Origin of the sequence: Synechococcus sp. MVIR-18-1 (assembly GCF_014279835.1) — a bacterium.
Taxonomy (GTDB): domain Bacteria; phylum Cyanobacteriota; class Cyanobacteriia; order PCC-6307; family Cyanobiaceae; genus Synechococcus_C.
In genome coordinates, this window is record NZ_CP047942.1 from 717,793 (window position 1) to 826,119 (window position 108,327).

Consider the following 108,327-nt stretch of genomic DNA (forward strand, 5'->3'; position numbering starts at 1 on the left):
TCTTCGTTGCCGGTTTCTTCATCCCTGGGATCTTTGCAGCCACCAATCTTGCGATTGCAGGATTTGGAACCGTGTTGTTTGTGGGAATGGCCTTTGTGGATTTTTACACGATGCCTCGTACCTACCGAGATGATCAATATCTCGCCGGTGCGTTGGGAATGTATCTCACCTATATCAACCTGTTCATCTTCATCTTGCGCCTGATCATTGCCCTTCAGGGTGGTGGTCGTCGCAATTGATTTGCTCTAAGCGGCAACACTTTCTTCCAACTAATTTTTTCAATCCCGGCCTTGTCCGGGATTTTTTATGGACAGTGTGAGCCGACCTTTGAGCAATCAATGGCTCCGATTCATTTCAGTCCAACATTGAAGACGTGTTCAATCCTTCAGGTACAGGTTCGGTGCCGGATGCTTTGGTTTTAGGAATGCAAATGTCGCTTTTGTTCTGAGTTGAAAATAAGAATTAGTCCGCTACAGCAATTAATCTGCTATCGCATCCACTGCTCGTGCAATCGCTGTTTTCTGGTTGGCGTCGTACCCCCAGCGTTCTAGAAAGGCCACATCGCTGCCTTGATTGTTGCTTGCTGCTGCCAACAAGGTTTCTAAGCGTTCTTTAACACTATGAGGTTCGAGTTGGCGTAGCAACTCGGTGCAGCGCAGGTTCACACGCTCTGAACCTGCAGCTTGCAAGTCATCCGCTTGCTTGCGGTGGTGCACCACCATCGCTGCGCTCATTGCCAGATTGCGAACGGTGAGGTCCACAACTCCTTCACCGCAGGAACGCAATTTGCCCACAAGGGCTTCAGGCAATCGATCCATCAGGGCACTGTCGCCAGCAAGGCTGATCACAAAAAAGCCTCGCGCTCCATCGCGGCTCTCCACCAGCTCTCCCACGCGATCAGCAATCACCTCATCACTGATTTCTTCTTGGTCCCATTGCTGGAGCCAGATAGCGGCAATTTCCATCGCCTGTTGAAAACTGGGCGCTTGCACAGAATCTGGAGTTTGCGGATCGGTTTCTGACGGAACAGTTGAGTCCTGATCTGTCATGGCGCTGAGGATGGGATGAGCAGTCCGAGCAGAGTAGGCAGATAAGGATTGCGTGGCTCTCTCTCAACAGTTGTTTGCGACACCCTTATTTGAGGCAAGTCTGGCCAAAGTGAGGACAGCCAGTCGGTGAAGCGTGGAAGCTCAACAAGGTCATGATCTGCATCTAAATCTGCCGGCTGGGCATTGGCAGGCTTTGCAGCGTCATTGCGAGCAAAGCGGAGAGACGCGAAGCGCCGTGGTTCGCAAAGCGTTAGCGGATTACCTCGATCTCGACCATCACACCCTTTGGCAGCTCTCCACTTCCACCGCTGTTGTGGAAGGGGTTTTTGGGGGCGCTCTGCAGGTAAAAGACCTCATCGACCATGGCGACTTTGGTCTTGGCACCTTTGAACAACTCGATGGTGAAGGGATTCTTCTCGATGGGGTCTGTTGGCAGGCGAGGGCCGATGGCAGCTTGATCAAGGCGCCGCCTGATGAGGCCATCCCTTTTTGGGTCGCCACCCATTTTCAGGCTGAGCGTCAGATCAGCGTGAGGGACATTGGCAGCATTGAGGATCTTGGTGCGCGAATCGACCCGCTTCGGCCTGGAGCCAACTTGTTCGTCGCGATCAAGATCAAAGGGCTGTTTGAACAGGTGGAGATGCGAACGGTGTCGAGGGTGCCTGAAGGTGTGGGCTTGCTCGAGGCTTCAACCAATCAATCCGTGGTTTGTATCGAAAAGGTGTCTGGAACGCTGGTGGGGTTTTGGAGCCCAGCGCACACCACCAGCTTGAACATTCCTGGTTATCACTTTCACTTTCTTGCGGACGATCACAGCAGCGGCGGTCACGTTCTGGATCTCAAAGCGGATTCTTTGGAGATTGAACTCGACTTTCAATCGAATCTCAGGCTGGCGCTTCCAGAAACCAAGCAGTTTCTTGAGGCCGATCTGTCCAATGACATCAGCGAGCAACTCCATAAGGCGGAAACCAAACCACAGCAGAGCGCCGATGACAGCGCAGACTTAAACGATGGTTGAGTCTTTGTCTCGTTCGTTTACAAGCAATACGCCTGAGGGATTTCGCTCTGGTTTTGTGGCGCTGATTGGTCGCCCCAACGTGGGCAAGTCCACGCTGGTGAATCAGCTCATCGGCGACAAGATTGCGATCACATCGCCTGTGGCCCAAACCACCCGCAATCGGCTGCGCGCGATCCTCACTACTGATGAAGCTCAGCTGATTCTTGTGGATACGCCTGGCATCCACAAGCCCCATCATCTCTTGGGAGAGAGGTTGGTTCGCAGTGCCCGATCAGCGATCGGTGAGGTGGATCAGGTGCTGCTGTTGCTCGAGGGAAACGAGGCTCCAGGGCGTGGTGATGCCTTCATCGTGCAATTGCTGCGTCAGCAACCGTTGCCGGTGCAGGTGTTGCTCAATAAGTGGGATCTGGTTCCCTTAGAGCAGAAAGATGCTGCCGATTCGGCCTACCGCGAGCTTCTCGGCGAAACCGATTGGCCGGTGCATCGCTGTAGTGCTCTCAGTGGTGACGGCTGCCCCGAGTTGGTGAAGGCGATTAGTGCGTTGATGCCTGAGGGACCACAGCTTTATCCAGCGGACATGGTGAGCGATCAGCCCGAACGCGTGCTGATGGGAGAGCTGATCCGCGAACAGGTGCTGCTCAATACGCGCGAAGAGGTGCCCCACAGCGTTGCGGTGAGCATTGATCGTATTGAGGAGGTGCCCGCGAAAGGTAAGGGCAGTGCGCGCACCGCGGTATTGGCAACGGTGCTGGTTGAGCGCAAAAGCCAGAAGGGAATCTTGATTGGCAAAGGCGGGTCCATGCTCAAAACGATTGGTCAGGGCGCACGTCTGCAGATGCAGACGTTGATCGATGGTCCGGTGTACCTCGAGCTGTTTGTGAAGGTGGTTCCCGATTGGCGCAGCAAGCCGGCCCGACTCGCGGAGTTGGGGTATGTGGGCGATTAACGGGTGGATGCCGCACCTGCGAAGATGCAAGACATGAGTGATCAAACTCCGTTCCCTCCGACTGATCTCGACGGTTTTCTTGCCCTCTGCGTGGGCCGTTGGATGAGCTTGCGTAGCCGCTTCCTGATCAATGCTTCGGAGCAGGAGTGGCATAGCAGTGAACGGGGCGAGGTGGAGGTGTCGGCTTCCGTTGCCGCTGGGGTGCCCTGTTTGGACGTCACTCCCGCTGAGGGTGCCAAGAGCACCCTTGCCTTTCAAGCCGACGGATCTCTTGCGATTCACGCAGGGGGCAGCGAGCAGTCGGGGCGTTGGCAGTTGCTTCCTGATTCCAGCCTCGAGCTTTATTTGCAAGCGGGAAATGGTGACCAAGTGCTGGAGCGTATTTGGTTCACCAAACCCAACCTGCGCCTGCGAAGCACCACGGCGGTTGATGAGGATGGTCAGCCCCGGCAGGGCAGTTTCTGCTCGGAGATCAGGCGCGTCAGCCGTCCACAGAGCTGAGATCGGATGGCTCCCTATCGCCTCGATGTGATCAGCTTGGCGCCGCAGGCCTTTGCGCCATTGCTTGAACTTGGTGTGATTGGTCGTGCTTTTGGGGCAGGCATTGCGGAGCTGCACCTCCACAATCCTCGCGATCACGCCATCGACCGTCATCGCAAGGTGGACGATGTGCCTTATGGAGGGGGCGCCGGCATGGTGCTGAAGCCGGAACCGGTGTTTGCTGCTTTTGAGTCGGTACCGGTTTGCCCACGACGCCGTGTGCTGTTGATGTCACCCCAGGGACAACCCCTGCGTCAGGTTGATTTACAGCGCTGGTCGAAGGAGTACGACCAGTTGGTGTTTCTGTGTGGTCATTACGAAGGCTTTGATGAACGCATCCGCTCTCTGGCTGATGAGGAAGTATCGATTGGGGATTTCGTGCTCACGGGCGGTGAACTTCCAGCGATGACAATCATCAATGGGGTGGTGCGTTTGCTGCCAGGCACGGTCGGCACGCCGGAATCCTTAGTGGAAGAAAGCCATAGCGATCTGTTGCTTGAGCATTCGCACTACACGCGCCCGGCGGATTTCCGCGGCATGACCGTGCCCGATGTACTGCGCAGCGGTGATCATGGAGCTGTTGCCCTTTGGCGTCAGCAGCAGCGTGAGCAGCGCACCCAGGAACGTCGACCAGATCTATGGACGCGTTGGCAGCAGACCCAAAATTCAGCAACCCCTTCTTTGTAGGAATGGTGTGCACTGACGCCTGCTGATGAGGCACGCCACTTCTAATTTCGGTGTTTTTGGCTGTGAAGGCAATGCGCCTTTACACCGATGGCATGTGTGCGCTGTTGGCACAAACTATGGACATCGAGATCGGAGGCGCTTTTGACAGACGACACTCCACCTGAGTTATCAGCAGAAGCAAGCTGACTTCAGGTCCCTGCTCCAACAGTCTCAACAAGACGTGGGTTGTTCCTTTGGTAGGCAAGGCCTTGCGCGCCACGCCAATCGATGCTCCATCTGCACCGTATTAGGTGCCCTACGGAGAACACGACCCCACACCTAGAGCCCCGGCCCCAGGTGATCCTGCAGACAGTCGCTTCGCACCACCCTTTCAGTTCACTGTTTTCGATACGAGGTTCAGACTTCAGCGATACAGGTTCACTGATTAATGGTTTGCGATATGCATAAACGAGCGAGTTAGGCCGTCTCTTCCATCTGGGAGGGGCGGCCTCTCTTCATGGCTGCTTTGGATGAAAAAAAGGCCTCGTGCTATTGATTGTTGAAAGAAGAGCCCTCTGGTTTCAGTGATGGCAAACAGCAGGGTGACGAAGAGAACGATGAGCACGATGCTCGAGATTGCTAAATTAATTGCCTTAAGTGATGGAAATATCTCAAAGGAAGAGGAGCAATTGATCCGCGATCTTCCTCACCAGATTTCTGTTAATACGGATACGGTTGAGGATGATCTTGTTCATCAAGCAGAATCTTCAACGCTCAGTCTCAAAGAGCTGGTAGAGGCCTTAACGAGCCATGAAGAGCGTTGTCTTGCTGCCCGAGTGGCCTATCTCGTGGCCGCTGTTTCAAAGCAACCTCGGGATCGCCTCAAGATTAATGTTGATGAACAACGTGTGATTCAAGAACTCCTTCAGGAGCTCAGCCTGTCCAAGGATGAGCTTGAGGGAATCGAGTCCTCAGCCATGCAAGAGCTGAATCAAAACCGTTCGCCGATCAAGCTTGTTATGGATTTGATCTTTGGGGATGAAAAGTTGCCTGACCTTCTCGTTGAAAAGCTATATTATGCTGAGGGAAGGCACCATCCAGGCCATCCTCTGCATCAGTCTTATGAGGGACTAACTTCTGATCTTAAGAGGTAGTTTGATAAGGCTTTCTAGTTCTGCCCGTAGTGAGTAATTTCCATCAGGTTGCTTCGGTTATTGCGAGAATGTTTTTACTGGTCACTTTTTAGGTGTGAATCAAAACCTTTAAAATGTCATCAGCACTTGCATTAATGTTCCGCCTAGTCCGATGCCAATCGAGAGGCAGGCCAGCCATACGCAAAGTGGAGGTGGATTACCAGGTGGCATGGGCATCTCTCGTTAGTGGATCACAGGCTTTGGAGGACTAGGTTCCCTAATCTTCCGCTCTTTTTTATGGTCAGGCCTGTGGAGCGCTTGCTGTGTTTTCGATGAGAGATGGCGATGTTAGGAAAGAGGCATGTTGATGTTCGTTCTGAAAAGTTATCGTTTTTCCTAATGTCTTTGTGAGTATTCAGTAAAGAGTTGGATGGAATGCAACTCGGCTCAGGCCATTACTCTGGAGGCAAGGTAACTGATCGCAACAACTAAAGAAAGATAGGCAAAAAACAAAACAGTAAACATTGCTTGTATTGATATTCAACCACTTAATCGTAACCAAGTCTTGGAGTTATCTAGGTATTGGATTATCTCCAGCCAAGTGTGGAGAAATACCAAGTAAACAACCTACTAGCACCTCGATAATTGAATGGCTTCCTTGGTTGGTAGCAAAATAAGCTTTATTGATGTTGTTACTAATAGTGCTTCTGCTAAGCCTTGGCTAGTCCTTCTGCGAGCGGGGTTTTTATTGCAGTGGGGAATGCTTGGCACTGGCTCTGCTGCATCAGCTACTGATGGCACTGAGAGCGAATGACGCTGATCGATTCAAAGATTGGCTGGCACTGGGCATAATCCTCTAACCCATTAGGGGGACTGTTCATTGATTTCTTCTGTGCAGTTGGCGGTGCAAGTAGCGAGAATGGTTTGATCGACAACGTTGCGTTTTTGGAGTTGGCGATTTCTGGTCTCACATCACCTCAATCCTCCTCTTTGGGACGTTCAACGGGCAGTCTCAAAATCTCCTCAGCACTCGTTGTATCGAATAACAGATGAGTAACAGCACCCCACAAACCCCAGTGACCACAACCTCCTTTCGTATTGGCAACGGCTATGACATCCACCGTTTGGTGCCGGGCAGGCCTCTCATTCTTGGTGGTCAGCAGCTGGAGCATCCAGCAGGGCTAGGTCTTGATGGTCACAGCGATGCGGATGTATTGGTGCACGCGATCATGGATGCCCTGTTGGGGGCGTTGTCTTTGGGGGACATCGGCAAATACTTTCCTCCCGACGACCCTCAATGGAAAGGTGCCGACAGCCTCGTGCTCCTGGAGCAAGTTGTTGCTTTGGTGAAGGTGCGCGGCTGGGGCGTGGTCAATGTGGATGCGGTATTGATCGCCGAGCGGCCCAAGCTCAAGCCCCACATTGAGGCGATGCGATCGGCCATTGCCCTCAGGATTGGGGTTGCTCCAGATCAGGTGGGTGTGAAAGCCACCACCAATGAAAAGCTGGGCCCTGAAGGCAGGGAAGAGGGAATCTCTTGTCAGGCCGTGGCCCTCTTGCAGGCACTTTGATGCAAAGCCTTTACCAGCGATTTCAGCCATTCATGATTAGGGTCGCAACTCTGATTTGCGTTGTTCTCGTCCTGATGGGTCAATCGGCTGACGTGCGTTTCGCTGCTTTTGCGGATCCAGAGGGTGGATATGACGTTGCGGTGATTGAGCATTTGCGCCTTTCGGTTCCAGAGCAAGGGCGTGAGGCCTGGCTGGAAGCCGAGCGAGGCAGCTGGGAACCATGGTTGGCGCAACAAATGGGTTTTCTTGGGCGCGAATTGCTCTGGGACCCTGAAACGGAGGAGGGCACCCTATTGATTCGCTGGTCGAGCCGTCAGGCTTGGAAAGCCATCCCCAGCGAACAGGTGGCTGAGGTTCAAGATCGTTTTGAGCAGCTTGCTCGTGAAGCGATGGCGCTGCCTCAAGAGATGGACAATCCCTTCCCTTTGGTGTTTGAAGGAGAGCTGTTAAAGCCATGAGCAGCGAAGACGTTCGTCTCGACTGGCAACGGAGCGATCGTCTCGGCATCAGTGAAGCGATCTGGGGATTGCATAAAACGGTGGATCAGATCGTGGCGATCCTTGAAGCCTTTGCGGCTAGGGATCAGCCAGCTCTGGTCACGCGTGTGGATGAGACCAAGGCCAAGGCTGTTCTTGAGCGCTGCAACACGCAGCTTGTGCATTTCGAGGCCCGGGCCCGATGTTTAACGTCTGGAACCCCGCCGCCGCTGCGACCTGAGCTTGGGACCGTAACGGTTCTCAGTGGCGGCACCAGTGATCTTCCTATCGCTGCAGAAGCGCAACTTGCCTTGCATTGGCATGGCATTGATGCAGACCTGTTGTTGGATGTGGGGGTTGCAGGGCTGCATCGATTGTTAGATCAACTGCCAAAACTTCAGCAGTCCTCGGTTCTGATTGCTTGCGCTGGCATGGAAGGTGCGCTGCCAACGGTTCTCGCTGGCCTTTTGCCCCAACCGGTGATCGGCGTGCCTGTGTCTGTGGGTTATGGCGTCAGCGCTGGTGGCCGTGCCGCTCTCGATGGAATGCTGGCGAGCTGCGCACCAGGCCTGGCGGTGGTCAATATCGATAACGGCTATGGCGCAGCGATGGCTGCCTTGCGCATCTTGCAAAGAAGCACCTGATTTAAGCGGCCTGCTTTTGGGTGATCTTGCCGGTTTGGTTGTCCTCTGTGTGCCTTTGGCCTAAGCGTGAAAGCTCGTCGCTGTGCTGGTCGCATTCCACATTGCGGAGATGGCAAACCAGCTCGATGAGGTCGCCTTGATCGAGCTCTCCATTCGTCTGCCACTGCATGGCTCTGGGGTCTAAGCGTGGAGCAGTGGAGGTCAAGACTCAACTCGGGAGGTAGTGATTTAAACCTATTGAGTTGAATCCCTGACCGCTTGTTTGATGGCAAGAATGTGGCGGAAGATTTTCTTAAATCAGATCAGAGGTGCTGGAGATTTGGATAGGCCATCACCAGCTCATCGGCGCTGAGGACGTCTCCGCTTCCATCGGGTTGCCAAATTACCTCGAGGGCCATCAGGTCAGAGGAGGACGTGGAGCCAAGGATGCGCAGCGTTTCGCGTAGGTCTTCACCACTGTTGGCTTGCTTGAGCTTCACGCTTTGACGGCTCGCCACAAGCACCGTGACCACGATGAATTCGTTGGTGGCGTCCGCCTCTCCGCTGCTGCTTAATTCTGCTGCGTTGCTATTGCGAACACCGCCCACGTTGGTGGTGATTTCAGCGCGCAGCTTGCTGCGTTCAGTCATCGACAGACGGTTGAACGTTGACTCCGATGCGTTGAAGGGAACGCTTCCTGATTCCACGTTGGCGTAGACCCAGAGCTCGGGCTGTCTCAGTAGGGCGAGGGTTGTTTCCTGAAGCACCCGCTGCAGGCCAGATGATGTGCTGGTGTCAGCGGATGCGGCGAGCTGACGCAGGTCTGTTTGCAACGACTTGGCACTCGCAAGCAATCCGATCTGCATTTGCAGCAACGACACAGGTCCGGTGGACAGTTCACGAGGGGCTCGGTAACCACCGCCGATCGCAGGGGATCCGCCACCGCCGCCATTGCGCACGGCATTCACCACCACACCCACGATCGCCGCGAGCACTAAGAAGCCAAAGAGGCCGCCTCCGCCAAAACCAAAGATCGGGATGATGAACGGAAAGCCCATTCCGCCTCCGCGTCCATACCCACGGCCGTATCCGCCGCCGCCATAACTGCGGCTGTATCCCCCACCTCGCGGCATGGACGGGGCGCGGAAGCTGCCGCCTCCAATGCGGCCGCCGCGGGCGGCTTCACTGGGCTGGGGACTGATCAGCAGCAGACCAACCACGAACACTGGCACCAGCAATCCCGAGAGCCAGCGTCTGATTTGACCAGCCTGGGGGCGGAGTTTGGAGGAGGCCAAGACGGCATATCGCAGTCCAGTAACTCTAGGAACCACCGCCCACGATGGTGACGATCTCGAGGTTGTCACCGTCTTGAACCTGCTGGGCTTCCCAGAGCTCCGGCGTCAGGATCAGGCCGTTGTATTCCACAACGACCAGTCGTGGGTGATGGCCAAGCTGCTGAATCACTTGATCCAGCCTTGTGGCGGATGGATCAAGGCTGCGCTGTTCGCCGTTCACCGTGAATTGCATGGCACCAAGGCAAGGAGGATTACGTGAGGGTTTGGAGCAGGGTCCGGCTCGCTTCTTCCGGATCATTGGAGCCCATGATCGCGCTCACCACGGCGACGCGCTGAGCACCGGCAGCACGAACCGAGGGAATCGTTTCAGCATCGATGCCACCGATCGCAAACCAGGGCACGACGGCATGTCGACTGGCTTCTGTGACCCAGCTCAGGCCGGCTGGGCTGCGATCGCGTTTGGTGGCGGTGGCGAAGACGGGGCCAACGCCTAGATAGTCGGCGCCCTCGTGCTGGGCCGCGAGCAGGTGCTCCAAGCGGTGGGTGCTGCGTCCCAGTAAGCGCTCCGGGCCGAGCAGTTGTCTCGCCTCTGAAAGGGGGAGATCGTCCTGGCCGAGATGCACGCCATCGGCATCCACCAAGAGCGCCAGATCAATGCGGTCGTTGATGATGAACAGGGCTCCGAAGCGGCTGCAAAGTGTCTTCAGGGCTTGCGCTTCAACGAGGCGTTGTTGGTCATTGCCCTGTTTGCGGCGGTACTGAACCAGGCTGACGCCGGCCATCAGAGCGGCTTCAACCCCCTGAAGCAATCGCTCCAGATTGTTGTCTCGATCGGGATCCGTAATCAGGCAAAGCTTGGCGGCCTCGAGGCGTTCCTGCCTGTGCTGATGCCCGCAGGCATCGAGAATGCGGACCTCAAGGTCATAGAGCCCGTAGCGGATCTCAGCAGCGCTGCTGGCTAGCTCTGGATCGAGATTGCGCCCGAATTCCTCCAAAACGCGCAGGGCTTCCTGCACCCGGCTGGCATTGGCTTTAACAATCGCTTGGGCTGTGCAACGACTCGCTTGAGCGGGATGGCCCAGGCCAGCGGCAACGTCTGTTGCCGTGGAACGGGCGCGGCGGTAGCGATCGTGATGCTGTTGCCCCAGTCGCTGCCGCCAGTCTTTAAGCGGAACGACGAGATCGTCCCGATCCAGTCCAAAGCGACACCAGTCTTCAATGACACGCAGCCCTTCTCGTGCTCGATCCAGGTTGGCGTCGATCAGCCGCGCCACGCGCAGGTTGGCGTCTGCTTCGACAACCATCGGCTCCATGGCAGTCTGAGAAGGATCGCATGCTCTACGGCGGCCATGGACAACAGCGGATCCGAGAGCACCATGCACGTGCTGGTTTGGGGGATCATCCTCCTGGGCGGGGTTGGTGTGTTCATCGTCTGGGGACTATCGAACGCTTACCCAGCTGTGGCTTGAAGCCGTTGACGGGCTGCTGCGGCGTCCTTTCCGATTTGCGCACTGAGCTCCTCGAGGCCTGAAAAGCGTTGTTGTCCGCGCAGCCGTTCCACCGGTTCCACGACAAGCTCCTGGCCAACCAGTTCGATGCGCCTGTCGAGCAGGTGCACCTCAACGGCTGAAGGTGAGTTGGGGTCCACGGTGGGCTGGGGGCCGAGATTCATCACGGCCGGCAGTGCTTCGCCCTTTCCTTCGCCATCTCGCTGAATCCAGGTGCGGGCGGCATAGACGCCAAGCCCTGGCAAAAACTTGCGCCCATCCACTTGCAGGTTGGCGGTGGGCCAGCCCAATTCGCGCCCTAAGCCTCGACCGCGCACCACCGTTCCCCGGAAGCGGTAGGGGCGGCCGAGCAAGGTGCTGGCGGCTTGTAGGTCGCCATTCGAGAGCGCTTCGCGAATGCGGCTGCTGCTCATCCGTCCTCCGGCATCCTCCAAAATTGGCAACACCGAAACCTGAACCCCAGCGGCTTCCGCTAAGGCCCGCAGCGTGTTGGTATCGCCTTCCCGGCCCCGACCGAATCGGAAGTTGGCCCCTACGGCGATTTGTTGGGCCTTGAGGCAACCGAGCAGCACCTGCTCTACAAATTCGGCGGCACTGAGCTGCGCTAGTTGGCGGTTGAAAGGCACCAAGACCAGCTGCTGGATGCCAAGCGGCTCCAGGAGCTCGAGCTTCTCTTCTGGGAGATCGAGGCGCAGACGTGGTTCACCGTGCAGCACTTCGCGTGGATGCGGCCAGAAGCTCACCACCGTGGGAATGGCATTGAGGTGATCCGTTTTGGTCACAGACGCGATCACCCGCCGATGACCCGCATGGAGGCCGTCGAAGCTGCCCAACGCCAGGGTGGTGGGGGTTTTGGCCTGCTGTGGAGAGCAGAGAGGAATCAACGGCGTTGTGCACGGATCTGTGGTTGATGGCAAGTTTGGACGACAGACCTCCTACATCGCATGGCCGATCGGCTCGATCTCCAACTGCTCGCTCTTGGCTTGCGCCGCACCGCTTGGATTCGCTTTTGGACGCAAACCGGCCTGGGCATTGTGATTTTGGGGGTGTTGATGTTCAACAACATCGGCGGCAGTTTGAGCAGAAATGCCGATAAAGCCTTGGGATTAGGGCCGGGCCTGTCGTTGACCACCCTTGCGTTTTTAGTGTTGTTATTCAGTCTTTGGCAGAGCTGGTTGGTGGTCCGGCTGGGACGGGCTTTGGCGAGTGGTGCGCGACCGAGTCGAGGGGAGGCCAGTCGCACGATCAAGCGCAGTTTGTTCGCTGATCTGTTGGGACTGGTGTTTGCCGCTGTGGGCTATCAATCCTTGGCTGGTGCCCTGTTTGTGCAGGCCTCGATGCAGACGCCAGGCATTGCAATTGGAGCAAGGGGAGCGGGGGAAAATATGGCGATCACTTCTTTAGAGATGCTTTCGGTGCTGAGCAACACGCAGGTGTTGTTTGCTCATCTCATTGGTTTGCTGTTCTCGCTTTGGATGCTGCAGCGGATTTATCGCACGAGCTGAGCTACTGATTGATCCGTAGTTGGGGTAAGGAGGAGAGTCCTCCTCGCCAGAAGAGCTCAGGTTGAATCGGTGTGAGCGACGGTGCACTCGCCTGGATTTGGGCCACGTCAGTGGGCCAGTCGCGGGGGCCATCACCGCCCGACTCGAAATCTTCGACGGCTTCACCGGCCAACCAGTAATAGGTGCGCCCACGGGGGTCGACCCGAGGACTGAACTGTTCGTCGTAGCGACGGATGGAAAGACGGGTCCAGCGCAGCTCTCCCATGGCCTCCTGCTTGCAGGGCGGCACGTTGAGGTTGAGTAATAGGTTTTCTGGCCATTGATCAGCAAGGGCGGCCTCCGCCACCTGCACAGCTAAATCTGCGGCGGCTTGGAATTCTCTCCATTGGAAACAGGCACTGCTCACGGCCATGGCCGGCAGGCCCTCCAGGGTTCCCTCCATCGCAGCTGCCACGGTCCCTGAACAAAACACATCGGTGCCGAGGTTGGGGCCATGGTTGATGCCAGAGAGCACCAGGTCTGGCTTCTCGGGAAGCAGTTCAAATAGAGCTAATTTCATGCAGTCGGCGGGGGTGCCGCTGCAGGCCCAGGCTTGGATTCCAGGTTCAAACAGCTCATCGGCGCGTTCGGCACGAATGGGGGTCTGAAGGGTTAATCCATGGCCCGTGGCGGAGCGCTCCTGGTCGGGGCAAACCACCGTGACCTGATGACCAGCAGCGGCTGCCGCAGCCGCCAGGCTGCGGATGCCGTCGGCAAACACGCCGTCGTCGTTGCTGATCAGAATCCGCAGGGGCTTCATCAGGGGGGGTGATATGCGTTAAGTGGAACCTAGTCGTGATGGCTGCCTACAGTCATGGCCGCGATACCGATGCCTTGAGCGCCACGATCTCCCTGCAGCAGCTCACTGATCAGCTGGACGCCTTAGAGGCGGAGGCGGCCGTTGAGATTCAGGCGGCCGCCGATGCCGCCGCTCTCGAGCAGCTTCGCGTTGGATTGCTGGGTAAAAAGGGGCGCCTCTCAGCCGTTCTGGGGGCGATGGGCAAGCTGCCAGGGGAGGAACGCCCGCTTGTAGGCCAGCGCGCCAATGTCTTGAAGACTCAGGTGCAGCAGCTGCTGTCTGAGCGCCTTGAGGCGGTGAACAGTGCTGCGATGGCGACACGGATCGCCGCCGAAACTCTTGATGTCACGGCGGCTCCGCTGGGGGTACCGATGGGGCATCGGCACCCGTTGATCACCACGACGGAGGAGATTGTTGATCTGTTCTGTGGCCTTGGTTATCAGGTGGAAGAAGGTCCTGAAGTGGAGACGGATCACCACAACTTCACGGCGCTGAACATTCCGCCTGAGCACCCTGCGCGCGATATGCAGGACACGTTTTATTTGCAAGACAATCTGTTATTGCGCACCCACACCTCACCGGTGCAGATCCGACACCTGGAAAACAATCCACCACCGGTGCGGATCGTGGCTCCAGGCCGGGTTTATCGACGGGATGCGGTTGATGCAACCCATTCGCCTGTATTCCATCAGGTGGAAGTGTTGGCGATTGATGAGGGCTTGGACTTCAGCCACCTTCGCGGCACGGTGATGCAGTTCCTCAAGGCGTTCTTTGGGGACCTGCCGGTGCGCTTTCGCGCCAGCTACTTCCCCTTTACGGAACCCTCGGCTGAGGTGGATGTGCAATGGCGAGGGCGCTGGCTTGAGGTGATGGGCTGCGGAATGGTGGATCCAGCAGTGCTCGAAGGGTTAGGCCTGGACCCCGATCGATGGAGCGGTTTTGCTGCCGGTTTGGGAGTGGAGCGGTTCTGCATGGTGCGTCATGGCATTGACGACATCCGCCGTTTGTACACCAGTGATCTGCGCTTCCTGGATCAATTCTGATTCCAATCAATCCTTAGAGCTGCGAGTCAGCCCAGCCAGCTCAGTAGCACCTGCTTCAAAGAAGGCATGGTCCATTGCTTGAGCTCTTCATCCGCCGCCCACTGAATCGCCCGAACGCGTTGCTCTGAGCACTGCACCGCCTCCGCGACCGATTGAAAAAGATCGAGCTCCTGGGCATTGACGTCTGTCAAATCATCCTTGTCTCTTGAGACCATTGCCGTGAGATAGGCAAGCTTGATGGCAAGATCTCGTTCTTCTTTTGATGTCAACGCGCTCAAGCGCTTCAAGAGCTCATCACGCTCAATTCTTTTGGCACTTCCCCTTGCCACACTTTGATGACTTGATGGCGACGAATAGCCTTCAATTAAACGGTTTTTCAGGGCATCACGATCTTCCTGAAGACCGTGGCTATCGATAAGAGTGATGATCAAGTCTTCCTCTTCCTTAGACATTGAGCCATCGCAGTAGGCCACCTCCTGAACAAGCTGAAGCAGGGTTATGGAGCCGCTTTCGTTCATCGTCAAGGCGTCTTCTTCCCGACTTATTAGCATTACCAGCATCGATATCACCCCGCCTCCTCGTACGGGTGTTCGCCGCGATGCTCAACCACCTCAATTTCAGATGTAGATCGAGACGTTGAATCCTTGAGTGTTGACCATCTCATCTCGGCCGTCAGACCACTGGCTGAGTAGAAAGCTCCCATCTTTCTAAGCGTTAAGGCCGCTGAGATCGTGATCATCCAAATCAAAGGGCAGGTTGCTTAGCCAGTGAAAGCCGATTGGATTGAAGGGGATGACGGCTTAAGGCACTCAATCTTTTGCTGTGCTGCCGCTTCAGGGCAAGATGCATTTAGTAAGATTTTCTCAGCGTTCTCTCATCGTTGTCGCGTTTAAATAATGCATTATTAAGGAGCGAAAGCAAGTGACTTTTGGGGGGTTTAGACAGCCTCCCTTTTTTCTGAGCATTTCGCTTTCATGGTTTAAAATTTACTAAATCTTGGTATTGGTTGAAATAACAACGTAATTTGCAAATAATAATCAATATCTAAAGTTATCAGATATGTATTCTTGAAATTGTTTTCCTTAAGGCTCTACGTCTAGGCCGTTAATAATTAGGCATTTTTTCGTGTATCTGCTTTAGGCTCTGGATCTTTTCTTGGCCCTTGCATGGCTGTGCTTAGAAGACAAATGTAGAAGATTAGATGCTTTTGACTCGTCCTCAGCTTTTGTTAGCTTTGTTACCAGATTCCAGGTGTCTTGCGGTGAGAGCTCACCCTCTTCATTCCACTTAAGGCTTGATAGGTGATGAGTTGACATCTTGAATTCAACGAGTGACGAGACCCTAAGGGGAGTGGTGGAGCTGGCGTTACTCGTTGCACACCTTTTAACGGGAGAAATTATTAAAAAGGTTCTCTTTGATACATCTTGTTGGTCAATGTTCAAAGGTTTGCCGTTGACTTTTCTATTTGGGACTTCATAAGTCCTTATTGGCGAGGAATCTTGCTCCATCGTCCAAGGCGAAAAACTCAAGACATTGATGCTTTACTCATTAGCCATAGCGATAAGGCCATGGCGTCGATCAATCTGCTGATTTTGAGCTTTGTCCTGTCTGTTGTCCTCATCCCAACGAGTGAAGCCAAAGATCCCGCACCACTCAAGCTTGGTAAGTGCGACCCTGTTGGCGCAGTCAAAACTCTTGATGCAGGATTAAAGAAAGGGAAAAGCCTGAACGATGCGATGGCAATGGTCATCAAAAGTAAGCAATTTGATGGCTCAAATGCCTGCATCACGTTCATTCGAGAAGCATCGATGGAACGGCGTGAATCAGCCCCTTATGCGTTCAAAAAGCTTTGGATGGAGTAATCACTATTTATTTTTCTCCTTTTACTATTAAAAAGTTGGCTCTTTGATCAGCGAAGTGCTGATCATATTTAAACCTCTACCACATCAGCCTTCAGCGACTCCATCAAGAGATCAAACCGAACGGTGTCTGCTAAGCAACACACTGTTATCAGGAAATGTGACATGAGGTAGCCAGTCAAATGGGCTTCTCGACTGACATCAATTCGATCTCTATAGGCGTCAACGGTCTCGTTTAGTTCGAGGCTTGCCTGTAGACAAATGTTTTCAATTCTTAAGGATGTCATAGCTGTTCCCGATATTGCCACTCTGAGCACACATCCCATCCTTGGCATCAGTCGGTATACCTACGCGCTTAAATGTGTCTGCTTGGCAGTGAATAAATTCATAGAAGAACAGGATGCGCTGCCTGTTTGATCACCCCTAGCCTTTTGTCGGGGGATTTTGTTTCAGATGTTGTCATTAAGCAACCCTCAATGGCAACGCTGACTATCGGCATTGCTGATCCTTTGTTGCGCACCTCTGGATTTGCCGGACTTGATCGGTCTTTAGCGGTCATCGTCGCTAACGATTATGGAGGGTGCTCTCCTTCTTGGTAGGAGTCTTTGTTTTGTATTGGTATGGCACAAAGCTGACAGGTTGCGTCAGGATTGTGTAGTGACTTGAACAACAGTTGTGCTACTTCTCGCTCTGTTTTGTATTGTGAAGGCACAAAAGCAAGCTTGTTTTGTAACACTTTGAACATGATATCGGTTGACGCTATGGGTATAAAAGAGATGTAGCTTATCTACCAATCACGTTCACCTCACATCCCCATCTGTGAGGCGCAGATTCTCAGGTCACGGAACGGGGGCCTGTATTTCTGAGCAATCTCTCATGACCCTGACTTATCGCGGCAAGCAGTATGCACAAACCAAGAGTGCATCGACATCTGCTTCCAATAAAATTCGTCTTACTTACAGAGGTGTTGTCTACGCCAAGTGATTCACCCCGTTCATATCAAGTTGCCCTCGCTTGATCAGCGGGGGCTTTTTTGTGCATTGATCTAGAGATAAAGCTTAGATGTTCTCATTTCTCATTTCTCATTCCCTCCAGAGAACCGTAGTCCATTGCTTGAATCGTCGATAGATCTGTACGTTTTGGTTAAAGATGAGTTCGAGACTATGCGTAGACGAGGTGTTTTTTTGTCGTTTTTATCTGCAGATTGATGCCTACTGTGTTCTGATGCGCCTGTATTGACGTTTTTTGTGCCCTAACCGGACCCGCGATTGGTGGTTTCGCAGGGCAAAACTCTGCAAACTGTGGCCTTGCCCCCCATCAAGTCCTGCAGATGTGGTCGCACGCTGTTCACTGCATCATCAATGTCTGTTCTTAGTGTGTTCGATGGTTCCTCGCGAGCCTTGGAGGTTGTTCGGATCGTCTCGCGCCATGAGTGGTCGTTTCTCTCTCAGCTCCTCAACCGTGGTGATGCCTCCGAGACGCGACTGCCCCTGCCCTCAGTGCTGTGCAACATCCTGACGGAGTTGGGGCCTGTGTACGTGAAGCTGGGCCAGTTGTTGAGTACGCGCCCCGACTTGTTGGGGGAGGATTACATCGAGGCATTGAGCCAATTGCAGGCGGATGTTCCGGCTGTGCCCTGGGAGCAATTGAGACCCCAGCTGGAGCAAGAGCTGGGCTGCTCTGTTGACGAAGCGTTTTCAACGTTCGTGGACACACCGATTGCGGCTGGAAGTGTGGGGCAGGTGTACAAGGCGACCTTGCCTGAGCTGGGTGCTGTGGCCGTGAAAGTGTTGCGGCCAGGGATCGCTGCCCAGGTGGAAGAAGACGGTCGCTTGCTTCGCAAGATTGCCGCCCTCGCTGCAGCAACGTCTCTCGGCAGTTTGTATGACTTTGTTGGTCTTGCTGATCAGGTGCTTGAGGCGTTGGTGCGGGAGCTCGATTTCAGGATTGAGGCCTCCAATACCTTGCGGCTGCAGCGCAGTTTGGAGGGTTCAAGCTTTGTTCCTGATGGTCAGATTCGTCTGCCCCATGTGGTGCAGCAATTGTCGAGCCGCAGCGTCTTGGTGCTCGAGTGGATTGAGGGCGCATCGATCCTCAGTCCTGAAGCTCGAGAGGCTCTAGAGACTGGACCTGGGTTGGTGGCAACAACCACTGCTCTTCTTGGTGCCTTTGTAGAGCAGTACTTTGTGGAGGGGTTTTTTCATGCGGATCCCCATCCCGGCAATCTCAAAGTGCTGGCCGATGGAAGGGTGATCCTGCTGGATGCGGGCATGGTGGGCCTGTTTGATCCGCGCACGCGCAGCAACTTGCTGGATCTTGTCTTGGCACTGATTAACCAGGACGGCGCCCGGGCAACGGATGTGTTGGAGCAAATTGCACCCCCGGCTCGGGGGGTAAAAGTGGATCGTCAGCACTTGCAACGCCAGCTTGATCAGCTGATTGCCAAGAGTTTTTCCAAGCCTTTGGAGGAACTGAATTTCGCCCTGTTCCTTGCCGCCTTGCTGCAGCTGGCGAATCGCTCTGGGTTAAGGGTGCCTGGAACCCTTGGCCTGTTTGTGAAGTCCGTCACCAATTTGGAGGGGGTGGGCAACTCTTTAAACCCGGCATTTAGTTTCACCGGGGAGATGCAGCCCTTGGTGGCGCAGCTGCTGGCCCGTGCCGTGATGCTGCCTCAAGAGCGGCTGATGCAATTTGGCCTTGATTTGCGCAATCTCACGATTGATTCCCCGCGCCAGTTGAGTCAGCTGTTGCGGCGCTTCAGTAGTGATGAATTGGTGTTTGCCATTCAACTGGAAGGACTTGAGGCTGTGCGTTCCAGTTTGGAACGGTTGTCGCAACGAATTTCACTGGCGATTCTTGTGGCCTCGCTGTTGCTGAGTGCCACGGTGATGGCCACGTTGGCCCAACAACCTCTGCTGAGGGATGTCAGCGAGGGATTGTTTGTTGGAGCCACCTTGTTTGGTCTTTGGTTGATTGTGTCGCTGCTGCGTTCTAGTCGCCGGTGAGTGCGATGAAGCAAAAGCGGGTTTGCTTGTTATGAACGAAGCCAAGGATGTTTCAGTCCAAACAGATTCAGTGAATCCATCACGACTTTGTTGAGGGTTTTCCCGAACACCACCTGTGGCTCGTCTGCGCGAATCGGTATCACAGGGTGTTCAACGCTTTGAGACTTCGCTGTTCCCGAGATGACCTTGCGTCTGAGCAGTGAGTTTCCTGCTTCTAAACCGCACACATAGGCGCGCTCCTGGCATAGCCCTTTAGCGCCATGTTCTTGCGCGCCCATCCGCACCCAATCGCCAGCGCAGACGATCGAGGCGATAGAGGTTTCCAAGGGTGGCCTTTGCTTGAAACTTCCTGGGGAGAAGAGCGATACGCTCTTGGGATAGCGCTGCACTTCAGAGTCGAGCACCGCGGCTTCCTTGAAGCGCGGATCGCTGATCGGTAGCAACTGTTGGGTGAGCAATTCGATAATGGCTTGATCCTCCATCAGCGCAATTTTGGAGGCGTTGTAAAAGTCGCTGGCAATCACGGATCCCTGTGGTTCACTCCCGCCCCAGAGAGCCTGTTCGGCCTTGCTCTGCAGTTGGTCGAGCATGAAGAAGGTGCCGCCTGCTCCTTGTAAGGATTCGAAGCGAGAGAACACATTGGCCGGGTAGGGGATCGGGACATAGCGATCGAGCCATAGCCGCACGGACACCACATCAATGGCGCCAAGCGATCCAGCTGCAACCAGCTCCGGTGCTGCCTCTCGGCACTCTGGAGATTGGGACATGATCGAGCGGATGCCCTTGCAGCCCACGGCAAGTACCACCGCATCCACGTTTTGAATGCAATCGGTTTTGCCCGTTGCAACGGATTGAATGCCAACAGCGTTGATCTGGTTGGTTCCTGGTGCGAAGCGCAAGCTGGTGGCCAGGGTGCCGCCCAACACGCGCAGCTGATGCTCTGAGATCAGGCGTTGACTGAGGGGTTCAAAGAGTTTCTTGGCAATGCTTTCTGCATTGATCCAGCGCACATCAAATGAATCTTGATGGGCTAATGCGTAGTAATACAGCAGCTCCATCGTTACGGCAGCTGATAACTCCTCTGGTGGCTTGAACAGGCCCACAAGCAAAATGGGCCTTAGGAAATCATTGATCAAACGTTGGCTAATTCCTAGCTTGACGAATAGGTCTTGGGCGCTAAGTTTGTCGTATTCATTGAAAGTATCTTCGCTTCGATTCAGGTCTAAAATTGTATAAAGAAGTCCACTAATACTAAGACGATCTTGTAAAGGAAGCCGTTTAAAGTTTGTGAATGTGGCCACCATCTGGCCTAGGGGGCTGGGCCAGGCTGGTGCGTCGCCAAACACCGGAGCTGTGGCTTCTAGGCCATCGGGAGACCAGAAGGCGCTGGTGGTGAACTCGGTATAGATAGCGCCGAGGTTGAGGTCTTCCGTCAGGGCATTGATGTTGGGGTAGTCCTTCCAAAACCCCCGCGTGCCTGCCTCGAATGGTTTGCCGCTTTTGGTCATCAGTGGTGTGCTTCCGGTGGGATCACTGATCCCGTCGACCAGGGTCACGCGAACACCCGCTTCGCAGAGAGATTTGGAGGCGCCCCACCCTGCCCACCCCGCTCCGATCACGACCACATGGGACGGCGTGTTGTTTGGCATCGCTTGGGCTCGCCTCTGGGAGTTGCTTGAACGCTACGCAGGGCTGGTGGCGGGGCGGCCCTGGCTTCAAAAAACAACCTGACGCTGCTGTGAGCGGATTTTTCTCATAAAATGGGCGCGTTCTTTTGAGACGCGATCGGTGCCCAGGGTCGGACTGATCGTGAATGACGGAAAGTCACTCGCCGTTGACACTGCTCAAACGATTCAGGAGCGGCTCGAACGCGCCGGCCATGAGGTGGTCCGAGTTAGCAGTTCCGGCGGCATGGTGGGTTTTGCCAACCCAGACCAGCACTTGCGGATGCTTGGGTACAACGCCTGTGTGCCAGAGGGATTCGATGCCTCAATGGCGCTGGCCATTGTGTTGGGAGGTGATGGCACGGTGCTGTCAGCAGCCCGTCAAACAGCACCGATCGGTGTGCCAATTTTGACGATCAATACCGGTCATCTCGGCTTTCTCGCAGAGGCCTATCTCGGTGATCTCGATAAGGCCCTCGAGCAGATCCTCACCGATCGCTGGACGATCGAGGAGCGCGCCAACATGGTTGTGACCGTGATGCGCGGAGACCAACGGCGTTGGGAAGCCTTGTCTCTTAATGAGATGGCCTTGCACCGTGAGCCTCTCACCAGCATGTGCCATTTCGAAATTGCGATTGGCCGGCATGCACCTGTTGATATTTCCGCTGATGGAGTGATCCTGTCGACACCCACAGGGTCGACGGCCTATGCCCTTAGCGCTGGCGGACCTGTGATCACCCCAGAATGTCCGGTGTTGCAACTCACGCCGATTGCGGCCCATTCCTTGGCCTCGCGTGCGCTTGTGTTCAGTGACCAGGAACCTGTCACCGTCTTTCCAGCCACTCCCGAGCGCCTGATGATGGTGGTGGATGGAAGCGCAGGTTGTTACGTGTGGCCTGAGGACCGGGTTTTGATCCGGCGAAGTGATCATCCCGTGCGCTTTGTACGCCTCTCGGACCATGAGTTTTTCCAGGTGTTGCGCAACAAGCTGGGCTGGGGCTTGCCCCATGTGGCGAAGCCGGATCGTCCATGACCGAGCAGGGCGTGTTGGTGTTGGTTGGTGCTGAGGCCCTGCAGCTCAAAGATCGTCTAGAAGCCTCGGGCTATACAGCTTTGGTGTGGGGGGCTGGGGATCGAGCCATTGCATCTGATGGCCAGCAGCCGATAGCTGCGCTTGTGTCGCCGGGCCAGCTGCCTCAAGTGGCTGAGCTGCGCCAGTGGCTTGGAGCGCTGCCGATTCTGTTGGGCGTGACCGAAGACAGCATCGCCTCTCGAGAGCTTTGCTTCAGTTCTGGAGCAGATGACTTCTGGCTGTCCACCAGTGCACCAAGCGATCTCTTGCAACGCTTGCGCCTCCATCTGTCTCTTCAGAAACGCAAGGAAGAGCACTGTTCTGTGGTGGTGGTGGGCGATTTGCAGCTTGAAACCACTAGCGGCCTCGTGCGTCGTGGCACGCGGCCGATTGGCCTAACGGAGCGCGAATCGTCGTTGATGCTGCTGCTGTTTAAGGAGCGGGGCAAGGCCGTGAGCCGCAGTCAAATCCTGCGCGAGGTTTGGAACGATGAGCAAGGCGTGTCGAGCAATGTGGTGGAGGTGTACATCCGCTATCTGCGCCAAAAGCTTGAGGAGGGTGGCGATACTCGCTTGATCCACACCATTCGTGGCCGTGGTTATTGCCTCAACAACGGCGTTCCTTTTCTGAAGAGCTCTTAATGGACGTTTCTCCCCCCCAGCAGTTGCCCCTTGAGGCGCAATGGTGCGTTCGCCCCGACAGCTGTGTGTTGTTGGAAGTGGCAGATCAGCCCCACGAGCAACGGCTTGGACTGATGCAACGCCCGGCTCTGCCACCGCTGAGGGGGATGTGGTTTCCGTTTAAGCCAGCACGTCCGCTGCGTTTTTGGATGCTCAACACGATTGCGCCACTCGACATGGTGTTTGTGCACCAGGACGAGGTGATTGCGATCGAGGCTGAGGTGCCGATCTGTCCGGCGTTGCCTTGCAAGAGCTTTGGGCCGATGGCTGATGCGGACAGCGTGATTGAGCTAGGGGCTGGAGAGGCCAAGCGCCTGGGGCTTGGCGTTGGAGACGCGGTGGTGATCGAAACGATCCAACCGGTAATGTCAGCCAATGAAGCAGAGGTGGTACGCCCTGGAGACTAAAGCGTTACGCATGGGTAACGCAGAAGTGCCTAGCTGAAGAATCCCTTGGATTGAAGCCACAGCCCAACGGCAAGCAACGGGCCAACCCCTGCAATGAAAAGTGTGATCTTGAGGCGCAGGGGTGAGACCTGGGGTTTGCGTTCTCGGATGGCCATCCTGCGAGCTTCAAAGTGCTTGATTCTGACCTTTTTCTGATCAATCGCGTTAGGCCCCGTTCTGGCGGGGAGCGCTTCCCTTGAGGATCAACACCGGATTCATCGGAGCAAGCCGGGTGCCATCAGCCAGCGGTTGGCCGCGCCAGGCCTGCTGCTGACTCACCTTCACCGAGTACTTGGCGGCCTCGAGCACTGGCCTCAGCTCCGCTAAGGCTTCCAAGGTGGCAAGAGGAATCACCACGTCACCCTCGGGGGCCATGCACTGGATCACCTGCTCCAGCAGGGCCCTGCGTTTGCGGCCACCGCCACCAATCAGCACCCGGTTAGGGGCAGCTAAGGCAGCGGGGAGGTTGGGGAGTTCTTCCATGGCATCCCCCTCCAGCACTGCTGCTGGTTGAACCCCGAGGCGTGCGGCATTGGCGGCGATGAGCGAAGAACCACCGCTGCGCTGTTCAATGCAAAGCAACTGCAACTGCGGCCGCAGCCGCAGCGCTTCCAGGCCCACGCTGCCTGTGCCAGCACCCAGATCCCAGAGCACGCCGCGAGCAGGAAGGTTGAGCTCCGCGAGCAATTGGATCCGCACCTCCCGTTTGGTCATCAAGCCAGGGCGGTCGCTGTGTTGGAGAAACACACCATCCTCCAGGCCAAACAGAGGAAGTTGATCGGCGGGTGGAGCCGCTTGAGCTTCCGCGAGCAACACCACCAAATGCAGGGGGTGCAAATCGCTAGGCGTGGCTTGGCAGGGGGCCAGCCGTTGCACGCGCTCACTGCTGTGACCAAGCGATTCGCAGAGCCAGAGGGCATAGGCCGATTCCAGGCCGCTGCTGCGCAAGCTTTGGCGCACCTCGTCTACGCCACCGCGACTGGGATCGGTGAGCACGGCCAAGGCGCTGGGGCGTTGTTGCAAGCGCTGAGCGAGGGGTGCTGGGTCGCGGCCATGCAAGCTGAGCCATTGCGCGTCCTGCCAGGGCCTGCCCAGTCGGGAAAATGCCAGTTGCAAGGACGAGGGGCCTGGATGAAAGCGCAGACGTTCGCGTCCCAGGCGCTCGATCAAGATCCGGCCGATACCGAACCACAACGGATCACCGCTGGCCAGCACCACCGCGCGCTGATCCCTCCCGAGTGCCAACAACTCCTCGCTTAGAGCGATTGGATTGTCACTGGCGATGCAGCGCTGGTTTGATTCAGAGTTACGCCATTGCTGTAGGGCAGGCAGCAACCGTTTGGGGGCTGCCAGCAGGTGGGCCTGTTCCAACAAAAGCTGAGCTCCGGGTGGGAGCGAGCCGGGCGCACCGGCGTCGGTACCGATCACATCGATCATCACGCCATTGTGCTGCGTTCTCAACACGGGTTCGCTGATCCCAATCGGGCAAAATTTTGACTTCGTTTGTCTGCGCAGCGAATGACGTGCTTAAACGGCTCAACAGAAACTTTTGTCGAATGGGTATGTCAGGCATTTCCAGCAAGCTGCGCAGGCACTCTTCTGCTTTGTTGCTTACATCTTTAGTGGTGGCAGCAGTTAGTGCATCGGATCGTGCCGTCAATGCACAACAGGCACAAGCGAGTAATCGCTATACCACTCCCATCCCTGAGGAGATTTTCACTCCAGACACCGTTAAGACAAGTGCTGGAACGTTTCGGTTCTTCGATGGGATGCCTGATGCAGAAACAGTTCGAACAAGTTTCGAAAATCTAAAATTTATACGTGGCTATGAAACCTTCCTGACCTTGATGCCCGCAGCAAGTATCGAAATGCTGCGTCATGGTCATGCCGGGATTGGAGTTGATGATCACACCAAGGTGGCCTTGTTGTCTCCCTTGAATTCGAATCCTCTGTTTCTCACCGGTAATACCGATACTATTTATGGCTCAACATTTTTCAACCTTAAGGACACAGGTCCTCTGGTTATCGAGATCCCTGCTGGGCTTGGTCCAGGCACGATTAACGATGCCTTTTTTCGCTTTGTCGCTGATACGGGGGCTCCGGGCCCTGATAAGGGGAAAGGTGGTAAATATTTGATCTTGGGTCCAGATGATGCTGAGCCAAGCAATGTTGGTGATTATTTTGTTTTCCGCTCTCCAACATATTCAAACTGGTTGATTCTCAGGGCTTTCCTTGATTCCAACGGCATGCCTGATAAGGCCATTGCTATCTATGAGAACGGATTACGTCTTTATCCCTATTCGCAGAAAGGCAATCCACCTCAGATGAGCTTTATTAAAGCTGGCGAACAGGTGTTTAATACGGTTCATGCCAATAATTTTGAGTTTTTCAATGAACTCAACACGGTGATCCAGCGTGAGCCCATTGCTTTCTTAGATCCCGAGCTAAGGGGATTGGCATCGTCGATTGGTCTCGAAAGAGGTCAACCTTTTTCTCCTTCCCCAGAAGATAGGAAGCTCCTAGAGGAAGCGATTCAAGTGGGTGTTGCTTATGTGCGCTCTGATATGGGTAAGCCTCGAAATGAGGATGTTTACTTCTATCCAGGCAAGCAATGGTTCACGCCGTTTGCAGGTGGGAGTCATGAGTGGCTGATTGATGGTGGGAAAGGTGGCCTCAACCTCGATGCCCGTAATAATTTCTTTTGGGGCTACACCGTTAACACTCCGGCCATGGTGCTGAAAATGGTGGGTGTCGGATCCCAGTACGGAGTGGTAGCGACTGATTCCAATAGTGTCTATCTCGATGGAAGTAAGACTTACAAATTCACGATCGATAAAGATGTACCTGCGAAAGATTTTTGGTCGATGGTCGTTTATGACCCGCAGACTCGATCTGAACTGCAGACGGGTCAACTTTTACCTAGTAAAAATAGTGTCCGAAATAAAGATATAAACATGAATGCTGATGGCAGTATTGATCTGTATTTTGGTCCTAAAGCACCTATAGGACAAGAAGCAAATTGGATTGAAACTGTTCCTGGCAAGGGTTGGTTCGCTGTCTTCCGTCTCTATGGTCCGCTGGAGCCTTGGTTCGATAAAACCTGGCAGCTTAATGACATTCAGCCTCTTGGTTGAGGTCTAAACCAATCAATCTCACAATTTATCCTCAACCATGACTTTATTTACTCGCTTCCCTTCAGCTGTTCTTTCTGCTTTATTCTTGGCTTGTAGCGGTTCTGTGCTTCATGCCGCTGATATTGCGCCAAAGGGCTATAACACGCTTATTCCTGTCGACGTTTTGACGACAGACACTGTTAAGACTCGGATCGGCACGTTTAAGTATTTCGATGGTTTCCCTGATGACGAGACGATGCGAAAGGCACGGCGTCAGGTGGATTTAGGCCGTGGAATTCAGACCTTCCTCAATTTCATGCCAGCCGCTTCGCTGGAGATGCTGTACGTGGGACATCTTGATGGCTATGGCCTGAAGCCGAATCGGGACATTGGCATTTTTGATGAGCTGATGAGTTCTAAGTCCCTGTGGCTTACAGGAAATACCGATACGGTCTACGCCTCAGCTTTCCTAGATCTCAGCGATGGTCCGGTCGTTGTGGAGGTTCCACCCGGTACAGGTCCAGGAACGGTGAATGATGCTTTCTTCCGATTTGTGGTGGATATGGGAGGCCCTGGACCTGACAAGGGTAAGGGCGGTAAGTATCTCATTCTTGGGCCTGGTCAACAGGCGCCTGCATCCACTGATGGGTTTTATATTGCACAGACCCCTAGCATCATCAACTGGTTGATTCTTCGAGGTTTTCTTGATGATCAAGGCCAGCCAGATACGGCACGGGATAGCTTCAGAAATGGCTTGAAGATCTACCCCTATGCGATGCGGGCCAATCCACAAGCCAACTCTTTCAAGGATCTCACCGACTGGACGGTGAACACCATTCATGCCAATAATTTCAGGTTCTATGAAGAGCTGAATGAGGTGATTCAGCGTGAGCCTTCCGAGATGTTTTCTCCAGAGCTTCTTGGAATGGCGTCAGCGATTGGTATTCAAAAAGGCAAGCCGTTTGCTCCGGATGCTGAGCAAAGGGAACTGCTTACAGAATCAGTTGCGATTGGTAATGCCACGGCTCGTTCGATCCTATTTTCACCTCAGGATCCCAAGGCTTATATCTACCCAGGTAAAGCTGGTTATTGGCAAACTGGATTTCCTGGAGGTAGTCACGAGTATCTCGTGAACAATGGAAATGGTGGGCGCGATATGGATGGCCGCACCTTGTTTTTCTATCTTGCCACGGTGAATACACCGGCGATGGCTCTTGAGCTACCAGGGGTTGGGTCTCAATATGCTTTCTCTTCTAGGGATGCGAAAGGTGCTTATCTCGATGGAGCCAACACCTATAAACTCACAGTTCCTGCCAATGCTCCGGCGAATCGTTTCTGGTCATTTGTGGTTTACGACCCCCAAACCCGTTCGATGCTGCAAAGCAAGGAATCGCCTTATCCCAGTAAAAACAACAAGCGCAATCAGGATATGGTGAGCAATGCTGATGGCAGCGTTGATCTGTACTTCGGACCTGAACCACCAGCGGGCCAGGAGGCCAATTGGGTGAAAACCATTCCTGGTAAGGGTTGGTTTGGGATCTTTCGTTTGTACGGGCCGGAGCAAGCTTGGTTCGACCGGTCCTGGACGCTTGGCTCGATAGAAAGGCTCTAAATCAATTTGATCTGCATCACAACATCAGGAGCTATGTTCATAGCTCTTGATGTTGTTGCGAAGACTGGCGATAAAGAAGGCAAGGCAAAGTCCCCAGATGATGCCTTTCACGATGATGGCGTTCATATCCTCAATCGGATGATCTTTTCTGAAGGCTGTTCTATTCCACGTAGATAGTCCTATAAATGGGCAAAAATTAGAGCGATTGGATGATCACTGGCGATGCAACGCTGGTTTGGTTCAGAGGTGCGCCATTGCTGCAGGGCAGGCAGCATCCGTTTTGGGGCTGCCAGCAGGTGGGCCTGCTCCACCAAAAGCTGAGCTCAGGGTGGGAGCGAGCCGGGCGCACCGGCTTCGGTGCCGATCACATCGATCATCACGCCATTGTGCTGCGTCTAAGGCAGCGATCTTTGCTTCTTATTTTGATTCTTACTTTGGTTCGGATTGTGCGAGATGGCTTGCTCGATTGGGTGAATAGCCAGACAAAGTCTTTCAACGTGATTTAGACGTTTAAAGGAATCAAAAGACTCATGGCACCTCATATGACTTCACTCTCAGGGCGATTCGCTGGTGTGGCCTCAGCGCTGAGCCTCGGACTCCTCTCTGTTGCTACGCCTTCTGTGTCAAAGGCGGAATCGATTGCAGCTTCGAATCGTTGCCCTGAGCCCGCTGTTGTTGTTGAAAGTGATGCGGTTGTTCCTGTCACGAAGGCAAACTATGCAGCGGCTGAAACACAGACCGTGTTTGCCAAGTACATCGCCAACGTTGCCAAGGGAAGCTGCAGCGGTGGGATGGGTGTGCTGTTGAACGTCAGCAAAGCAGCAGATCCAAAGGATCGAACGGTGATTCGCATCAATTTCGATACCTTGTATTCATGGTTGATTTTGGATCTCAATGATCCGGCAACGATCACGCTTCCCGAAACAGGTGGTCGTTATCAAAGCGCCATGGTTGTGGATGATCAGGGATATACATCTGTCTATAAGAACCCTGGCGATTATGAATTAACCAAGGAAAATGTTGGCAGTCGCAATGCCTTGGTAGGGTTCCGCACCGGCGTGAACATGAATGATCCGGAAGACCTCGCCAAAGCTCGCGATTTGCAGAAGAAATTAAAGGTGAGCCAGGCGAATCGTGGTGAATTTGTGCAGCCCAATCGATGGAACCTCGAGGAGATGCTTGCCTTACGCGCTGCTTACAATCAAGAACGTAACGAGCAAGGTGTGAAGTCTGAAGACCTCTATGGCCGTAAGGGTGTTATCTCTCCAGAGCGCAATAATATGGGCGTTGCTGTGGGGATTGGAGGATTACCAAAAGAAGGGGCTGTCTATCTCTTCTATACGCCGTCTTCAGATGAGGCTCAAACGCTCACTCTCAAAGATGTTCCTTATGGAAACAATGCATTCTGGTCTTTAACTGTTTACGACAAGGATGGCTTCCCTGTTGGTGACAATTACAACGTCAACAGTGCCTTCGTAACAGCGAATGATCAAGGTGAAGTGGTGCTGAATTTTGGTGGTGATTCCAGTCAGGAGAATTACCTTGGCGTTTACCCAGGTTGGAATGCCACCTTGAGGATTTACAACCCCACTCCTGCTTATTTTGATGGCTCCTGGACGCGTCCGGAGTTGGTGCTGAAGTGAGTGTCTGATGCGATCAGGAAAGATCAGGGTCCCATGGCTTCAACCGTGGATAGGCCCCATTTTTGATCCCAATGGTGCGTAATGCTGCATCGCTGCTGGTCTGCAGTGATGCAGGCCCTTCATTCATGGTTATGACTAAACAAACAATGATCGGCTCAGTGGGATTTCGTTTATTCAGGCGTCAAGCGCGCACCGTCTTGATGGCTTCAGCTCTTGGAGCAGGGCTGCTAGTTGGTTCGCAAACCAGAGCTGACAGTGGTCACTCGCACGCAACGAAGCACAACTGCCCTGAAGCGGCGATTGAGACCAAAGCCACTGCGGTCACACCGGTGACCAAGGCCAATTACGCCGTTGCTGAGACGGAGGTGATTCTTGAAGATTACGTCCGCAAAATTGCCAAGGGAACGTGTGGCACGGGTGTTGGAGAGTTTATGCACCTCAGTAAGGCCATGGATCCAGCGGATCGGACCATCCTGAGGCCCAATTTCGATACGTTGTACTCCTTTGCAGTGCTGGATCTTGACAGCCCTGCAACCGTTGTCTTACCTGAAACAGACCGCTATCAAATCCTTGAAGTGGTTGATGAGGAGCATTGGATTCCCGTTGTTAGCGCTAAGCCCGGTCGTTATGAGTTGACGAAGGAGGCCATAGGGAGTCGCTATGTGTTCGCGTTCGTGCGCACACAGGTGAACATGCAGGATCCCGCTGATTTGCAAGCCGCCGCTGCTGTTCAAAAGCAAATTGGTTTGGAGCAGGCCAACAAAGGTGAATTTATCTCTAACCATCGCTACAACATGCAGGAGATTCTTGATCTCCGTTCCGATTACAACAGTCGCCGTGAACCCGAGGGTGTGACCTCGGAGAACGCCTTTGGCAAAAGGGGAGAGATCAGCGATGAGCTGCGTAATTTCGGCGTTGCAGTGGGCTGGGGTGGATTGCCTAAGCAAGGAGCTGTCTATCCCTTCCCCAAGATTGTTGACTCCATCGAGCCTCACACTCTTGTGATGAAGGATGTGCCCAATGATCCTCGGGCTTTCTGGTCCGTCACGGTGTATGACGCCAAAGGGTTTTCAACCGGTGAAAAATATAATGTCAACAGTGCATTTGCCAAGGCCAATGAAAAAGGTGAATATGTTATTCATCTAGGTGGAGATAAAAATCAGGATAATTATCTTGATATTTATCCGGGTTGGAATGTGGCTATTCGTGTTTACTCTCCAACAAAGTCGTATTTCGATGGCAGCTGGAAACTACCTCAGTTTCAGCCCGTTCAATAACTTTGAAGCCCGGGTTTTTAACCCGGGCTTTTTGACTTGACGTTTTGTATGCCCGATGTTGTGTGATTGATTATCAGTCAAACAGCCAGCGCAGGCCAAGGTTCACGCCGCTTTGGTCCACGCTGTAGGCGTTGCCACCGCCTCCGGCGTAATCAAGCCCGAAGTACTTATAGGAAAGGGAGATTTGGGCTGAGTTTCCCAGGGCGTAGGCAATGCCTGCCTGCGCCGTTCCGCTCAGATCTTGTTCGCCGCTCAAGCCGAACCCGCCGGCATCCAGGTAGGCAAACGCTTGCCAGTCTTCACTGATGGCATAGGTGCCGAAGGCACCGATCAGCGGTTGCACCCAGGTGTTACCCCAGCTTTCGCTGGAGGCTTTCTCCAGTTCACGCGTGTTCTCCAGGCTTACTCCCTGACCTTCCACGGAAACGGTGGTTTCATTGCGAACGGACCAGCTGGTGTTGAGGTTGGCGTCGATCACTCGGGCTCCAAGCAGGCCAAGAAAACTGCTACTTCCTTTTTTCATCCGTGGTTTCTGAATCGCTCCTGCTCGGTAGCGGAAGGCCAGATCAACGATGGTTTGATTGACATCAACGTCAACATCTAGATCTCCATCGACGCGAACCGTGCTCTGTATGAGGGCTGCAGGAAGTCCTAGCTGATTGCGCAAGGGGTTCGTTGTTTCCTTAAAGAAGGATTTGGATCCGCTTCCGGACTGGCTCCCGTGATTGACACCGGCCATGAACCCGAATCGGCCATATTCAACTTGTGCTTTAAAGGTGAGCACTCCATCGAGCGAACTAAGCACATCCGAGAGGGATTGTTCCGCGCTGCTTGTATTGCCGTTGATGGTTGTTGTGCTGTAAGTGGTTGGAACTAGGAAGGAATAGAGATCCAGGTACACACGCCAGCTGTCTTCCTCGTCTTGTTCCTGTTCGGATTGCGTTTCTTCATTATTCGCTTGACTGAGCACGAGGGGTGCAATTTCTTCTGTTTGAGAGATTTCAGGATCGACGTTGGCTACTACATCAGTCTCAATCTGAGTTTCATTGGTATCAACGATTTCTGCCGCGAGTAACGGTTTCATCGATGCTTCCACGCACAGCATGCTTAGTGGAGCGATGAGAGCCAGGGGCAGAAAGCGTGTCACGTATGGAATTGAGATTCGCTGAAACTTAGGCGGGGCAATTTGTTATTGCTGCTGAATCTGATCCCATTCGTGCTGATTTTTGTGGGATGCCCTTGTCGGCTTGGTTTGATGCAATAAAACTCAATCGGTTTTTGGATCAAATTGATGATTTCGCGTTTCCGTGGGCGTTTAGGCCTGGCATGGCTACTTGGATGTGTGGCCCTTCTGGCCCCTTCCGTTGCTGAGGCGCAAGAGAAGTCTGAGTTTTTGGTCGCCGACCCTGTTGATTTTGATTTCACGCCTCTCGTTCATAGTGAAATTGCACAGGCTTCTGCCGACGGTCAACCTCCTGGTACGGATAATCAACCGGTCACGGTGACTCCAGGCGAATCGGTTGCTGCGGAGGAGGGTTCGTTGGCGAAGGCGGCGCAAAACCCGATTGCCAGTTTGATCAGCCTTCCCATTCAGTGGAACAGCACTCCAAATACGCAATGGGCGCCGAATCTTTTGGACCCCAAGGCCAAGCAGAATCAGACTCAAAATGTAGTCAATGTGCAGCCGGTTATTCCCTTCAAGGTGAGCGATGGCCTGACATTGGTCACACGCACGATTGTTCCTTTTATTTCCCAGCCGTGGGTTGGCGGTACCTCGATTCAGGCACTTGGAGATATCAATCCTTCGGTGTTCTTGGTACCCACGTTGAAAGGCAATTTCACGGTTGGTGTGGGACCTACCGTGGTTCTCCCAACGGCGACTGACAGCAGGCTTAGTTCCGGGCAGTGGAGTGCTGGTCCTACGGGTGTTTTGGTTTACACAAAAGGAAAAATCGTTGCCGGCGGTTTGATTAATAATATTTGGTCATTCGCTGGAGATGGCAAGAAAAATGATGTCAATAAAATGTTGATCCAGCCTTTTTTGAATTACAACCTTCCTAAGGGGTGGTATTTGACCAGCTCTCCCATTATTACTGCGAATTGGAATACCCCTGATAATAAGGGTTGGACAGTTCCTGTCGGTGCTGGCTTTGGTCGCGTTTTTGTGCTCGGCAAGCAGCCAGTCAATGCTTCTCTTAGCGCTTATTACAACGCAATTAAGCCAGAGGTTGCTGGCGAAACTCTCATCGGCGATTGGACATTGCGCGCACAGGTTCAGTTCTTGTTCCCAACTGGTAGCTAAGCCCTTCAACTGTCATTGATGACGCTAATGTCAGGGTGTAAAAATTGATCTTTTCACCCTGCATCTGTTGGTTGCCGTGGTTGGGATGATGCTTCTAAAGGATTAGATTAGCATGCTTTTAGATTTGGATTGAGTCTACTTTAAAATTATTCTTTTCATGAGCAATCAACACGGTCGAATGATTATTATTCCATCAGGTGAATACTCAATCGGTTCCGACTCTTTTTATCCAGAAGAAGCGCCTGTTCGTTCTATTCAAATCAAGTCTTTCAAGATCGACGAAACTCCTGTTACCAATAGCGAGTATTCGTGTTTTGTCTCTGAGACTGGATACGTCACGGTCTCTGAAAAGCCGCCCGATCCTGTCTTGTATCCCAATCTTCCGCCTGATCAACAGAAGCCAGAATCAGCGGTGTTTATTCCGCCTCCTCCAACGGTGGATCGCAATCAACCAATGTCTTGGTGGGCCTTGATCGAAGGAGCCGATTGGCGGCATCCCCAGGGGCCTGATTCCAGCATCTCCGACAAGATGGATCACCCTGTGGTTCATCTTGCTTATGAAGACGCCCTTGCTTACGCCCAATGGATTGGCAAACGTTTACCGACTGCTGATGAATGGGAGGTGGCTGCCAGAGGTGGCTTGGTTCAGCAGAACTATTCCTGGGGTGCGGAGATGACTCCAGGTGGTCAGTGGCTTGCCAATGTTTGGCAAGGAGCGTTCCCTTGGACAAATGAACAGACGGACGGATGGTTCTGGACGTCTCCGGTGGGATCGTTTCCCGCTAACGGCTACGGCCTTGTCGACATGTGCGGCAATGTTTGGGAGTGGACCTCCACGTTGTTTCCGGTTCCCAAAGGTGAGCAGGAGCGTCGGATCATCAAAGGTGGATCCTTCCTTTGTGCTGAGAACTACTGCCATCGCTTCAGGCCAGCGGCTTTGATGGGACAAACAACTGATACAGCAACCTGCCATATGGGATTCCGTTGTGCGGCGGATTCAGCCTGAGATGTGAGTTGATCCGAATCGTGCTCAATTCATCCTTTCCGATGTTTGCTGTCGAATCCAGTAGCTAATGCTTAGGGAAGTTTTTGTTCTCTGATGCCCCGGCTTGAAACCAGTCTGTTGATCTTGGCTTTGCTCGGTGGGGGGCTGCCGCTTGGAGGTCCTGTTCAAGCCGCGGATGCACCAAGCCACTGTGAATCCAACGTGGGATCCCCTTCTGATCTGAAGGAGCTGAAACACGGTCTTGTGCAGGGCTACCTCGCACAGGACACTCTTCCTGATTCCCTAAAACTGCTTGCTCCGCCGCCTGCTCCAGGATCAGCGGCACAGGCGCTCGATGATGAGTACGCCAACCTCAACATTGCTCTTCAGGAGACCCCACGCTGGAACCAAGCCGCAACGGATGCCGATCTCAACTTCCCTGCTGCTGCGTCAATTTTTTCCTGCAGTTTGGGAGTTGAGATTTCTGAGGAGCGAACCCCCAGGCTGTACACGCTCCTGCGTCGCTCACTGACCGACGCGGGACTTGCTTCTTACAAAGCAAAGATGCACTACCAACGGCCTAGGCCATTCGTGAGCAATAGACAGTCGATCTGCACCCCTGAAGATGAGTCGATACTCCGATCCGACGGTTCTTATCCGTCGGGGCACACATCAGTGGGCTGGGCCTGGGCTCTGATCCTCAGTGAGATTGCTCCAAGCCAACAGGATCAAATTCTCCAACGTGGGATTGAGTATGGAAAGAGCCGAAACGTCTGCAATGTGCACTGGTACAGCGACGTCCAGGCGGGGCAGCTCATCGGCTCAGCAACCGTGGCCCAACTGCACGCCAATCCCGTCTTTCGCGCTGATTTACGTGCAGCAGCAGCAGAAGTTAAGGCGCAACAAGCGCTGAATCAAAACGCAAACGGCATCGACTGCGAGCTCGAGCAACAAGCGCTGCGTCCCTGAACGACTTATCCCATGACCAAGCCATGCCCTCAACCCTTGTCCTGAACGCTGATTTAGACGTCTGCCCAGCCCTTGGGACGTGGATCATCAACAACACCCAACTGCTATCTGGGTTTTCACTCTTGATCGCAGAAGACGTGCTGCAGGAGCTCGCGAAGCGCTATCCCTTGCAGGGCCTCTCGATCGTTCAGGCTCGGGCGATTCGCCAAGGCGGAGACATTGCGATGGCCGCCACGATCCTCAACGGTGAGATCAGTGGTCTCATTCACTTCCCCTCTCCACCTCAACGTCAAGGCAGGGATGTGCTGTCTGAGCCGTTGGTTCGTGCAGCACTGCTCCAAGACCTGCCGGTTGCCCTGAATCCAGCCACGGCATCGGCGTTGATGCAGGGCGTGAAAAGAAGCCGCAGGGGGTATCTGATTTTTAATCCCGTCTCCGGTCAAGGAGATCCTGAAGCGGAGCTGGCCGAAATTCGCTCTTATCTTGAGCCTCAGTTCATGCTGCAGATTTGGAAGACGCGACCCGATCGAGACCCCGCCGAACAAGCCAAAGACTTGATCAAGGAGATCAATGCCTTTGATGCTGAAGGGGAGGGAGATTCGATCATCATTGCCTCGGGCGGCGATGGCACGGTTGGTGCCGTTGCTAGTGCCCTTCAAAACAGCAATATTCCCCTTGGCATCATTCCCCGTGGCACCGCCAATGCCTTTTCGGTTGCGCTGGGAATTCCTACGGGATTGAAGGCCGCTTGCACCAATTTGCTCCTTGGCAACCTGCGTCGGGTTGATGTTGCTCTGTGCAATAACCGACCGATGATTTTGTTAGCTGGCCTCGGCTTTGAGGCAGGAATGGTGGATAAAGCGAGCCGTGAATTAAAGAACATTCTCGGACCCATGGCCTACATTTTTTCAGGTGCCCGGCAGCTGGTGGATCAGCAACCTTTCCACGCCACGATGCAGATTGATGGAAAGGACTACAGGCTTGATGCCAGCGCGATCACGATGGCCAATGCCGCTCCGGCCACATCCGTGATGGCCCAGGGTTTTGGAGAGGTGATTCCAGACGATGGATTGCTCGAGGTGATCGTTGCTTCTCCGAAGGACCGCATCAGTGGGCTTTCGGTGCTCTCAAGTCTTGCTTGGTCAGCGATCATGAGCAGTAGCGCCAATCACAACAACAATATTGCTTGTTTTCGAACCAAAGAACTACAAATTGAACTGGATGATGTTCAGAAATTGGTGATCGATGGTGAGGTTCTCGATGCGAAAAGTATTACTTTGAGTGTGAATCCTGGAGCCCTGCAGGTGGTTGCTCCAATCCCCTTGAAATCTTGAACTTCGCCAGTGATCCCAGCATCCAGCGGAAGATCAGCAAGATGGCCGCGCGCGTGCGCTGGAAGCATCCAGAGCTGATTCGCCAAGGGATTGATCAGACCCGACTCGTGATTGACCAGGGGAATGACAACCCTGGTAGCGACGATGCCTTTTACTTTTTGGTTCTTGGCGATAGTGGTACTGGTCGTCATCGCTTCCAGAGTCCTCCCCGTCGGATTGCTGAACGACTGCTACCGCATAAAGCGGATGCAGCTTTTCTGCTGCACACCGGAGATGTGGTTTATCTGGTTGGCGCTTTGGATCAGTACCGCGCCAACTTTTTAAGGCCCTACCGGGAATGGCTTGATCAGGGCAACGCTTGGAAAAGCATGAGCCCTGAAGGCTTGGTCTTTAATCAGCCATTTTTGCCAGTTCCTGGTAACCACGATTACTACGACCTTTCATGGCCTGTTGCCTTGCTCGCGGGGCTGACCCTTCCGTTGCGCCGCTATTTGCAATGGTTTGATGATGTCGATGCCGGCTGGCGCGGCTCTCGCCAGGGTGAGGCCTATGCCCGCGTGTTTTTGGATGTTCTGAATCAAATCCCCCCAGCCCGGCTGACGAACCATCTCGAGTTGCATTACGACGCTGTTTGGGATGGACAGCGATGTTTGCGATACCGGCCTGGTGTGAACACGCGTCTCCCCAATCGTTATTTTCGTTTCCGACAGGCTGGTGTTGATGTGTTTGCGATCGATTCGAACACCCTGATGTCGCCCGAAAAACCAACGAATAATCTTCGCAACTTGCGAGGAGATTTGCGCAGTCTTGAAGAACGTCGAACCACTCTCTACAAAACATTGGCGAGTAGCAACCTCGATGAAACCCACCGAGATGAACTGTTTGATGCGTTGGAAACGCTCCAGGAGGAATGCTTCGATCTTCAACGTCAAATTAAGCAACTCAATCAGATCAATCAAGCAGCGCTAGTTGATCATGAGCAACTGGAATGGCTCAAGGAGGGGTTAATCACATCCCATCGCGATCCAGAAGTGAGGGGCAGGATTTTGACGATGCATCACCCGGCCTATGTCACCGAGAAAACAAAATGCAACCAGGCCGATACGCATGCGATTCGCAGGCAATTGCGCGCTGTTTTCGATGCTGTTGTGAGGGCTCTAGGTGAGGATCTCGGATCGGCCAAACCCGTTGATCTTGTGCTGAGTGGGCACGCCCATTGCCTAGAGGTGCTTCGCACCCATGACACGGGACATGCAGACAGCCACATCAACTGGGTGATTTGCGGCGGCAGCGGCTATGGATTGCGAGCTCAGCGACGGGAAGGTGCTGAGATTACGGAACAAACAGTGGATGGAAAGACCAGGGTGGTGGCAACGAGCGAGCTGTTTATTGGGCGAAACTCGACTGATGCAGGGGGACGCGATGGCTACAGCGGTTTGCGTGTCGACGTTGCAGAGGGGCGCCCCCTCACCATCCGTTTAACGCCTTTGGTGTCGTGCCGAGATGGCAAGAGTTGGCTGGATGCAGATCCTGATCCGATCAGCTTGAGGTCGTGAACTCTTGATTGAATGGATCACTGATTGCCTAGCAGTGGTGTTTCCTTTTTGGTGTGTTGATTGGCTTAATGCGAGTGATTGCGTTGATAGATTCTGAGCTGGTGACTGATCCATCCAGGGCCTAATAAGCCAAGAACGATGATGGTGAGTGAGGCGGTGAGCCGGCTTGAGAGCGTTCGTGCTTCTTCTAGGCCGCCCAATACAAAGGCGATGCCAACTAAGACACCGAAGACACCGGTAAATGTTCCACTGAGCGTGCGCAATAATTCTCCGATCGATCGTCCTTCAACAGCATCAGGATTGATGCCGACCCGAGAGCCTGAAAAAAAGCCAGTGATGCCTAAGACAACAATAAAGAGAAAGCGTTCTAAGGCCGTATTCGCTGGTGCAGCCCCATGTTGTTGAATATTGTTCACCATTGATGATGCTGTTCCTAGGAAACTTCCGCTGCAGAGTCCGATCCCAGACCACCAGAGCAAAGGTTGATGCAAGCGATTTCTCAGTCTGCTCAGCAAAATTAGCAAAAGGCAGCTTATGACTAAGCCTGCAAATAATGATGCTGTAAGTGTGATAAAATAGCCGATCGCAGCGGAAATAAGTAAAGCGCTCAAGTCGGATTCTCTACGGGGCTTTAACTTGAGCGGGGTTTCATTGATTGGATCGTTTTGCATGGGTGTGATTTCGTTGTTTTCGACGCATTAAGCCTGTGATGTGGTTTTTTTGCGCCATTTCATGAAGGGTGCAGATCCGATTGCTGTGATCACGACGTAGCCAACGACAGCAGCCTTGATGTCCATCGCGCCGGGAGCCATCTGTTGAACGATCAACAACGCCAGGCCTGGATTACGCATGGAAAGAACCAGCGGAATAGTGCTGCGCTCGACGCTGTCTTCTCCGGCAATCGTAAACCCTAGAGCGAGTGCGATCCAGGTGAGGATCAGCATCAATAAGGCACCTTTGAGGTTGCCGATCAGCATCGGCGCTGCTTGTGGTAAAGCCACAATCAGGATTAAGACCAAGAGGGCTAATAACAGCGCAGTTGCTATTTTTTGAATCAGTGAATTCCAGCGTTCGGCCCACTCACTACGCCATCGTCGGAGTGACACTCCCACCAGGAGTGGAATCAACTGCACGGTCAAGATCTGGAAGGCAACGTCTTGACTTGGGATATTCCACACGGTTTCACCTGCTTCGCTTGGCAGCTGACTGACCCAAAGCGGGACGCTGATGATGGCTGCGCAAGCTGTCCAAAATTGCAGCCTTGTTGCTAATTCAGGGTTCTCCGCTAGTTTTCTGCTCTTCAAGGCAATCATGGGAGCGCTTGGGCAGATTGCCATCAGCATCACTGCCATTTTGATCGCAGGCGAAAGACCATCTCCCAGAGGAGATTGCAATAGCAGAAGTGCTGCGAGTGGCATGGCAACGCAGGTGGCAAGCAACACGCGAATGAGCAAAGCAGGCCTGCGCTTGAGAAGCCCGAATTGCAGACTGGGCAGGTTGAGGCCCAGTGACACCATGATGAAAAAGAGGACCAGTGAAATCAGGAGTGACATCGGAATAGGGGAAGATGTTTTGGTAAACGGGGAATGGTGACTGGCTCAGATCAATCCGGAAAGCAGCAATAGAAATGCCAAGACTCCGATTACCAAAACAGCTGTTGCTGTGGCAATTGAAAGAGAAGGCTCATCTCGGTAGAGGTAGGGGTCGCTGCGTAGCCGAATGAGTTCACGTTTGTGTTGGCGCATGGCAATCAGCAATGTGAAGATCCCGACTGCGATGAATCCCATCGACATCAGTTGCACGCCAATGTCTTGACTTGCATTTCCGTTGCCTCCTGCATCCCGGATCGCACTGATGATCTTGTCCAGCCCGAATCCGAAACTGATCAGTGCGAGGGCCGTGCGGATCCAAGCCAGGGTGGTGCGCTCTGCGGCAGCTCGGTTGCGTGTTTTGGCCAATTCCGTGCTGGTATTGGACATCTCTGCTGACATCATTTACCTCTATTCCAAGATTAGAAACCATTTCCAATTCGGGCCTTAATCAATGATCCCGTTTGTGCCGAATTCTGCAGGTTGCTGCAAATGGTTTGTTTATTTTCATGTTTTGAGATCACAATTGTTTGAGACCTTACGCGGATGACGGATGGAATGGGTTGAGCATGTTCTGACACACACTGCGGAGGGATTGCGCTTGTTGCTTGAGATCCTTTCGGTGCTATCGGTAGCCGTTGGCTTGGTTGCAGTTTTTAGCCCTGCTGGTCCACTCCGGCTTAGAGCGATTCCACCTCGACTTCTGCAACGAGGGCCCTTAACTTCCGCCCGCTTGACATTTGGCGGATGGATTGCTTTGGCTCTTGAATTTCAGCTTGGTGCTGATGTGGTGCAGACCACCATTAGCCGTGAAGCTTCTGCTTTGATTCAGCTTGGAGCAGTAGCGTTGGTGCGTACATTCCTGAATTACTTTCTGAGTTTGGAACTCAAAGAAAAAGAGCAGACCTCTTAAATAGATCTGCTCAAAGACATGCTGCATTTGTGTTGGCTTGGTTTCTCTATTCGAGATACTCCACGTGCATGGTGTGAATCGTTCCGTTGAATTTAAATGGTGCCCGCTCGTGGTAATCCAGGGAAACTGGAGACCCGAGCGCTTGACCAACATCCAGGCAGTCATTAGCAGTGAACAGCAGCGCTGCCACTCTTGGCACAATGCCTTTCATCAGTTGTGTGCCATTAAGGGACACTTTGATCGCTAGTGGACCTCTTGGATTGTCGTCGGTGTGTTCGGTCACCACCTCCAGCTTGTGTCTGCCAGCGGGTAGTGGCTGATCAGAGCGCAGCTTGGTGCGTTCAATGATGAATAGGTTGTACTCGTAGGTGAGGATCCCTTGATCCATGAACAGGGTGAGACCACCTGAATTGGCACCAAGTTTGTAAAGCACTCCACTGGCATTCTCTGGAATGTCCATGTCGATCGTGACTTTGTTGTTTAGGCAACCAAGACGTGGAGCACAGGTCTCAGGAATGCGGGTAATGGTGCCAGGCAACTCCCAGGATGTTGCTTCCGGGGCCACCTTCAGTTCGGGGTGGAAGATGACGGTCCAGAGACCACCACCAATCGGCATGTTTTTGTATTTCGCCGATTCCACCAGGAACAGATTCTTGAGCATCTGCAGTTTTTCTGGATGCTCATTGGCAACATTCTTGCTCTGACTGAAATCCTCGTCGAGGTTGTAGAGCTCCCAGACGTCGGTGTCTGGTGACCAGGTGAGGATGTCGGGGTCGACGCCCTTCACCCAAGGCAGGCGTGGCCCCACGGCTCCAGCCATCCAGCCATTGTGGTAGATGGATCGAGAGCCCATGATGTCGAAGAATTGGGTTTTGAGTGCACCCGGTGCATCCGGCGCATTGAAGGCATAGGCAAAGCTGGTGCCGTGAATCGGGTCTTGTTCAACGCCATTCACCACCTTGGGTGGAGTGATTCCTACCAGCTCGTAGATCGTTGGCACGAGATCGTTGCAGTGGTGGAACTGCGACCGAGGTTTGGGATCTGGCTTGATGCCCTTTGGCCACTTGATCGCCATCGGATTGCGAGTGCCACCGAGGTAGGAGGCCATCAGCTTCATGCCTTGATAAGGCGTACTGCCAGCCCAGGCCCAGCCTGCGTGATACATGTTGTCCACCAGCGGGGAGCCAAGCGCATCCAGCCCGCCTAAATCGTCGAGCACTTTGATGTGCTCATCGATCTCTGTGGCAATGGAGTTTTGAGCGAGCAGCTCAGAGATCGTGCCGTCCTGGCCCTCGCCCGATGAGCCGTTATCGCCCCAGATGTAAACAACCAGGGTGTTTTCTTCGTACCCGAGCCGTTCAATTTCAGAGACAATGCGGCCAACCTGATGATCCGTGTGTTCGGCAAAGCCTGCCAGCACTTCCATCAAACGCGACTGAAAGGGCTTCTGGTGCTCGGGAATGGAATCCCAGGCTGCCATCCTGGGATGGCGTGGTGTGAGTTGGGCGTTCTCTGGAATCCAGCCTTTGGCTTTGGCGTTCTTGAAGGCACGCTCGCGGTAGGCGTCCCAGCCCTCATCAAACTTGCCTTTGTACTTATCAGCCCATTCCTTGTTCACGTGGTGAGGGCCATGCAGGGCTCCTGAAGCCCAGTACATGTAGAAGGGCTTGTCAGGACTCAGGGCTTTGTGGGTTTGAAGCCAGTTGATGGCGTCATCGGCGAGGTCTTCACTGATGTGATAACCCTCCGCTGGCGTTTTCGGTGGCAACACCACTGTGGTGTTGCGCACCAGATGCGGCTCGTATTGAGAGGCCTCTCCTGCCAGGAATCCGTAGAAATATTCGAATCCCAGCCCCGTTGGCCAGTTCTCAAAGGGACCTGCAGCCGTGGTTTGGTTGGTGGGTGTGTTGTGCCACTTGCCCCATGCACCGGTTGAGTAGCCGTAATTGCGTAGTACGTCGGCCTGGAGTGCACAACTTTCAGGAATTCGTCCTGAATAACCGTCCCAGTCGTTCGCGAATTCACAGATCTGGCCATTGCCCACGAAGGTGTGGTTGCGACCGCTGAGCAGTGAGGAGCGCGTTGGTGAACACATCGCTGTGGTGTGGAAGCGATTGAAGCCCACGCCACCGTCTTTCACGTTCTGCAAGGTGGGCGTATGGATATCGCCGCCAAGGCACTCCGGCAGTGCCGGACCTGCATCATCAATCAGCACCACAAGAATATTGGGTGCATCGTCTGGCAGCCTTTGGGGTTCGGGTAGCGGACTGTATGTCGACTCCTGCATCGTCGTTCCGGCTTTGCTGCCCGACGGCTTGGCAGGGAACGGCAGGATTGAACCGTCGACGTGTGGATTGTTGCCCATGGATGAGAAACCAGTCGTGCGTTGGCTGACCATCACTTGTTAATAGTTGGTTCAGCCTTTGTCTCTGCTTGGGAACTCAAATTTGCACGGATGGGATCTTTGGCAACGATCAGCGATTCGTTGACTTCAGCCAGGTCTCGCTTGGAGTTTCTGCAAACAGCTTTTGGTAGGCCTTGGCGAAATGTCCGCGGCTCTGGAATCCGTAATGCTGGGCAACTTGGCTGATGGTTTTAAACCTTTCGTCTTCCCGTGCTTCCGTTGATCGCAGGATCCAATTCACTCGCTCGAGGCGTATATGTTTCATCATTTCCATCGGCCCCATTCCGAATGCTTCTTTTGCACCTTGGATCAGGGTTCGTCTTGATGCAAACAGCGATTCGCTGATTTGATCAAGATTGCTTCCAACATGAGCGTTTTCGAAGGCCAAATTGACAAATTCTTTGATGAGGATCTGTCGGGGAGATGGTGCGTGAGGCAAATAAGAAATGTTGGGCTTATCGCTAATAGACTTTACTAATTCTGCGTAGAGATGATTTGTTATTTGCCGTTTTTTTCTGATGTTAACGCTGGTTTAACGAGAAGCCTCTGACATATTTTTCGAAAATGTGCATGCATCCTAGGGGTGATCTGCAATGCATTGCTGGCTTCGAGTTGTTCAATTAGATCTTCTCGTTCACAGTAAGAAATGAAAGCATTGAAACGGCTGATAGAGAGAATGATGAGATAAGTGGTTGTATTCGCTGTGAGTTGGAAATGAGATTCTTTCTGCCCTTGGCGAAACCCATTGAGGGAATAGGGCGCAATCGGTTTGTTGAACATCAGGTGCTCATCGGCCAGTCCTGTGGCTTCAAAACAAAAACTCATGCAATCGGGTCCTCTATCTCCATTCAGGAGTAGGCGCTGATTGGTGCGGATTTCTAGCAGGACCATACTGCCTAGGCCTGTCAAGCTGAACTGTCCATGCAGTGCGCCTCTGCTGACCTGAACCACGTCAAAGGATTTTCCGACCAGCATGAACAGCTGCTTCAGTTCGCTCGCAGAGTGAAATCCAGTTGTTATGTGCTGATCAGTCCGATCACCATTTGATAGTTGTGAGAAGGTTCCAAGATGAGATGAGCTGATGCTGCTGGCAGACACGATCGTTACTTAGACCTCCTTGTTGTAAGCGAGTTTTTCTGCATCAATGATTTTGGTGCATCGCGGGAGTGTGTGTCTTGAAGGGGTAGGGATTCGTCTTTCTTGGATTCATTTTCGTCTACATCGTATGGATCATGTTTGCTTTCGAAAGTGTTTGCCTTGGTGATTCGCCAAATTGATTTTGATAGGAAGCTGAAAAATGTCCTCGGCTTGAGAAGCCAAAATGACTTGCAATTTCTCCTACCTTATTTAGCTTTAGTTCTCTTCGTAACTCTTTGGATCTGAGGAAGTGATTCACTTCCTCGAGGCGGATTAAGCGAAGCAGCTCCATTGGTCCCATTTGGAAGTTTTCTTTGCAACCTTGTATGAGAGTGCGCCTTGAGCTAAAGAGAATATTGCTGACATCATCAAGCTTGAGCGGGTTTGTGCTGTTATCGAATCCCCAACTGATCAATTTGCAAACCAGTTGTTGGCGTGGTGCTAGTTCGAATGCCTTGAAGGATTGATTGTTTCTGCTTGAAAGCGCTTCCAGCATCAGCGCGAAGATCTCTCCTGTATGCAGTGAACGCAATTCTGGGTTGTTAGATGGGTTGTTTAAATGCCAGCAAAGATTGTTTGCAATTGCAGAATAATGTGCTGGATTTAGCTGTAATGAATTGCTGGTATAGAGACTATCCCGTAATTCAAACGCTCCGCAGCATTCAAGAAATCTACAGAATTTTTTGGCTGAGGTGATGGCGATAACAGTTGTTGAGCTTGCTGTTAATTGGAAATGGCTTTCGTTGAGATCTAGTTTGAATCCATGTAGGGAATGGGATTCAATGGATTGGCAGTAAACTTTGTGATCAGAATGGTTCCCACTCGTTTCTAAACTAAACGTGATGCAATCTTGTCCGCGTTCGCCGTTGAGTAAGAGCAGCTGATTGGTTTCAATACTAAAAATGCTGAGATCATTGAGGTGAACAACAGCGAAGTGGCCTTGAAGTTGACCGGTAGACAGCTGTAAAACATCAAATTGTTTGCCAAGCCTTAAGAGCACAGCGGCTAATTCGCTGGCGGAGTTAAATTTGGTACTCCAACTAATGCTTTGCGATGAGCCGGGAGGGACAGAATATTGGTTGGTTATTGCGCTTGGCGTCTGCAACATGCTTGGCTCCTCACGCAATGGTGTGCAAATTATGCATAGTTTTCGCTAAAAATGGCAATAAGACTCCCTAAGTACTTTGTTGGGGACCATTGCGGTTTCGAAATGAGCCTTCGTTCTGTCCCTGCGGGCTGCGGGTTTCTAGGTTTGTGATGTCTGTGTCTCGCCTTTTCGATGTGCTGGTCGCTGGGGGATGCATTCGCCCCACCACGCTGCTTGCTGGGTTAAGGCATGGATCCGTGTCCCCAAGGCGTTTTCCCGTTGCGTTGTTGCTTACGGCCAGCGGCTTGGCGGTCGAGCCGTTTGCCTGGCTGCAAGCCCTGATCTATGGGCGCAGGATTCAGGCTTGCGCCTGCCCTGATAACCCAGTGGTGGTGATTGGTCACTGGCGCAGCGGCACCACCTATCTGCACCAGCTGTTGGCGGCTGATCCAGCTGCAGCCACCGCTCGCAACCACTTCACCATTGCGCCGCAGGCTGCCTTGGTGCTGAAACCGCTGCTCAAGCCCCTGTTGAAGTGGGGGATGACACAGCATCGCCCCATCGATGCTGTGCCCTGGGGAGCAGAGGATCCCCAGGAAGACGAGGTGGGGTTGGCCCGGCTCACCATGGACACCAACATGGCGGGCATTGCTTTTCCTCAGCATTACCCAACGCATTTCCGCCGCGCTGTGCTCAACAGCACGCCCGAGTTTGAGCAGACGTTGCTTCATTTCACTCGCCTTACCTGGTTGCATGAGGGAGCTGGTAAAAACCACCTGGTGATCAAAAATTCTGCGCACACCGCACGGGTTGTTTTGCTACTGCGTCTGTTTCCGCGGGCCCGGTTTGTCTATCTGTACCGGTGGCCGATCGATTCGATTCGTTCGCTTGCGCAGGTCAAGCAGCGGTTAGCTCAATTGGTAGGCCTGCAAGAGCCTCCATCCAGCCTGCGACAAGTGAAGGAAACAGCGGCGGCCCATGACCAATTGCAAGAGGCCTTTGCTCGCTCGCGGCATTTGATCCCCAAGGGGCAGCTGGTGGAGATCGCTTACGACGACTTGGTGCAGTCACCGCTGAATACGCTGCAGCGGATTTACAGCGCTCTTAAAATTGGGGGTTGGGACTCTGCGCGCGAGGCGATTGCGGCTCGCATTGCCAAGGGCAGGGCGTATCAAGCGGAGCCTGTTGTCTTAGATCCGGAGGCTGAGCAACGCCTGCAGGAGTTGCTCAGCTGAGCCGGAGGTGTCTCTATGGCGGACCGGTTACTGACCGAAGGCCACCTGACAGGCTGCATTGAGCAATTGGGCCTCATTGGCATTGAGCGGTGCTCCGCCGTTGAGGGTGCCATCGCGGCAGTTGGCGTTGAAGCGCAGCGTGTCGTAACCGTTGTCGGCTTCAAAACTCACCACATCCCCAGTGGCCGTCACGCTGGGGTAATAGAGGGAGTAATCGGAGTTGGGGACTTCGATGTAGCTCACTTGACTGGTTTGAGCTGAATTCACCAGCCTGTTGATGGTGCCAAAGGTGGCCATGCCAGCAAGACCCCAGGCGGCTGCTTGGCCGGGATACCAACGCCAATTGTTGTAATAGGACCCGCCATACCAGCCGTTGTTCCAGGGGCGATTGTTCGACCAGCTCGATCCGCTGTACCAACCGTTGCCGTAGCGATCCCAGTTGTTCACGGCATCGCGGCGGGTGTTGGAGCGGTTGTTCACCCGATCATTGCGGCCGCTTTGGCGTTGATCCGTGCGGCTGGTGCGTCCCTGCTGACGGGAATCAACGTTGCTGCTGCGCGAGTTTTGGCGCGTTCCCCGGTTGTCGGTCCGGCTGGTTTGGCGCGTATCACGGGTGCCGCTGCGCGCGCTTTGCCGGTTGCTGCTCGTGCTGCTGCGCGTGCTTTGGCGGTTGCTGCGGGTGGACTGCCGGCTCCCTTGGCGGCTGCCGCTGTAGGAACTAAATCCGGTGCGGCCACTGCTGGAGCGACTGCTGGAGCGCGAACCACTGCTGCGAGAGCTGCTGCGTGATCCCCCTCCCCTGGATCCTCCGCCGCCTCTCGAGCCGCCCCCGCCGCGTCCGCCGCGTTGGCTGATCAGCAGCTCTTCTGTGGCAGACGTTGTTGTGGCAGAAGTTGGTGTCGCCTCAAAGGCGGAGAGGGCGGCTGCTGGTTGCAGCATCAGCAAAACGCCGATCGCTCCTGCCAGGCCTGTCTTTTGGACTTTGTTTGTCATTTTTGAATGGCCTCCATGAGGCGATCGCAGCCGTTGTCAAAGCAAGACACATCCACACGGCCGTTGCCGGCAAAGGCCAAGCCGAGGCGGGTGCGGCCTTGAATGGCATCCCCGCCTTGGGTCAGCACATCGGCCAGAAAGGTGGGATTGTTCACGCAAAACGCCTTGCTGTTGAAGCAAAGCTCCTCTGTTTTGAAATTGATCGAGGCGCTTTTCACTGATGTCCACGGTGCGCCTGGAGAGGCCTGTCCTTCGATGCGGACGTAGGGATCTTCAATCACGCGGTAACTCACCGTGCGTGAGCCAAATCGATGGCGATATTCCGTGGAATCATCCACATCAATGGCCTTCACTTGGCAAGAAAAGTTGGGGGAGGTTGGGGTGCTGCAGGTGGTGTCGAGCACGTAAAGCTCCTCGGCAAATACCGCTGGAGCACCAAGGCCGCTGCAGAGCGCCAGCAGAGCTGTCAGCACCTTGCTTCGTTTGGAAACAAGCATGAAAAGGGTGAGTGCGCGGAGGGATATGACCTCCATCCCTTCAAGATGGCCACAGCGAGAGCGGTGTGGTTGAAATGTGCACCAATGGGATCAAGGAGCGCCGGCAACGCCTCCACGACATCCTGTTGGCTCTCCTGGCCCAACAGGGTGATTTAGAGCTGATGGATGTGGATAATCCCTCCGGCTTGGTGAGTGGGGGCAGCCGAGATACGCCAGCCGATGCCGCCCGCTGGCTGGAGCGAAATCGACGGGTGTTGCAGCGCTATCAAGCTTTGGTGCGTACAGCGGTCACGCTCGATGCCCTGCTTGATGCGGAAGACGGCATCGCTCAGGAACCTTCTTGATGGAGCAGTTGTTGCTCGCGGCCAATGATCAACAGCAGCAAGCTGATCGCAAACAGCAGCCCCGTGAGCACTGCCACAACCAGCATCGTTCCCGCTAGCCCCTGGGTGTAGGCCTCCCGCAGAAGATTGAGAAGCTGCTGAGACGCCGATCCCTCAAGCGAGATCGGGCTATTGCGCAAAAACAAACGAATCTGCTCATCGCGTTGGGGCAGATGCTCCAAGCCCAGGCCTGCGGCCTGCATGCGGCTGTGCAGATCATGGAAGCCAAAGCCGCTGATCATCGTGCCGCTGGCGGCGAGCCCAAAGGCAAAGCCCAGCTGGCCGCTGGTGGTGCGAAAGGCCAGCACCGATCCAAAGCAATCCTCTGGTGCTTCCTGCACAAACAAGGCGGATTGCGGCACCGCCACAAAGGCCAGGCCGAGGCCGGCCAGCATCAGGGCCGGCAGCAGCTGCCAGTAGGGCGTTTGCACTTGCACGATCGCGAATAGGGCCAGGCCGAGCACCAGCGCCAGGCTGCCGCCCGCCATCAACATCAAGGTGCGCCGGCCAGGACCCATCCAGCGCCCGGCGTAGATCCCCGCCACGCCAAAACAGATCAGGAAGGGCAGCTGAGCGAAGGCCACCGCACTGGTGCTGTATCCCTGCACCAGCTGCCAGAAGTTGCTGGTTTGCAGCTGCACCACCGCTTGGGCCACATTCCAGCCGATCCCATTGATCACGGCTGCAGCAAAGAACCCGCGCAGGTACAGCCGCGGCGGAAACATCGGTTTGCGGCTGCGCCGCTCAAGGCTGATGTGCAGCACAAACAACAGCAGTCCGCTGCAGGCCGGCAGCCAGAAGCTGGGGCTGCGCAGCCCTAAAGCGGCGTGGTTGATGCCAAATAAAAACAGCACCATGGCGATCGCGATGCTCGCCAGGCCAGGGAGGTCGGGCTTGAGGGCGCGATTGCCTGGAATCGCTGGCAGCAGTGCTGGTAAGAGCAGCAGGCTGGCGCTGCAAATGATCGGCACCAGCAAAAAAGACAGGCGCCAATTGATGGTGGCCATCCAGCCACCGATCAGGGAGCCGCTGATGAAGCCCACCACGATCAGCAGGTTCCAGAGGCCCAGGGCGGCGCTCACGCCAGCGGCGGGTGTCACGAAGCGCACGCTGGCAAAGGTGCTGGTGAGCACCGAGCCGAGGGCGATGCCGGTGAGGGCACGGCCGAGCAGGAAGAGGCCCGCCTCGCCCGACAGCATTGACAGCAGATTCCCCACCACCGCGAGCAGCAGCGAGGCCGCCAGCACCCTGCGCCGGCCAAAACGGTCGCCGAAAAAGCCCATCACCAGCACCGATGCGGCTTGGGCCAGGGTCGACACGCTGGCGCCGAGGGCCAACACAGCGCCATGCATCTGCAAGGCATCGCTGGCTTTCACCAAGGCGATATTGGCCACGCTGGGGTCGATCAGCTGCAGGCTGGCGAGGATGCCTAGAAAGGGGATGCAAGCCAGCGATTGCAATTCCCTTAAATTGCCAACTCTCACTGGGTTCTCACGCGTTTTCCATCAGGGCAGCGCCAACGGCACAAGGGGCTGGACTTGGCTGCCGGTGAGCGTTTAAAGGCTGTATGGGGGAAGGGCTCAGTCGTCTTGCTCCTAGCAAGGCCCTGGCTCTTCTGGCCAGCTCTGGCAATCTGGGTCAACTTTCGGCCTCTGCATGGCACCGCTCGGACTGTCCGCATTGCGTTCACGGCTGAGCCGCGGCTCATCAGGGAAGGGCTGGCAACCACCAGAGGCCAGCTGGAGCCGTTCGTTTGGCTTGGGCTGGCAGTCCCCGTTCACGGTGCGCTACGCCAGCAACCTCGACGATGGCCCCTGGCATGGCATGCCCCTGGGTGGTTTTGGTGCCGGTTGTATCGGCCGCAGCTCCCGTGGTGATTTCAACCTTTGGAACCTTGATGGCGGTGAGCATTGGTACGGCAGCATTCCCGATTGCCAATTCGCGCTTTGGGAACAGCAAGGCGATCAGGTGCGCGTGCATGCCTTGGCCACAGAGCCAACGCGTGATGACTCCAGGCCGGAGTCAGGCAAGCCTCTGAGCAGCTGGCAGTGGTATCCCGCCAGCACGGAGGAGACCAGCACCGGTACCTATGCCGCTCGCTATCCCCTGAGTTGGAATCACTACGCCGGGGTGTTTCGCGCTGAGGTGAGCTGCGAGGCGTTCAGCCCGATCCTTCCGGGTGATTACCAACGCAGCAGTTATCCGGTGGCGGTGTTCCGCTGGACGCTCAGCAACCCCACCAACAAGCCCTTAGATCTGTCGTTGCTGCTGAGTTGGCGCAACACGGTGGGCTGGTTTACCAACACCGATTCCTCGGCAGAGGTGCACTTCCGTGATGACGGCAGCCCCGAGCACAACTACGCCCCAGCGATTGGAGCAGGCGATGGCCAGAGCAACCGCTGGATCGATGGCGATGGCCTGAGCGGGGTGCTGCTCGATGGCAAGCGCTCCACGCCGGTGGCGGAAGGGGAAGGTCAGTGGTGTCTGGCTCTACCAGACACGTTGGAAGGGGTGGAGCTGATGCGCTGCAGCCGCTGGGATCCCAGTGGTGATGGCGCTGAGCTCTGGCAGCCCTTTGCCGCGGGTGGGGTGATCCCCGATAGCAACAACGATCGCACCAGCCGTAAGGGTGAGCACGCCAGTGCGGCGATCGCCGTGAAATTCACCCTGGCGCCGGGTGAAACCCGAGAGATTCCGGTGGCGATCAGCTGGGATCTGCCAGTCACGAGCTTTGCGACCGGGGTGCGCGACCTGCGCCGCTACACCGACTTTTATGGCGCTGATGGCTGCCATGCGGCGGCGATTGCGGCAGAAGCACTGCGCGATTGGACGTCTTGGCACGAGCAAATCGAAGCCTGGCAAGCGCCGGTGTTGGCGCGCAAGGAGCTTCCTGAGGAGCTGCGCATGGCGCTGTTCAACGAGCTCTATGACCTCGCCAGTGGCGGCAGCCTCTGGACGGCCGCCAGCTCCAAGGATCCCTATGGCCGCTTTGGGGTGCTCGAGTGCCTCGATTACGCCTGGTACGAAAGCCTTGATGTGCGTTTGTACGGCTCCTTTGCGCTGTTGCAGCTCTGGCCGGAGCTGGATAAGGCGGTGATTCGCAGCTTTGCTAGGGCCATCCCTGCGGCAGATGCCACCCAACGGCCGATCGGTTGGTATTTCACCCAGGGCCGCGGCCGAGTGGAAGCAGACCGCAAGGTGAAAGGTGCTACGCCTCACGATTTGGGAGCACCGAATGAGGTGCCGTTTGATGCCACCAACTACACCGCCTATCAAGACTGCAATCTCTGGAAAGATCTCGCCAGCGATTACGTCTTGCAGGTGTGGCGCACGTTCAAATTGGCGCCCACCGGAGAAGACCTGAGCTTTCTGGCGGAGTGCTGGCCTGCGGCGGTGCAGGCGTTGCATTACCTCAAGCAATTTGATGTGAATGCCGATGGCCTGCCCGATAACGGCGGTGCGCCGGATCAAACCTTTGATGATTGGCCGCTCAAAGGGGTAAGTGCCTACTGCGGTGCGCTTTGGATCGCGGCCTTGGAAGCGGCCTTGGCGATGGCCCAACGGCTGCAGCTGGAGCTGGGATTGGAGACCGGCGATGAGCAGCACACCTTCAGTGGCTGGCTGGAGCAATCACGCGCGAATTTTGATGCGCTGCTTTGGAACGGTGAGTACTACGACATCGATGCTGAAAGCGGCACGCCGGTGGTGATGGCCGATCAGCTTTGCGGTGATTTTTATGCGCGCTTGCTGGAGTTACCGCCGGTGGTGAGTGAGGCCAACAGCCGCAGCACCTTGAAGGCGGTGAAGGAAGCCTGCTTCGACAACTTTGCTGGCGGAACGCTCGGGGTGGCCAATGGTTTGCGCCGTGATGGCACACCCCTGGATCCGAATGGGACGCACCCCTTGGAGGTGTGGACGGGGATCAACTTTGGAATCGCCAGCTATTACCGCTTGATGGGAGAGGGCAAAACCGCAGAAGCGATTTGTTCAGCGGTGGTGACCCAGGTGTATTCGGGGGGCTTGCAATTCCGCACCCCAGAAGCGATCACGGCCGTGAACACCTTTCGGGCCTGCCATTACCTGCGGGCGATGGCGATTTGGGGCCTCTGGGCAACGCACACCAATTGGGAAACGATACCTGGGGCTAGTAATGATTAAAATAGGAATAGGATGTATTTATCTCATCAGCTTTTTTTAATCGGTAATGGTTGAAAGGTTGCTGTTTTGAGAAAAAAGCCGCAATTTTCTGCAGAGTTTGCTTTTTAAATTAAAATATTTAGATTAGTTCCACAGTCTGATGAGCAGTTCCTCCAGTCCAGAAAGTGTCTTTTTTGAATCCTTAACTTCTTTTGTTGGGGCTTTTGTTCTGTTGTTGGGTGTTCCGTTATCTTCAATTGCGAATCCGACAGAGCTCGGTACTGAGCACCTGCCTGAGCCGATTAAGGCTGAGGTAGGGGCTAATTGTTATTTGATTACTTCCTACACTGTGACGCCTGCGTCTTAAGCATCTTGGGGAGAGGCTGAAGCAGCTAGGGGCTTTGTGAATACCCCTTGGGCTCCAAATGGAGACTCTCCTTCTTTGGCTTCAAAATACGGGTCCTACGCATTTCTTGCTGACCCTGCTTATTACACCAGTCCTGCGAATATACCTAGTAACGCGACATACGTATTAAAAGACCCCAAGCTGAATTCGAGTAATGGTCTTTTTTATTACCAGAATAGTGAACAGTTGCATTACACAACAGCAGCTGGAAGCGATAATGGTTATAAAGTTCAGTTCTACGCAGGAGAAGATTTCTCGGGCAATTGTGAAGAGTCTGGCCCCGGAAATATTGACGATTTTATAGACATCCTTGATGAAACCCCTTCAGACATCGATGCTGGAATTCTTTCAAGACTTAGAGGTTTAAGTAAATCAGAGCGCCAAGCCAGGTTGGGTGAGCTTGTCAGTGCACTTCTTATTCCACGTAATGTGATTGCAGCAGGAGGTTTGGCTACGCAAGCCTTCAGTAATGATCTTGCAGACACGATTTTAGAGCAATTACCAACGCGTTATTTGATGGAAGTAGAAGAGGAGGTTGTTGTTGAGATCGACGAAGTCGAAACAGAGGAAGAGGTTGTTCCTACTCGTGAGCCTGTGCGTGGGCTGTGGATGAAGGATGGAGAGGTGGATGATGCCCAGGCTTCTGATTATCTTGATAAGACGGTGATTGCATCAGCGAGTCAATCCACTGATGCGTTAGAGATCGGAGGGATTAATTATGTGGAGGATCAAGATCCAAGAAGTATTTATCTCAATGGTGGGATGCGTGCCTGGGTGAAAGGATTTGCAGGAAGCATGTCACCGTTTAGTACCGGTGGGCTTGAGAAGAATGGTATTTATTACCCCGATGTGTATAACGACTTCTACTCAACGCATGGTGGCGTTGTTGTTGGTGTGGATGCACCGGTTGCCGATAAGGTTCAAGTTGGTGTTTTTGGGCACTACGGAAGCATCTCGCTGAATCAGTTTGCTGGTGAGTTCACAGGCAATGGTTCTTGGAATCCATCGGGCTGGGGCGGAGGCCTAACGGCTTCTTACGTGGATAAAGGGTTCTATGTTCAAGGCCTTTTTGGAGCTACATCTTTTTCAGGTGAAAACAAACGCCAGGTTTTGCTTGGCGGTGTGATCGATGAAACGTACACGGCCACAAAGAACACCACCTCTTATGTTGGCGCCGTGCGTGTTGGTGCTCCTGTGCTGTGGGTCGGAGTGATTGTTGACCCACAGTTAACGGCAACGTGGAACGGCAACAACGATGCGTCCTATACGGAATCAGGCCGGTATGACGCGTTGGCATTAAAGGTCAAGTCTTATTCCGATCATTTTCTGCAAACAGCGCTTGGATCCAAGTTTTCATGGCCGATTCCCTATGACAACGGCAATCTGTTGACGCCGTCATTGCGTGTTGCTTGGCTTGCTGATTGGAACACCAACAATGGCGATGTGTCATATCAAAGGGCTAATGCAGAGAATCCAACAACGGCCAAGATTCCATCCAATCAAGAGATGGAAAACGGAGTGTTGTTAGAAGGAGGCGTTGATTACGCGATCTTTGGAGGCGAATCATCGTCTTGGATGCTGTATGCCAAAGGAGGCGCCAAGGTTTGGTTCAGTAAGTCTGCTGACTGGAGAGCAAGTGGCGGTGTGACCTTCCGCTTCTGATCCATCTGCTTCTTCGGATGCGCTAGCTCTGTTGCTCTTGGGGGGCTTTGAATGGTCCTTATTCACGATTGTTAGTTTTTTGCTCGCCAGCAATGGCGAGCTTTTTTGTGGTTTGAGTTCCTGTTCAGATGCAGTTAGTCATAGGCGCTCAGCAATTGAGTCATGGTTGCGTGTATTGGATTTGTAAAAGTAGTTTCAGAGTTCAGGGTTTGTGCTTCTGGATAGATCTTCCTTTACTTGCCTAAGGGAAGATCTTTGGATGATTGGTCTCCTAAATGGAGTCTAATAATCTGGGTTTGACGTTCATCTTGATAGTGCAATGCTTCAGGATTTGCTTTGTTCTGGTGCTTGCTTTGTTGCCTCAGATGATCGTTTGAATCTGATTCAGTAACTACTTATCTTTGCTCTTGTTTTTGTTCTTCATGTCTGAATGATGACTGATTCCTTCGCCAATGGTGTGACCTATCAGGTCAACCCTGCAGGATCTGATATCACCGATTTCAATTCCACTACAGATAGCCTTGATTTTGGAGAGATTTCCGTTCATGGCTTGATTCTTGGTGCATTGCCTGATGGCACAGCTGCGATTGTTAATCCCTGGGCCGATCAGGTGCAAGCGCTTCAGGGTTTGAGCTGGAGTGATCTAAGCCTCAATAACCTTGGTGTTGTTGGTAATGAACATCTCCGTCAAGATATTGGGGCGGTGTTGTCTTGGGAGCAAGCTATTGGTGCGCGTGACTCAGAAACTGTATACATACGCTCTCATCAGTTTGGCGTTCAAGAGGTCATTGATGACTTTGACCCTCAAACCCAAAAGCTGAATTTTCTCTACACAGGTACGCGCGAACGTCTGTCTGTTGTTGATACGGATCAGGGATTATTGATTCAGTTTGAGCCCACAAATCAAAGTGTACTTTTAAAGGGAGTTCAGCGCAGCGAGTTGATCGGCGCCAATCTCGAGTTTCATCACGATCAGGTGATGGAAGACAACCTTGAGGTTCCTTTTGGCTTCACAGCAGAAGAGGTTTCCCTGGTGAGCCGAGCTGGTCTGCTCACACCCCAGGCTCCCAGTGGTGCCTCCACCGATGGCGACCAGATGCGCGCTGGGCTGATGGTGAATCCCGACTCCACCGTGATAGCGATGGACGCGTTTCAGTCCATGACTGACCACTCCATGCACAACCATCCGATGCCATCGAGCTCGGGCGAATTGCAGGCCTCTGTTGCTGGCAAGCTCTATTCCGGGGGAATGGGTGGAACCCTTACGCTCTCGAACGCATCAGATGTTGCGCTTAATGATTGGTCGTTCCGTTTTTTGACCAATCAACCCGATTTTGAGAGTTGGTCGGCTGAATCCTCCGTGAACGATCTCGGTGGTGGCGTCTATCAGGTGTTGATCAAACCTCCCGCCTGGGGCCTTGAGATTCCAGCTGGTGGGTCTGTTGATCTCTCGTTTAATGCCAACAGCGTGGGATTACCGGATTCAGGCGAGCTCAGCAATGCGCTGTTTTTTGTTGCCGCACCCGGAGCCGATGTTGCGGCTCCAGATCAAGCAGACCTCAACGACACGTCTTCGCTGAGCACTGTGGATTCACCGCCCATTGTTGAGCCATCGCCAGCTGTTGAGCCATCGCCGGTGATGGCAGATTCGCAGGGACTTTCTGTATCGGCCACGATCACCGACGGATGGTCTGGGATCTTTGCGGGCGAAATCACCGTGACCAATGTTGGAGATGGTTCTGCCGGAAACGACTGGAGTGTGGATGTTGTGATGGATGCACCACTCACAATGGTTAGCAACTTTGAAGTGACGTCTTCCTTGCGAGGTGATGGTCGTTACGACGTCTCCATTTCTCCGAAAGCATGGGCTGCTCCCTTGGCTCCAGGTGCTTCACAGGCGTCCTATTACCAGGCAGCTGGTGAGTTCATCGACCCCGCTCAGGTGTTTGACTTCACCGAGAGTGTTGTTGTTGCAGAAAGCCCAGCTTCAACGCCAATGGTTGAGCCCAGTGTTGAACCCACTGTTGAAGACACTGTTGCAACCTCGGTTGATGTGCCGGTTCCAAATGGTGGCAGTGATAAACGCATCGTCACCTATTTCGAGGAATGGGGTGTGTATGAGCGCGATATCAATCTGTCCGATGTGAATGGGCAAGCGATGACCCATCTCAACTACAGCTTCTTTGATGTCAAAGCCGATGGCTCTGTTCAGCTGTTTGATGCCTATGCAGCACAGGAGAAGCGCTTTGATGCTGCTGATCAAGTGAGTCGAACCTTCACAACAGCTGAGTATCAGGCCGTTGATCCAGCTCTGATTGCTGCTTACAACTCAGATCGCTACACCATCACTGAAACGGCTGACTCTGTCACGATTACCAGTGTTCCCGTTGGTTGGAATGATGCGGGACCTCAAGATGCCGGAAATTTCGAGCAACTGAGCCGCTTTAAGGAACTCAACCCCAATGTTGAGCTTGGTTTTGCCCTTGGTGGATGGACGCTCTCAGATGAGTTCAGCACGGCCTTTACAACGCAAGCAGGCCGTGATCAGTTCACAAGTGATGTGGTGGATATTTTCAAAACCTATGAGTTCTTCAGTGTTGTGGATTTTGATTGGGAATATCCCGGTGGTGGTGGTGATGCGGGAAATGCATCGAGTGCCAATGATGGGGCCAATTTTGCTTTAGTTCTGGAACAGTTGCGCAGCGAGCTTGATGCACTCGAATCGCAAACTGGCGGAAACTATGAGGTCTCGATCGCGACGGCGGGCGGCTCAGAAAAACTCGCCAATCTCAATCTTGCCGGGATCGATCCTTACGTTGATTTTTATAATGTAATGACCTACGACTTTCACGGTGGTTGGGAGAGTCAAACCGGGCATCAGGCCGCGATGACAGGTGATGCCAACAATTACGATGTCACCACATCGGTGTCTGTCTTTGAAGAGGCTGGGGTTGCCCTCAATAAGGTTGTTTTAGGGGCTCCCGCTTATACCCGGGCTTGGGGAGGTGTTGAGGCTGGTGGCACCTTTGGTTATCAACAATCAGGCACGGGGGCTGAAGCGCAAGGGTCTTTTGAAGCTGGGGTTTATGACTACAAAGACATCGTCACCGATGTAATAACGGGGCAGACCGATCTCTACTGGGATGACAACAGCAAAGCGGCCTTTGCCTATAACGGTGATGAATGGAGCTCGATTGAAACCACCGCCACGATTGCTGGCAAAGCCGCTTATGTGCAAGAAAAGGATCTGGGCGGAATGATGTTCTGGGCCTTAAGCAATGATGCTGAAGGTGATCTCAGTTTAGTGGAAGCTGCTGATGACATTCTTCGTCAGGGTGGTTCCTATTCGGAAGCGATTGGGAATGCCCCAGAGTTTGATACTATTCTTGGGGGCAATGGTGAATTTAGTATCAGTGATTTTACGGCTTTGGCCTAAGTCTAGTTCTGCTCATTGCTGTTAAAACTTGATATTAGGGCCCATGGCTTGGCTGAATCCTCCTCCTTGCAGGGGGGGGAGGATCTCTTTGTTTTTGTCTTTCTGAGGCCATTAAGTTCCGCAGTCCTTGCAGGCAGCGCCGATGATGGCTGCATCGATTGGTCTGAACGAATGGGCGTGCTGCGTCGACTTTTGGTTTCTTTGTTAGCAGCGATGCTGCTGTTGCTGATCACCCCAAACGCAGCCCTTGCTCAGGTGCATCAGCACAACGATGAGGCTGGAGCACCGATGCTGCGCAGTCTTGAAAGTTTGCGTGACCTTGATTACGACAGCTGGCAGGCCGTTGCCTATCGCACTGGAAAGCCAGGAAATCCGGTGGTGCTGCGGATTGTGGGCTATCCCGGCAAGGTGCGGCTCGATCATCCCGTTTCGTTGCTTGTTCAAGCTGGAGTGAGGGAGTGGCAATTGGACGACATCACTCTCAAAAACCCCGCCCTCGCCAGTGACGGTCGTGAAGCTGCCGCCGAATTTGCGCTTGATCCTCTCCTCGCTGATCTGAGCAACAACCGTCCGCTGCGTTTATTTCTTCCTGGGGTATTTAACGAATTGCCCGTTCCTCCCTATGTGGTGGGTGAATGGCGCGACGTGCAAACCCAGCCGCTGAGCTGATGCAGACCGGCCCCAATCGCTGGACCTTTTGGATGCGCCGGGCGCTGCAGTTAGCAGCCTTGGCGGACGGCCAAACCAGCCCCAATCCCTTGGTGGGGGCAGTGGTTCTTGACGTGCAAGGAGCTCTGGTGGGCGAGGGTTTTCACGCCAAAGCAGGTGAGGCCCATGCCGAGGTGGGCGCACTTGCTCAAGCTGGGACGCGCGCCATGGGCGGCACGATCATCGTCACGCTTGAGCCCTGTTGTCACCAGGGCCGCACGCCCCCCTGCACGGAGGCAGTGATTCAGGCCGGCATTCAGCGCGTGGTTGTAGCACTCAAAGATCCTGATCCGCGGGTTGCTGGTGGTGGCATTCAGCGTTTACGCGATGCCGGCTTGGAGGTGGTCACCGGGGTTTTGGAGTCCGAAGCGGCGCAACAAAACCGAGCCTTTGTGCATCGCGTTCAAACCGGGCGTCCCTGGGGCCTTCTCAAGTGGGCGATGAGCTTGGATGGCCGCACCGCGCTACCGAATGGCGAAAGTCAGTGGATTAGTGCCCCTCCCGCGCGCGCTTGGGTGCATCAGTTGCGGGCTGGTTGTGATGCGGTGATTGTGGGAGGCGGCACCGTGCGCGCCGATAACCCCCTGCTCACCAGCCGTGGGGCCCGTTCGCCCGAACCCTTGCGCGTGGTGCTGAGCCGAAGCCTTGACCTGCCTGCCTACGCACAACTTTGGGACACAAGCCTGGCGGCAACGCTTCTGGCTTACGGGCCAGGTAGAGCTGATCGCTTCCTGCCTGAGGGCCCGGAACCTCTTGAACTTTTGGCCAGCGAGCCCTTGGACCTTCTGCAAGCCTTGGCTCAAAGAGGCTGCAACCGGGTGCTCTGGGAATGCGGCCCTGCCTTGGCAGCAGCGGCACTCCAGCAGGGCTGCGTGCAGGAGTTGGCGGTGGTGATTGCCCCCAAGCTTCTTGGAGGTACATTGGCGCGAACGCCCCTTGGTGACCTGGGTTTTTCGGCGATGGATCAGGTCATTCCGCTGTCGGCGCACACGGCAGAGCGGTTGGGGTGTGATCTGCTCTTGCGAGCTCTTACTCAGGATCCCTAACCCAACCTTTTGATCGAATACTTCAAGATTTTCCGCTAGCTGACCTCTGCACTCACCGTCGATCGTCGTGCTCAAAAATGTCTTCTTCTTCCATTTGTTTGGTGTAGCGACCGATCAAGACTCCCATCACTACCGCTAAATAAAGCGGTCCAATGATTCCTGTCACCACCGCCAGCATCCGCGAGACCGGCATGACCGGTTGGATGTCTCCAAAGCCCACCGTGGTTAAGCAGATAAAGGCGAAATAGTTGATTTGGGAGAAGTCATTCAGCTTCATCAGCACGCTTGCGTTGGGCCCACTGGCGGATTCTTGAAGCATGCTGAGTGGCGCGAAACTGCCCGGTTGAATGGTTTCCACCGCACTCATCACCAAACCAGCTGTGAGGCCCAACAGCAAATACCCAGCGGCAGCTCCCATCAGCAACCCAGATGTGACTCTCCGCTCCTGGGACAATCGCTCCACCAAGCGGATCACGCTCCAGCCCACCAACACACTCCAGGTGAGCACGAGTGGAACGCCACTCACCACCCAGCGCACAGGCGTGACTTGCCACAACATCAGGGCAACCAGGGCCGCGAGCCCTAGCAGCTGATACAAGCGGTCCTCAACAGTGAGCACCGTTTTGCGGATCATCACCAATTGCGTGAGCAGCAGGGCGATGAGGCCGTACCCCAGGGGGCCGATCCAGCTCAGGCGCGGAAAGGCAAAGCTCACTAGCACGACAATGCACAGGCCTAGAAGCAGCTCATAGATTTTTTCTCGATGGCGGCGCTTTGATCGATCTGATTTCATCTTCAGAGCATTCCGCCAGGCTCAGGATTCCAACAATCGCGAACGCCAGCGAGCCCAGCAAGGTGCTTGGTTTGCTTGTTGTTCATGGTCCTTTCAAACGCACTGGCTGGTCTAGACGCCAAGCCGTTCGGTTCTCCCCCCAGCATGCGCACCCATCAGGGAAACAACCGACTTAGTTTGGTGCGCATTCGGGAACCGGCTTCATGGCGATTCGAGAAGACGACAATCGCCCTAATCGGCGCTTCGGGATCATCAACCTTGTGTTGATTGGTTTCGGAGTGTTGTTGCTGCTCAGCAGCTTCATCCCCAACCAAGGCATGCAGCAGGTGCCTCGGGTGCCTTACTCACTCTTTATTGATCAGGTGAACGATGGGGCGGTCAAGCGCGCCTTCATTACCCAAGATCAGATTCGCTACGAGCTTAGTGAGGTTGAGGAGGGAGCCCCCTCCGTGCTTGCAACCACGCCGATCTTCGATATGGATCTTCCCCAACGCCTGGAAAGCAAAGGTGTTGAGTTTGCTGCTGCTCCGCCCAAGAAACCCAATATTTTCACCACCATTTTGAGCTGGGTGGTCCCCCCACTAATTTTTATCCTCGTCTTGCAGTTTTTTGCCCGTCGCTCGATGGGCGGCGGCGGAGCTCAAGGTGCACTTAATTTCACCAAGAGCAAGGCCAAGGTGTATGTGCCTGATGAGAAATCACGGGTCACGTTCGCCGATGTGGCAGGTGTGGATGAAGCCAAAGATGAGCTCAATGAAATTGTTGACTTCTTAAAAACACCGGAGCGCTACACCGATATCGGCGCACGCATTCCCAAGGGTGTGTTGCTTGTTGGCCCTCCAGGTACAGGTAAAACGTTGCTCTCCAAAGCCGTGGCTGGTGAGGCAGGTGTTCCCTTCTTCATCATCAGTGGTTCTGAATTTGTAGAACTCTTTGTGGGAGCTGGTGCTGCTCGGGTTCGTGACCTGTTCGAACAGGCTAAAAAGAACGCTCCTTGCATCATTTTTATTGATGAGCTCGATGCGATCGGTAAGAGTCGCTCAGGCTCGATGGGTGTGGTTGGAGGTAACGATGAGCGCGAACAAACGCTGAATCAACTCCTCACCGAAATGGATGGTTTTGCCTCCACAGACAAGCCTGTGATCGTGTTGGCTGCTACGAACCAGCCTGAGGTCTTAGACGCAGCCCTACTTCGTCCTGGTCGCTTTGATCGTCAGGTGCTCGTGGACCGTCCCGATCTTTCTGGTCGTAAAACAATTCTTGAGATCTACGCCAAAAAAGTAAAACTGGCTGATGCCGTCGATTTAGACAAAATCGCTCAAGCCACTAGTGGTTTTGCCGGTGCCGATCTCGCCAACCTGGTGAATGAGGCAGCCTTATTGGCAGCGCGTAATTACAAGAAAGAAGTTGTCCAAGGTGACCTCAATGAAGCCATTGAGCGCGTTGTTGCCGGCCTTGAGAAAAAGAGCAGGGTGATGCAAGACGATGAGAAAAAGGTTGTTGCTTATCACGAGGTTGGTCACGCGATCGTGGGTCACCTCATGCCCGGTGGAAGCAAAGTGGCCAAGATTTCGATCGTGCCCCGCGGCATGAGTGCCTTGGGCTACACCCTGCAACTCCCCACGGAAGAGCGTTTCCTCAATTCTCGCGAAGATTTGGAAGGACAAATTGCCACCCTGCTCGGCGGTCGCTCTGCAGAGGAGATTGTCTTCGGCAAAATCACCACGGGAGCTGCCAACGATTTGCAGCGTGCCACCGATATTGCTGAGCAGATGGTGGGCACCTATGGCATGAGCGACACCCTCGGTCCCCTTGCCTATGACAAGCAGGGCGGTGGCCGTTTCCTTGGCGGCAACAACAATCCCCGCCGCGCCGTAAGTGATGCCACAGCTCAAGCGATCGATCGTGAAGTGCGTGGCTTAGTGGACCGTGCCCACGACCAAGCCCTTTCGATTCTTCGTCAAAACATGGCGTTGCTTGAAACGATCTCCCAGAAAATTCTTGAAAAAGAAGTGATCGAAGGCGATGACCTCAGGGAGATGCTCTCGGCCAGCGTGATGCCCGAAGAGCAATCCGTTGCGGTCTAAGACCCTGCTCTGCCCTTAGAGCGGCCTCCTTTCGGTGTTCACTCGCTGCATGAACTGCCTTCTTCGGGGGGCAGTTTTTTTGTGTTCGTTGAGCTCCAGGCGCCGTGAACAGCATCGGTTCCAGCACGAAGGGGGCAGGAAGGCTTGACGAGCAGCCCTTTCATCCCCGATAACACTCCTTTGAAGCCGCTGGCATGGATAAGGGCGTTGCTGCTGTTCTCACCTACTTAAGCGGGCGTGATTACCTGTCGTCTGCAGACGTTTCTGCGCAGGAAACCCAGGCTCTGCTCGACCTTGCGCGCCAACTGAAGTCTGGTGACCGGCGCATCGATCTCGGCAATCGGGTGCTCGGGTTGATCTTCACCAAAGCCTCCACACGCACCAGGGTGAGCTTTCAAGTGGCGATGGCCCGGCTCGGCGGTCAAACCGTGGATCTCAACCCCCAGGTCACCCAGCTCGGTCGGGGTGAACCCCTAGAAGACACAGCCAGGGTCTTGAGCCGTTTTTGCGACGCTCTCGCTGTGCGCACCTATGCCCAACAGGAGCTCGTGGATTACGCCTACTGGGCTTCGATTCCGGTGATCAATGCGCTTACGGATCTCGAACATCCCTGTCAGGCCTTGGCTGATTTCCTCACGATGCAGGAGGCCTTTGGTGATCTGCAAGGCCAAACCCTCGCTTATGTGGGAGATGGAAACAACGTGGCCCACTCCTTGATGCTCTGCGGTGCTCTGCTCGGCGTGAATGTGCGCATCGGCTGTCCCGATGGTTTTGAGCCCCTTCCCGGGGTGCTGGATCAAGCACGTGCCCTTGCCGTTGCTGGTGCTCAGATTGAGGTCACCAGCGACCCGGGTGCGGCGGTGCGCGGCGCCCAGGCGTTGTACACGGATGTTTGGGCGTCGATGGGCCAGGAGGAGGAGCAGGCGGAGCGTGAACAGGCCTTCAAAGGGTTTTGCTTGGACGAGGCCCTGCTGGCAGAAGCGGATCCCAAAGCGATCGTGCTGCACTGCTTGCCTGCCCATCGCGATGAGGAGATCAGTGCCGGGGTGATGGAGAGTGCGTCCAGCCGGATCTTTGACCAAGCGGAGAATCGTTTGCATGCCCAGCAGGCGCTCCTCGCCGTTTTGCTGGGTGGTTTGTGAGCGCATCGCCCCAGGCGTTTTCCCTGCCTGGAGGAGCGATCACGGTGGTTCTTATTCATGGATTTACCGGATCGCCTTCTGAGATGGAGCTTCTCGCTGCCGCCTTCAATGCCGAGGGCTACGGCGTCGAAGTTCCCCTGCTCGTTGGTCATGGCACCACCCTCAGCGATTTGATGGAGGTGCAGCCAAAGCAGTGGATCGACCCGCTTGATGCCTTGATCACTCGTCTGTTATTAGAGGGGCAAATAGTGGTACTGGCAGGGTTGTCGTTGGGGTCGATTTTGAGCCTGCAACTGGCGTTGCGTTACCCCCAAATCAAGGCTCTCTTGCTGTACTCACCACCCATTCGCAGCGGAGACCCCCGTCGCTTTTTGGCCCCTTTGCTGATCCGATTCACGCAATCGCTGCCCAAGCCGGTCTCTGATTTCTGTGACCCGATCGCGGCCCAGCGGCTTTGGTCTTACGACCGCTATCCCGTGGCCACCAGTGCTCTTGTGCTGGATCTCATCTCTCGCACGCGCAAGCAGCTCTCCAAGGTTCAGCAACCGCTGCTGGTGATTGCGAGTCGTCGCGACAAGGTGATTTCAGCCAGTGGTATCCAGCTTTTGATGCGCACCGTGAACTCTTCGCCTCGAGAGCTTCACTGGTTAGAGCGCAGTGGGCATGCGATCACTGTGGATGCTGAATGGATGGTGGTGCGTGATCTCAGTCTCAACTTTCTACGTAAGCTTTTTCCAACGTCAACTTGAAGCATGGATCAAGTCGAACGAGACAATTGGCAAAGGGTTCTCGAAGCCCTAGAGGCGGCCGGTGACCGCGAAAGCGGCTTTTATCTCAGGGCTCAAGCGATCTGTAACGGTGAGCCAGACCCCTTGCTGGAGCAGGAGCAGAAGGATCAGGAACAGAGGGAGCAGGGCGCATGAGCATCGACCCGATCGAGCGTGGCCTGGAACAATCCTTTGAGCTCGAAAAGTGGGGGCGGTTCATTCGTGAGTGCGACGACATCGACACCCTGCGAGAAACGGCTTTGTCCTTGGTGCAGCAAATGGCTCAGCTCAAGGCTTCCAGTGCCTGGATGGCAACGCGTGCCTCTGAATCCGAAAACGGCAGATTGGAAATGTTGGCGGAATTGATCAAGCAAAAAAACGTCGATCAGGAGAAGTCATGAGCGTTCTTTCCATTCTGAGGACGTCGGTTGGATTGCGAACCATCGTGATCACCGGATCCACCGCGGCTGTTGTGTCGGTTGCCTCTGCGTTGCCAAGCGATGCCAGCTGGGCGCCAAAACCTGAGCCCAAGTTTTGGAGTGAGGTGCGCCTGCAAATGATGGATCAGGAAACGTCTGCACCATCGGATTGGACGTTTATGGAAGCGATGCAATCCCCCAAAATCGACGCAGCTGAATACTTACGTGATCCTCGCCGTGAGCAACAGACAGTGACCTTTCAGGCCTTGTTGTTGATGCGCAAAGGGGATGGCAATCCCTGGGGAATGCGGCAGTTATCGATGCGCGCCCAGTGCCTTGAGGGGGTGTTGGAACGCCAGGATCAACAGGGGGGGTGGAGTGTTTACCCAGGGCGACAGGGAACGGCGTCCAAGGTGAATTGGATCTGCGCACAAGCTCCCAATCCCTGAGCCCCTTGCCAAATCTCTAGGGAATAGGTACATATGTATTGACTGAATTGGATCATCCCGGTGACCACTGGATCCCCCGAGCCGCTCACCACTGCTCAGCAGGAGCTTTACGACTGGCTGTCGGACTACATCGGTAGCCATCGCCATAGCCCCTCCATCCGTCAGATGATGCAGGCGATGGGGCTTCGTTCTCCCGCTCCTGTGCAAAGTCGCTTGCGCCATTTGCAGCAGAAGGGATGGCTCACCTGGCAAGAGGGGCAAGCGCGCACCTTGCAATTGTTGGGAGATGTGGCCTCGGGTATTCCAGTGCTTGGCGCTGTAGCGGCCGGTGGTTTGGTTGAAACCTTCGATGATGTGCAAGAACATCTCGATTTGGCTCCAGTGCTCGAAACCCGTGGCTTGTTTGCGCTCACCGTGAATGGTGATTCGATGGTGGACGCTCACATCGCCGATGGTGATGTGGTGCTTATGGAGCCCGTACACGAGCCCGGTCGTTTGCGTCAGGGCACGATTGTGAGTGCCCTGGTGGCTGGCAGTGGCACCACCCTCAAGCATTTCCACCTTGATGGAAGTGTGGTGCGCTTGGAAGCGGCAAATCCTGCTTATGACCCCATTGAGTTGCCAGCGGAGCAGGTGCAGGTGCAAGGCAAATTAATGGCGGTGTGGCGCCAGGTTTGAGCTCCATGGCGGTGTAAGCTTCGCCACGACAACGACAAGGCTTTCGAGCTTCGGAGTTGTTGATGGGGCCATAGCTCAGCTGGTAGAGCACCTGCATGGCATGCAGGGGGTCAGCGGTTCGAATCCGCTTGGCTCCATTGATTGAATGAAGTCTGCTTTTTTTGCTACCAAGAGAAGGCGTTGGTTTGCTTCCTTGGAAAAGTCAGAGAAAAGTGCATTGGTGAAGATCGCCTTGCTCGCTTTTGGTTGGCCCTTGGCCCTCAATCATTTTTACGAGGGAAACGCTGGGAGTGGTCTTATCGCCATCCTCGTGACGTGGATCGCCTGGATCTCGATTTTTGGAATAGTGCTGTGGATTTTTCCCTATTTCACAGCAGTGTTCAAAGCCTTAAGGGAGTTTGAAGATCGGTCACCTCAGTTTGAGGAAAGGCCATCCCTCGACCCCAAGCGTCAATGATTTTATCCAATGGTTACATCTGTTGCCTTACTGATTGATGGGCGAAGGGTATTTCAACCCCATTATGGTTAGCGACGACGAAGTCTCTGTACTGCCTAAACGAACTGGGTTGGTCCAAGTGATATCAGAGCCTTTTGCCGTTGTCTTTGATCAGGAGCCTGGCTATACAAGGAATGCTCGTCAAAGCAGTCAATGGTTGAGAAAATTCTGCTGCTATCACTTTCATTAGGCATTTTAGGAGTTGTCGATCATGAAGTGATTGCAGCTTCGTTGCCAAATCGTGAATCAGTTGAGTTTTTAGAAAGTGAAGGACGTAACTATGCAGTGATAAATTTTAGCAGTGAAGAATGTAAAGTATCGGGAAGCGCTGCTAGGCGGGCAATCCTTTACTCTTGTTTTGCAATTGTTTATCCAGGTGGCAAGGTTGGCTCCCTTACTTACATGCTTAAGTCTGCAGATATAGGGGTTAAAGATAGTGTAAGCTGTCCTTTATCGGCTAATAAGAATCAAGCCACGCTTTTTCATACAAGGTTCAGCGACAACTTGCCCCGTGCTGGTTTGGGTGCATTCGCAACCTATGCGATGGCTAGAAATGTGAGAGAAGAAGGAAACACTTATTATGCTGACATCGCATTCCCGGCATGGTGGCTAAATCAAAACAAGCATGTTAAGGAGGGTTTGGTTGATGTAAAAGCAGAAGATATTTGTGGAATTAACTATTATTTCAAACCTTCTAAGAAGCTTTTCGATTTAATCGAGACCTTTTAGGGCCAAGTTTTTTCTATTTCAATGTCAATGAATAGGCTCAAAACCGTCTCCTTCCTATGGGTGCCGCACTGCAGCTTCGGGAATCAACGACCTTAGGTCGACGTTTGATCCAATGATTGTGTTATCAATGGATCACGCCACAGGGCCCGATAAAGAGCCCACTGCGCGAGAACAGATAACCGTTTCTTCCATGAATCGAAAAACACTGCCTACAGAGCGGGGCTCTGTAGCTTCGAGGCCAAATGTGTCCGCGACAACCAAAAAGCAACCAGAATTAATCACTTGGGAGGAGCTGATTGGTAAACGCTAAATATGGTGCTTGCTGATGGCTTGCCAACACTAAATATGGTCTATCAAGTGGGTTGTTCTTTGTTGCTGCTGCAGAGCTGATCGCTCGTTCACCTTTTGATTCAGTCAGCAGCATTAGCTGGGTGATGATCAGCGGGTTCGATGCTTCTCGTTTCGATGCCCACCATTGCGTTGCTTGGCACCGGTTTGCTCGGTGAGGCCATCGGCTGCCGTCTGCTCGAGCGAGGGGTGACCTTAAGGGTCTGGAACCGCACCCCTGAAAAATGTGAGCCTCTCCTGGAGCGGGGGGCTGTGCTGATCGACTCACTAGATGGGTCAGCCAAGGGCTGTGATGCCGTGATCACAGTGCTGCGCGATGGGCCTGTGAGCGCAGAGGTGATTGCCGAGCTGGGTGATCTCGATGCCGCTTGCTGCCTGCCGATGGGCACGATGGGAATCAGTGAATCCCGGCAATTGGAGCTGCAGGTTCAAGGGCAGCAGGGTGTCTACTTGGAGGCACCGGTTTTAGGTAGCAAGGCAGAGGCCTTGAAGGGCAAGCTATTGGTGATGGCGGGAGGCGATGCCTCCGTGTATCAACAACAGTTGCCACTGCTAAAACTGCTCGCAGAAGAGCCCAAATGGATGGGCCCCACCGGCCGTGCAGCCGCCAGCAAGTTGGCTCTTAACCAGCTCATTGCCAGCCTCACCCACGGCTACTCCTTGGCGTTGCGTTTGGTCCAGGCCTCCGGGTTGGAGGTGGAGCGCTTTATGGAGGTGCTGCGTCCATCAGCGCTTTATGCACCCACCGTGGATAAGAAGCTCGAACGGATGCTCTCGCACGACTTCAGCAATCCCAACTTCAGCACGGCGCTCCTGCGCAAAGATTTGCGGCTGTTTGTGCATGAAGCATCTCTGGCTGGGGTGAATGCTGAGGCCCTCGAGGGGTTGGTGGAGCTCCTAACTTGCGCGGAAGGGACTTCGCTTGATGCAGGCGATTATTCAGGGCTGCACGCTCTGACAGCAGGGTCATTCGATTGATGCTCATTGATGACTATCAGCGGCCTCCAGGCTTATCGAATCCGCAAGCAGCGGTTCTGATCACCATTGGCCTGCAGGTTGTTAAAAGCACTAGGAGTGATCAAAGGGCTGAAGCAGCGTTGCATCAATGTCAGCCTTTGGATTGAGCTTCAGGACCATCCACAACAGCATTGCTGAGCATGCCTTGTCATCAGCGCCATAATCGTATTTCCAGTCCTTAATCATGCCGACGAGCTCATGCTGAGCATTGGTGATGAATGCATCCGTCCATTCCTGCATAGCCAAATCGTTCAAGCCGTGAATAGTGTCACAGATCAACTGCGGAACTGGAGTCGTCTGCGTCTGACTCAGCGCTGATGACCTCAGAAACTTGAGTTCGCCTCCTCTTGTAGCAACTGTGCTACCCCGTTTCCAAAAGACCAATCTTCCCGTTGTGTTGGACTAATACTGATGAAGAGGTCTTCTTTGCGAATGCCTTGTTTCTCGAGCTCTTCAGCGAGAACACGGAAGAGCTCAATCTTCAACTCCTTGCTTCTGGGTGAAGACGTGATCTGAAGAAGTAGGGGTGGCTTGTCTGATCGCTGAATCCCCCACATGCTGCGATTAATACGCATTCGTGATTTTTTGTATTCGTTAATAATATAAAAACCACCATTCTCTGGGATTCCCCAAGCTCTCACAAGGCAAGCATGAATCGTCTTTTGAAGATGATCGATCGATTCTTCTGTCATCCCCTCTGTGATGTTAATCGTGATGAGTGGCATCCGATGGCTTAAATTCTACGCTTCTTTAATAGCATGTATTGATTGCTTGGAATCCTCTTTCCTTTGGCAAGGTCTTCGAGCTGTTTGTCGGATCCTATTGAGATATCTTGGACCACCGTTCAGATTGCTTCTATGTGCTGATTTGGTGCCATAAGGCTTTTTTGTCTTTGTTTGGAGTTACCGAACGACCGTTTAAAAGTCTTTGATATGAACATGAAGCCTTCCTTGCTAAATGACTGCTGCCTTTGAAGACTATTGTAGGCAACATGTTACAGCTTGAATGATAACTATTTGGCCGCTACTTTCTAAGTCGTCTTTTCGGAAATGACCGAAACTATGATTTTTGAGTAAGATGCATATGCCATTACCTTTCAATATGTCTGGGAGTAATCTTCTTGTTAATAACTGAAAGAATAGCTGGCTTTATGTTTATGCTTAATTATCGGTGATTGTTTGCTTGATTCTTAATCTTCTTCTTCAACCCTGGGGTTTTCTGCTGTCCATGCTCGTTCGAGTGCATTCACGTTTGCACTTCTTTCGGGAGACTCAACGATCACATTGACATTTCGCTTGGCAAGAATCAAGCGCACGAGAGAAACCAAAAACCAGTAAGCGGTGGCAAACAGCACACTGAAGTAGACAAAACGCACTCTCTCTCCATCGGTTATGAGTTGATGCTAAGGGGGCTTTGTGGGCCGTTGCGGCCCTGCAATCCCGTTTTGTTGCAAGCTGCTTTAGGCCTGTCTCCCTTGACCAACGTCCTGGTGACGAGTTTGATAGGACACTTTGTGATGGCAGCGATGCAAGACGATGCTCTTAAAGCGTTGATCTCTGATTTGGGAGAAGGGATCGTGATTGATCCAGAGCTTCTTGAGGGTTGCTCGGTTGCTGCCCATGATCTTGATGACATGGACGCTGCTCAAGCTGCTGAGGTTGCAGCTCACGTGTTTTTCACATTGTTTGAAACCAAGGTTTTGGAGCAGACCGGTGAGAGTGCCGAACCTGAAGAGGGTGAATGGTCTGGCTTGGTGAATGGGTTTCGCTTCGTCATTGAACGGGATGGTGATGGTGACCTTGTGGTGGATTTCAGTGAGGCTCCATCCGTGAGTTCCAGCGATGCTTGAGATTGGCCCCAACATCGCCTTGGAGCTTGTTTGTGACAGCTAGAGCATCAAGGTCGTTGCATGCGGATTGAGAAAGTTGAGCAGGTTGCAGCCCTGATCATTACGGCTGGACTCGTGCTTGGAAATTTTGTGATGTTCACTCCATGGAGGAATGACCAAGACCCTCGCAACCGCCAAGTGGCTCCGCTTCAATCGCAGCCTGATCGACCCTGATCGATCTGATCCCTGGTTTGTTGATTGGGATGGCTGCGGTACGTCTGGCATGTGGCGAAGCGCGTTGTGATCACGGCTATAAAGCTTTATGATCTGATTCCTTGGAGATCAAGATTTTGGGAAATTACACAGTCGCCATTCTTGCAACCATTGGTCTTGTGATTGTTTTTACTGTTCCTGTTGTTTGGCAATTTTTGCAGCCCAACGATGATGACTTTGGCGATATCAGTAAAAAGCCAAAGCAGTAATAATACTGTTTGCGATTATAATTTGATTGTATTGCTGTTAAGGCGTAAATTTTCCTGGTTTGCATGCAATTTGAAATGTCTAACCCATTCGGTTAGGTTTGTTGTTCAGAATCGATGCTAATTCTCTCTTCTGGTGTTAGGTGCTCTTTGATGATTGGTGATTCCTCACCTGCTTCCAAGGCTCTAATGTCTCGTTCGATGTTATCGATAAAGAGTTTGTTTCCATTGGCTTTGGCAATGCTTAGTACCTTTTTTAATCCCTCTAACAACTGCTCGTAATCGCTCATTGATCCTTTGTGGCTGTCGCTGACGGTGGTTCAACCTTAGGCTTCAGAGCCTTCGTCATCAGATCTTCTCGTCATTACAGCCTTAAATCCTTGGATGCTTTTGCTGGTTTGGCAATGCGCCTTTACACCGATGCCAGTGGCTGTTGGCTGGCACAAACTGTAGAGAGTGAGATTCGGAGGCGCTTTGGCAGACGACACTCCACCTGAGTGCTCAGCAGAGGCAGGCTGATCTCAGCTGCCTGCTTAACAGCCTCAATTAAGGCAGTCTCATCACAAGCAGTCTCAACAAGATTGTGTGGCTCTTTGGTTTGGCCTTGTGTTGCCTTAACGAGTACCCCAGCCCAAGCCTTGAGCCATGGTCCACTAGATCCTGAAGACAGACGCTTTTAGCAGCCTTCCAATCCCTGGCAACAGAGATGGTTCCAGCATCAATCAGAGAGTCCTGCTGTCGTACCAAGTGGGAGGCCGGCCTGCTTCCCTTTCAGAAATTTGGAGAATCTTCATGAACAAAGCTGCGATGACCACTTCCCAGACTCAGGCTTCCCTGATGTCCGTTGGAGCTGCCTCTGAATGTCGTTCTCGCAACGATCGTCAGACATATTTTTCAATCACAAGAAGTCTGGTTCAGGCACAGTTCAAGCTTGATGATCGGGAGTTGTCTCGTCGCCTGTGGCAGGAGGTTGCCGACCGTGATCTTGAAGTGGGCCGGATTATTAATCTGATGTATGGATGTTGGTTCCACCAGAATGAGGATGAAATGTTGGAAGTTGACAATCGGCACCTTGCATTGTTTGTTGACTAGCTTGATGATTTCTTGTCTTTAAGTCGACGTATTTGATTGAGTTAAATATTTATTTGTCAGGTTATGCGTGCCTTTTTGTGATAATGATTTTCTTGATTTTGGTTTGCATGCTTTCTTGAGGCGTTAGCATTAGTGCAGCTTTTATGCCGTCATGGGTTCTCAGCATGCTTCCTTATTGTTAGCGGTTAAGAGCTTTTTAATCAAAATCGCGATTGATTTGATAGCAGAGCTGGTTGTTTGTTAGCTAGACGGAAGCGGGCTTGTTTGTAAATTCATTGGAAAGGTTTTCCTGCCTTGTGTTGTTAGCTTTGCAATTATTGATTTTGTTGTTTTGTCCCAGATACGCAATGCCCTGAAGCGTAGGCATCATAAACTTGAGTCTAGAAATAAATCATTTGCTGATGGCGTACAGCGTGTATTAGATGAATGAGCTGGTAGTTGTTGATTATGTTTCGCAGGTCTTTTTCCTTCCTCGTTGCTCTAGGCATACAAGATTGTCTTAATGGAATCTTTTTATTGAATCGTCTAAATATTCCTACTCAGCTACGCACATCGTTGCTGATGATGAGACTGAGTGGCTGCATAGCGCCGTCCCGCAATATGGGCCTCGCTTACAGATCTGAAGTTTCCAACATGGTCGTAATTCACCCCATTGGTTGTTGCAGAGACTGAATAGAGGCTTGATGTAACCTTCTGCACGCACCAATGCATGAAGCAGGATGGTGCCTTTTCGAGAGAATGCATTCTGTCCTCGACCTTGAATGTGTTGAAAGTAAGATAGGATCACTTAGCTGAGGCCCATCCTTCACGAAAGTCCATTCGGCTTAAGTTTTTCTTTAGTATTGTCGCTATTGATCGTTGTTGGTCTTGTACCAGTAGCCCCAGTGCTGACCATGCTTTTAAGATTTCTTCTTTAATGGCTTGCTCGTTTCAATACGGCTATGGCCCATTGACCCATCCTTTTTGGCGCTGTTTAGGTTTTCCTCATGGCTCTTGATCAACTCAAGGCTTTTCTCATCCAGATGCAAGATGACGAGGGGCTCAAATCCACAGTTCTTTCGGCATCAACAGCGGATGATGTAGCCAAAATTGCGGCCAAGCTTGGTTATGAGTTTTCTGGAGACGAGTTGCTACGTCAATCGGGAAAAAAGGTAGGACGCGTGACCGTCTCTAAGCAAGAAACACCCGGCGAATATAATTAATTGATCGCAATAGGATTGTTCTTCTTTTCCTAGAGTTTTTGTTTATTCGATTGGTTCTCCATCGATGCTAATTTCAAATTCAATCCCGAATCGATGTGCCGTTGCTCTGAATCGTTTTGCTAGTTCAATAAATAGCTTCTTTACTAATTCGTCGTCAAATTCATAAATCTCTAAATTCGCTGTTTTTGCCATCGCTTGTAAATCTTCTATCAGTTTTTCTACTCTCGTTGAAAAAACTTTGCCAAACCGAGCTCGTTTTTCTGTTGATGAATTGAAATCAGGCATCATTGTCATGGTGTGTTCTTGATCACATTGCTGCTCTGTGGCTAGTTTTGCATGTTTTCTGGTGATCCTTGCATATGGTGTATATGCCTACTAAACTCTTGATCCGTCTTGAGATGGCTGGAGTGTATACAACACTGATTAAAAATTTTCTAACTCGTATCAAGAAAAGGGATTATCTATTGTCTCTATTTTAAGTTATTCCAGTCTGATAAGAAGTGATGCTCTAGTTGACTGGAATGAGTCTCTTTTGACCCTTGTGAAGTTATTTGGCGTATGTTGAAGAGTCCATGTGTTTGATGAGATCAATGCACTTGCAGCTGTAGGCCCATTCGTTGTCGTACCAGGCAACGAGTTTCATGAATCGATCATTCAGTGCCATGCCAGCACCTGCATCAAACACTGATGTTGCACTATCACCGAGCAGGTCATTCGATACCACTTGGTCATTGGTGTATCCGAGAATTCCTTTTAATTCTCCTTCTGCAGCTGCTTTCATAGCAGCTTTTACCTCTTCATAGCTAGTTGACTTTTCCAGATTGACTGTGAGATCAACAACTGATACATCAGGCGTTGGCACCCTGAATGCCATGCCTGTGAGCTTTCCATTCAATTCTGGAATGACCCTTCCAACAGCTTTTGCAGCTCCTGTTGAACTTGGAATAATACTTTGCCCAGCTCCGCGTCCACCTCTCCAGTCTTTGTGTGAGGGACTATCGACTGGCTTTTGTGTTGCTGTCGTTGCGTGGACTGTTGTCATTAATCCGCTCACGATTCCAAAGTTATCATTAACAACTTTTGCTAATGGTGCGAGGCAGTTTGTAGTGCAACTTGCATTCGATACGATCTGCTGACCTTGATAGTTTTTATGATTAACACCCATCACAAACATTGGAGTTTCATCTTTTGATGGTGCGCTCATCACAACACGCTTGGCTCCAGCATTGATATGTGCTCTCGCTTTGTCATCTGTGAGGAAAAAGCCTGTGCTTTCAAGCACGTAGTCGGCACCAATATCCCCCCACTTCAGTTGATTTGGATCTCTTTCCGCAGTGATGCGGATTGACTTTCCATTTACGACCAAATTGTTGTTTTCGACTTTTACATCACCTGGGAATTTTCGGTGCGTCGAATCATACCGAAGTAGGTAGGCGAGATAATCCACATCGATTAAATCATTCACTGCTACGACTTCAACATCATCCATTGATACCGCCTGGCGAAAAGCCAGGCGACCAATGCGTCCAAACCCATTGATACCAATGCGAATGGTCATGGGTGGTTCCCTAAAAACTAGTTATAGGTGCTGTGCATCTCTTTGCATCTCCTCATTTGAGGATGCTCACATGTGATTGAGTACTATCACTCAGTATTGCTATTTACGATGAAGGTCGGTTACTGCTTTTAGCGATTACAGGGTTGGTTCGATGTCACGATCACCTCATCACCAAGATTGATGCTCTTGATCAGTTTGGTGAGCTGTTTGTTCTTCATGTTGATGCAACCACCTGTAACACGTTTGCCGATGCGAGTTTCATCATTTGTTCCGTGAATGGCAAAGCTATACCAACGGTATATTCCATCGTATTCGTTAAAACTAAAGGGTTGAGGTGTTGAAGGTACTGGGGCTAGGCTGATATACCCTGATCCATACTCACCTGTTTCTCCGTCACCTTTGAAGTCTATGGAGTTCATGTTATTAAATAAATTTTCTGACAGATAGCTTTTGGTTTTTCCTGATTGTTGGATCAGTGATTCATCCATTTCAAATCTCTCTTTACTCATAATCGCATTAACTTTGAAGGTGCCAAGTGGTGTAACACCTTCCTCAAATGTGCTGCCTATGCATCCCACTCCATTCTTCCCATAGCCCACTTCAAACACCATCCCTTTGCTTTCGTTTGGTGCTGTCCCTTTGCTTTCGTTTGGTGTTAGTTGATTGAGTTCGATTTTGATGGGCCCTTCTCCTCGTGACGAGCCCTTTGTTGTGTTTGGTTGCTGCATGCATCCTGAAAGCATGAGAGCTGATGATGTGACCATCAGCATCTGTGCTACACGCATGATCGTTTTGGTGGGTTCTCCACATCATGGCGTGGTTTGATTCGAATGCCTGCGATTCAAATGCCTGCGTTTCAATTGCCTGCAAAGATGGTTGTGTTCTGAATGTTTTGGATTTGAAGCTTCTGATCGCGGCTGCTTTTCTTCTGGGTTTGTTGGCCCTCACTCAGTTTCTTGTTCGCCGTGGAATGTCGAGTGGTGATGAGTAGCTCAACAGTTCGTATATCGTCCATTTGAAGGCTTTTTACGAAATGGTTCCAGGTGATGCCATTGGCCTGATGATGAATCACCTTCATCTCTATCCATGACTTCTCATCTTTTGGCGGTCGCTTCTCCTGAAACCTTCAGTTGGTCTCCAAAGGTGGGTCTCTTGATGGTGTTATGCAATATTTTTGCGATCTATCTAGGCACAAAAATTTTTCAGGCTGGAGAAGGTACTCAACTTCCTAATCCTAAATACTTTGGTGGCTTGGGCTTAGAAGCTTTAGTGGCTACAACCAGTCTTGGTCATGTGATTGGCTTTGGTGTCATCCTCGGTGTCGGAGCTTCAGGCCTGCTTTAGGTTGTAAGTTCTTTGGTCTTCGTTGAACAGAGAAGCGGTTCAGAAGTATTCATTAGCCGTTGGTTTTACCTCGCTATTGACTACTTCTCGCCTGGTTTTTTTTGGTTTTGTGTGATGTGAAATGTCTGGGTTTAGATTTGATTATTTGAGCTGCTTCGAAGCTTTTACTTGATATTTTTTCACAACTCCTGCAATAATTGCTAATGCAAAGACGCCTAGAGATGCGAAAACAAGTATTAATTTTCCACCGTTAAAAACCTCAGCTCCTAGGGCCACGATTGGCAAGTCACTCAAGGCAACGCTGATGATGAGTGCTGGAGTGAATACCTTCCACTTTGTTCCCCCAAGGCCAGCTGCATAACTCACAAAATCAAACAGACCCGTCATCAATAGTCCTGTTAAGAGGAAAGGATTTCCTTCTATTTGGGATTGATTAAAGCTTTCAATCCGTTTGCTTGCTTTCTCGCCTACGAGTTTCTTGACTGGTTTTTGTCCGTAGCGTTTTGCTATGAGAAATGCGATTTGGCAAAAAACTAAATCTGTTATATAGATGGTGATTAGTCCTGTTCTAAAGCCTAGGAGTGCTCCGGCAAGGAGTGAATACACCGTGCTCGGAAAGGCTGGAAGGAGAATGCTGATGCCCCGCAGAGCCACGATCCCTAGGGGTGCCCAAACACCCATTCCTTCAACCTGCGCACGAAGGGGCTCGAGCGCATGGGTGTGGGCGAGATGGAGAACAACAATGACCAGCGCAACAACAATGCTGACCCCAAGGATTTTGCGTAGTCGCTGCACGTAGTCCTGATTGAATGTGATTGTTTTTACTTTTGCACTGTTCAATCGCTTATGCCAACTTCTGTTTCGATGTGGAATGTGTTGTTACAACTTCATCCGTGATGCTTGTTTCTTTGTTGTTGTGATTTTCTAGTGATCTTTAGTTCACTCATGAATTCTATCTGTATGGCTTTGTCTGGTTTCTTTTGGCCTAGGTCGTTGTGAGATTGGCGCTTGGAACTCTTGCTCTCCTTCTCCCTGCCTTGTTGTTAGCGCGCTTTACTTGTGCTTTTGACTGGTTCCTCGCACTGATCCACAGGTTTTCTTTGGGATTGCCCTGATTTTGATTGCGTTGTCAGCGTTAACTTTCCGGCAAACGCGCGGTCACTATGGATTCGTCTGATCTCGAAGTGGTCAATGTTCTGGTTTTCCAGCAGCTTCTGGAATCTGTCGAAAGCGAATCCTGGGATGAGGCCGCCATGGCCCTCTACAAGCTTTACGACATTGAGGCAGGTCAGGACTTTCTCGATCAAGACGACGTCGACGACCAACAGCTTCTGGCCGCCTGATCGCTCTGTTGTGCTGTCGCGCTCAATCTTGCTCAGCACTGTTGTGTCTGAGCTTGTTTCAGCAACGGTTTGAACGCTGTCTCTCTTGTGAAGAAGGCAGCCGTCACAAAGGTGCATAGGCCACTGAGGCCGACCCAAATCCCCAGATAGATCGGATTTCCGCTGGCGCGAGCGATCAGCACAGCAGCAATCAATGGAGTTGTTCCACCAAACCAGCCTTCGGCGAGGTTGTACGCCAAGGCTGTCCCCGTGCAGCGCACTTCTGCTGGCATCAGTTCCACATTGGCAGGGCCTTTGCCACCGTCCACCAGCGCAATTGCCAGCGTGAATCCCAGTTCCCCGCGAACGATCGATCCAGGGTCTTGGCTGTGGATTAACTGCAGGAATGGAACCGCTCCAATGCAGAGCAGGGCTGCTCCACCCATCAACATCGGACGTCTGCCGATGCGGTCTGAAAGCCAGGCTGTGATTGGGTAGAGCAACAGCAACACAGCCATCACATCGGTATTCAGGCTGAGAGCAAGGCTGTTTGAGATTCCATCTACATCTTCCACATAGGTCACTAAGTAGACGTAGACCGCATAAAAACCAACGCTGCTGGCAATGTTGAGCGCTAAAACTCTGAGGAATGCAGGACGGTGGACTCCCAAGGTTGAAGCGAGCGGGGTCTTGGTTGTCTCGGGTGTTTCGTCTTCCCCGATGCCCGTACGAATAATCACTCCTGTTAGGGCCACCAAGGAGCCCAGGGCAAAGGCCACCCTCCAACCCCAAGCATCGAGTTGCGTTTGTGTGAGCGTTCTCGTGAGCAGATCACCAAAGGCCGACCCCATCAGCATCCCCAACACAGACCCCCATAGCCCCCAAATGCTGTAGAAGCCCCGTTGCCGATCTGGAGCGGCTTCGGCAAGAAAAATGATGGAGGTTGTGTACTCACCGCCTGCTGAAATTCCTTGCAGAAGGCGTAAAAGCACTACGGCAATCGGCGCCGCAATTCCGATCTGGGCATGGCTGGGTAAAAACGCCATCGCCACGGTTGGGATCGCCATTGCAATCACCGACAGGGTTAGGGCGCGGCGACGTCCAACCAAATCGCCGATCCGGCCATACACAATTCCTCCCAGTGGACGGACGATGAATCCTGCAGCAAAGGCTCCAAAGGCACCAATCAGTGACGCCGTTGGGTTGGTTGAGGGAAAGAATTGTTGGCCAATCACCGTGGCGAAGTAGCCATAGAGCGCAAAGTCGTACCACTCCATCACGTTGCCGATCAGGCCGGCGATTAAGACCCTCGCTTTGGAAGGCGTTCTCGATCCCTTCTCTTGTTCTTTAAACATCCAATCAGCAGCCCCGAATCTCCACATTGGACGATTGGGCAAGTTTGAAATCATGTGGCTAGAGAGTGTTCAAATTCCCTCACGCTGATGTGCCTTCTGGCTGCTCTGGGCCTTTTCGTTCCCAGGTTGATTCTGATTCTTCTCTGGTTTGTGAATGCGCCCTTTGTGCTTGGACCCTTCAGTGGATTACCCCTCCCAGCTTTTGTTGCGCCCTTGATTGGTTTGGTGATGTTGCCCACCACCTCCTTGGGGTACTGCTGGGCGAGTGCCTCCTATGGCGGGATTAGTTCGTTTAGTGGTCTTTTAATTGTTGGTATTGGTTTATTAATTGATCTTGGTTTGATCGGTGGCGGGCGAGGAATTGCCCGTCGTTAATGATGCGGATTAAAGCTTATTAAAGTGTGCCCAATCCTTCAATACAAATCGTGCTTGCTTTAGGCTGCCAAGCCTTGATCAATGTTGCGTTGGCTTCGCACTGATCTCTGGACGTTTGTGGAACTTTTTCCAGTGCAGCAGTGGTGCGATGGGCTCCATAGGTGGCCCAGGTGATGATCAGCCAAGTGATCGGTTCCATGAAGAGAGAAGCGAATTCTCCTTCTAGCTTGTCGTCTAGTGCTGCCCAACTGTGGACTTCTTCTTGGTTTTTGGTTTACACAAGGATATCGTCTTCGATTAGCCAGCCTTTGAGGATCAGTTCTGCTTTTTTTGGTTCGACGTTTGAGGCTGGTACATCAACCATCAAAAACACACCATTGCGGTTGCAATAAAGCCGTCTTAGTCCAATCACGTGAGCGACTCCTGCTTATGCAGAATCCATCATGTTGAGAGTTGCCTGAATCTTCAGTAGCGGCTGAGACCAAGCACGGATCGTTCGATTGAATTAGCTGTCGCTGATGTCATGCAATCTGTCGATCAACAGGTCAACATCGGTTGCATTTCCACCATCCTCAGCCCAGGCTTCTGGATGAATCCTGTCTTGAATTTGTTGATTGAGTCGCGTTGCGTTGCGCAGATTGAGCAGGGTTTGATTGCTGGCTGTTTGCGTTGTTGCGGTTGCACGCGTTGAGGATGTTTGTTGGAGATTGCTTTGTTCGTCTCCGATCAAGTGGCAAGCGACCTGCCTTGTGCTTCCGAGCTGGCGATGCTCCCAGAGATACACCGCCTGCCAGGTGCCCAGCAGCAAGCGACCGTTTTGAACGCTGAGCGTCATGGTTTGGCTGGTGAGTGCCGTTCGGATGTGCGCAGGCATGTCGTCATCGCCTTCATCGTCATGGAGGTAACGGCGACGTTGACCTTGGGCATCTGCTGGACCTCTCCCATCCTGCGGGACAACAGCCTCCATCCAAGCGGCTAAATCACTGAGGACGCGTGGATCTGCGTTTTCGTTGATCGTGATGCTGCAGCTGGTGTGCAGACAGGTGAGGTGCAACACCCCTTGCGCGATGTCCTTGCTTCCAAGCCAGGTTTCGATCTGTTCATTCAGCCTCGTAAACCCTTTCCCCTTCGTTTGGATCTGGAGTTGCGTCAAGGACTGTGCAAGGGCCATCACGGCGCGATCCAGAGATATCCACGGTTTAGCCGTGTTGAATCATTCTGAGCTTCAAGCGTGCGTTTCTAGTCGTACAGGCTCCCCTGGTACTGGAGTCACAACGCGTGGATCATGCTGTTCTTTGATCTCTGCCCCACTGAGCAGGGCACTGATCAATCCGCTGAAGGTCACGTCTCCGCCTGTTGTACTGGCGAGCACCGTTTGGGGAGTGAAGCGTTCGATCAAGTCTGGAAGCACGCTTGCGCCAGTGATGAAGTTGCCGGCCAGTGGTAGTCCGAGGTCGATCACCGGCGTAATCACGGTGTCGACAGGTCGGGAGGCGAGCGTGGGATCAAGAACGCCATGGGGCTCGAGATAAAGAGAGCCACCGGTCCAATCAAGCAGGTATCCGTTTTCCACATTGGGAACCGCTGCTCCAGCTGTGGCCTGGATGCTGATGCCCTTCACGGTGCAGCTTTCACCAGGCTTGAGGGTTTCAATCTTTTCAAAACCCAAACGTTTCACCACCTTTGCTGCAGCTCCTGAACCCACCACGGGGAGGTTGCGTGGCAGCAGTTTCAGGCTGGGTTGGTGGGCATGGTCCGCTAACCCTTGGGTCAGTAGGAGAAGGTCAAGATTCTCAGGAACCTGCCAGGGGTGAGGCAGTTCGCCGCGCAACATCCAAGCACCAGGTGGAAACACCAAGGGGCCACTCAGCCAGGGGTCGACCAGGACCCGACAATCAGCGATTTCTAAAAGCCAGCCATTGGCCCCGAAATAGGTTGCTTGCGAGGTCATGACTGCTCTTTGGGTGGGGTCTGAAGCGATTCATCGAGGCCAAGATCGATCTCGCCGATCCAAGCCACCATGGCCAAAAGGGCAAGAACGGAGCCGATCAGTGGAACCAAGCGGCGCGCTTTCATGAATGCTTCGTGAGTGGCTGAACCGTAGAAGGGCGTTGGCCTGTCCTGCGAGTCAGGAGAGAACGGCCAAGGCAATGCCGCTCACGGCCAGGAGTGATGCGCACACTCCAGCTGCGCGTGGATGGTCGCCTTCCGGTGCTGCCACCAACAACGCCATCACGGGGGCTGTACTCAAAACCGTGATGCCGATGCCAAGCGGTAACTGCTTCAACACCACTTGCTGCAACACGATCCCCACATTGGTGCCGAGCAGAGTGGCGATCAGCACTCTTGGCCAGCGCCTGTGGTTGGGTCGAGGCTTGGGAAACAGCGTGCGAAGCCGCAGCCAAGGAAGTAAGAGCAGTAGCCCTCCCAATAGGCGCGTGGCTGCGCTTTGCCATGCCGTTAAATCCGTGCTGATCAAAATGCTGCGGGAGACGGCTGCTCCGCTGACGCCACACAACACGGCGAGGAGGGCAAACACAATTCCTTGCCATTGCACGTTGCGCGCGCGATCCAGCTGGCGCGTTCCGTCCGGTGGACTTTGACGCGCCACCAGCAACACCGAAACGGACACCATCACGGCTCCTAGCCAAGCTTGAACTTCAATGCGTTCGCCCATCACGACAAGGCCGCCGAGGGCTGCGATCAAGGGGGCAAGCGACTCAAGCGTGAGGGTGCGTCGTGTGCCAAGACGACGCAGGGCTGCCAAATAAAAGCTGTCTCCTAAGGAGATCCCGAGCCCACCGCTGATCAACAGCCAGAGCAGTGCTTGGCTCTCAAGTTTCCATGGCAGAAACAACAGAACCGGAAGCAATAAGGCACAAGCGATTGCGTTCTTGAGCCCGTTCAGTTCGAGCGCCGTGAGTGAGGTGGAGAGGCCACGCCAAAGGCTGCTGGCCAGGGTCCAAGCCAGCGCTGCGACCAACCCCGCGATAACGCCCATTGATCAATTACCAGTAGGGGTCTGTGGCGAATTCCACGGAGAGGGATCCTGAGGTTGATGCAGGCACCGTGCTGATACAGGCACGCACCGTTTGCCCATTCACGTCGATTTCGCAGGCGCCACAACTTCCCCCTAAGCAGCCCGTTGGAATGTGGATGCCTGCCGCTTGAGCAGCCTCGAGCCAGTCATCGCCTTTGGAACAATGGCTTTGGCTTCCGTTGGGCCATTGGATCGTGATGGCGGACTGTTTGTTCTCCATCGCTGGATTAAGGGAAAACGGCACCCTGTGATGGATGCAGAGTGCCCTTTTTGATTGTTGAAATCACCTTAACGAGCCTTTGAAACAACAAGGTTTCAAGCTTGTGGGCTGCTGCCGAGTAGGGGCTCGATGTTGATGTGTTGCTCGAAGGCATCAGCGAGGCGATCGAGCAATGCTTCCCGCTGCCGGCTGTGGTGCGGTTGTTGTTCACTGAGCGGCGGCAATCCCTTGCTTGCTCTCAGCTGATTCAGCCAGCGTCGCCGCCAAGGGCCACTTTCAAACACCCCATGCAGATAGGTGCCTGCCACAAACCCTCCTCGCTCGCTGATGGGAGTCACCCAGCCAAGCTCAGCATCAAGGCACAACGGTTGGCAGGGTTCAGATTCTTTGCTGGCGGTGCGGCCATGGTGGAGCTCAAATCCTTCGAGTTTGAGAGCGCTGCTTCCAGCGGGCCATCGGGCCACACTGTTGCGCTGCCGGAGCGCCTTGTCAGCGGAAAACACGGTACGAAGCGGCAGGAGGCCTAGGCCTGTATGGCTGTTGTTGACCGATTGAGCACCGCCTTCCAGACCCTCCGGATCGCAAAGCTCCTCGCCCAGCATCTGCATGCCGCCGCAGATGCCAAACACGTGGCCACCACCGGCGCTGTAGGCCTGAAGTGCTGCTCCCAGGCCACTGCTGTGAATGGCGGCAAGGTCACGGAGCGTTTGTTTGCTGCCTGGGATCACAACGGCATCTGGCAAGCCAAGTTCCTCGCCTGGGGCGACCCAGCGCAACTGAACCGTGGGCTCGGCTTCCAGTGGATCGAGGTCAGAGAAGTTGCTGAGGGACGGCAGCTTGAGCACAACAATCTCGAGTTCGGCGCTGCGTTTGCGCCCGCGTCGCTCGAGGAGGTCGAGGGAATCCTCCGGCGGGAATAGCTCATCCAGCCAGGGCATCACTCCCAACACCGGGACACCTGTATGGGTTTCAAGCCAGCGTTGACCCTCGTCAAACAGTTCACGCCGGCCGCGAAAACGATTGATCAACAGCCCTTTGATGAGCGGCCGTTCCACCGGGCGGAGCAGATTCAGTGTGCCCACGATTTGCGCGAACACGCCTCCCCTTTCAATGTCTGCCACGAGAACGCAATGCGCTCGTAGATATTGAGCAAGGCGCAGGTTGGTGAGATCACGTCGTTGCAGATTCACCTCCACCGGGCTTCCAGCGCCCTCGAGCACGAGGCGTCCGCCTGGATGGCTGCTCTGCAATGCATCTAAGCCCTCACGAATCGCCTTCCAGCCCGGTTTGAACCAGTCGCGGTAATAGTGCTCAGCGCGAGCAGATCCCACACTGCGGCCCAAGTGAATCAGCTCACTGGTGGAGTCTCCCTGAGGTTTGAGCAACACGGGGTTCATCGCGCAGACAGGCTCAAGCCCCGCTGCCCAGGCCTGAAGGGCTTGGGAGTAGGCCATCTCACCGCCAGTTGGATCGACCCAGGCGTTGTTGCTCATGTTCTGCCCTTTGAACGGCAGCGGCGTTTCTCCTCGACGGCGCAAGACCCTGCAAAGCGCAGCAGTCATCAACGATTTTCCGGCACCACTGGAGGTGCCCAGCACCATGAGAGCAGGGGGAGACTTCACAGACGCGGACGATGACGGCGAAGCCAGTGATGCATCACTTGTAGCGCATCTGCGTTTGGAATCTCTCCATCCCAATCGTCCAGGAGGTCTCGCCCCATCGGAGTGAGCCGCACCCGTTCTGTGAGCCCTTGGCCATCCACTTCCCTGCGCAGCACGCCCACTTGGATCAACCAGATCAAGTCATCCTCTGTTTTTGAACGATGGAGAGGTTTGCGGCTGATGGCCATCCAGTTTTTTTGGCTGCTCAGCTGCGTGCTGCTTCTGGCTTCGTGTTCCAGTTCGGCATAAAAGGCGTGGCGAAACGGCAGACAGCGCATGGCCTGACGTGCCCGTTTCAAGGCTCGTGCCGATACCAGGGAGGTGGATGAGGTCACGACCTTGCTGCTTCATCTTTCATTCTCCTCCCGTTTCATTCCGAGCGTGGCTGTGACCAGCATCAAACTGAAGGACGTTGCTTGTTTGTTTTGTTGCTGTTGGCATCCGCGTCTCCAGCCAGGCGCCGTCTGTTGGAGCAAGCTCAGATTCCCCATCAGGTGATGGTGAGCGGCGTGGATGAAGATCAGATTCAGCACCCTGATCCAGCTCAGTTGGTGCAGTTACTAGCTGAGGCCAAGGCATCAGCGGTGAAGCTCAAAGTGGAGCAGAGCGCGGAGCTCAGCCCATCCATTAAGGCCGTGCTCGGTTGTGATTCGGTGCTCGCGTTTGAGGGCGAAGTGTTTGGCAAGCCTGTGGATGCGGCAGAGGCCATCGCGCGCTGGCAACGGATGCGCGGCAAATGGGCTGAATTGCATACCGGACACTGTTTAGTGCTTCCATCCTTTGCACGTTCAAGGGCAGGTGAAGCCGCTGAGATGCAGCGCAGGTGTGTCACGACCCGTGTGCTGTTTGCCAATCTCACGGATGCGGAAGTGAAGGCTTACGTCGCCTCAGGCGAACCTTTGCAGTGTGCTGGAGGTTTTGCGCTGGAAGGACGCGGAGGTTGCTGTGTGGAGCAACTCAATGGTTGTTATTCGAATGTGATCGGCCTTAGCTTGCCGCTGCTCCGACGTTGGCTGGCGCTCTCTTAAAACCGTTGTCATTTTCCTCTGGTCGTAGCTAAATCAAAGACAGTTGTCGCATCACGCGCGCCATGACCCGTCTGCTTTGCCGCTGCTTTGCCTTGATGATCTTGACGGCTGGAGTGGCGCCTGCGTTTGCCTTTGAACCCCTTCAAAAATCCTTTGATGCAACGCCTCAAGACGCATCCAGTGAGCTCAGTGTTGAAGACGTGAACTTCTCTTCTGATGAGCTGAGGCAGGCGGAATCCTTAACGGTGACTCCAGCAGCTCCTGGAGAAAAAGGCCGGGCACCGAAGGGATATTCCCTGTTGGATGTTGGTTTTTGAGCCTGTTGCTGATTTGTCGATCTGTTTTTGGCCAATAAAAAACCCTCACCTTGCGGCGAGGGTTGAGACAGGTGATCAGAGAATGATCAGTCGAGATCAGGCATAGCCAAGGTGGGCTCTGCTTGACGATCGATTCCTTTTTCGAAACCAGCAGCGGCAGCGCGGGCGCGGCCTGCATGCCAGAGGTGACCAACAAGGAAGAAGAAGGCAAGGATGAACTGCGTCGCGGCAAGCCACTGACGGATGTTCACGAAGTTCACCGAGTTTGGCTCGGTGATGATGCCTCCAACAGAGTTGATCGACGCGTTAGGAGCGTGGGTCATGTATTCAGCGGCGCGGCGAACCTGCCAAGGCTGAATATCGTTCTGAAGCTTGTCGAGGCTCAGGCCGTTGGGTCCACGAAGGGGCTCCAACCAAGGACCACGGAAGTCCCAGAAACGCATCGTTTCACCACCAAAGATGATCTCACCGGTTGGTGAACGCATCAGGTACTTACCAAGACCCGTTGGGCCCATGGCTGAACCGATGTTGGCTCCCATGCGTTGGTCACGCACGAGGAAGGTGAAACTTTGGGCTTGGGAGGATTCGGCGTTGGTCGGGCCGTAAAACTCCGAAGGGTATGCGGTGTTGTTGAACCAGATGTAGGCCGAAGCGATAAAGCTCATGAAGCTCAGAGCGCCAAGGCTGTAGCTGAGGTAAGCCTCACCATTCCAGATGAAGGCGCGTCGCACCCAGCCGAAAGGCTTGGTGATCACGTGCCAAATACCACCGAAAATGCAGGTCAAACCAAGCCAGATGTGGCCACCGATGATGTCCTCCATGGAGTTCACACCGATGATCCAGCCTTCGCCGCCAAAGGGAGCGCGGAACAGATAACCGAAGATCACACCGGGGTCGAGGGTGGGGTTCGTGATCAAACGAACGTCTCCACCACCTGGAGCCCAGGTGTCATAAACGCCACCGAAGAACATGGCCTTGAAGACCAGGAGTAGGCAGCCCACACCCAGAAGGATGAGGTGATAACCAATGATGTTGGTCATCTGGTTTTTGTCACGCCAGTCCTGGGAGAAGAAAGTGGAGTAGTTCTCCAAAATCTCTGGACCACGAAGAGCGTGATACAGGCCGCCGAGTCCGAGCACGGCAGAACTGATCAGGTGCAGAACACCAACAACAAAAAAGGGGTAGAGGTTGGTGACCTCTCCGCCGGGACCAACGCCATAGCCAAGAGTGGCCACGTGTGGGAACAGGATCAAGCCCTGCTCATACATCGGCTTATCGAAGGTGAAGTGACTCACCTCGAACAGCATCATGGCGCCAGCCCAGAACACCATCAGGCCAGCGTGGGCCACGTGGGCACCTAGCAGTCGGCCAGACAGGTTGATGAGTCGAGCATTACCGGCCCACCAGGCAAAGCCGGTGGAGTCGAGGTCTTTACCGCCAGTGGCGATAAGACCGGAATTAAAGGGCGTTTCCACGGGGCAGAACCTCTTCAGGGAAGACGAAGTTTTCGTGCGGCTGGTCAGCCGGTGCCATCCAGGCACGCAGACCTTCATTCAGAAGAATGTTCTTCGTGTAGAAGGTTTCAAATTCAGGATCCTCAGCAGCGCGGATTTCCTGTGACACGAAGTCATAGGCACGCAAGTTGAGTGCAAGGCCGATGATGCCGATGGAACTGGTCCACAAGCCCATCACTGGCACAAACAGCATGAAGAAGTGCAGCCAACGCTTGTTGGAGAACGCAATTCCGAAGATTTGGCTCCAGAAACGGTTGGCGGTGACCATTGAATAGGTCTCTTCTTCTTGGGTGGGTTCGAACGCCTTAAAGGTGTTCGACTGTTCACCATCCTCAAAAAGGGTGTTTTCCACGGTTGCGCCGTGAATGGCGCAAAGCAGTGCGCCGCCAAGAATGCCGGCCACTCCCATCATGTGGAAGGGATTCAGAGTCCAGTTATGGAAGCCCTGGAGGAACAACAGGAAGCGGAAAATTGCAGCCACACCAAAGGAGGGTGCAAAGAACCAGCTGCTCTGTCCCAAGGGGTACATCAGGAAGACACTGACGAACACCGCGATCGGACCTGAGAAGGCGATGGCGTTGTAAGGACGAATGCCGACGAGACGAGCAATTTCAAACTGACGGAGCATGAAGCCGATCAGTGCAAAAGCGCCGTGGAGAGCAACGAAAGCCCAAAGGCCTCCAAGTTGTATCCAGCGGACAAAATCACCCTGGGCTTCTGGGCCCCAGAGCAACAGCAAGCTGTGACCCATCGCATCAGCGGGGGTGGACACAGCAGCGGTCAAGAAGTTGCAACCTTCGAGGTACGACGACGCAATGCCGTGGGTGTACCAGGAAGTTACAAATGTGGTTCCCGTTAACCAGCCACCAATCGAGAGGTAGGCCGTGGGAAGAAGAAGAATGCCGGACCAGCCGACAAAAACAAATCGGTCGCGTTTGAGCCAATCATCGAGGACGTCGAACCATCCCCGCTGCGGCATGCGACCTGCAGCGATCGTCATGAATTGAACGTTGCGGTTAACCCGCATGCATTGGGTTCCCGGCGACCTTAACAATCTTGTTGGGTCATTCGGGGCTTAGATGGCTCAGCTGAAACCCGTTGTATCGGAATGCATCTTCTGGGTTTCTTTCGATTTGAGTCCTCGTTTCGTGGCAATGCTTTGTAGCGGGCTCAGCTGATTGGCTTCGCAGTCCAAAATGACCTTTGATTTTGGGCTTTGATGGCCGCTGAACTGCTCGAACAACCCGTCCTCGGCTCGCGCCGGCTTTCGAACATTCTCGTTGCCTTGATGGTGACGATTGGCGGTATTGGTTTTCTGTTTGCTTCTCTTTCCAGCTACTTGGGTAGGGATCTCCTCCCCCTGGGCCATCCCGCTGGCTTGGTGTTTGTTCCTCAGGGACTGGTCATGGGGTTGTACAGCCTTGCGGCTGCCCTTCTCGCCACCTATTTGTGGGCCGTGATCACGATCAACGTGGGCTCGGGTAGCAACCGTTTTGATCGCTCCGCAGGTGTGGTGACCATCTCAAGGCGTGGATTTCGTAAGCCGATCAGCGTTGAGATTCCCATGAAAGACATCCAGGCGGTGAAAGTTGAGGTGAGGGATGGCTTCAACACCCGGCGCCGGGTTTCGCTGCGTGTTCGCGGAAGGAGGGACATGCCCCTCACCCGTGTTGGTGAACCCCTCCCCCTGGCCCAGTTGGAACAGGACGGAGCCGAGTTGGCACGTTTTTTAGGTGTAAATCTCGAAGGACTTTGATCTTCTTTCCTCTCATGCAGCGCTCAATCATGCGGACGCTTTTATCTCTTGCTGTCTGCTTGCCACTTCTTGTTGGTTGCTCTCAGTCCAATACAGCGTCAACGGCTTCAGTCCCTACGGGCTGCAGTCAGGCCAGTAGCCCTTGTCTTCAGGGGAAGGCCAATGTGGAGCTCACAACAACCCGTGGGGTGGTCAAGCTTGAACTCGATGGTGATGCGGCACCTGTGACCGCTGGCAATTTTGTGGACCTTGTCAAAAGAGGTGCGTACGACGGCACCGTGTTTCACCGGGTGATTCGTGAGCCAGTGCCGTTTGTTGTGCAGGGTGGTGATCCCACATCCAGTGATCCGAACACCTCGAAATCTCAGTACGGAACAGGAAGTTTTGTGGATCCCGACAGTGGGCAGGCGCGATTCATTCCCCTTGAGCTGTCGTATCAAAATGAAGATCAGCCGCGCTACAGCCGCCAGAGCACCAATCCCAGCGATCTGCAGCAGCTCACGCTGAGTCATGAGCGGGGAGCCCTTGCCATGGCTCGCTCCCAATCCCCCGATTCGGCCAGCGCTCAGTTTTATATCGCCCTAAAGCCTTTGCCTGAGCTGGATGGCCGCTACGCCGTGTTCGGTCGTGTGACCGATGGCTTGGAGGTGGTGGATGCGATTGAACAGGACGACAAGTTGATCAAAGCCAAGCTGCTCACTCCAGGCCTTTGATGTCAGCCATCAAGCGGGCACGCGCCCGCCGCTGATGGCGGCTTTGAGTAATTCGGTGTTCACCCCTGAAGCCCGTTCCAGGGCCACTTTTCCGGTTCGGGCGATTTCCAGGATTCCGTAGGGAGCCATGAGGCGCTCCAGGGCCACCAATTTGCCTGGGTCTCCCACCACTTCCAGGGTGAGCGCGTCATCGGCCACATCCACCACTTTGGCGCGGAACACCTGCACCAACTCCAGAATGGCGCCCCGCTGTTCAGCCGGAGCTGACACCTTCATCAGCATCAGCTCCCGTTCCACCGCGGGCAATTGCGAGAGATCGAGCACTTGAAGCACGTTCACCAGCTTGTCGAGCTGCTTGCTCATTTGCTGCAAGGTGTGTTCGTCGCCTTCCACCACCATGGTGAGCCGCGACTGTCCATTGGTTTCAGCAGGACCGACCGCCAAGCTGTCGATGTTGAAGCCGCGTCTGGCGAAGAGGCCGGCGATGCGGCTCAGTGCGCCGGATTCGTCCTCCACCAGGACGGACAGGGTGTGCTTCATGCCCGTTGCTTTGCGTCCAGCTCGCTTGTTCTTCCTAAATTAAGGTCCAGCCAGCGCAAAAGCTCTTGATGGAAATGTTCGGGGCTTTCATCGTGGGGACAATGTCCACTTCCCTCGAGCACGCGTAGCTTCAGCCAGGAATGCTGCTGCTGCAGTTTTTCGCCGATGATCAAGGGCACGAATCGATCCTGTCGTCCCCAAAGCAATAAAAGGGGAACAGGTTGGTCATGCCCGGCTAACCGCTCCAACAGCTCCGGTGCCGTGGCCCCGCGTGGACGTAAGGCCATGCCAACACTCATGGCGCGGAGGCTGCGTGCGGCGGTGCGGCGTCGGGCTGGGCTGGCAATCAGCTGATGCAATTCCCGGTCTGAGCGGATCGAGTGGCAGTAGGCCCCTTGCAGGCCCATGCGCAGCAGAGCTGTGCGGCTGATCAAGGGGACGATGAGTTCTAGAGGCAGCAACCGGCAGAGCAACCCAACCGTGTGTCTTTTGAGTTGGCGCAGCCGGCGTGGCTGACGTCGTGGCAATGGCTGCATGAGGGCGGGGTCCGGCAGCGGTGCTGCAACCACGGCTGTGACCCACTCCGGACGAAAGACCGCAGTGGTGAGGGCGGTGAGGCCTCCCAGGGAATTACCTACCAACACAGCGGGTTGTTGAACCACCTGCTCCAGAAATGCTGCCAACTGCCGCGCCCAAAGACGGTTGTCCAAGCGGATATGGGGATGAAGCCCTGGTTGTTCGGAGCGGCCGAAACCGATCAAATCAAGTCCGTAAACCCGATATCCAGCCTTGGTGAGAGGCGCTGCGTTGTGACGCCAATGGCTGCTGCTGGCACCGAACCCATGCAGCAGAACCATCGCGGGAGCTTTGGGATCACCGAGTACGCGCCAGTGACAGCGGTAGCCCTTCCAGGTCCATACAGCGCTTTCGCCCCAATCGGCACCCTTGGAGGCAGGCTGAAGAGCAGTTGCGTGCACACGCCTGACGGAGTTGAACGTTCACTATCGCGAAGGGATGGCATCGGTGCGGACCGGGGCTGGTTTTTTTCGCCCCGACTCCAGACCGGCGCGAGACCTCTCCGTCTTGGTCGCCGCCTCAACCTTGGTGGGCGCCCCCAGGGATCGCCCCCTGCGCTGGCTTGACCTTATGGCTGGCTGCGGGATCCGTTCTCTGCGCTGGGGACTGGAGGCAAGGGGAGCGTCCGACCAGCCTGTGGACCTTTGGGTGAATGACGCGGATCAAGAGCGTGGGCCCCTGCTAGCCGCCAATCTCGAACCGTTGCACGCCTGTGATGGGGTTTCGCTCAACTTGAGCCATCAGCCGGCGGAGCGGCTGCTGCGCGAGGCCTATCTCGAGCATCGTTTTTTTGATCTGATCGATCTCGATCCTTTTGGCTGCCCGAATGTTTTGCTCCAGTCCACGCTCCAGGCGATGCGTTTTGGCGGTGTGCTGTTAGTTGCGAGCACCGACGGTCGCTCACCCACGGGGCATGACCGGTGTGCGGCTGTGCGTCGGTTTGGTGCAGCCGCTCGTGCCCACCCTTCGAGTTGGGAGCTGGCGTTGCGGCTGCAATTGGCTGCTCTCGCCCGTGAGGCTTGGCTACTGGGACGCGGTCTTGAGCCCTTGTTCAGCTTCAGCGATGGCCGCACGTTTCGTGTAGCGGTGCGGATGCGCCAGCGGATTCGTTCGGGTGAGGAGCAGCAGCTTGGCTTCCTAGCCCGTTGTGACCGCTGCGGGGATCAGGCTGTTCAAGCGATGTTGGACCTGCAGGGCTGGAGACCCTGCGCCTGTACCGATGGCTGCGGACGCTGGGCGGTGAGTGGTCCGCTCTGGATTGGTCCGCTTCAGGATGGTTCCCAGATCAACGGGCTGTTGGAGATCAGTGATCGCTTGGATGCAGCGTTGAGCAAGGGGTTGCCTGAGGGGCAAGACCTGACCCTTGCCCCTCGCAGCAGGCGGCTGCTCGACGGATTGATCGCGGATCCAGGTCAACCGGCCTGTTGCTGGTCAACGGCTGAGTTATCTCGACGGCTTCAGCTCAAAGGGCCACCGGCGATCGAGCCTTTGGTTGCCGCTCTTCTGGCCTCCGGGCACAGCGCCTCCGTGAGTGGTGTGATGGCTGGGCAGGTGCGAACCAATGCCCCTCTCGGCATTTTGTTACGACGATGCAGCGAATTTGACGGGAAAGATCGTTAAATAGATGTTGATTGTGAATCCCGTTTCATGGCTTCGGAAATTTTCGGAATTGCTGTCGTGTTCTGGGTGTTGATTCCCGTGGGCCTCGCTGGTGGTGCCTTGCTTTTGAAACTTCAAGGCGACTGATCGGCGCGACAGGCCTTTGCTCCCTTTAGGCTCCACGCTTGCAATGACTGACCCGATGCAAGTTCTGGTGGTTGGTGGGACAGGAACGCTTGGCCGTCAAATCGCAAAACAAGCGATTGATGCTGGCCATAAAGTGCGTTGCGTAGTGCGCTCACCTCGAAAGGCAGCCTTCTTACAGGAGTGGGGTTGTGAGCTCACTCGAGGCGACCTTCTTGAGCCGGCCAGTCTTGATTACGCACTCGATGGCATTGATGCGGTCATTGATGCCGCTACCAGCCGGCCAACGGATCCCAACAGCATTTATGTCACTGATTGGGAAGGAAAGCTCAACCTGCTCAGGGCTTGTGAGAAAGCCGATGTGAAGCGGTTCGTGTTTCTCTCCCTCTTGGGTGCTTCTAATCACCGCAATGTCCCTTTGATGGACATCAAGCACTGCACCGAGCGCTTGCTGGAAGAGTCAGATCTTGACTACACAATCCTGCAAGGAGCGGCGTTCATGCAGGGCGTGATCAGTCAATTTGCTATTCCAATTTTGGAAAGCCAAACGGTCTGGGTGAGTGGTAGTCCAACCCCGATCGCTTATATGAACACGCAAGACATGGCTCGTTTTGCTGTTGCGGCCGTTGATCATCCAGAAACGATTCGTTGTTCTTACCCCGTCGTTGGTCCCAAAGCCTGGAACACCGGAGAAGTGATTCAACTCTGTGAGTTGGCGAGTTCTCGCTCGGCAAGGGTGTTTCGCGTGCCTGGAGCCTTGCTCAATCTGATGCAAGGCATCTGTTCGTTCTTTGAACCAGCCGTGAATGTGGCAGAGCGCCTTGCTTTTGCTGAAGTCACAGGTGGTGGTGGCTCCCTTGATGCACCGATGGAGGCCAGTTATCGCGCCTTCGGCTTAGAGCTCGATCAAACCACGCAGATGGAGACCTACATCCGTGAGTACTACGACACGATTTTGAAGCGCCTCAGGGATATGGAGGCCGATCTCGACAAGAACGCCAAGAAAAAGCTGCCCTTCTAAGCGCATTGACCCAAGAGTGGTGTGTTTGTACTATCCACTCGCTAGGATTGATTAGTTTTTGGATCGTCACCATGTCTGTCGCCCAAGTTAAAAATCTTCAGCGACGGCTCGACAATCTCGCCCGGGAAGCAGAAACCGAGCTCAACCGAGCCTGTGGTCATGAGCTTTGGCAAAGCGTTGGTTTTGATGCCTTTGATGGCATTGAAGATGTCGATCGCCGTGCCAGCGCCAATTACTACTACGGGCAATGGCAAACCGTTCGTGAACTTCAGGATGTCCTGAGTTAAGGGCGATACCTCGTTGGGGCTAAGCCCTGTTCAGAATGTAGGCACTCCTGCGCTGTTGCCGATGTCGTCTTGTTGCGGTCCCACTCCGTCTTCACTGGATCCGTCTTCACTGGATCAAACGCAGGCGGTAGAGGACCGGTACGGCGCTGCAGCAGCGGAACAAGAAGCTTGCCTCTGCACTCCAGTGGCGTTTGATCCCTCCTTGCTGAAACCTATCCCCAAAGACGTGGTGGAAAGGGATTACGGCTGTGGCGACCCCACCCGTTGGGTGCGGTTTGGAGATGCGGTGTTGGACCTCGGTAGTGGAAGCGGAAAGAATGCCTTTATTTGTGCTCAGGTGGTTGGGGCAACAGGCCAAGTGATTGGTGTTGACCGCAATGCGGACATGTTGGCCCTCTCGCGTTCTGCTGCACCCGTGGTGGCAGAGCGAATTGGTTACGCCAATGTTGGCTTTCTTGAGGGTGCGATTGAGGCCCTTGATGCCACCAATGCTCAGGGAGAGCCCTTGGTGGCTGATTCCAGTATTGATGTGGTGCTCAGCAACTGCGTACTGAATCTGGTGAATCCATCCGCGCGTCAGCAGCTGTTGCAGAACATTCGGCGCGTGCTTCGCCCTGCTGGGCGCGTTGCCATCAGCGACATCGTGTGTGATCGTCCGGTGCCGATGGCTCTTCAGCAGGACGCCGAGCTTTGGAGTGGCTGCATCAGCGGGGCCTGGTTAGAGGAGGCTTTTCTGGAGGATTTCCGAGCGCTGGGGTTCGAGCAGGTTCAGTACGCCGAACGCTCTGAAACGCCCTGGAGAGTTGTTGAGGGCATTGAATTTCGCGCGGTCACCCTCACCGGTGCGCTGCCGAACGGCTAAGCAGCCGCTGCAGGCGCTGTTCTTCAGCGCCGGTGACCTCTCGCCACATTCCTGGGCTGAGGCCTTTGAGGCTCAATGTTGTGTCTCCATCCATCAAGTCGATGGAGTGACGAATCAGCCTGAGGGTGGGAAGACCCACAGCTGCGGTCATCCGCCTGACTTGGCGGTTGCGACCTTCGCGAAGTTCAAGACAAAGCCAGCAGGTTGGAATCGAGCGACGCTCCCGAATCGGTGGATTGCGATCACCGATCGTTTGTTTCTCGTGATCAGACAGGAGCCTTGCTTTGGCAGGCCGGGTTAAGTGCCCTTGAATCATCACTCCCTGCTGGAGTTGATCCAGTTGGCTGTCGTTTGCGCAACCTTCTACTTGAACCCAATACTGTCGCCAATGCCCAAAGCGAGGATCGGTGAGGCGTTGTTGTAGCCGACCGTTATCGGTGAGCAACAACAAGCCTTCACTGTCGGCATCAAGGCGCCCTGCAGCGTAAACATTCGGAATGGGGACCCACTCAGCTAGGCATCCCCAGCGGCTCTGAGGTTCAGGTGTGAACTGGCTCAGAACCCCAAAGGGCTTATGCAGCAGAAGGGTCAGTTGTGAGCTCCAAAGCAGAGCAGAAGTGCTTCTCCCCAGCTGGAAGCATTGTTGAGATGATCGTCATGAAGATGCTTCGTTTTCTCTGCTTGCATCTTCATGAGTGTGGCTTGGTTGAAGACATGTCCCTGTTCAGAGGCAAGATTCACAACGTGGGCCGGAGTGGCTGCCTGGCGAACCTGTTCCCGCAACTGAGAATCGGATTGAACCAGAGATGTGAAAGCAATCAGAGCTGATTCAGACACAGAAACACAGCAGAACTTGCAAACAAGCTAGTTCGCATTCTGTCTGTTACGCCAGAGATTCACCGCGCCGATAGAAATAAGCAACAGGCCAAGGTCGAGGGAAAGCGGTGGGAGCATCAAATGGCTGTTAGGAGCAGTTCAGACCCTAAAGAGAGTGATGGCGCAGCGGTGGAATTGGGTTGGAGGTGGCCTCCTAAACTGAAGTCAATGACGACGTTGACCTTGGCGCATGATTGAGACCTCGGGTGTGATTGAAAAAGAGCAGGGGAACGGGTTTTACCTCGTAACCCTGGAGCAGCCCGCTGGTCACCAGTGCCTGTGCCGAGCCGCCGGAAAGCTCACGAAATTCCGCATCAAACTGCTCGCAGGCGACAAGGTTTTGGTGGAAATCAGCCCCTATGACTTAACCCGTGGCCGGATCACCTATCGCGAGCGCAATGCGGGTGCACCGGGTGGACGTCCAGGCGGGAATCGTCCTGGTGGCCCACGCCGCCGTTAAGTCAGGGATTCTTGAGTGATTGGCCCTTGAGAAGGGCCTCAATTGCACCCTTAAATTCACTGCGCTGTTTCACCCCGCGCCATTGCTGTTGCAGAGACTTGTCAAAAAACAGCTGAACAGTTGGGGTGCCATTAACGCCCGCCTGCTCGGCAATGTCTTGATCGGCTTCGATGTCAATTTCGATGCCTTGAGCCTGCCCATTCAGTTCTGACAGCACCCGTTTGAGCTGCGGCTTCAGCACATGACAGGGGCCGCAGCTTGGGGAGCTGTAAATCACAAGCAGGGGCTTGTTGCTGTCGTGATACAGCTTGCGGAGGGCATAACTGCCTTTTTGCCATTCAGCATTGGCGTCATAGGTGGCTTCCGTGGTTGCTTCTATGGCCTGTGGCGCCTTGGCTTTTTGAGGTTCAACCACCTCACGACTCACAAGCGTGGCCAAATCGTGATGGCTCAACCAGCGTTCTGCGGCAAGGGCCGCTTGGCAGCCACTGCCTGCGGCCGTGATTCCTTGGCGCCATTCCGCATCGGCGACGTCACCCGCTGCAAACACACCTTCCAAGGAGGTTTCTGGTCGGCCGGGTTGGGTGACGAGATAACCGCTGCGATCGCAATCGAGTTGGCCTTTCAACAGGTCTGTGTTGGGCGTGTGACCAATGGCATAAAACATCCCGCGCACGGCCAAGGTTTCCTCCTTGCCGCTGTCTCGGTTACGCAGTCGCAGGCCATTCATCCAGTCCGTTCCTTCAACGTCCACAACCTCCGTGTTCCAATGCACCGTGATTTGGGGATTGGCTTCAACGCGGTCAGCCATAGCCGCACTGGCGCGCAAGCGGTCTGAGCGCACCAAGAGGTGCACATGACTGCCGTACTTGGTGAGATAGACAGCTTCCTCGCAAGCAGAATCTCCTCCTCCCACTACGGCTAACTCCTCCTTGCGGAACTGAGGAGTGGCGCCATCACAAATGGCGCAAGCACTGATTCCCTGGCTCCAGAAGCGATCTTCATTGGGTAGGCCCAAGCGGTTTGCGCTAGCACCAGTGGCGATGATGATCGATTGGGTTTCGATCGTTTTGCCCTCCGCCTGAATCCTGTAAGGACGTTGGCTTAAGTCGATCACGTCAGCGTCGGCTTCGAGCAGGTGAGTACCCCAGCGCTCCGCCTGTGCCTTCATCAGATCCATCAGGTCGGGGCCTAGGACCCCATCAGGAAAGCCGGGAAAATTTTCCACATGGGTGGTCGTCATCAGTTGACCACCAGGGATCCCGCCGCGCTGAAATCCGGTGATTAAGAGCGGATTGAGGTTGGCTCTGGCCGCGTAGATGGCTGCCGTATACCCAGCAGGGCCGGATCCAACGATCACTAAGTTCTCGCTCGCGCCCATGGCTTATGCGTAATGAGTATGAGTTGAATCTAAACGGACCCTCTTGGCGATCGCTTTGTTTTTAATCCGTAGCGCTGTCAAATATGGACAAAAATATCTGCCGCAAAAACAAGGCTTAATGATTTATTTAGATTTCGACCGAATCTTCTGCCCCTTCTTCGAGGTCAAGGCCGTGTCGTTTTTCTGAAATTTGACCCACGCTCATCACGGATTCAGCGAAAAGTTCCGGACTTTCGCCGATACATGTGATCCATTCCCGGAATTCTTGGGTCAACGCGTAGCTGTCTTCATAGCGCTCAGCGCTGTCTAGAGCTTTGATTCTGGTTGTTGCCCAGCAGGTGGCAACACTGACTCGTCGTTCAAGTGCTGCGTCCATGACTGACTCCCAGATAGAGACCACATTGCCTGTTGGAGAGCCAACATCGTGTGTGATTTCGCACAACGTCGCATTTTTATTTCTACAGAGAAGTTTTCATTGATGCAAAAAATTGGGTAATTCCGGGGTTCTGAGTCGAATGACGGCACCGGCTCCATCGTTAACGGCTTCCAAAGGCAGGCTTGGACCTCTCCATGCGCTGGACTGCAGCGGTTCATCGGAATCCGCTTCCTGTGGTTGGGCTTGAATCCGATAAGGCTCTGAAAGTGACCAACTGCGGGCGTAGCTCATCAGCAACGGGTCTGCTGGAGCAAACACGTAGGACGGGTCTCTTGGCACCGTTTCAGTGGCTGCCCGCGTGCTGCACATCCGCACGGCGCGAGTGATGCCCTGCACAAAGCGACTTCGGGTCACGACAGTGGTGAGGTAGGCGACAACGCGCAACCTTGGAGCGTCGAATCCTTCGGCACACATGTCGATGCTCACAAGCCAGTCGGCACCACCCTCTTGAAAGCTGCTGAGTCGTTCAGCTGCCTCTGGATCCTGCGAGTGCACGAGATCGACCCGATCGCCCTGTTCCCTCAACAGGGAGCTGATCGATCGAGCGTGAGCAATGTCTTTGGCAATGACAAGACCGCCAGCGTTCGGGTGATGTTCACGCACCTGCTCCAGCTTCCGCCTGGCCCTGATCAAGAGTTGCTGCGCAATGCTGCTGCTATCGGAAAGATGGATTGCCCGGCGCAAATTGCGTGCTCTCCAACTTTCACGCACCTCTTCAGAGAGTGGCGACACATCGCGATCAAGCTTCCCTGCACGGCTGTGCTCCACCCAACCGTCTTGAAAGCGAAATTCCAGTGGTCGCACATCGCCCGCGGCAATGAGCTCTCGGGGTTCAACGCAGAGGTCAGGGCTGATTTGTTCCACCAGCTGACCGCCTTCTTGGATCCGGATCCGTCTCGCGGCACAAAAGGCGAGATTGTCGGCTCGAAACGGTGTGCCGGTGAGTCCCAGCCTCAGTCGAGCCTGACTGCTGAGTTCTAAAAAGGTGCGTCCCCAAACGGGACCATCTGGCTCGTCAGGGTCGACGCCAAGGTGATGCGCTTCGTCCGCAATCGCTAAAAGTTGATCACCAGCCCATGGCTCGAGCGCCCGTTTGAGCCCTTCGATCTGACTGGCTGCCCCTTGGTAGGTAACGAGCCAGCCATCGGCGTTTTGGATGGCTTGGCTCTGGATATGGGGGCTGGCTTCATTCCAGGGCTCGAGGCGTAGCCCTAGCCGTTCGGCTGATGTGCGCCATTGGCTGAGGATCGATGTGCGGTGACACATCACCAAAAAGCGCTGCAACTTCCCCTCTTGTTGCATGGCCTGGAATCCGAGCAGAGCACCCAAGGTCTTGCCCGCACCAGGTCCCGCATGAATCAGCACATCACGCCCATGGCTTGCTTCTGGCTCCAGTCGTCTGCGCAGCAGCTGGACGAGTTGCTGTTGCCACTGACGGGGTTGGATTTTGCCCCGCGGGACGTCTCCTGGGAGCTGAAACGAGGGACGTGCGATCGGTCAGCCGCGAAAGTTAGGTCTTTCTAACCATTCCATCCGTTGACGCCACCCTTAGCTTCCAGCCAACAGCTCTTGGGGTTTCCGGCCCTCTGCCGCTATGGCCAATAGCCGTCCTCGTTACCCATCCAATCCTGATCAGCGCCAACAGCTGGAGCATTGCTGGCCCCTGGAATGTGACATCGATCCCTTGATCCTGAGGCTGCGTTGGTTGCAGCACCAGAGGCAATGGCCCCTGGTGCAGGCGGTTGAGCAGGAGCTCCTTCCGCTGTTTTGACCGGGGTCGAGACCCTGAATTAAAGGGATTCGCTGTGGTTGCAGAGCAAGCGCTCTACTTCCATTAATCCTGCTTCTGCAGCGGTTTGGGCCCGTTGCTGATCGCCGCCGGCCGCACTGGTGAGCTGGGCGACGACTCGCTCCAACATGGCCGTTTTCTTGTCTTGGAGCATGGTCAGGATTTCGTCTTCGATCAGCTGTCGCACGGCGTTGCTGCGCAGGTGATCGTCTGAGGCTTCGTCAAAGGTTCCCTGGACGAGCTCCTGAATGAATAAACGGTGCACTTCGCTGCTGCGCAGGAAGCTTTCGGTGGCGTTGATCATTCCATCCACCAGGGTCCGATCCGGCTCGGCCTCTGTTTCGGACTGTTTGTTTTGCAATTTGAATTCCCAATCCAGGTGGCGTCGTTGCCAGCCCGCGGCGTGCAGGCTGGGCATCACTGATTGAGAAAAGGTGTCTACGGACATCTCGTAGATCCGTTCCGCGAGTCGCTCGCACCATTCCCGGCCGTGTTCGGCGAGAAGTTCTTCCATGGTGTGGCGATTGACGGCATGCCCGCCGTGATGGCTGTGGCAAACACCATCAGGACATTCGATTGCGGAGAGACCCATGCGCTTATAGACAGAATTCTCTAATTAGCCACAGCTGCTTCACTAAGTCAGCTTCTACAGAAAAGATGCGTTTCGGGAGCGACGACCTCGTAATCTCACCTGGGTGGCGGCACAACGAACTTGCCCAGACTCCTTATCCCGATTGAAAGCGCAGCGGCTGAAACCCGTGTAGCGGCTTCACCCGAGACCCTTAAAAAATTCATTGCCCTCGGCTGCTCCGTAGCCGTCGAGCGTGGTGCCGGAGTGTCCTCCGGTTTTCTAGATGAGACGTACGCCAGTGCTGGAGCCGATTTGGTTGCTCCAGGAGAGGCTCAAGCCTGGGGTCAGGCCGACGTTTTGCTTTGTGTGCAAAGCCCTAGTCCGGCATCGCTCGGTCGTTTGCGACGGGGTGCTCTGGTGGTGGGGATGTTGTCCCCCTATGGCAATTCCGAGCTATCGGAAGCGTTGAAGGGCTGTGGTCTTTCCGCCATGGCCCTTGAGCTTCTGCCTCGTATCAGTCGTGCCCAGTCTGCTGATGTGCTTTCGTCCCAGGCCAACATCGCTGGCTACAAGGCCGTGCTGCTTGGTGCTGCGGCCTTGGATCGTTATTTCCCGATGCTGATGACGGCAGCAGGCACTGTGCAACCCGCCAGGGTTGTGGTGCTGGGTGCTGGTGTGGCCGGTCTTCAGGCGGTTGCAACCGCGCGCCGTTTGGGCGCAGTTGTCTACGTGAGCGACATTCGCCCTGCTGTTAAAGAGCAGGTGGAGTCGCTCGGAGCCCGTTTCATCGATCCTCCGGAGATGGAGGACAAGCCAGCCGAGTCGGGCGGTTACGCCAAGCAAGCCTCCGATGCATTTCTGGCCGCGCAGCGACAACAGCTGTCCGACCAGCTCGCCCAGGCTGATGTGGCGATTTGTACAGCCCAAGTGCCAGGCAGGCGAGCCCCACGCTTGATCAGTGAGGACATGCTTGATCGCATGCGCCCCGGATCGGTGGTGGTGGACCTGGCCGTGGCACAAGGCGGAAACTGTGCCGATACCGTGCCGTCCCAAACCGTGAACCGCAAAGGCGTGAAGCTGATTGGTGCGAACGAACTCCCTTGCAGCGTCCCGAATCACGCCAGTTCGTTGTACGCCAGAAATCTTTTGGCCTTGCTGCAACCCACCCTTCAAGACGGCCAGCTCACGCTCGACATCGAAGACGAGCTCATCGCTGGTTGTCTGATCGCTCATGACGGCAGCATTCGCCGTGGCGATGTTCTTACCCCTGGAGCTAACTAAATGGATGCGAATTTCGTTGAATTTCTCTGGGTGCTGTTGTTAGGCAGCCTCTTAGGCCTTGAACTGATCGGCAAAGTCCCCCCCACATTGCATACGCCGCTGATGAGTGGTGCGAATGCGATTTCGGGCATCACGGTGCTGGCCGCACTCACGGCAATTATTAAGGCGGATGGCAATCAGGCACTGTTGGTGCTCGGTTCGATCTCGCTTGGATTTGCTCTGTTCAATGTGATTGGCGGATTCCTCGTCACCGATCGAATGCTGGCCATGTTCAGCCGCAAGCCCGCCCGTAAGGAGAACCGCTGATGTCTGATTTTTTTAAATACGCGATCGATCTGGTTGCAGTACTGCTGTTGGCCTTCGGCATCAAGGGGCTATCCAAGGTGCGTTCTGCCCGGGGTGCCAATCAGTTGGCAGCCGTGGCGATGGGTTTGGCGGTGATCGGACTGCTCGGAAGCTATCTCGGACAGCCCAGCCTTAATGCCCAGGCTTGGACATGGATCCTTGCCGGTACGGCCGTTGGTGGTGTGCTCGGTGCGATCACTGCTCAGCGGGTGCCGATGACCTCCATGCCGGAGGTCGTGGCCTTGTTCAACGGTTGTGGCGGTATGTCGTCGTTGCTTGTTGCCCTGGCAGCGGCTCTTTATCCAGCGGCGCTGGATGCCACCGGGATCGTGGCCGTGGTCTCGATTGTGATCTCCGTGTTTGTGGGTTCGATCACCTTTACCGGTTCGATCGTGGCGATGGCCAAGCTCCAGGGCTGGCTGTCGACTCCGCCATGGATGCAGAGCAAGGCGCGCCATGTGGTGAACATTGCCTTGGCGGTGGTGTCGTTGATCGCTGCGGTCGAGATGATCCGCAACGGTGGAAGCGGCCTGTGGCTGCTGGTTGTGGCCTCCGCGCTCCTTGGAGTGGGCGTCACCCTGCCGATCGGCGGAGCCGACATGCCTGTGGTGATCTCCCTTCTGAATAGCTATTCCGGCGTGGCTGCTGCTGCTGCTGGTTTCGTTGTGGGCAGTCAGCTGCTGATCGTGGCTGGCGCCATGGTGGGCGCTGCCGGTTTGATCCTCACCCAGGTGATGTGCAAAGGCATGAATCGCTCGCTGGTGTCGGTGCTGTTTGGCGGAGCGCTTGGCGCTTCATCCACCGCCTCTAGTGGTGGTGGCGAATACACCAACATCACCAGTTGCAGTGTTGAGGAGTGCGCCCTCACCCTTGAAGCGGCAGAACGGGTGATCATCGTTCCCGGCTATGGCCTCGCTGTGGCCCAAGCCCAGCACACGCTGCGGGAAGTGACTCGCTCCCTCGAAGCCGCTGGAATTGAAGTGGCCTACGCCATTCATCCTGTGGCGGGCCGGATGCCCGGCCACATGAATGTGCTTCTTGCTGAGGCCGATGTGCCCTACGAGCAGCTCAAGGAAATGGATGTCATCAACCCTGACTTTCCTGCCACTGATGTGGTGCTTGTTTTGGGTGCCAACGATGTGGTGAATCCCCAGGCCAAGACCGATCCCAATTCACCGCTCTATGGCATGCCTGTGCTGGATGTTCAGCAGGCTCGCACTGTGTTTGTGGTGAAGCGCGGCATGAGTGCTGGTTATTCGGGCATCAAAAATGACCTGTTTGAACTCGCCAACACCTCCATGGTGTTTGGCGATGCCAAAAAGGTGCTTGGCGATCTGCTGGGAGAGCTCAAGGAGTTAGGTGTCGGTAAGAAATAGATTCGCCTGTGAGCTGGCCTGATCCACACCCAGACCCTCAGCTGCTCAAGCAACTGGGGGTTGCTCCATTTCAACAGCGTCTTCCCTGGTGGGGAGGCGACCTTCAAACTTTGAGGGACACGCTCCGTCCCGTTGATTTGCCCATCGATCAAGGTCAACCCTTAGAGATTCAAGTGCCTGCCCTGAGCAGCGGTGCGGCGGGTTCTGGAGCCTTGCTCTCCTTCCTGGATTGTCCACCAGCTCCGAAGGCGTTGGTGGTTGTGTTACATGGGCTCGGAGGGTCGAGTCGTCGCGAAGGCGTGCGCAGGCTTGGTGTCGCCCTTGGATCAGCGGGTTATGCGGTGCTGCGCCTCAACATGCGCGGAGCTGATCCTGGCCGGCATCTGGCGGGTGGCACCTATGCAGCCCAGTGCAACAGCGACCTTCTTCCCGTGTTGTATCGGGCGCGACAGCTTTGCAGCACCCTGACCTCAAAAGGGACGCCACTGCCCTTGTTTGGAGCTGGGCTTTCCTTGGGGGGAACCATGCTTCTCAATGCATGCCTCTCAACATCAGCTGAACGCGTTGCCGCCGGACTCGACCCAGCAGGTCTGCCCCTGGATGGATTGTTTTGTGCCAGCAGTCCCTTGGATTTGGCGGCCTGCAGTGCCTCGATTGAACGTCCCCGCAATCGTGTGTACCAGCGTTGGTTGCTGCAGCGCTTGGTGCGTCAGACGCTGGCCGATCCCTTTGGCGTGAGCGATTTGGATTTTGAGCGGATGAGTGGTGTTGAGCAACCACGCACGATTCGTGCTTTTGATAGCAGCGTGACAGCGCCTCGCTGGGGATTTGTAGACGTGGATGCTTACTACCGGGAGGCTTCACCGCTCCAGCATTTGATCCAATCGCCCCAGCGTTTGCCTCCCACCCTGATGCTTCAGGCTCTGGATGATCCTTGGGTGCCTGCTTGCTCGGCCCTCGATCTTGGGGAGGCTGTTCCGACGGATGGGCCCATTCAATTGATCTTCACCCGCGAGGGTGGTCACAACGGTTTTCACGGACGAACCGGCTGTTGGGCCGATGCGCTTGCTGCGTCCTGGTTGCAAACGCTCAAGTGAACGTGGTGGTTTTCAAGACCCACTCTTCAACCGGTTGGCCTTGGATGATGTGTTGCTGAAGAATGCTGCTGATGCGTTCTGGCGTGACACCTCCGTACCAGGTGCCATCGGGCCAGACCAACAGGATTGGACCTTGTTCGCAGATGCGTAAGCAATCGGCTTTGCTGCGCAGCACGATGCCTTGAGCCCGGCTTGGATTCTCCAGGTCCAATTCACGCACCTGCCGCTTGAGAGCATCCCAGCTTGCGGCCCCGATGTCTGGATCACAGCACTTGGCTTTCGTTGCTGTGGCGCAGAGCAATAAGTGATGGCTAATCCGCTGGCTCATCTCCTGGCTCATGCGGCCATCGACGCGCTGCTGATGCGCGTCGTGCCGCGGTTCACTTGCTCGCGCACGGCCTGGCGTGCCCATTGATCCACCGCCAACACATCATCAAGACAAGGGTTGGCGGCGAGATCGGGTTTGTGTTGTTCACAGGCTCCCTCGATCATTTTGGGGATATCGAGAAAGTGAATCTTCTCCTCGAGGAATTGGGCAACGGCCTCTTCATTGGCCGCATTAAGCACGGCAGGCATGGTGCCGCCGGCCCGGCCTGCGGCGTAGGCCAGGTCCATGCAGGGATATTTGGCTGGATCCGGTGCGCGGAAACTCAATTGCCCCACTTCGGTGAGATCGAGCCGTCGCCACGGGGTCTCCAGCCTTGAAGGCCAACTCATGCAGTAGAGGATCGGCAACTTCATATCGGGCCAGCCGAGCTGGGCTAAAACCGATGAATCGGCAAGCTCCACCATCGAATGGATGATGCTTTGAGGATGAATCACGATCTCGATGTGGTCGTAATCCAGTCCAAACAGATAGTGAGCCTCAATCACCTCCAGCCCCTTATTCATCAGCGAGGCTGAATCCACGGTGATTTTTTTGCCCATGCTCCAGTTGGGATGGGAGGTGGCATCGGCCACCGTTGCCTTTTCGAGATCAGCGGCTGACCAATCACGAAAGGCACCACCGGAGGCGGTGAGTTGAATGCGGCGCAGGCCAGGTGTTGGCACCCCAGTGGAGAGACGGGCGGTGTCGCTCCAAGGTGTTCCTTGCAGGCACTGAAAGATGGCGGAGTGTTCCGAGTCGGCAGGAAGCAGGCGGCTGCCGCTTTTCTTCAGCTCAGGCAGGACCACTGGACCAGCGGCAATCAGGGTTTCCTTGTTGGCAACGGCCAGGTCTTTTCCCGCACGAATCGCTGCCAGGGTGGGCAGCAATCCGGCGCAGCCCACGATTCCGGTGACAACGAGATCAGCGGCATCCCAGGACGCCGCCACATCGAGGCCTTCAGGTCCACCCACCAATTGCGGCAAGGGTTCCGGGCGTGTATCGGCAGGCAGGGCCATCAGCCTGTCTTTGAGCTCAGCAAGCAGTGCTGGATCCGCTAGGGCGACCACATCAGGGCGATGCCTCTGGATTTGAGACACGAGCAGGCTGAGATTGCGCCCAGCACTGAGCGCCACCACCCGAAATTGATCGGGGAAATCCTCAACGATCTCCAGGGTCTGCGTGCCAATGGAGCCAGTGGAGCCCAGAACGCTGATGGCTTTCACAGGGATCCAGGCAATTGATCACAGTTTCCCACCCCAATGCCTGCGCCTGGCAAACTTCGCAGCATTACGGATGAACTCAGGCTGATGGCGCTGAAGGAGCACTGGCGATCCGGATTGGGATTTGTGTTGGCCGCGGCTGGTAGCGCCGTGGGTTTAGGCAACCTCTGGGGCTTTGCCTATCGCGCCTCCCAGGGAGGTGGAGGTGCCTTCCTGCTGCTCTACGTGCTGATCGTGTTGTTGGTCTGCTTGCCTGTGTTGGTGGCGGAGATGGTGCTGGGCCGCAGTACGGCCCAAAGCCCGTTGCTGGCTCCTGTTGCGGCGGCTGGAGACGCGTGGCGGCCGATGGGATGGCTGTTTTTGCTCGCCTCCTGCGGAATTTTGGCGTTCTATGCGGTGCTGATGGGCTGGACGGGTCACACCCTCGTTCATGCCCTATGGGTGGGGTTGCCAGACGATATGGAGACAGCTGAATCGCTGTTTGCATCGGTGAGCACTGGAAATAGTGCCCTACTGGGTCAGGGGGGCAGTCTTGCCTTAACCGCTGCGGTGGTGGCTTCTGGTGTGCAGGGCGGCATCGAGCGTCTCTCGCGTTGGGCTCTGCCTCTGCTGTTTGTGTTGTTGGTTGGCTTGGGGATTTGGGCGGCCATGTTGCCTGGAGCGATGGGCGGATACCAAACCTTTCTGTTGCGGTGGGATCCAGCGCAGCTGCTCAATCCCACCACGATTCGCAATGCCTTTACCCAGGCCTTTTTCTCCATCGGCACGGGGATCGGCTGCATCCTTGCCTATGCGGCCTATTTGAAAAGCAGTGCGCGACTGCCCAGGGAAGCGATCGCAGTGGTTGGTTTGGATACGGCCGTCGGTCTCTTGGCTGGATTGATCACTTTCCCCGTGGTGATCAGCTTTGGACTGCAGGAAACGGTGAGCGAGTCCACTGTTGGGGCTTTGTTTTTAGCGATACCCACCGGACTTGCTTCCCTTGGCGCAGCAGGGCGCTTGGTGGCTGTGCTCTTTTTCTCATTGGCCTATCTCGCGGCGATTACCTCATCGGTTTCGCTGCTGGAAGTCCCCGTGGCTTCCTTGATGGATCGCTTGGGCTGGTCCCGCAGGCGATCGGCATGGCTGATGGCGTTGCTGATCTTTATTGCCGGCCTTCCCGCTGCGATGTCGATTCCGGTGTTGGAGGTGATGGACTCGATTTTTGGCGGTGTGCTGCTGATTTTGGGAGGCCTTTTAATCGCCCTGCTGGTGGGTTGGGTGGCTCCGAAACGGTTCCGAGACGACCTCCAAGGATCGAAAACCTCAGCGGGCTTAATTCGCTTGATGCTCTTTTTCCTGCGCTGGGTGTCTCCTGTGGTGATCACTGCTGGGTTGTTAATCAGCGTTGTTGATTTATGGCGTCAATGGTTTCCAGCAGCTTGATTGCTCACAGCATGCGGCGTAGTTTTTAAAACTTTCTCTGTACAAATTCAGTCGCAAGGCGAACCTCTAGGAGGAACGAGATCGAGGCCAGCGTTAACATTCCCATGGTGGTGATGAAAAGAGGCGCAACAATTACGGTTAAGTCAACTTGAGCGATAACGCCCATAAATATTGCTGAAACAACAATCGAAAGCAAAAGAGTTGCGCAGGTGAGGAGCGAGATCGCCCGAAGAATGTGTTGCATGCGCCGCTTGCAATGCCTGCGCTCAAAGTCATCTCTTGTGGCATCCGATTCGCTGAGTCGGCGAGCTTGATCAGCAACGCGGGCGAGCCTGGCGGAAAGAACGTTGAGTAGGGCCCCGATTCCGGCGAGCAAAAACACCGGTGAAACCGAAAGCTGAATCGCCTTGGACAGGCTTTCAGGTTGCAAGGTTGTGAATTCCAAGAAGTGGAGCGTAAGTCAAATGGTGCCAGTCATCCGGTAGACAGGAGCCTCTATGGATGCGTTCTGATGTTGTGGCTCAAGCGTTGGAACTTTATTGAACGGGCTCGGTTGGAACGGGAGCTTTGGGATGCATTCGAAGCCAAGGAGGATATTGAAGCGATGGTCAATGCGCTCAAGGCCCGTATCGAAGCGATGGATACGACTGACCCTGAGCTTGGCGATCAAAACTTCCGTCTGGAGGTATGGATCACCACCATGGAACGCATTCGCAAGATTGAAGCGATGATGGCTGGAAAGCAGCGTTAGAGCATTCTCCAATCGGTGAGTCCACCTGGCTTATCGATTAGCTCAATGCCTTGGTCACTGAGGGCCTTGCGAATGCGATCGGCTTCTTGATAGTTCTTCGCTTGTTTCGCTGCTTTGCGATCGGCGATCGCCTGCTCAACCGCTTGTGCATCAACGGAACCGTCGGCTGATGGTTTGGAGTCGTTGGTTTCGCTGCGTAAACCAAGAACGGCGGCCAGTTCGCGCAACACCAGCCAGCGTGTGTGCTGTTCGCTCAGCTCGTTGGCTGGCTGGTCAGGCTGGTCGCCTCGATCTAGGCGATTAGCTAAACCGCGGAGTGGACGGGCGAGATCAAACAGCACGGCTAAGGCACCAGAGCTGTTGAGGTCATCGTCCATGGCGGCCATGAACCGTTGCTCAAGCTCTTCAAAAGGGCCGGTTGCACTCAGTCCAGCGCTAACTGCTTCCACGCTGAGGGCCGTCTGATCGCCCCATCCCAAGGCAGCAGCATGCTTTTCCCCCAATTTGAGGGCCGCATTCAATCCTTTCCACCCAGTGGTTGCTGCTTCTAGCGCCTCGGGGGTGAAGTCCAGGGGCTTGCGGTAGTGGGCCTGCAGCACAAAGAGGCGCAGAGCCATCGGGGAGAGTCCGCTTTCTAAAAGTGCGCGAATAGTGGTGAAGTTGCCGAGTGATTTGCTCATCTTTTCTCCACCCACGTTCACCATGCCGTTGTGCAGCCAAACCCGCGCTAGTTCGGTTCCATTAGCCGCTTCCGACTGGGCGATTTCATTTTCATGATGGGGGAACACCAAATCGGCTCCTCCGAGATGGATGTCGATGGTGTCGCCAAGTTC

Annotated in this window: 128 protein-coding genes, 1 tRNA gene and 1 pseudogene (2 of these 130 cut by a window edge); 73 read left to right on the forward strand and 57 right to left on the reverse strand. The window is 54.2% G+C overall.

Translation table 11 applies throughout. The features are described from left to right. Positions 1-239, forward strand: partial view of a Bax inhibitor-1 family protein gene (locus tag SynMVIR181_RS03800; RefSeq protein ID WP_186590040.1) — the 3' end only. 493 nt of this gene lie to the left of the window's left edge; 239 of the gene's 732 nt are visible here — the last part of the coding sequence; its start codon lies beyond the left edge, outside the window; its stop codon occupies positions 237-239. 240 nt (positions 240-479) lie between these two features. Here SynMVIR181_RS03800 and SynMVIR181_RS03805 read toward each other — a convergent pair whose 3' ends face one another. Beyond that, on the reverse strand, positions 480-1,049 hold the full coding sequence (locus SynMVIR181_RS03805) for a hypothetical protein (protein WP_186590041.1): 570 nt from the start codon (positions 1,047-1,049) through the stop codon (positions 480-482). A gap of 133 nt (positions 1,050-1,182) precedes the next feature. Here SynMVIR181_RS03805 and budA point away from each other — a divergent pair, with 133 nt between their 5' ends. The 8 genes from budA (at position 1,183) to larB (ending at position 8,043) form a co-directional block, all read left to right on the forward strand. Beyond that, a complete protein-coding gene (gene budA / locus SynMVIR181_RS03810; protein WP_186590042.1) occupies positions 1,183-2,067 on the forward strand; it encodes an acetolactate decarboxylase in 885 nt (294 codons plus the stop codon). Beyond that, positions 2,060-3,013, forward strand: coding sequence for a GTPase Era (gene era, locus SynMVIR181_RS03815; protein WP_186590043.1), 954 nt, complete (start codon positions 2,060-2,062; stop codon positions 3,011-3,013). The genes budA and era overlap by 8 nt, the downstream gene beginning before the upstream one ends. A gap of 24 nt (positions 3,014-3,037) precedes the next feature. Then, the gene (locus SynMVIR181_RS03820; RefSeq protein ID WP_186590481.1) at positions 3,038-3,514 is read left to right on the forward strand and encodes a phycobiliprotein lyase; all 477 of its coding nucleotides are present in this window, start codon (positions 3,038-3,040) and stop codon (positions 3,512-3,514) included. A gap of 6 nt (positions 3,515-3,520) precedes the next feature. Next, complete coding sequence (gene trmD, locus SynMVIR181_RS03825; protein WP_186590044.1) at positions 3,521-4,240, forward strand: tRNA (guanosine(37)-N1)-methyltransferase TrmD; 720 nt, start codon at positions 3,521-3,523, stop codon at positions 4,238-4,240. Between the two features lie 605 nt (positions 4,241-4,845). Next, positions 4,846-5,373, forward strand: coding sequence for a TerB family tellurite resistance protein (locus tag SynMVIR181_RS03830; RefSeq protein WP_222929436.1), 528 nt, complete (start codon positions 4,846-4,848; stop codon positions 5,371-5,373). 1,055 nt (positions 5,374-6,428) lie between these two features. Continuing rightward, the gene (gene ispF, locus SynMVIR181_RS03835) at positions 6,429-6,923 is read left to right on the forward strand and encodes a 2-C-methyl-D-erythritol 2,4-cyclodiphosphate synthase (RefSeq protein ID WP_255444414.1); all 495 of its coding nucleotides are present in this window, start codon (positions 6,429-6,431) and stop codon (positions 6,921-6,923) included. A gap of 32 nt (positions 6,924-6,955) precedes the next feature. Next, the gene (locus SynMVIR181_RS03840) at positions 6,956-7,381 is read left to right on the forward strand and encodes a TIGR03792 family protein (protein ID WP_255444415.1); all 426 of its coding nucleotides are present in this window, start codon (positions 6,956-6,958) and stop codon (positions 7,379-7,381) included. Beyond that, complete coding sequence (gene larB / locus SynMVIR181_RS03845) at positions 7,378-8,043, forward strand: nickel pincer cofactor biosynthesis protein LarB (RefSeq protein ID WP_186590047.1); 666 nt, start codon at positions 7,378-7,380, stop codon at positions 8,041-8,043. The genes SynMVIR181_RS03840 and larB overlap by 4 nt, the downstream gene beginning before the upstream one ends. A gap of 1 nt (position 8,044) precedes the next feature. Here larB and SynMVIR181_RS03850 read toward each other — a convergent pair whose 3' ends face one another. From SynMVIR181_RS03850 to SynMVIR181_RS03870, 5 genes are all read right to left on the reverse strand, one after another. After that, positions 8,045-8,248, reverse strand: coding sequence for a hypothetical protein (locus SynMVIR181_RS03850; RefSeq protein ID WP_186590711.1), 204 nt, complete (start codon positions 8,246-8,248; stop codon positions 8,045-8,047). A gap of 97 nt (positions 8,249-8,345) precedes the next feature. Then, on the reverse strand, positions 8,346-9,317 hold the full coding sequence (locus SynMVIR181_RS03855; RefSeq protein WP_186590048.1) for a DUF1517 domain-containing protein: 972 nt from the start codon (positions 9,315-9,317) through the stop codon (positions 8,346-8,348). Between the two features lie 25 nt (positions 9,318-9,342). Then, entirely contained in the window at positions 9,343-9,549 is a 207-nt protein-coding gene (thiS, locus tag SynMVIR181_RS03860) for a sulfur carrier protein ThiS (RefSeq protein WP_186590049.1), read from the reverse strand. A 19-nt stretch (positions 9,550-9,568) separates the two neighbouring features. After that, positions 9,569-10,630, reverse strand: a complete 1,062-nt coding sequence (locus SynMVIR181_RS03865; protein ID WP_186590482.1) for a thiamine phosphate synthase — start codon at positions 10,628-10,630, stop codon at positions 9,569-9,571. A gap of 137 nt (positions 10,631-10,767) precedes the next feature. Continuing rightward, entirely contained in the window at positions 10,768-11,709 is a 942-nt protein-coding gene (locus tag SynMVIR181_RS03870) for a bifunctional riboflavin kinase/FAD synthetase (RefSeq protein WP_186590483.1), read from the reverse strand. Between the two features lie 60 nt (positions 11,710-11,769). Between SynMVIR181_RS03870 and SynMVIR181_RS03875 the strand changes: the two genes are divergently transcribed. Then, positions 11,770-12,330 (forward strand): DUF3611 family protein, encoded by a 561-nt coding sequence (locus tag SynMVIR181_RS03875; RefSeq protein WP_186518473.1) that lies wholly within the window; start codon positions 11,770-11,772, stop codon positions 12,328-12,330. A 1-nt stretch (position 12,331) separates the two neighbouring features. On the opposite strand, the gene surE is transcribed toward SynMVIR181_RS03875, so the two are convergent. Continuing rightward, a complete protein-coding gene (surE, locus tag SynMVIR181_RS03880; RefSeq protein WP_186590050.1) occupies positions 12,332-13,129 on the reverse strand; it encodes a 5'/3'-nucleotidase SurE in 798 nt (265 codons plus the stop codon). Between the two features lie 74 nt (positions 13,130-13,203). On the opposite strand from surE, the gene pheS reads away from it, so the two are divergent. After that, positions 13,204-14,211, forward strand: a complete 1,008-nt coding sequence (pheS, locus tag SynMVIR181_RS03885) for a phenylalanine--tRNA ligase subunit alpha (protein ID WP_186590484.1) — start codon at positions 13,204-13,206, stop codon at positions 14,209-14,211. Positions 14,212-14,237: 26 nt separating this feature from the next. On the opposite strand, the gene SynMVIR181_RS03890 is transcribed toward pheS, so the two are convergent. Further along, positions 14,238-14,729 (reverse strand): hypothetical protein, encoded by a 492-nt coding sequence (locus tag SynMVIR181_RS03890; RefSeq protein ID WP_255444416.1) that lies wholly within the window; start codon positions 14,727-14,729, stop codon positions 14,238-14,240. 47 nt (positions 14,730-14,776) lie between these two features. Beyond that, a complete protein-coding gene (locus SynMVIR181_RS03895; protein ID WP_186590051.1) occupies positions 14,777-14,950 on the reverse strand; it encodes a hypothetical protein in 174 nt (57 codons plus the stop codon). An 829-nt stretch (positions 14,951-15,779) separates the two neighbouring features. Between SynMVIR181_RS03895 and SynMVIR181_RS03900 the strand changes: the two genes are divergently transcribed. The 4 genes from SynMVIR181_RS03900 (at position 15,780) to SynMVIR181_RS03910 (ending at position 19,075) form a co-directional block, all read left to right on the forward strand. Then, entirely contained in the window at positions 15,780-16,073 is a 294-nt protein-coding gene (locus SynMVIR181_RS03900) for a hypothetical protein (RefSeq protein ID WP_186590052.1), read from the forward strand. A gap of 473 nt (positions 16,074-16,546) precedes the next feature. Then, positions 16,547-16,669 (forward strand): hypothetical protein, encoded by a 123-nt coding sequence (locus SynMVIR181_RS13215; RefSeq protein WP_255444417.1) that lies wholly within the window; start codon positions 16,547-16,549, stop codon positions 16,667-16,669. Between the two features lie 277 nt (positions 16,670-16,946). Beyond that, complete coding sequence (locus SynMVIR181_RS13445) at positions 16,947-17,054, forward strand: DUF4278 domain-containing protein (RefSeq protein WP_186524858.1); 108 nt, start codon at positions 16,947-16,949, stop codon at positions 17,052-17,054. Between the two features lie 377 nt (positions 17,055-17,431). Then, complete coding sequence (locus SynMVIR181_RS03910) at positions 17,432-19,075, forward strand: AarF/ABC1/UbiB kinase family protein (protein ID WP_186590053.1); 1,644 nt, start codon at positions 17,432-17,434, stop codon at positions 19,073-19,075. Between the two features lie 29 nt (positions 19,076-19,104). Here SynMVIR181_RS03910 and SynMVIR181_RS03915 read toward each other — a convergent pair whose 3' ends face one another. Beyond that, positions 19,105-20,724: an FAD-dependent oxidoreductase gene (locus SynMVIR181_RS03915; protein ID WP_186590054.1), complete on the reverse strand. Its 1,620-nt coding sequence runs from the start codon at positions 20,722-20,724 to the stop codon at positions 19,105-19,107. A 139-nt stretch (positions 20,725-20,863) separates the two neighbouring features. Here SynMVIR181_RS03915 and SynMVIR181_RS03920 point away from each other — a divergent pair, with 139 nt between their 5' ends. The 3 genes from SynMVIR181_RS03920 to SynMVIR181_RS03930 are packed head-to-tail and all read left to right on the forward strand — an operon-like array spanning position 20,864 to position 22,898. Further along, the gene (locus SynMVIR181_RS03920; RefSeq protein ID WP_186524861.1) at positions 20,864-21,772 is read left to right on the forward strand and encodes an NAD(+) kinase; all 909 of its coding nucleotides are present in this window, start codon (positions 20,864-20,866) and stop codon (positions 21,770-21,772) included. Next, the gene (locus SynMVIR181_RS03925; protein ID WP_186590055.1) at positions 21,769-22,452 is read left to right on the forward strand and encodes a response regulator transcription factor; all 684 of its coding nucleotides are present in this window, start codon (positions 21,769-21,771) and stop codon (positions 22,450-22,452) included. The genes SynMVIR181_RS03920 and SynMVIR181_RS03925 overlap by 4 nt, the downstream gene beginning before the upstream one ends. Next, on the forward strand, positions 22,452-22,898 hold the full coding sequence (locus SynMVIR181_RS03930; protein ID WP_186590056.1) for a DUF192 domain-containing protein: 447 nt from the start codon (positions 22,452-22,454) through the stop codon (positions 22,896-22,898). Before SynMVIR181_RS03925 ends, SynMVIR181_RS03930 begins: the two co-directional genes overlap by 1 nt. 29 nt (positions 22,899-22,927) lie before the next feature. On the opposite strand, the gene SynMVIR181_RS13220 is transcribed toward SynMVIR181_RS03930, so the two are convergent. Beyond that, positions 22,928-23,053, reverse strand: coding sequence for a hypothetical protein (locus tag SynMVIR181_RS13220; RefSeq protein ID WP_255439906.1), 126 nt, complete (start codon positions 23,051-23,053; stop codon positions 22,928-22,930). A 49-nt stretch (positions 23,054-23,102) separates the two neighbouring features. Beyond that, positions 23,103-24,374, reverse strand: a complete 1,272-nt coding sequence (gene cbiE, locus SynMVIR181_RS03935; RefSeq protein ID WP_186590486.1) for a precorrin-6y C5,15-methyltransferase (decarboxylating) subunit CbiE — start codon at positions 24,372-24,374, stop codon at positions 23,103-23,105. A 125-nt stretch (positions 24,375-24,499) separates the two neighbouring features. On the opposite strand from cbiE, the gene SynMVIR181_RS03940 reads away from it, so the two are divergent. The 5 genes from SynMVIR181_RS03940 (at position 24,500) to SynMVIR181_RS03960 (ending at position 30,582) form a co-directional block, all read left to right on the forward strand. Continuing rightward, on the forward strand, positions 24,500-26,071 hold the full coding sequence (locus tag SynMVIR181_RS03940; protein WP_186590487.1) for a DUF1254 domain-containing protein: 1,572 nt from the start codon (positions 24,500-24,502) through the stop codon (positions 26,069-26,071). A 37-nt stretch (positions 26,072-26,108) separates the two neighbouring features. After that, the gene (locus tag SynMVIR181_RS03945; protein WP_186590057.1) at positions 26,109-27,662 is read left to right on the forward strand and encodes a DUF1254 domain-containing protein; all 1,554 of its coding nucleotides are present in this window, start codon (positions 26,109-26,111) and stop codon (positions 27,660-27,662) included. Between the two features lie 209 nt (positions 27,663-27,871). Continuing rightward, positions 27,872-28,168 (forward strand): hypothetical protein, encoded by a 297-nt coding sequence (locus tag SynMVIR181_RS03950; RefSeq protein WP_186590058.1) that lies wholly within the window; start codon positions 27,872-27,874, stop codon positions 28,166-28,168. A gap of 36 nt (positions 28,169-28,204) precedes the next feature. Next, entirely contained in the window at positions 28,205-29,305 is a 1,101-nt protein-coding gene (locus SynMVIR181_RS03955) for a DUF1254 domain-containing protein (protein ID WP_186590059.1), read from the forward strand. 131 nt (positions 29,306-29,436) lie between these two features. Then, on the forward strand, positions 29,437-30,582 hold the full coding sequence (locus SynMVIR181_RS03960) for a DUF1254 domain-containing protein (RefSeq protein WP_370593873.1): 1,146 nt from the start codon (positions 29,437-29,439) through the stop codon (positions 30,580-30,582). Positions 30,583-30,655: 73 nt separating this feature from the next. Here the strand turns inward: SynMVIR181_RS03960 and SynMVIR181_RS03965 are convergent, their stop codons facing one another. Then, entirely contained in the window at positions 30,656-31,729 is a 1,074-nt protein-coding gene (locus SynMVIR181_RS03965; RefSeq protein WP_255444420.1) for an outer membrane protein, read from the reverse strand. A 144-nt stretch (positions 31,730-31,873) separates the two neighbouring features. Between SynMVIR181_RS03965 and SynMVIR181_RS03970 the strand changes: the two genes are divergently transcribed. The 5 genes from SynMVIR181_RS03970 (at position 31,874) to SynMVIR181_RS03990 (ending at position 37,728) form a co-directional block, all read left to right on the forward strand. Next, complete coding sequence (locus SynMVIR181_RS03970) at positions 31,874-32,884, forward strand: neuromedin U (protein ID WP_186590060.1); 1,011 nt, start codon at positions 31,874-31,876, stop codon at positions 32,882-32,884. 157 nt (positions 32,885-33,041) lie between these two features. Then, positions 33,042-33,890 carry a formylglycine-generating enzyme family protein gene (locus tag SynMVIR181_RS03975; protein WP_186590061.1) on the forward strand — a complete coding sequence of 283 codons (849 nt, stop codon included), beginning with the start codon at positions 33,042-33,044 and terminating at the stop codon, positions 33,888-33,890. Between the two features lie 93 nt (positions 33,891-33,983). Then, positions 33,984-34,838 carry a phosphatase PAP2 family protein gene (locus SynMVIR181_RS03980; RefSeq protein ID WP_186590062.1) on the forward strand — a complete coding sequence of 285 codons (855 nt, stop codon included), beginning with the start codon at positions 33,984-33,986 and terminating at the stop codon, positions 34,836-34,838. A gap of 23 nt (positions 34,839-34,861) precedes the next feature. Next, entirely contained in the window at positions 34,862-36,172 is a 1,311-nt protein-coding gene (locus SynMVIR181_RS03985) for a diacylglycerol kinase family protein (protein WP_186590063.1), read from the forward strand. Next, on the forward strand, positions 36,169-37,728 hold the full coding sequence (locus tag SynMVIR181_RS03990; protein WP_255444421.1) for a metallophosphoesterase: 1,560 nt from the start codon (positions 36,169-36,171) through the stop codon (positions 37,726-37,728). The genes SynMVIR181_RS03985 and SynMVIR181_RS03990 overlap by 4 nt, the downstream gene beginning before the upstream one ends. Before the next feature lie 65 nt (positions 37,729-37,793). Here the strand turns inward: SynMVIR181_RS03990 and SynMVIR181_RS03995 are convergent, their stop codons facing one another. From SynMVIR181_RS03995 to SynMVIR181_RS04005, 3 genes and pseudogenes are all read right to left on the reverse strand, one after another. Then, positions 37,794-38,219, reverse strand: a complete 426-nt coding sequence (locus SynMVIR181_RS03995; protein ID WP_186590064.1) for a hypothetical protein — start codon at positions 38,217-38,219, stop codon at positions 37,794-37,796. Positions 38,220-38,426: 207 nt separating this feature from the next. Beyond that, positions 38,427-39,314: pseudogene (locus SynMVIR181_RS04000) on the reverse strand (bile acid:sodium symporter family protein); the annotation flags it as partial. Between the two features lie 12 nt (positions 39,315-39,326). Further along, positions 39,327-39,719: a YidH family protein gene (locus SynMVIR181_RS04005; RefSeq protein ID WP_255444422.1), complete on the reverse strand. Its 393-nt coding sequence runs from the start codon at positions 39,717-39,719 to the stop codon at positions 39,327-39,329. Between the two features lie 151 nt (positions 39,720-39,870). Between SynMVIR181_RS04005 and SynMVIR181_RS04010 the strand changes: the two genes are divergently transcribed. Next, a complete protein-coding gene (locus tag SynMVIR181_RS04010) occupies positions 39,871-40,230 on the forward strand; it encodes a DUF1622 domain-containing protein (protein ID WP_186590067.1) in 360 nt (119 codons plus the stop codon). A gap of 46 nt (positions 40,231-40,276) precedes the next feature. Here the strand turns inward: SynMVIR181_RS04010 and SynMVIR181_RS04015 are convergent, their stop codons facing one another. The 4 genes from SynMVIR181_RS04015 to SynMVIR181_RS04030 all read right to left on the reverse strand — a co-directional run bounded on the left by SynMVIR181_RS04015 (position 40,277) and on the right by SynMVIR181_RS04030 (position 44,879). Beyond that, positions 40,277-42,628, reverse strand: coding sequence for an arylsulfatase (locus SynMVIR181_RS04015; protein ID WP_255444423.1), 2,352 nt, complete (start codon positions 42,626-42,628; stop codon positions 40,277-40,279). A 76-nt stretch (positions 42,629-42,704) separates the two neighbouring features. Continuing rightward, a complete protein-coding gene (locus tag SynMVIR181_RS04020; RefSeq protein ID WP_186590069.1) occupies positions 42,705-43,022 on the reverse strand; it encodes a helix-turn-helix transcriptional regulator in 318 nt (105 codons plus the stop codon). 110 nt (positions 43,023-43,132) lie between these two features. Next, positions 43,133-43,732, reverse strand: a complete 600-nt coding sequence (locus SynMVIR181_RS04025; RefSeq protein ID WP_186590070.1) for a hypothetical protein — start codon at positions 43,730-43,732, stop codon at positions 43,133-43,135. Between the two features lie 118 nt (positions 43,733-43,850). Then, positions 43,851-44,879, reverse strand: a complete 1,029-nt coding sequence (locus SynMVIR181_RS04030; protein WP_186590071.1) for a helix-turn-helix domain-containing protein — start codon at positions 44,877-44,879, stop codon at positions 43,851-43,853. A 149-nt stretch (positions 44,880-45,028) separates the two neighbouring features. Here SynMVIR181_RS04030 and SynMVIR181_RS04035 point away from each other — a divergent pair, with 149 nt between their 5' ends. Next, positions 45,029-46,093 (forward strand): sulfotransferase, encoded by a 1,065-nt coding sequence (locus SynMVIR181_RS04035; protein WP_186590072.1) that lies wholly within the window; start codon positions 45,029-45,031, stop codon positions 46,091-46,093. Positions 46,094-46,120: 27 nt separating this feature from the next. Here the strand turns inward: SynMVIR181_RS04035 and SynMVIR181_RS04040 are convergent, their stop codons facing one another. Both SynMVIR181_RS04040 and SynMVIR181_RS04045 read right to left on the reverse strand, forming a co-directional pair. Continuing rightward, entirely contained in the window at positions 46,121-47,086 is a 966-nt protein-coding gene (locus SynMVIR181_RS04040; protein WP_186590073.1) for a hypothetical protein, read from the reverse strand. Then, positions 47,083-47,619, reverse strand: coding sequence for a hypothetical protein (locus tag SynMVIR181_RS04045; protein ID WP_255444425.1), 537 nt, complete (start codon positions 47,617-47,619; stop codon positions 47,083-47,085). The genes SynMVIR181_RS04040 and SynMVIR181_RS04045 overlap by 4 nt, the downstream gene beginning before the upstream one ends. Before the next feature lie 38 nt (positions 47,620-47,657). Here SynMVIR181_RS04045 and SynMVIR181_RS04050 point away from each other — a divergent pair, with 38 nt between their 5' ends. After that, positions 47,658-47,927: a hypothetical protein gene (locus SynMVIR181_RS04050; RefSeq protein WP_186590491.1), complete on the forward strand. Its 270-nt coding sequence runs from the start codon at positions 47,658-47,660 to the stop codon at positions 47,925-47,927. Here SynMVIR181_RS04050 and SynMVIR181_RS04055 read toward each other — a convergent pair. Further along, positions 47,912-49,426, reverse strand: a complete 1,515-nt coding sequence (locus SynMVIR181_RS04055; RefSeq protein WP_255444426.1) for an MFS transporter — start codon at positions 49,424-49,426, stop codon at positions 47,912-47,914. The genes SynMVIR181_RS04050 and SynMVIR181_RS04055 overlap by 16 nt on opposite strands. Positions 49,427-49,622: 196 nt before the next feature. Between SynMVIR181_RS04055 and SynMVIR181_RS04060 the strand changes: the two genes are divergently transcribed. The 5 genes from SynMVIR181_RS04060 to ribD all read left to right on the forward strand — a co-directional run bounded on the left by SynMVIR181_RS04060 (position 49,623) and on the right by ribD (position 59,361). Then, the gene (locus SynMVIR181_RS04060) at positions 49,623-52,124 is read left to right on the forward strand and encodes a GH116 family glycosyl hydrolase (RefSeq protein WP_186590075.1); all 2,502 of its coding nucleotides are present in this window, start codon (positions 49,623-49,625) and stop codon (positions 52,122-52,124) included. Between the two features lie 421 nt (positions 52,125-52,545). Next, entirely contained in the window at positions 52,546-54,171 is a 1,626-nt protein-coding gene (locus SynMVIR181_RS04065; RefSeq protein WP_222929425.1) for an autotransporter outer membrane beta-barrel domain-containing protein, read from the forward strand. A 433-nt stretch (positions 54,172-54,604) separates the two neighbouring features. Then, positions 54,605-57,607, forward strand: coding sequence for a glycosyl hydrolase family 18 protein (locus SynMVIR181_RS04070; RefSeq protein WP_186590077.1), 3,003 nt, complete (start codon positions 54,605-54,607; stop codon positions 57,605-57,607). 171 nt (positions 57,608-57,778) lie between these two features. After that, a complete protein-coding gene (locus SynMVIR181_RS04075) occupies positions 57,779-58,276 on the forward strand; it encodes a DUF3122 domain-containing protein (protein ID WP_186590493.1) in 498 nt (165 codons plus the stop codon). After that, positions 58,276-59,361, forward strand: coding sequence for a bifunctional diaminohydroxyphosphoribosylaminopyrimidine deaminase/5-amino-6-(5-phosphoribosylamino)uracil reductase RibD (gene ribD / locus SynMVIR181_RS04080; RefSeq protein WP_186590078.1), 1,086 nt, complete (start codon positions 58,276-58,278; stop codon positions 59,359-59,361). Before SynMVIR181_RS04075 ends, ribD begins: the two co-directional genes overlap by 1 nt. A 52-nt stretch (positions 59,362-59,413) precedes the next feature. On the opposite strand, the gene SynMVIR181_RS04085 is transcribed toward ribD, so the two are convergent. Together SynMVIR181_RS04085 and SynMVIR181_RS04090 are read right to left on the reverse strand one after the other, a co-directional pair. Next, positions 59,414-60,154, reverse strand: coding sequence for a potassium channel family protein (locus tag SynMVIR181_RS04085; protein ID WP_186590079.1), 741 nt, complete (start codon positions 60,152-60,154; stop codon positions 59,414-59,416). Between the two features lie 2 nt (positions 60,155-60,156). Beyond that, positions 60,157-60,306, reverse strand: coding sequence for a hypothetical protein (locus SynMVIR181_RS04090; RefSeq protein WP_186590080.1), 150 nt, complete (start codon positions 60,304-60,306; stop codon positions 60,157-60,159). 51 nt (positions 60,307-60,357) lie between these two features. On the opposite strand from SynMVIR181_RS04090, the gene ftsH reads away from it, so the two are divergent. From ftsH to SynMVIR181_RS04140, 10 genes are all read left to right on the forward strand, one after another. Beyond that, positions 60,358-62,241: an ATP-dependent zinc metalloprotease FtsH gene (gene ftsH, locus SynMVIR181_RS04095; RefSeq protein ID WP_186590081.1), complete on the forward strand. Its 1,884-nt coding sequence runs from the start codon at positions 60,358-60,360 to the stop codon at positions 62,239-62,241. 194 nt (positions 62,242-62,435) lie between these two features. Continuing rightward, positions 62,436-63,383, forward strand: a complete 948-nt coding sequence (gene argF, locus SynMVIR181_RS04100) for an ornithine carbamoyltransferase (RefSeq protein WP_186590082.1) — start codon at positions 62,436-62,438, stop codon at positions 63,381-63,383. Beyond that, positions 63,380-64,132 carry a carboxylesterase gene (locus SynMVIR181_RS04105; RefSeq protein WP_186590083.1) on the forward strand — a complete coding sequence of 251 codons (753 nt, stop codon included), beginning with the start codon at positions 63,380-63,382 and terminating at the stop codon, positions 64,130-64,132. Before argF ends, SynMVIR181_RS04105 begins: the two co-directional genes overlap by 4 nt. Positions 64,133-64,135: 3 nt before the next feature. After that, positions 64,136-64,306: a hypothetical protein gene (locus SynMVIR181_RS04110; RefSeq protein WP_186590084.1), complete on the forward strand. Its 171-nt coding sequence runs from the start codon at positions 64,136-64,138 to the stop codon at positions 64,304-64,306. Then, positions 64,303-64,551, forward strand: coding sequence for a hypothetical protein (locus SynMVIR181_RS04115; RefSeq protein ID WP_186590085.1), 249 nt, complete (start codon positions 64,303-64,305; stop codon positions 64,549-64,551). Before SynMVIR181_RS04110 ends, SynMVIR181_RS04115 begins: the two co-directional genes overlap by 4 nt. Continuing rightward, the gene (locus SynMVIR181_RS04120) at positions 64,548-65,018 is read left to right on the forward strand and encodes a hypothetical protein (protein ID WP_186590086.1); all 471 of its coding nucleotides are present in this window, start codon (positions 64,548-64,550) and stop codon (positions 65,016-65,018) included. Before SynMVIR181_RS04115 ends, SynMVIR181_RS04120 begins: the two co-directional genes overlap by 4 nt. A gap of 54 nt (positions 65,019-65,072) precedes the next feature. Then, positions 65,073-65,696 (forward strand): transcriptional repressor LexA, encoded by a 624-nt coding sequence (gene lexA, locus SynMVIR181_RS04125; RefSeq protein ID WP_186590494.1) that lies wholly within the window; start codon positions 65,073-65,075, stop codon positions 65,694-65,696. A gap of 64 nt (positions 65,697-65,760) precedes the next feature. After that, positions 65,761-65,833: transfer RNA gene (locus SynMVIR181_RS04130), tRNA-Ala, on the forward strand. Between the two features lie 8 nt (positions 65,834-65,841). Beyond that, positions 65,842-66,153 carry a hypothetical protein gene (locus SynMVIR181_RS04135; RefSeq protein WP_186590087.1) on the forward strand — a complete coding sequence of 104 codons (312 nt, stop codon included), beginning with the start codon at positions 65,842-65,844 and terminating at the stop codon, positions 66,151-66,153. Positions 66,154-66,345: 192 nt separating this feature from the next. Beyond that, positions 66,346-66,921: a hypothetical protein gene (locus tag SynMVIR181_RS04140; protein ID WP_186590088.1), complete on the forward strand. Its 576-nt coding sequence runs from the start codon at positions 66,346-66,348 to the stop codon at positions 66,919-66,921. A gap of 274 nt (positions 66,922-67,195) precedes the next feature. Here the strand turns inward: SynMVIR181_RS04140 and SynMVIR181_RS04145 are convergent, their stop codons facing one another. Beyond that, a complete protein-coding gene (locus SynMVIR181_RS04145; RefSeq protein ID WP_186590089.1) occupies positions 67,196-67,345 on the reverse strand; it encodes a hypothetical protein in 150 nt (49 codons plus the stop codon). A 41-nt stretch (positions 67,346-67,386) separates the two neighbouring features. On the opposite strand from SynMVIR181_RS04145, the gene SynMVIR181_RS04150 reads away from it, so the two are divergent. Continuing rightward, positions 67,387-68,247, forward strand: coding sequence for an NAD(P)-dependent oxidoreductase (locus SynMVIR181_RS04150; protein WP_186590090.1), 861 nt, complete (start codon positions 67,387-67,389; stop codon positions 68,245-68,247). Positions 68,248-68,337: 90 nt separating this feature from the next. On the opposite strand, the gene SynMVIR181_RS04155 is transcribed toward SynMVIR181_RS04150, so the two are convergent. From SynMVIR181_RS04155 to SynMVIR181_RS04165, 3 genes are all read right to left on the reverse strand, one after another. Then, positions 68,338-68,541 (reverse strand): hypothetical protein, encoded by a 204-nt coding sequence (locus tag SynMVIR181_RS04155; protein WP_255444427.1) that lies wholly within the window; start codon positions 68,539-68,541, stop codon positions 68,338-68,340. Between the two features lie 68 nt (positions 68,542-68,609). Further along, entirely contained in the window at positions 68,610-69,011 is a 402-nt protein-coding gene (locus SynMVIR181_RS04160; protein ID WP_186590091.1) for a tautomerase family protein, read from the reverse strand. Positions 69,012-69,475: 464 nt separating this feature from the next. Continuing rightward, the gene (locus tag SynMVIR181_RS04165; RefSeq protein WP_186590092.1) at positions 69,476-69,661 is read right to left on the reverse strand and encodes a hypothetical protein; all 186 of its coding nucleotides are present in this window, start codon (positions 69,659-69,661) and stop codon (positions 69,476-69,478) included. Between the two features lie 99 nt (positions 69,662-69,760). Between SynMVIR181_RS04165 and SynMVIR181_RS04170 the strand changes: the two genes are divergently transcribed. The 3 genes from SynMVIR181_RS04170 (at position 69,761) to SynMVIR181_RS04175 (ending at position 70,596) form a co-directional block, all read left to right on the forward strand. Then, positions 69,761-70,135, forward strand: coding sequence for a hypothetical protein (locus SynMVIR181_RS04170; RefSeq protein WP_370593874.1), 375 nt, complete (start codon positions 69,761-69,763; stop codon positions 70,133-70,135). Between the two features lie 151 nt (positions 70,136-70,286). Further along, positions 70,287-70,418, forward strand: coding sequence for a hypothetical protein (locus tag SynMVIR181_RS13225; RefSeq protein ID WP_255444428.1), 132 nt, complete (start codon positions 70,287-70,289; stop codon positions 70,416-70,418). 31 nt (positions 70,419-70,449) lie between these two features. Further along, a complete protein-coding gene (locus SynMVIR181_RS04175; protein WP_186590712.1) occupies positions 70,450-70,596 on the forward strand; it encodes a hypothetical protein in 147 nt (48 codons plus the stop codon). Positions 70,597-70,688: 92 nt separating this feature from the next. On the opposite strand, the gene SynMVIR181_RS04180 is transcribed toward SynMVIR181_RS04175, so the two are convergent. Continuing rightward, positions 70,689-70,883, reverse strand: a complete 195-nt coding sequence (locus tag SynMVIR181_RS04180) for a hypothetical protein (RefSeq protein WP_186590093.1) — start codon at positions 70,881-70,883, stop codon at positions 70,689-70,691. Between the two features lie 517 nt (positions 70,884-71,400). Between SynMVIR181_RS04180 and SynMVIR181_RS04185 the strand changes: the two genes are divergently transcribed. Beyond that, a complete protein-coding gene (locus SynMVIR181_RS04185) occupies positions 71,401-71,685 on the forward strand; it encodes a hypothetical protein (protein WP_255444429.1) in 285 nt (94 codons plus the stop codon). Positions 71,686-72,671: 986 nt separating this feature from the next. Beyond that, complete coding sequence (locus SynMVIR181_RS04190; protein ID WP_186524909.1) at positions 72,672-72,887, forward strand: Nif11-like leader peptide family natural product precursor; 216 nt, start codon at positions 72,672-72,674, stop codon at positions 72,885-72,887. A gap of 42 nt (positions 72,888-72,929) precedes the next feature. Here SynMVIR181_RS04190 and SynMVIR181_RS04195 read toward each other — a convergent pair whose 3' ends face one another. From SynMVIR181_RS04195 to SynMVIR181_RS04205, 3 genes are all read right to left on the reverse strand, one after another. After that, positions 72,930-73,172, reverse strand: a complete 243-nt coding sequence (locus SynMVIR181_RS04195; RefSeq protein ID WP_255444431.1) for an RNA polymerase-binding protein RpbA — start codon at positions 73,170-73,172, stop codon at positions 72,930-72,932. A 262-nt stretch (positions 73,173-73,434) separates the two neighbouring features. Continuing rightward, the gene (gap, locus tag SynMVIR181_RS04200; RefSeq protein ID WP_186524911.1) at positions 73,435-74,445 is read right to left on the reverse strand and encodes a type I glyceraldehyde-3-phosphate dehydrogenase; all 1,011 of its coding nucleotides are present in this window, start codon (positions 74,443-74,445) and stop codon (positions 73,435-73,437) included. A 128-nt stretch (positions 74,446-74,573) separates the two neighbouring features. Beyond that, positions 74,574-75,215 carry a L,D-transpeptidase gene (locus SynMVIR181_RS04205; RefSeq protein ID WP_370593875.1) on the reverse strand — a complete coding sequence of 214 codons (642 nt, stop codon included), beginning with the start codon at positions 75,213-75,215 and terminating at the stop codon, positions 74,574-74,576. 41 nt (positions 75,216-75,256) lie between these two features. Between SynMVIR181_RS04205 and SynMVIR181_RS04210 the strand changes: the two genes are divergently transcribed. Both SynMVIR181_RS04210 and psaK read left to right on the forward strand, forming a co-directional pair. Then, positions 75,257-75,436, forward strand: coding sequence for a hypothetical protein (locus SynMVIR181_RS04210; RefSeq protein ID WP_186590097.1), 180 nt, complete (start codon positions 75,257-75,259; stop codon positions 75,434-75,436). Between the two features lie 95 nt (positions 75,437-75,531). Beyond that, complete coding sequence (gene psaK, locus SynMVIR181_RS04215) at positions 75,532-75,789, forward strand: photosystem I reaction center subunit PsaK (RefSeq protein ID WP_186590098.1); 258 nt, start codon at positions 75,532-75,534, stop codon at positions 75,787-75,789. Between the two features lie 141 nt (positions 75,790-75,930). Here the strand turns inward: psaK and SynMVIR181_RS04220 are convergent, their stop codons facing one another. Further along, positions 75,931-76,584, reverse strand: a complete 654-nt coding sequence (locus tag SynMVIR181_RS04220; protein ID WP_186590497.1) for a TVP38/TMEM64 family protein — start codon at positions 76,582-76,584, stop codon at positions 75,931-75,933. Positions 76,585-76,952: 368 nt separating this feature from the next. On the opposite strand from SynMVIR181_RS04220, the gene SynMVIR181_RS04225 reads away from it, so the two are divergent. Continuing rightward, positions 76,953-77,132 (forward strand): hypothetical protein, encoded by a 180-nt coding sequence (locus tag SynMVIR181_RS04225; RefSeq protein WP_186590099.1) that lies wholly within the window; start codon positions 76,953-76,955, stop codon positions 77,130-77,132. Between the two features lie 32 nt (positions 77,133-77,164). Here SynMVIR181_RS04225 and SynMVIR181_RS04230 read toward each other — a convergent pair whose 3' ends face one another. Beyond that, positions 77,165-78,466 (reverse strand): MFS transporter, encoded by a 1,302-nt coding sequence (locus SynMVIR181_RS04230; RefSeq protein ID WP_186590498.1) that lies wholly within the window; start codon positions 78,464-78,466, stop codon positions 77,165-77,167. Positions 78,467-78,553: 87 nt separating this feature from the next. Here SynMVIR181_RS04230 and SynMVIR181_RS04235 point away from each other — a divergent pair, with 87 nt between their 5' ends. After that, positions 78,554-78,841, forward strand: coding sequence for a hypothetical protein (locus SynMVIR181_RS04235; RefSeq protein ID WP_186590100.1), 288 nt, complete (start codon positions 78,554-78,556; stop codon positions 78,839-78,841). Positions 78,842-78,860: 19 nt separating this feature from the next. Here SynMVIR181_RS04235 and SynMVIR181_RS04240 read toward each other — a convergent pair whose 3' ends face one another. From SynMVIR181_RS04240 to SynMVIR181_RS04270, 8 genes are all read right to left on the reverse strand, one after another. Beyond that, entirely contained in the window at positions 78,861-79,040 is a 180-nt protein-coding gene (locus SynMVIR181_RS04240; RefSeq protein WP_186590101.1) for a hypothetical protein, read from the reverse strand. Positions 79,041-79,346: 306 nt separating this feature from the next. Next, on the reverse strand, positions 79,347-80,012 hold the full coding sequence (locus tag SynMVIR181_RS04245; RefSeq protein WP_186590102.1) for a secondary thiamine-phosphate synthase enzyme YjbQ: 666 nt from the start codon (positions 80,010-80,012) through the stop codon (positions 79,347-79,349). Positions 80,013-80,066: 54 nt separating this feature from the next. After that, entirely contained in the window at positions 80,067-80,792 is a 726-nt protein-coding gene (locus SynMVIR181_RS04250; protein WP_186590103.1) for an MBL fold metallo-hydrolase, read from the reverse strand. Continuing rightward, the gene (locus SynMVIR181_RS13230; protein ID WP_255444433.1) at positions 80,789-80,917 is read right to left on the reverse strand and encodes a hypothetical protein; all 129 of its coding nucleotides are present in this window, start codon (positions 80,915-80,917) and stop codon (positions 80,789-80,791) included. Before SynMVIR181_RS13230 ends, SynMVIR181_RS04250 begins: the two co-directional genes overlap by 4 nt. A 52-nt stretch (positions 80,918-80,969) precedes the next feature. After that, a complete protein-coding gene (locus tag SynMVIR181_RS04255; protein ID WP_186590104.1) occupies positions 80,970-81,842 on the reverse strand; it encodes a DMT family transporter in 873 nt (290 codons plus the stop codon). A 7-nt stretch (positions 81,843-81,849) separates the two neighbouring features. Then, positions 81,850-82,101: a 2Fe-2S iron-sulfur cluster binding domain-containing protein gene (locus tag SynMVIR181_RS04260; RefSeq protein ID WP_186525456.1), complete on the reverse strand. Its 252-nt coding sequence runs from the start codon at positions 82,099-82,101 to the stop codon at positions 81,850-81,852. 95 nt (positions 82,102-82,196) lie between these two features. Further along, on the reverse strand, positions 82,197-83,702 hold the full coding sequence (locus tag SynMVIR181_RS04265) for a cobyric acid synthase (protein WP_186590105.1): 1,506 nt from the start codon (positions 83,700-83,702) through the stop codon (positions 82,197-82,199). A gap of 17 nt (positions 83,703-83,719) precedes the next feature. After that, positions 83,720-84,097, reverse strand: a complete 378-nt coding sequence (locus tag SynMVIR181_RS04270) for an Npun_F0494 family protein (RefSeq protein ID WP_186590106.1) — start codon at positions 84,095-84,097, stop codon at positions 83,720-83,722. Positions 84,098-84,187: 90 nt separating this feature from the next. On the opposite strand from SynMVIR181_RS04270, the gene SynMVIR181_RS04275 reads away from it, so the two are divergent. After that, entirely contained in the window at positions 84,188-84,790 is a 603-nt protein-coding gene (locus SynMVIR181_RS04275) for a nucleoside triphosphate pyrophosphatase (RefSeq protein WP_186590499.1), read from the forward strand. A gap of 62 nt (positions 84,791-84,852) precedes the next feature. Beyond that, positions 84,853-85,107 (forward strand): hypothetical protein, encoded by a 255-nt coding sequence (locus SynMVIR181_RS04280; RefSeq protein WP_186590107.1) that lies wholly within the window; start codon positions 84,853-84,855, stop codon positions 85,105-85,107. Positions 85,108-85,193: 86 nt separating this feature from the next. Here SynMVIR181_RS04280 and psbC read toward each other — a convergent pair whose 3' ends face one another. Together psbC and psbD are read right to left on the reverse strand one after the other, a co-directional pair. Beyond that, complete coding sequence (gene psbC, locus SynMVIR181_RS04285) at positions 85,194-86,582, reverse strand: photosystem II reaction center protein CP43 (protein WP_115071677.1); 1,389 nt, start codon at positions 86,580-86,582, stop codon at positions 85,194-85,196. Then, the gene (psbD, locus tag SynMVIR181_RS04290) at positions 86,566-87,621 is read right to left on the reverse strand and encodes a photosystem II D2 protein (photosystem q(a) protein) (RefSeq protein ID WP_115071676.1); all 1,056 of its coding nucleotides are present in this window, start codon (positions 87,619-87,621) and stop codon (positions 86,566-86,568) included. Before psbD ends, psbC begins: the two co-directional genes overlap by 17 nt. 219 nt (positions 87,622-87,840) lie before the next feature. On the opposite strand from psbD, the gene SynMVIR181_RS04295 reads away from it, so the two are divergent. Continuing rightward, complete coding sequence (locus SynMVIR181_RS04295) at positions 87,841-88,377, forward strand: photosystem I assembly protein Ycf4 (RefSeq protein WP_186524922.1); 537 nt, start codon at positions 87,841-87,843, stop codon at positions 88,375-88,377. Between the two features lie 14 nt (positions 88,378-88,391). Further along, complete coding sequence (locus SynMVIR181_RS04300) at positions 88,392-89,090, forward strand: peptidylprolyl isomerase (RefSeq protein ID WP_255444434.1); 699 nt, start codon at positions 88,392-88,394, stop codon at positions 89,088-89,090. A 9-nt stretch (positions 89,091-89,099) separates the two neighbouring features. Here SynMVIR181_RS04300 and ilvN read toward each other — a convergent pair whose 3' ends face one another. After that, positions 89,100-89,630 (reverse strand): acetolactate synthase small subunit, encoded by a 531-nt coding sequence (ilvN, locus tag SynMVIR181_RS04305; protein WP_186524924.1) that lies wholly within the window; start codon positions 89,628-89,630, stop codon positions 89,100-89,102. Next, complete coding sequence (locus SynMVIR181_RS04310; protein WP_186524925.1) at positions 89,627-90,607, reverse strand: alpha/beta fold hydrolase; 981 nt, start codon at positions 90,605-90,607, stop codon at positions 89,627-89,629. Before SynMVIR181_RS04310 ends, ilvN begins: the two co-directional genes overlap by 4 nt. 37 nt (positions 90,608-90,644) lie before the next feature. Between SynMVIR181_RS04310 and SynMVIR181_RS04315 the strand changes: the two genes are divergently transcribed. The 5 genes from SynMVIR181_RS04315 to SynMVIR181_RS04335 all read left to right on the forward strand — a co-directional run bounded on the left by SynMVIR181_RS04315 (position 90,645) and on the right by SynMVIR181_RS04335 (position 94,119). Next, positions 90,645-91,826 (forward strand): N2,N2-dimethylguanosine tRNA methyltransferase, encoded by a 1,182-nt coding sequence (locus tag SynMVIR181_RS04315; RefSeq protein ID WP_186590500.1) that lies wholly within the window; start codon positions 90,645-90,647, stop codon positions 91,824-91,826. A 27-nt stretch (positions 91,827-91,853) separates the two neighbouring features. Next, entirely contained in the window at positions 91,854-91,952 is a 99-nt protein-coding gene (gene petM, locus SynMVIR181_RS04320) for a cytochrome b6-f complex subunit PetM (protein ID WP_006852199.1), read from the forward strand. Between the two features lie 55 nt (positions 91,953-92,007). After that, positions 92,008-92,970, forward strand: coding sequence for an NAD(P)H-binding protein (locus SynMVIR181_RS04325; protein ID WP_186590108.1), 963 nt, complete (start codon positions 92,008-92,010; stop codon positions 92,968-92,970). 71 nt (positions 92,971-93,041) lie between these two features. Next, positions 93,042-93,257, forward strand: coding sequence for a hypothetical protein (locus tag SynMVIR181_RS04330; protein WP_186524927.1), 216 nt, complete (start codon positions 93,042-93,044; stop codon positions 93,255-93,257). A gap of 61 nt (positions 93,258-93,318) precedes the next feature. Beyond that, a complete protein-coding gene (locus SynMVIR181_RS04335; protein ID WP_186590501.1) occupies positions 93,319-94,119 on the forward strand; it encodes a methyltransferase domain-containing protein in 801 nt (266 codons plus the stop codon). Here SynMVIR181_RS04335 and SynMVIR181_RS04340 read toward each other — a convergent pair. Next, entirely contained in the window at positions 94,094-94,729 is a 636-nt protein-coding gene (locus SynMVIR181_RS04340) for a pseudouridine synthase (RefSeq protein WP_186590502.1), read from the reverse strand. The two genes, SynMVIR181_RS04335 and SynMVIR181_RS04340, sit on opposite strands and share 26 nt — an antisense overlap. Then, positions 94,708-94,956: a Nif11-like leader peptide family natural product precursor gene (locus SynMVIR181_RS04345; protein WP_186524928.1), complete on the reverse strand. Its 249-nt coding sequence runs from the start codon at positions 94,954-94,956 to the stop codon at positions 94,708-94,710. Before SynMVIR181_RS04345 ends, SynMVIR181_RS04340 begins: the two co-directional genes overlap by 22 nt. 229 nt (positions 94,957-95,185) lie before the next feature. On the opposite strand from SynMVIR181_RS04345, the gene infA reads away from it, so the two are divergent. Beyond that, a complete protein-coding gene (gene infA, locus SynMVIR181_RS04350) occupies positions 95,186-95,455 on the forward strand; it encodes a translation initiation factor IF-1 (protein ID WP_006041809.1) in 270 nt (89 codons plus the stop codon). Between the two features lies 1 nt (position 95,456). Here infA and trxB read toward each other — a convergent pair whose 3' ends face one another. The 3 genes from trxB to SynMVIR181_RS04365 all read right to left on the reverse strand — a co-directional run bounded on the left by trxB (position 95,457) and on the right by SynMVIR181_RS04365 (position 98,718). Beyond that, the gene (gene trxB, locus SynMVIR181_RS04355; RefSeq protein ID WP_186590109.1) at positions 95,457-96,836 is read right to left on the reverse strand and encodes a thioredoxin-disulfide reductase; all 1,380 of its coding nucleotides are present in this window, start codon (positions 96,834-96,836) and stop codon (positions 95,457-95,459) included. 127 nt (positions 96,837-96,963) lie between these two features. Next, positions 96,964-97,212: a hypothetical protein gene (locus SynMVIR181_RS04360; RefSeq protein ID WP_186524930.1), complete on the reverse strand. Its 249-nt coding sequence runs from the start codon at positions 97,210-97,212 to the stop codon at positions 96,964-96,966. 96 nt (positions 97,213-97,308) lie between these two features. Next, positions 97,309-98,718, reverse strand: coding sequence for a DEAD/DEAH box helicase (locus SynMVIR181_RS04365; protein WP_370593887.1), 1,410 nt, complete (start codon positions 98,716-98,718; stop codon positions 97,309-97,311). Positions 98,719-98,866: 148 nt separating this feature from the next. Between SynMVIR181_RS04365 and SynMVIR181_RS04370 the strand changes: the two genes are divergently transcribed. After that, positions 98,867-99,043: a hypothetical protein gene (locus SynMVIR181_RS04370; protein ID WP_186524931.1), complete on the forward strand. Its 177-nt coding sequence runs from the start codon at positions 98,867-98,869 to the stop codon at positions 99,041-99,043. Between the two features lie 19 nt (positions 99,044-99,062). Here the strand turns inward: SynMVIR181_RS04370 and SynMVIR181_RS04375 are convergent, their stop codons facing one another. After that, entirely contained in the window at positions 99,063-99,653 is a 591-nt protein-coding gene (locus SynMVIR181_RS04375) for an EF-1 guanine nucleotide exchange domain-containing protein (protein WP_186590110.1), read from the reverse strand. Between the two features lie 120 nt (positions 99,654-99,773). On the opposite strand from SynMVIR181_RS04375, the gene SynMVIR181_RS04380 reads away from it, so the two are divergent. The 4 genes from SynMVIR181_RS04380 to SynMVIR181_RS04395 are packed head-to-tail and all read left to right on the forward strand — an operon-like array spanning position 99,774 to position 103,731. Further along, positions 99,774-100,913 carry a Re/Si-specific NAD(P)(+) transhydrogenase subunit alpha gene (locus SynMVIR181_RS04380; RefSeq protein ID WP_186524933.1) on the forward strand — a complete coding sequence of 380 codons (1,140 nt, stop codon included), beginning with the start codon at positions 99,774-99,776 and terminating at the stop codon, positions 100,911-100,913. After that, positions 100,914-101,219 (forward strand): NAD(P) transhydrogenase subunit alpha, encoded by a 306-nt coding sequence (locus tag SynMVIR181_RS04385; protein ID WP_186518600.1) that lies wholly within the window; start codon positions 100,914-100,916, stop codon positions 101,217-101,219. It begins immediately after the preceding gene. Next, positions 101,219-102,634, forward strand: coding sequence for an NAD(P)(+) transhydrogenase (Re/Si-specific) subunit beta (locus SynMVIR181_RS04390; RefSeq protein ID WP_186590111.1), 1,416 nt, complete (start codon positions 101,219-101,221; stop codon positions 102,632-102,634). Before SynMVIR181_RS04385 ends, SynMVIR181_RS04390 begins: the two co-directional genes overlap by 1 nt. 8 nt (positions 102,635-102,642) lie before the next feature. Further along, the gene (locus SynMVIR181_RS04395; protein WP_186590112.1) at positions 102,643-103,731 is read left to right on the forward strand and encodes a YheT family hydrolase; all 1,089 of its coding nucleotides are present in this window, start codon (positions 102,643-102,645) and stop codon (positions 103,729-103,731) included. On the opposite strand, the gene SynMVIR181_RS04400 is transcribed toward SynMVIR181_RS04395, so the two are convergent. Together SynMVIR181_RS04400 and SynMVIR181_RS04405 are read right to left on the reverse strand one after the other, a co-directional pair. After that, a complete protein-coding gene (locus tag SynMVIR181_RS04400) occupies positions 103,724-104,059 on the reverse strand; it encodes a ferredoxin (RefSeq protein WP_186590113.1) in 336 nt (111 codons plus the stop codon). The two genes, SynMVIR181_RS04395 and SynMVIR181_RS04400, sit on opposite strands and share 8 nt — an antisense overlap. Positions 104,060-104,067: 8 nt before the next feature. Further along, positions 104,068-105,321 (reverse strand): 1-deoxy-D-xylulose-5-phosphate reductoisomerase, encoded by a 1,254-nt coding sequence (locus tag SynMVIR181_RS04405; RefSeq protein ID WP_186590114.1) that lies wholly within the window; start codon positions 105,319-105,321, stop codon positions 104,068-104,070. Between the two features lie 84 nt (positions 105,322-105,405). Here SynMVIR181_RS04405 and SynMVIR181_RS04410 point away from each other — a divergent pair, with 84 nt between their 5' ends. Then, positions 105,406-106,743 (forward strand): sodium-dependent transporter, encoded by a 1,338-nt coding sequence (locus SynMVIR181_RS04410; protein ID WP_186590504.1) that lies wholly within the window; start codon positions 105,406-105,408, stop codon positions 106,741-106,743. Between the two features lie 25 nt (positions 106,744-106,768). On the opposite strand, the gene SynMVIR181_RS04415 is transcribed toward SynMVIR181_RS04410, so the two are convergent. Continuing rightward, positions 106,769-107,188, reverse strand: coding sequence for a DUF2721 domain-containing protein (locus tag SynMVIR181_RS04415; protein ID WP_186590115.1), 420 nt, complete (start codon positions 107,186-107,188; stop codon positions 106,769-106,771). 66 nt (positions 107,189-107,254) lie between these two features. Between SynMVIR181_RS04415 and SynMVIR181_RS04420 the strand changes: the two genes are divergently transcribed. Further along, positions 107,255-107,494: a hypothetical protein gene (locus SynMVIR181_RS04420; protein ID WP_186525465.1), complete on the forward strand. Its 240-nt coding sequence runs from the start codon at positions 107,255-107,257 to the stop codon at positions 107,492-107,494. On the opposite strand, the gene cysS is transcribed toward SynMVIR181_RS04420, so the two are convergent. Then, positions 107,491-108,327: the 3' portion of a cysteine--tRNA ligase gene (cysS, locus tag SynMVIR181_RS04425; protein ID WP_186590116.1), read on the reverse strand. It continues 660 nt past the right edge of the window; 837 of the gene's 1,497 nt are visible here — the last part of the coding sequence; the start codon falls outside the window, past its right edge; it ends in the stop codon at positions 107,491-107,493. The genes SynMVIR181_RS04420 and cysS overlap by 4 nt on opposite strands.

Coding starts and splice junctions, on each gene's coding strand:
- SynMVIR181_RS03805 (WP_186590041.1), bottom strand. CDS start 1,049: ATGACAGATCAGGACTCAACTGTTCCGTCAGAAACCGATCCGCAAACT.
- era (WP_186590043.1), top strand. CDS start 2,060: ATGGTTGAGTCTTTGTCTCGTTCGTTTACAAGCAATACGCCTGAGGGA.
- SynMVIR181_RS03820 (WP_186590481.1), top strand. CDS start 3,038: ATGCAAGACATGAGTGATCAAACTCCGTTCCCTCCGACTGATCTCGAC.
- trmD (WP_186590044.1), top strand. CDS start 3,521: ATGGCTCCCTATCGCCTCGATGTGATCAGCTTGGCGCCGCAGGCCTTT.
- SynMVIR181_RS03830 (WP_222929436.1), top strand. CDS start 4,846: ATGCTCGAGATTGCTAAATTAATTGCCTTAAGTGATGGAAATATCTCA.
- SynMVIR181_RS03840 (WP_255444415.1), top strand. CDS start 6,956: ATGATTAGGGTCGCAACTCTGATTTGCGTTGTTCTCGTCCTGATGGGT.
- larB (WP_186590047.1), top strand. CDS start 7,378: ATGAGCAGCGAAGACGTTCGTCTCGACTGGCAACGGAGCGATCGTCTC.
- thiS (WP_186590049.1), bottom strand. CDS start 9,549: ATGCAATTCACGGTGAACGGCGAACAGCGCAGCCTTGATCCATCCGCC.
- SynMVIR181_RS03865 (WP_186590482.1), bottom strand. CDS start 10,630: ATGGAGCCGATGGTTGTCGAAGCAGACGCCAACCTGCGCGTGGCGCGG.
- SynMVIR181_RS03875 (WP_186518473.1), top strand. CDS start 11,770: ATGGCCGATCGGCTCGATCTCCAACTGCTCGCTCTTGGCTTGCGCCGC.
- surE (WP_186590050.1), bottom strand. CDS start 13,129: ATGAAGCCCCTGCGGATTCTGATCAGCAACGACGACGGCGTGTTTGCC.
- SynMVIR181_RS03890 (WP_255444416.1), bottom strand. CDS start 14,729: ATGAACGAAAGCGGCTCCATAACCCTGCTTCAGCTTGTTCAGGAGGTG.
- SynMVIR181_RS03895 (WP_186590051.1), bottom strand. CDS start 14,950: ATGATCACGATCTCAGCGGCCTTAACGCTTAGAAAGATGGGAGCTTTC.
- SynMVIR181_RS03900 (WP_186590052.1), top strand. CDS start 15,780: ATGGCGTCGATCAATCTGCTGATTTTGAGCTTTGTCCTGTCTGTTGTC.
- SynMVIR181_RS13215 (WP_255444417.1), top strand. CDS start 16,547: ATGGCAACGCTGACTATCGGCATTGCTGATCCTTTGTTGCGCACCTCT.
- SynMVIR181_RS13445 (WP_186524858.1), top strand. CDS start 16,947: ATGACCCTGACTTATCGCGGCAAGCAGTATGCACAAACCAAGAGTGCA.
- SynMVIR181_RS03910 (WP_186590053.1), top strand. CDS start 17,432: ATGTCTGTTCTTAGTGTGTTCGATGGTTCCTCGCGAGCCTTGGAGGTT.
- SynMVIR181_RS03915 (WP_186590054.1), bottom strand. CDS start 20,724: ATGCCAAACAACACGCCGTCCCATGTGGTCGTGATCGGAGCGGGGTGG.
- SynMVIR181_RS03925 (WP_186590055.1), top strand. CDS start 21,769: ATGACCGAGCAGGGCGTGTTGGTGTTGGTTGGTGCTGAGGCCCTGCAG.
- SynMVIR181_RS03930 (WP_186590056.1), top strand. CDS start 22,452: ATGGACGTTTCTCCCCCCCAGCAGTTGCCCCTTGAGGCGCAATGGTGC.
- SynMVIR181_RS13220 (WP_255439906.1), bottom strand. CDS start 23,053: ATGGCCATCCGAGAACGCAAACCCCAGGTCTCACCCCTGCGCCTCAAG.
- cbiE (WP_186590486.1), bottom strand. CDS start 24,374: ATGATCGATGTGATCGGTACCGACGCCGGTGCGCCCGGCTCGCTCCCA.
- SynMVIR181_RS03940 (WP_186590487.1), top strand. CDS start 24,500: ATGTCAGGCATTTCCAGCAAGCTGCGCAGGCACTCTTCTGCTTTGTTG.
- SynMVIR181_RS03945 (WP_186590057.1), top strand. CDS start 26,109: ATGACTTTATTTACTCGCTTCCCTTCAGCTGTTCTTTCTGCTTTATTC.
- SynMVIR181_RS03950 (WP_186590058.1), top strand. CDS start 27,872: ATGATCACTGGCGATGCAACGCTGGTTTGGTTCAGAGGTGCGCCATTG.
- SynMVIR181_RS03955 (WP_186590059.1), top strand. CDS start 28,205: ATGACTTCACTCTCAGGGCGATTCGCTGGTGTGGCCTCAGCGCTGAGC.
- SynMVIR181_RS03960 (WP_370593873.1), top strand. CDS start 29,437: ATGACTAAACAAACAATGATCGGCTCAGTGGGATTTCGTTTATTCAGG.
- SynMVIR181_RS03970 (WP_186590060.1), top strand. CDS start 31,874: ATGATTTCGCGTTTCCGTGGGCGTTTAGGCCTGGCATGGCTACTTGGA.
- SynMVIR181_RS03975 (WP_186590061.1), top strand. CDS start 33,042: ATGAGCAATCAACACGGTCGAATGATTATTATTCCATCAGGTGAATAC.
- SynMVIR181_RS03980 (WP_186590062.1), top strand. CDS start 33,984: ATGCCCCGGCTTGAAACCAGTCTGTTGATCTTGGCTTTGCTCGGTGGG.
- SynMVIR181_RS03985 (WP_186590063.1), top strand. CDS start 34,862: ATGCCCTCAACCCTTGTCCTGAACGCTGATTTAGACGTCTGCCCAGCC.
- SynMVIR181_RS04005 (WP_255444422.1), bottom strand. CDS start 39,719: ATGTCAGCAGAGATGTCCAATACCAGCACGGAATTGGCCAAAACACGC.
- SynMVIR181_RS04010 (WP_186590067.1), top strand. CDS start 39,871: ATGGAATGGGTTGAGCATGTTCTGACACACACTGCGGAGGGATTGCGC.
- SynMVIR181_RS04015 (WP_255444423.1), bottom strand. CDS start 42,628: ATGGTCAGCCAACGCACGACTGGTTTCTCATCCATGGGCAACAATCCA.
- SynMVIR181_RS04030 (WP_186590071.1), bottom strand. CDS start 44,879: ATGTTGCAGACGCCAAGCGCAATAACCAACCAATATTCTGTCCCTCCC.
- SynMVIR181_RS04035 (WP_186590072.1), top strand. CDS start 45,029: ATGTCTGTGTCTCGCCTTTTCGATGTGCTGGTCGCTGGGGGATGCATT.
- SynMVIR181_RS04040 (WP_186590073.1), bottom strand. CDS start 47,086: ATGACAAACAAAGTCCAAAAGACAGGCCTGGCAGGAGCGATCGGCGTT.
- SynMVIR181_RS04045 (WP_255444425.1), bottom strand. CDS start 47,619: ATGGAGGTCATATCCCTCCGCGCACTCACCCTTTTCATGCTTGTTTCC.
- SynMVIR181_RS04050 (WP_186590491.1), top strand. CDS start 47,658: ATGTGCACCAATGGGATCAAGGAGCGCCGGCAACGCCTCCACGACATC.
- SynMVIR181_RS04060 (WP_186590075.1), top strand. CDS start 49,623: ATGGCACCGCTCGGACTGTCCGCATTGCGTTCACGGCTGAGCCGCGGC.
- SynMVIR181_RS04070 (WP_186590077.1), top strand. CDS start 54,605: ATGACTGATTCCTTCGCCAATGGTGTGACCTATCAGGTCAACCCTGCA.
- SynMVIR181_RS04075 (WP_186590493.1), top strand. CDS start 57,779: ATGGGCGTGCTGCGTCGACTTTTGGTTTCTTTGTTAGCAGCGATGCTG.
- ribD (WP_186590078.1), top strand. CDS start 58,276: ATGCAGACCGGCCCCAATCGCTGGACCTTTTGGATGCGCCGGGCGCTG.
- SynMVIR181_RS04085 (WP_186590079.1), bottom strand. CDS start 60,154: ATGAAATCAGATCGATCAAAGCGCCGCCATCGAGAAAAAATCTATGAG.
- ftsH (WP_186590081.1), top strand. CDS start 60,358: ATGGCGATTCGAGAAGACGACAATCGCCCTAATCGGCGCTTCGGGATC.
- argF (WP_186590082.1), top strand. CDS start 62,436: ATGGATAAGGGCGTTGCTGCTGTTCTCACCTACTTAAGCGGGCGTGAT.
- SynMVIR181_RS04110 (WP_186590084.1), top strand. CDS start 64,136: ATGGATCAAGTCGAACGAGACAATTGGCAAAGGGTTCTCGAAGCCCTA.
- SynMVIR181_RS04115 (WP_186590085.1), top strand. CDS start 64,303: ATGAGCATCGACCCGATCGAGCGTGGCCTGGAACAATCCTTTGAGCTC.
- SynMVIR181_RS04120 (WP_186590086.1), top strand. CDS start 64,548: ATGAGCGTTCTTTCCATTCTGAGGACGTCGGTTGGATTGCGAACCATC.
- SynMVIR181_RS04135 (WP_186590087.1), top strand. CDS start 65,842: ATGAAGTCTGCTTTTTTTGCTACCAAGAGAAGGCGTTGGTTTGCTTCC.
- SynMVIR181_RS04140 (WP_186590088.1), top strand. CDS start 66,346: ATGGTTGAGAAAATTCTGCTGCTATCACTTTCATTAGGCATTTTAGGA.
- SynMVIR181_RS04145 (WP_186590089.1), bottom strand. CDS start 67,345: ATGCTGCTGACTGAATCAAAAGGTGAACGAGCGATCAGCTCTGCAGCA.
- SynMVIR181_RS04150 (WP_186590090.1), top strand. CDS start 67,387: ATGCCCACCATTGCGTTGCTTGGCACCGGTTTGCTCGGTGAGGCCATC.
- SynMVIR181_RS04160 (WP_186590091.1), bottom strand. CDS start 69,011: ATGCCACTCATCACGATTAACATCACAGAGGGGATGACAGAAGAATCG.
- SynMVIR181_RS13225 (WP_255444428.1), top strand. CDS start 70,287: ATGACCAAGACCCTCGCAACCGCCAAGTGGCTCCGCTTCAATCGCAGC.
- SynMVIR181_RS04180 (WP_186590093.1), bottom strand. CDS start 70,883: ATGAGCGATTACGAGCAGTTGTTAGAGGGATTAAAAAAGGTACTAAGC.
- SynMVIR181_RS04185 (WP_255444429.1), top strand. CDS start 71,401: ATGACCACTTCCCAGACTCAGGCTTCCCTGATGTCCGTTGGAGCTGCC.
- SynMVIR181_RS04190 (WP_186524909.1), top strand. CDS start 72,672: ATGGCTCTTGATCAACTCAAGGCTTTTCTCATCCAGATGCAAGATGAC.
- SynMVIR181_RS04195 (WP_255444431.1), bottom strand. CDS start 73,172: ATGCCTGATTTCAATTCATCAACAGAAAAACGAGCTCGGTTTGGCAAA.
- gap (WP_186524911.1), bottom strand. CDS start 74,445: ATGACCATTCGCATTGGTATCAATGGGTTTGGACGCATTGGTCGCCTG.
- SynMVIR181_RS04205 (WP_370593875.1), bottom strand. CDS start 75,215: ATGCTGATGGTCACATCATCAGCTCTCATGCTTTCAGGATGCATGCAG.
- SynMVIR181_RS04210 (WP_186590097.1), top strand. CDS start 75,257: ATGGCGTGGTTTGATTCGAATGCCTGCGATTCAAATGCCTGCGTTTCA.
- psaK (WP_186590098.1), top strand. CDS start 75,532: ATGACTTCTCATCTTTTGGCGGTCGCTTCTCCTGAAACCTTCAGTTGG.
- SynMVIR181_RS04225 (WP_186590099.1), top strand. CDS start 76,953: ATGGATTCGTCTGATCTCGAAGTGGTCAATGTTCTGGTTTTCCAGCAG.
- SynMVIR181_RS04230 (WP_186590498.1), bottom strand. CDS start 78,466: ATGTTTAAAGAACAAGAGAAGGGATCGAGAACGCCTTCCAAAGCGAGG.
- SynMVIR181_RS04235 (WP_186590100.1), top strand. CDS start 78,554: ATGTGCCTTCTGGCTGCTCTGGGCCTTTTCGTTCCCAGGTTGATTCTG.
- SynMVIR181_RS04240 (WP_186590101.1), bottom strand. CDS start 79,040: ATGGAACCGATCACTTGGCTGATCATCACCTGGGCCACCTATGGAGCC.
- SynMVIR181_RS04245 (WP_186590102.1), bottom strand. CDS start 80,012: ATGGCCCTTGCACAGTCCTTGACGCAACTCCAGATCCAAACGAAGGGG.
- SynMVIR181_RS04250 (WP_186590103.1), bottom strand. CDS start 80,792: ATGACCTCGCAAGCAACCTATTTCGGGGCCAATGGCTGGCTTTTAGAA.
- SynMVIR181_RS13230 (WP_255444433.1), bottom strand. CDS start 80,917: ATGAAAGCGCGCCGCTTGGTTCCACTGATCGGCTCCGTTCTTGCCCTT.
- SynMVIR181_RS04255 (WP_186590104.1), bottom strand. CDS start 81,842: ATGGGCGTTATCGCGGGGTTGGTCGCAGCGCTGGCTTGGACCCTGGCC.
- SynMVIR181_RS04260 (WP_186525456.1), bottom strand. CDS start 82,101: ATGGAGAACAAACAGTCCGCCATCACGATCCAATGGCCCAACGGAAGC.
- SynMVIR181_RS04265 (WP_186590105.1), bottom strand. CDS start 83,702: ATGGTGCTGGGCACCTCCAGTGGTGCCGGAAAATCGTTGATGACTGCT.
- SynMVIR181_RS04280 (WP_186590107.1), top strand. CDS start 84,853: ATGACCCGTCTGCTTTGCCGCTGCTTTGCCTTGATGATCTTGACGGCT.
- psbD (WP_115071676.1), bottom strand. CDS start 87,621: ATGACGATCGCTGCAGGTCGCATGCCGCAGCGGGGATGGTTCGACGTC.
- SynMVIR181_RS04295 (WP_186524922.1), top strand. CDS start 87,841: ATGGCCGCTGAACTGCTCGAACAACCCGTCCTCGGCTCGCGCCGGCTT.
- SynMVIR181_RS04300 (WP_255444434.1), top strand. CDS start 88,392: ATGCAGCGCTCAATCATGCGGACGCTTTTATCTCTTGCTGTCTGCTTG.
- ilvN (WP_186524924.1), bottom strand. CDS start 89,630: ATGAAGCACACCCTGTCCGTCCTGGTGGAGGACGAATCCGGCGCACTG.
- SynMVIR181_RS04315 (WP_186590500.1), top strand. CDS start 90,645: ATGGCATCGGTGCGGACCGGGGCTGGTTTTTTTCGCCCCGACTCCAGA.
- petM (WP_006852199.1), top strand. CDS start 91,854: ATGGCTTCGGAAATTTTCGGAATTGCTGTCGTGTTCTGGGTGTTGATT.
- SynMVIR181_RS04325 (WP_186590108.1), top strand. CDS start 92,008: ATGCAAGTTCTGGTGGTTGGTGGGACAGGAACGCTTGGCCGTCAAATC.
- SynMVIR181_RS04330 (WP_186524927.1), top strand. CDS start 93,042: ATGTCTGTCGCCCAAGTTAAAAATCTTCAGCGACGGCTCGACAATCTC.
- SynMVIR181_RS04335 (WP_186590501.1), top strand. CDS start 93,319: ATGTCGTCTTGTTGCGGTCCCACTCCGTCTTCACTGGATCCGTCTTCA.
- infA (WP_006041809.1), top strand. CDS start 95,186: ATGATTGAGACCTCGGGTGTGATTGAAAAAGAGCAGGGGAACGGGTTT.
- trxB (WP_186590109.1), bottom strand. CDS start 96,836: ATGGGCGCGAGCGAGAACTTAGTGATCGTTGGATCCGGCCCTGCTGGG.
- SynMVIR181_RS04360 (WP_186524930.1), bottom strand. CDS start 97,212: ATGGACGCAGCACTTGAACGACGAGTCAGTGTTGCCACCTGCTGGGCA.
- SynMVIR181_RS04370 (WP_186524931.1), top strand. CDS start 98,867: ATGGCCAATAGCCGTCCTCGTTACCCATCCAATCCTGATCAGCGCCAA.
- SynMVIR181_RS04375 (WP_186590110.1), bottom strand. CDS start 99,653: ATGGGTCTCTCCGCAATCGAATGTCCTGATGGTGTTTGCCACAGCCAT.
- SynMVIR181_RS04385 (WP_186518600.1), top strand. CDS start 100,914: ATGGATGCGAATTTCGTTGAATTTCTCTGGGTGCTGTTGTTAGGCAGC.
- SynMVIR181_RS04390 (WP_186590111.1), top strand. CDS start 101,219: ATGTCTGATTTTTTTAAATACGCGATCGATCTGGTTGCAGTACTGCTG.
- SynMVIR181_RS04400 (WP_186590113.1), bottom strand. CDS start 104,059: ATGAGCCAGCGGATTAGCCATCACTTATTGCTCTGCGCCACAGCAACG.
- SynMVIR181_RS04410 (WP_186590504.1), top strand. CDS start 105,406: ATGGCGCTGAAGGAGCACTGGCGATCCGGATTGGGATTTGTGTTGGCC.
- SynMVIR181_RS04420 (WP_186525465.1), top strand. CDS start 107,255: ATGTTGTGGCTCAAGCGTTGGAACTTTATTGAACGGGCTCGGTTGGAA.